General features: G+C 40.0%; 93 protein-coding genes, 1 tRNA gene, 1 other RNA gene and 2 pseudogenes (2 of these 97 only partly in view). 59 read left to right on the forward strand and 38 right to left on the reverse strand.

The window, feature by feature from the left end; all coding sequences use genetic code 11:
• The 4 genes from ACGE0T_RS04005 to ACGE0T_RS04020 form a co-directional block, all read left to right on the forward strand.
• On the forward strand, positions 1-205 hold the final stretch of the coding sequence (locus ACGE0T_RS04005) for a copper homeostasis protein CutC (protein ID WP_459189251.1). 533 nt of this gene lie to the left of the window's left edge; 205 of the gene's 738 nt are visible here — the last part of the coding sequence; its start codon lies beyond the left edge, outside the window; the stop codon is at positions 203-205.
• Between the two features lie 19 nt (positions 206-224).
• Positions 225-422, forward strand: coding sequence for a PspC domain-containing protein (locus tag ACGE0T_RS04010; RefSeq protein WP_459189252.1), 198 nt, complete (start codon positions 225-227; stop codon positions 420-422).
• Positions 423-425: 3 nt separating this feature from the next.
• Entirely contained in the window at positions 426-2,453 is a 2,028-nt protein-coding gene (gene uvrB, locus ACGE0T_RS04015) for an excinuclease ABC subunit UvrB (protein WP_459189253.1), read from the forward strand.
• Between the two features lie 111 nt (positions 2,454-2,564).
• Positions 2,565-3,329: an N-acetylmuramoyl-L-alanine amidase-like domain-containing protein gene (locus ACGE0T_RS04020; protein ID WP_459189254.1), complete on the forward strand. Its 765-nt coding sequence runs from the start codon at positions 2,565-2,567 to the stop codon at positions 3,327-3,329.
• Here ACGE0T_RS04020 and ACGE0T_RS04025 read toward each other — a convergent pair.
• A complete protein-coding gene (locus ACGE0T_RS04025; protein WP_459189255.1) occupies positions 3,323-5,461 on the reverse strand; it encodes a DUF5686 family protein in 2,139 nt (712 codons plus the stop codon). The genes ACGE0T_RS04020 and ACGE0T_RS04025 overlap by 7 nt on opposite strands.
• A 343-nt stretch (positions 5,462-5,804) precedes the next feature.
• On the opposite strand from ACGE0T_RS04025, the gene ACGE0T_RS04030 reads away from it, so the two are divergent.
• On the forward strand, positions 5,805-6,506 hold the full coding sequence (locus tag ACGE0T_RS04030) for a Crp/Fnr family transcriptional regulator (protein WP_459189256.1): 702 nt from the start codon (positions 5,805-5,807) through the stop codon (positions 6,504-6,506).
• Positions 6,507-6,573: 67 nt separating this feature from the next.
• On the opposite strand, the gene kdsA is transcribed toward ACGE0T_RS04030, so the two are convergent.
• The 7 genes from kdsA to prmA all read right to left on the reverse strand — a co-directional run bounded on the left by kdsA (position 6,574) and on the right by prmA (position 11,488).
• Positions 6,574-7,377: a 3-deoxy-8-phosphooctulonate synthase gene (kdsA, locus tag ACGE0T_RS04035; protein WP_459189257.1), complete on the reverse strand. Its 804-nt coding sequence runs from the start codon at positions 7,375-7,377 to the stop codon at positions 6,574-6,576.
• A gap of 43 nt (positions 7,378-7,420) precedes the next feature.
• Positions 7,421-8,335: a tRNA (adenosine(37)-N6)-dimethylallyltransferase MiaA gene (gene miaA, locus ACGE0T_RS04040; RefSeq protein WP_459189258.1), complete on the reverse strand. Its 915-nt coding sequence runs from the start codon at positions 8,333-8,335 to the stop codon at positions 7,421-7,423.
• A gap of 67 nt (positions 8,336-8,402) precedes the next feature.
• The gene (gap, locus tag ACGE0T_RS04045; RefSeq protein WP_459189259.1) at positions 8,403-9,404 is read right to left on the reverse strand and encodes a type I glyceraldehyde-3-phosphate dehydrogenase; all 1,002 of its coding nucleotides are present in this window, start codon (positions 9,402-9,404) and stop codon (positions 8,403-8,405) included.
• Between the two features lie 180 nt (positions 9,405-9,584).
• Positions 9,585-9,959 carry a hypothetical protein gene (locus ACGE0T_RS04050; RefSeq protein WP_459189260.1) on the reverse strand — a complete coding sequence of 125 codons (375 nt, stop codon included), beginning with the start codon at positions 9,957-9,959 and terminating at the stop codon, positions 9,585-9,587.
• Positions 9,919-10,326 carry a phage holin family protein gene (locus ACGE0T_RS04055; RefSeq protein ID WP_459189261.1) on the reverse strand — a complete coding sequence of 136 codons (408 nt, stop codon included), beginning with the start codon at positions 10,324-10,326 and terminating at the stop codon, positions 9,919-9,921. The genes ACGE0T_RS04050 and ACGE0T_RS04055 overlap by 41 nt, the downstream gene beginning before the upstream one ends.
• Positions 10,327-10,329: 3 nt before the next feature.
• Positions 10,330-10,551: a YtxH domain-containing protein gene (locus tag ACGE0T_RS04060; protein WP_459189262.1), complete on the reverse strand. Its 222-nt coding sequence runs from the start codon at positions 10,549-10,551 to the stop codon at positions 10,330-10,332.
• An 82-nt stretch (positions 10,552-10,633) separates the two neighbouring features.
• On the reverse strand, positions 10,634-11,488 hold the full coding sequence (prmA, locus tag ACGE0T_RS04065) for a 50S ribosomal protein L11 methyltransferase (RefSeq protein ID WP_459189263.1): 855 nt from the start codon (positions 11,486-11,488) through the stop codon (positions 10,634-10,636).
• 218 nt (positions 11,489-11,706) lie between these two features.
• On the opposite strand from prmA, the gene ACGE0T_RS04070 reads away from it, so the two are divergent.
• The 10 genes from ACGE0T_RS04070 to ACGE0T_RS04115 all read left to right on the forward strand — a co-directional run bounded on the left by ACGE0T_RS04070 (position 11,707) and on the right by ACGE0T_RS04115 (position 23,453).
• Entirely contained in the window at positions 11,707-14,424 is a 2,718-nt protein-coding gene (locus tag ACGE0T_RS04070; RefSeq protein ID WP_459189264.1) for an alpha-L-rhamnosidase, read from the forward strand.
• Positions 14,425-15,530: 1,106 nt separating this feature from the next.
• On the forward strand, positions 15,531-15,848 hold the full coding sequence (gene rplU / locus ACGE0T_RS04075) for a 50S ribosomal protein L21 (RefSeq protein WP_459189265.1): 318 nt from the start codon (positions 15,531-15,533) through the stop codon (positions 15,846-15,848).
• Between the two features lie 22 nt (positions 15,849-15,870).
• Entirely contained in the window at positions 15,871-16,137 is a 267-nt protein-coding gene (gene rpmA / locus ACGE0T_RS04080) for a 50S ribosomal protein L27 (protein WP_459189266.1), read from the forward strand.
• A gap of 334 nt (positions 16,138-16,471) precedes the next feature.
• Positions 16,472-17,095 (forward strand): master DNA invertase Mpi family serine-type recombinase, encoded by a 624-nt coding sequence (locus tag ACGE0T_RS04085; protein ID WP_459189267.1) that lies wholly within the window; start codon positions 16,472-16,474, stop codon positions 17,093-17,095.
• A 368-nt stretch (positions 17,096-17,463) separates the two neighbouring features.
• Complete coding sequence (ndk, locus tag ACGE0T_RS04090; protein ID WP_459189268.1) at positions 17,464-17,925, forward strand: nucleoside-diphosphate kinase; 462 nt, start codon at positions 17,464-17,466, stop codon at positions 17,923-17,925.
• 278 nt (positions 17,926-18,203) lie between these two features.
• Positions 18,204-18,701, forward strand: coding sequence for a DUF4494 domain-containing protein (locus tag ACGE0T_RS04095; protein ID WP_459189269.1), 498 nt, complete (start codon positions 18,204-18,206; stop codon positions 18,699-18,701).
• Positions 18,698-19,366 carry a YggS family pyridoxal phosphate-dependent enzyme gene (locus tag ACGE0T_RS04100; RefSeq protein WP_459189270.1) on the forward strand — a complete coding sequence of 223 codons (669 nt, stop codon included), beginning with the start codon at positions 18,698-18,700 and terminating at the stop codon, positions 19,364-19,366. Before ACGE0T_RS04095 ends, ACGE0T_RS04100 begins: the two co-directional genes overlap by 4 nt.
• An 87-nt stretch (positions 19,367-19,453) precedes the next feature.
• Positions 19,454-20,431 (forward strand): dihydroorotate dehydrogenase-like protein, encoded by a 978-nt coding sequence (locus tag ACGE0T_RS04105; protein ID WP_459189271.1) that lies wholly within the window; start codon positions 19,454-19,456, stop codon positions 20,429-20,431.
• Positions 20,432-20,582: 151 nt separating this feature from the next.
• Positions 20,583-20,948, forward strand: a complete 366-nt coding sequence (locus ACGE0T_RS04110; RefSeq protein ID WP_459189272.1) for a MarR family winged helix-turn-helix transcriptional regulator — start codon at positions 20,583-20,585, stop codon at positions 20,946-20,948.
• 69 nt (positions 20,949-21,017) lie between these two features.
• Positions 21,018-23,453 carry an FAD-dependent oxidoreductase gene (locus tag ACGE0T_RS04115; protein ID WP_459189273.1) on the forward strand — a complete coding sequence of 812 codons (2,436 nt, stop codon included), beginning with the start codon at positions 21,018-21,020 and terminating at the stop codon, positions 23,451-23,453.
• Positions 23,454-23,524: 71 nt separating this feature from the next.
• Here the strand turns inward: ACGE0T_RS04115 and ACGE0T_RS04120 are convergent, their stop codons facing one another.
• The 7 genes and pseudogenes from ACGE0T_RS04120 to ACGE0T_RS04150 all read right to left on the reverse strand — a co-directional run bounded on the left by ACGE0T_RS04120 (position 23,525) and on the right by ACGE0T_RS04150 (position 34,460).
• A complete protein-coding gene (locus ACGE0T_RS04120; protein WP_459189274.1) occupies positions 23,525-25,606 on the reverse strand; it encodes a glycoside hydrolase family 172 protein in 2,082 nt (693 codons plus the stop codon).
• Between the two features lie 29 nt (positions 25,607-25,635).
• Positions 25,636-28,290 carry a glycoside hydrolase family 78 protein gene (locus ACGE0T_RS04125; RefSeq protein WP_459189275.1) on the reverse strand — a complete coding sequence of 885 codons (2,655 nt, stop codon included), beginning with the start codon at positions 28,288-28,290 and terminating at the stop codon, positions 25,636-25,638.
• Between the two features lie 36 nt (positions 28,291-28,326).
• A pseudogene (locus ACGE0T_RS04130) lies at positions 28,327-29,187 on the reverse strand (alpha/beta hydrolase); the annotation flags it as partial.
• Positions 29,188-29,377: 190 nt separating this feature from the next.
• The gene (locus ACGE0T_RS04135) at positions 29,378-31,057 is read right to left on the reverse strand and encodes a hypothetical protein (RefSeq protein WP_459189276.1); all 1,680 of its coding nucleotides are present in this window, start codon (positions 31,055-31,057) and stop codon (positions 29,378-29,380) included.
• Positions 31,058-31,267: 210 nt separating this feature from the next.
• Positions 31,268-32,542, reverse strand: a complete 1,275-nt coding sequence (gene serS, locus ACGE0T_RS04140; RefSeq protein ID WP_459189277.1) for a serine--tRNA ligase — start codon at positions 32,540-32,542, stop codon at positions 31,268-31,270.
• Positions 32,543-32,646: 104 nt separating this feature from the next.
• Positions 32,647-33,183, reverse strand: a complete 537-nt coding sequence (locus ACGE0T_RS04145) for a C40 family peptidase (RefSeq protein WP_459189278.1) — start codon at positions 33,181-33,183, stop codon at positions 32,647-32,649.
• A gap of 218 nt (positions 33,184-33,401) precedes the next feature.
• Positions 33,402-34,460: a class I fructose-bisphosphate aldolase gene (locus ACGE0T_RS04150; RefSeq protein ID WP_459189279.1), complete on the reverse strand. Its 1,059-nt coding sequence runs from the start codon at positions 34,458-34,460 to the stop codon at positions 33,402-33,404.
• Positions 34,461-34,617: 157 nt separating this feature from the next.
• Between ACGE0T_RS04150 and ACGE0T_RS04155 the strand changes: the two genes are divergently transcribed.
• Positions 34,618-35,169 (forward strand): NADH peroxidase, encoded by a 552-nt coding sequence (locus ACGE0T_RS04155; protein ID WP_122278397.1) that lies wholly within the window; start codon positions 34,618-34,620, stop codon positions 35,167-35,169.
• Between the two features lie 706 nt (positions 35,170-35,875).
• On the forward strand, positions 35,876-38,665 hold the full coding sequence (locus ACGE0T_RS04160) for a fibrobacter succinogenes major paralogous domain-containing protein (RefSeq protein ID WP_459189280.1): 2,790 nt from the start codon (positions 35,876-35,878) through the stop codon (positions 38,663-38,665).
• 94 nt (positions 38,666-38,759) lie between these two features.
• Here the strand turns inward: ACGE0T_RS04160 and ACGE0T_RS04165 are convergent, their stop codons facing one another.
• The gene (locus ACGE0T_RS04165; RefSeq protein WP_459189281.1) at positions 38,760-39,173 is read right to left on the reverse strand and encodes a DUF5856 family protein; all 414 of its coding nucleotides are present in this window, start codon (positions 39,171-39,173) and stop codon (positions 38,760-38,762) included.
• Between the two features lie 290 nt (positions 39,174-39,463).
• Here ACGE0T_RS04165 and clpB point away from each other — a divergent pair, with 290 nt between their 5' ends.
• A complete protein-coding gene (gene clpB, locus ACGE0T_RS04170) occupies positions 39,464-42,052 on the forward strand; it encodes an ATP-dependent chaperone ClpB (protein WP_459189282.1) in 2,589 nt (862 codons plus the stop codon).
• A 108-nt stretch (positions 42,053-42,160) separates the two neighbouring features.
• Positions 42,161-43,021, forward strand: a complete 861-nt coding sequence (locus ACGE0T_RS04175) for a nitroreductase family protein (protein ID WP_459189283.1) — start codon at positions 42,161-42,163, stop codon at positions 43,019-43,021.
• Between the two features lie 37 nt (positions 43,022-43,058).
• Here the strand turns inward: ACGE0T_RS04175 and ACGE0T_RS04180 are convergent, their stop codons facing one another.
• Complete coding sequence (locus ACGE0T_RS04180; RefSeq protein WP_459189284.1) at positions 43,059-43,496, reverse strand: DUF695 domain-containing protein; 438 nt, start codon at positions 43,494-43,496, stop codon at positions 43,059-43,061.
• A 180-nt stretch (positions 43,497-43,676) separates the two neighbouring features.
• Here ACGE0T_RS04180 and rnpB point away from each other — a divergent pair.
• The 4 genes from rnpB to ACGE0T_RS04200 all read left to right on the forward strand — a co-directional run bounded on the left by rnpB (position 43,677) and on the right by ACGE0T_RS04200 (position 48,094).
• An RNA gene (gene rnpB, locus ACGE0T_RS04185) (RNase P RNA component class A) lies at positions 43,677-44,032 on the forward strand.
• A 13-nt stretch (positions 44,033-44,045) separates the two neighbouring features.
• A complete protein-coding gene (locus ACGE0T_RS04190; RefSeq protein ID WP_459189285.1) occupies positions 44,046-45,422 on the forward strand; it encodes a YihY/virulence factor BrkB family protein in 1,377 nt (458 codons plus the stop codon).
• Positions 45,423-45,424: 2 nt separating this feature from the next.
• A complete protein-coding gene (locus tag ACGE0T_RS04195) occupies positions 45,425-46,798 on the forward strand; it encodes an MATE family efflux transporter (RefSeq protein ID WP_459189286.1) in 1,374 nt (457 codons plus the stop codon).
• A 171-nt stretch (positions 46,799-46,969) separates the two neighbouring features.
• Entirely contained in the window at positions 46,970-48,094 is a 1,125-nt protein-coding gene (locus ACGE0T_RS04200; protein WP_459189287.1) for a helix-turn-helix domain-containing protein, read from the forward strand.
• A 77-nt stretch (positions 48,095-48,171) separates the two neighbouring features.
• Here ACGE0T_RS04200 and ACGE0T_RS04205 read toward each other — a convergent pair whose 3' ends face one another.
• The 3 genes from ACGE0T_RS04205 to ACGE0T_RS04215 all read right to left on the reverse strand — a co-directional run bounded on the left by ACGE0T_RS04205 (position 48,172) and on the right by ACGE0T_RS04215 (position 52,617).
• Positions 48,172-48,774 (reverse strand): riboflavin synthase, encoded by a 603-nt coding sequence (locus tag ACGE0T_RS04205; protein ID WP_459189288.1) that lies wholly within the window; start codon positions 48,772-48,774, stop codon positions 48,172-48,174.
• 150 nt (positions 48,775-48,924) lie between these two features.
• Positions 48,925-50,673, reverse strand: a complete 1,749-nt coding sequence (locus ACGE0T_RS04210) for a leucine-rich repeat protein (protein ID WP_459189289.1) — start codon at positions 50,671-50,673, stop codon at positions 48,925-48,927.
• Positions 50,674-50,832: 159 nt separating this feature from the next.
• A complete protein-coding gene (locus ACGE0T_RS04215; protein WP_459189290.1) occupies positions 50,833-52,617 on the reverse strand; it encodes a helix-turn-helix domain-containing protein in 1,785 nt (594 codons plus the stop codon).
• Positions 52,618-52,826: 209 nt separating this feature from the next.
• On the opposite strand from ACGE0T_RS04215, the gene ACGE0T_RS04220 reads away from it, so the two are divergent.
• Both ACGE0T_RS04220 and ACGE0T_RS04225 read left to right on the forward strand, forming a co-directional pair.
• Positions 52,827-53,162, forward strand: coding sequence for a TM2 domain-containing protein (locus tag ACGE0T_RS04220; RefSeq protein ID WP_459189291.1), 336 nt, complete (start codon positions 52,827-52,829; stop codon positions 53,160-53,162).
• Positions 53,163-53,190: 28 nt separating this feature from the next.
• A pseudogene (locus ACGE0T_RS04225) lies at positions 53,191-53,337 on the forward strand (sugar O-acetyltransferase); the annotation flags it as partial.
• Positions 53,338-53,392: 55 nt separating this feature from the next.
• Here the strand turns inward: ACGE0T_RS04225 and ACGE0T_RS04230 are convergent.
• The 5 genes from ACGE0T_RS04230 to ACGE0T_RS04250 form a co-directional block, all read right to left on the reverse strand.
• Positions 53,393-55,039: a diphosphate--fructose-6-phosphate 1-phosphotransferase gene (locus tag ACGE0T_RS04230; protein ID WP_459189292.1), complete on the reverse strand. Its 1,647-nt coding sequence runs from the start codon at positions 55,037-55,039 to the stop codon at positions 53,393-53,395.
• A gap of 841 nt (positions 55,040-55,880) precedes the next feature.
• Positions 55,881-56,705, reverse strand: coding sequence for an N-acetylmuramic acid 6-phosphate etherase (gene murQ, locus ACGE0T_RS04235; RefSeq protein ID WP_459189293.1), 825 nt, complete (start codon positions 56,703-56,705; stop codon positions 55,881-55,883).
• A 19-nt stretch (positions 56,706-56,724) separates the two neighbouring features.
• A complete protein-coding gene (locus ACGE0T_RS04240; RefSeq protein WP_459189294.1) occupies positions 56,725-57,573 on the reverse strand; it encodes an ATPase in 849 nt (282 codons plus the stop codon).
• Between the two features lie 4 nt (positions 57,574-57,577).
• The gene (locus tag ACGE0T_RS04245) at positions 57,578-59,425 is read right to left on the reverse strand and encodes an outer membrane protein assembly factor BamB family protein (RefSeq protein WP_459189295.1); all 1,848 of its coding nucleotides are present in this window, start codon (positions 59,423-59,425) and stop codon (positions 57,578-57,580) included.
• A gap of 12 nt (positions 59,426-59,437) precedes the next feature.
• Complete coding sequence (locus ACGE0T_RS04250) at positions 59,438-60,910, reverse strand: sodium:solute symporter (RefSeq protein WP_459189296.1); 1,473 nt, start codon at positions 60,908-60,910, stop codon at positions 59,438-59,440.
• 224 nt (positions 60,911-61,134) lie between these two features.
• On the opposite strand from ACGE0T_RS04250, the gene ACGE0T_RS04255 reads away from it, so the two are divergent.
• From ACGE0T_RS04255 to ACGE0T_RS04270, 4 genes are all read left to right on the forward strand, one after another.
• The gene (locus tag ACGE0T_RS04255) at positions 61,135-61,980 is read left to right on the forward strand and encodes a hypothetical protein (RefSeq protein ID WP_459189297.1); all 846 of its coding nucleotides are present in this window, start codon (positions 61,135-61,137) and stop codon (positions 61,978-61,980) included.
• 620 nt (positions 61,981-62,600) lie between these two features.
• On the forward strand, positions 62,601-65,825 hold the full coding sequence (locus ACGE0T_RS04260) for a SusC/RagA family TonB-linked outer membrane protein (protein WP_459189298.1): 3,225 nt from the start codon (positions 62,601-62,603) through the stop codon (positions 65,823-65,825).
• 12 nt (positions 65,826-65,837) lie between these two features.
• Complete coding sequence (locus tag ACGE0T_RS04265) at positions 65,838-67,667, forward strand: RagB/SusD family nutrient uptake outer membrane protein (protein ID WP_459189299.1); 1,830 nt, start codon at positions 65,838-65,840, stop codon at positions 67,665-67,667.
• Positions 67,668-67,914: 247 nt separating this feature from the next.
• Entirely contained in the window at positions 67,915-69,027 is a 1,113-nt protein-coding gene (locus ACGE0T_RS04270) for a redoxin domain-containing protein (protein WP_459189300.1), read from the forward strand.
• A 90-nt stretch (positions 69,028-69,117) separates the two neighbouring features.
• On the opposite strand, the gene ACGE0T_RS04275 is transcribed toward ACGE0T_RS04270, so the two are convergent.
• Together ACGE0T_RS04275 and ACGE0T_RS04280 are read right to left on the reverse strand one after the other, a co-directional pair.
• Positions 69,118-70,032 carry an Rpn family recombination-promoting nuclease/putative transposase gene (locus ACGE0T_RS04275; protein WP_459189301.1) on the reverse strand — a complete coding sequence of 305 codons (915 nt, stop codon included), beginning with the start codon at positions 70,030-70,032 and terminating at the stop codon, positions 69,118-69,120.
• 106 nt (positions 70,033-70,138) lie between these two features.
• A complete protein-coding gene (locus ACGE0T_RS04280) occupies positions 70,139-70,267 on the reverse strand; it encodes a hypothetical protein (protein WP_459189302.1) in 129 nt (42 codons plus the stop codon).
• Positions 70,268-70,995: 728 nt separating this feature from the next.
• Here ACGE0T_RS04280 and ACGE0T_RS04285 point away from each other — a divergent pair.
• The 25 genes from ACGE0T_RS04285 to ACGE0T_RS04405 all read left to right on the forward strand — a co-directional run bounded on the left by ACGE0T_RS04285 (position 70,996) and on the right by ACGE0T_RS04405 (position 95,181).
• Complete coding sequence (locus ACGE0T_RS04285; RefSeq protein ID WP_459189303.1) at positions 70,996-72,399, forward strand: undecaprenyl-phosphate glucose phosphotransferase; 1,404 nt, start codon at positions 70,996-70,998, stop codon at positions 72,397-72,399.
• A gap of 94 nt (positions 72,400-72,493) precedes the next feature.
• The gene (locus tag ACGE0T_RS04290; protein WP_459189304.1) at positions 72,494-72,922 is read left to right on the forward strand and encodes a BT0820 family HAD-type phosphatase; all 429 of its coding nucleotides are present in this window, start codon (positions 72,494-72,496) and stop codon (positions 72,920-72,922) included.
• 25 nt (positions 72,923-72,947) lie between these two features.
• Complete coding sequence (locus tag ACGE0T_RS04295; RefSeq protein ID WP_459190415.1) at positions 72,948-73,745, forward strand: polysaccharide biosynthesis/export family protein; 798 nt, start codon at positions 72,948-72,950, stop codon at positions 73,743-73,745.
• A 21-nt stretch (positions 73,746-73,766) separates the two neighbouring features.
• Entirely contained in the window at positions 73,767-76,175 is a 2,409-nt protein-coding gene (locus ACGE0T_RS04300; protein WP_459190416.1) for a GumC family protein, read from the forward strand.
• Positions 76,176-76,247: 72 nt separating this feature from the next.
• Complete coding sequence (locus ACGE0T_RS04305; protein WP_459189305.1) at positions 76,248-77,591, forward strand: oligosaccharide flippase family protein; 1,344 nt, start codon at positions 76,248-76,250, stop codon at positions 77,589-77,591.
• Positions 77,579-78,298 (forward strand): CatB-related O-acetyltransferase, encoded by a 720-nt coding sequence (locus ACGE0T_RS04310; protein ID WP_459189306.1) that lies wholly within the window; start codon positions 77,579-77,581, stop codon positions 78,296-78,298. The genes ACGE0T_RS04305 and ACGE0T_RS04310 overlap by 13 nt, the downstream gene beginning before the upstream one ends.
• A gap of 167 nt (positions 78,299-78,465) precedes the next feature.
• Positions 78,466-79,716 (forward strand): O-antigen ligase family protein, encoded by a 1,251-nt coding sequence (locus ACGE0T_RS04315; RefSeq protein ID WP_459189307.1) that lies wholly within the window; start codon positions 78,466-78,468, stop codon positions 79,714-79,716.
• 4 nt (positions 79,717-79,720) lie between these two features.
• The gene (locus ACGE0T_RS04320) at positions 79,721-80,464 is read left to right on the forward strand and encodes a glycosyltransferase family 2 protein (protein ID WP_459189308.1); all 744 of its coding nucleotides are present in this window, start codon (positions 79,721-79,723) and stop codon (positions 80,462-80,464) included.
• 3 nt (positions 80,465-80,467) lie between these two features.
• Complete coding sequence (locus ACGE0T_RS04325; protein ID WP_459189309.1) at positions 80,468-81,184, forward strand: IspD/TarI family cytidylyltransferase; 717 nt, start codon at positions 80,468-80,470, stop codon at positions 81,182-81,184.
• On the forward strand, positions 81,185-82,216 hold the full coding sequence (locus ACGE0T_RS04330) for an NAD-dependent epimerase/dehydratase family protein (RefSeq protein ID WP_459189310.1): 1,032 nt from the start codon (positions 81,185-81,187) through the stop codon (positions 82,214-82,216).
• A gap of 31 nt (positions 82,217-82,247) precedes the next feature.
• Positions 82,248-83,066, forward strand: a complete 819-nt coding sequence (locus tag ACGE0T_RS04335; RefSeq protein ID WP_459189311.1) for a LicD family protein — start codon at positions 82,248-82,250, stop codon at positions 83,064-83,066.
• A 17-nt stretch (positions 83,067-83,083) separates the two neighbouring features.
• Complete coding sequence (locus ACGE0T_RS04340; protein ID WP_459189312.1) at positions 83,084-84,133, forward strand: O-fucosyltransferase family protein; 1,050 nt, start codon at positions 83,084-83,086, stop codon at positions 84,131-84,133.
• A 10-nt stretch (positions 84,134-84,143) separates the two neighbouring features.
• Positions 84,144-85,214, forward strand: a complete 1,071-nt coding sequence (locus tag ACGE0T_RS04345; protein ID WP_459189313.1) for a radical SAM protein — start codon at positions 84,144-84,146, stop codon at positions 85,212-85,214.
• Positions 85,215-85,410: 196 nt separating this feature from the next.
• Positions 85,411-86,535, forward strand: a complete 1,125-nt coding sequence (locus ACGE0T_RS04350; protein ID WP_459189314.1) for a glycosyltransferase family 4 protein — start codon at positions 85,411-85,413, stop codon at positions 86,533-86,535.
• Positions 86,536-86,722: 187 nt separating this feature from the next.
• Positions 86,723-87,814: a GDP-mannose 4,6-dehydratase gene (gene gmd / locus ACGE0T_RS04355; RefSeq protein ID WP_459189315.1), complete on the forward strand. Its 1,092-nt coding sequence runs from the start codon at positions 86,723-86,725 to the stop codon at positions 87,812-87,814.
• 7 nt (positions 87,815-87,821) lie between these two features.
• Positions 87,822-88,919 carry a GDP-L-fucose synthase family protein gene (locus ACGE0T_RS04360; protein WP_459189316.1) on the forward strand — a complete coding sequence of 366 codons (1,098 nt, stop codon included), beginning with the start codon at positions 87,822-87,824 and terminating at the stop codon, positions 88,917-88,919.
• 254 nt (positions 88,920-89,173) lie between these two features.
• The gene (locus ACGE0T_RS04365) at positions 89,174-89,638 is read left to right on the forward strand and encodes a hypothetical protein (protein ID WP_459189317.1); all 465 of its coding nucleotides are present in this window, start codon (positions 89,174-89,176) and stop codon (positions 89,636-89,638) included.
• A gap of 148 nt (positions 89,639-89,786) precedes the next feature.
• The gene (locus ACGE0T_RS04370; RefSeq protein ID WP_459189318.1) at positions 89,787-90,230 is read left to right on the forward strand and encodes an HU family DNA-binding protein; all 444 of its coding nucleotides are present in this window, start codon (positions 89,787-89,789) and stop codon (positions 90,228-90,230) included.
• A 35-nt stretch (positions 90,231-90,265) separates the two neighbouring features.
• Positions 90,266-90,499 (forward strand): hypothetical protein, encoded by a 234-nt coding sequence (locus ACGE0T_RS04375; protein WP_459189319.1) that lies wholly within the window; start codon positions 90,266-90,268, stop codon positions 90,497-90,499.
• Positions 90,483-90,659, forward strand: coding sequence for a hypothetical protein (locus ACGE0T_RS04380; protein WP_459189320.1), 177 nt, complete (start codon positions 90,483-90,485; stop codon positions 90,657-90,659). Before ACGE0T_RS04375 ends, ACGE0T_RS04380 begins: the two co-directional genes overlap by 17 nt.
• Before the next feature lie 317 nt (positions 90,660-90,976).
• Positions 90,977-91,423, forward strand: coding sequence for an OsmC family protein (locus tag ACGE0T_RS04385; RefSeq protein ID WP_459189321.1), 447 nt, complete (start codon positions 90,977-90,979; stop codon positions 91,421-91,423).
• A gap of 123 nt (positions 91,424-91,546) precedes the next feature.
• On the forward strand, positions 91,547-92,239 hold the full coding sequence (locus ACGE0T_RS04390) for an iron-sulfur cluster assembly scaffold protein (protein ID WP_459189322.1): 693 nt from the start codon (positions 91,547-91,549) through the stop codon (positions 92,237-92,239).
• Entirely contained in the window at positions 92,232-92,423 is a 192-nt protein-coding gene (locus ACGE0T_RS04395) for a hypothetical protein (protein ID WP_459189323.1), read from the forward strand. The genes ACGE0T_RS04390 and ACGE0T_RS04395 overlap by 8 nt, the downstream gene beginning before the upstream one ends.
• A gap of 7 nt (positions 92,424-92,430) precedes the next feature.
• Positions 92,431-93,432 (forward strand): GGGtGRT protein, encoded by a 1,002-nt coding sequence (locus tag ACGE0T_RS04400; RefSeq protein WP_459189324.1) that lies wholly within the window; start codon positions 92,431-92,433, stop codon positions 93,430-93,432.
• A gap of 117 nt (positions 93,433-93,549) precedes the next feature.
• Positions 93,550-95,181, forward strand: a complete 1,632-nt coding sequence (locus tag ACGE0T_RS04405; RefSeq protein ID WP_459186734.1) for an IS1182 family transposase — start codon at positions 93,550-93,552, stop codon at positions 95,179-95,181.
• Between the two features lie 58 nt (positions 95,182-95,239).
• On the opposite strand, the gene spt is transcribed toward ACGE0T_RS04405, so the two are convergent.
• Positions 95,240-96,427: a serine palmitoyltransferase gene (gene spt / locus ACGE0T_RS04410; protein ID WP_459189325.1), complete on the reverse strand. Its 1,188-nt coding sequence runs from the start codon at positions 96,425-96,427 to the stop codon at positions 95,240-95,242.
• Positions 96,428-96,621: 194 nt separating this feature from the next.
• Between spt and ACGE0T_RS04415 the strand changes: the two genes are divergently transcribed.
• Positions 96,622-97,593, forward strand: coding sequence for a diacylglycerol/lipid kinase family protein (locus ACGE0T_RS04415; protein WP_459189326.1), 972 nt, complete (start codon positions 96,622-96,624; stop codon positions 97,591-97,593).
• Here ACGE0T_RS04415 and ACGE0T_RS04420 read toward each other — a convergent pair.
• Entirely contained in the window at positions 97,578-98,288 is a 711-nt protein-coding gene (locus tag ACGE0T_RS04420) for a tRNA1(Val) (adenine(37)-N6)-methyltransferase (RefSeq protein ID WP_459189327.1), read from the reverse strand. The two genes, ACGE0T_RS04415 and ACGE0T_RS04420, sit on opposite strands and share 16 nt — an antisense overlap.
• 147 nt (positions 98,289-98,435) lie before the next feature.
• On the opposite strand from ACGE0T_RS04420, the gene lon reads away from it, so the two are divergent.
• Positions 98,436-100,898 carry an endopeptidase La gene (gene lon, locus ACGE0T_RS04425; RefSeq protein ID WP_459189328.1) on the forward strand — a complete coding sequence of 821 codons (2,463 nt, stop codon included), beginning with the start codon at positions 98,436-98,438 and terminating at the stop codon, positions 100,896-100,898.
• A gap of 51 nt (positions 100,899-100,949) precedes the next feature.
• Here lon and ACGE0T_RS04430 read toward each other — a convergent pair whose 3' ends face one another.
• The 3 genes from ACGE0T_RS04430 to ACGE0T_RS04440 form a co-directional block, all read right to left on the reverse strand.
• Positions 100,950-101,243, reverse strand: a complete 294-nt coding sequence (locus ACGE0T_RS04430) for a hypothetical protein (RefSeq protein ID WP_459189329.1) — start codon at positions 101,241-101,243, stop codon at positions 100,950-100,952.
• A 396-nt stretch (positions 101,244-101,639) separates the two neighbouring features.
• Positions 101,640-101,930, reverse strand: a complete 291-nt coding sequence (locus ACGE0T_RS04435; protein WP_459189330.1) for an HU family DNA-binding protein — start codon at positions 101,928-101,930, stop codon at positions 101,640-101,642.
• 113 nt (positions 101,931-102,043) lie between these two features.
• The gene (locus ACGE0T_RS04440) at positions 102,044-103,921 is read right to left on the reverse strand and encodes an InlB B-repeat-containing protein (protein WP_459189331.1); all 1,878 of its coding nucleotides are present in this window, start codon (positions 103,919-103,921) and stop codon (positions 102,044-102,046) included.
• Between the two features lie 800 nt (positions 103,922-104,721).
• Between ACGE0T_RS04440 and ACGE0T_RS04445 the strand changes: the two genes are divergently transcribed.
• Complete coding sequence (locus ACGE0T_RS04445; protein ID WP_459189332.1) at positions 104,722-105,087, forward strand: ISAon1 family transposase N-terminal region protein; 366 nt, start codon at positions 104,722-104,724, stop codon at positions 105,085-105,087.
• A gap of 22 nt (positions 105,088-105,109) precedes the next feature.
• The gene (locus ACGE0T_RS04450) at positions 105,110-106,045 is read left to right on the forward strand and encodes an ISAon1 family transposase (protein WP_459189333.1); all 936 of its coding nucleotides are present in this window, start codon (positions 105,110-105,112) and stop codon (positions 106,043-106,045) included.
• A 94-nt stretch (positions 106,046-106,139) separates the two neighbouring features.
• Here the strand turns inward: ACGE0T_RS04450 and ACGE0T_RS04455 are convergent.
• The 6 genes from ACGE0T_RS04455 to ACGE0T_RS04480 form a co-directional block, all read right to left on the reverse strand.
• Positions 106,140-106,226 (reverse strand) — tRNA-Ser (locus ACGE0T_RS04455).
• A gap of 132 nt (positions 106,227-106,358) precedes the next feature.
• The gene (locus ACGE0T_RS04460) at positions 106,359-108,509 is read right to left on the reverse strand and encodes a COG1361 family protein (protein ID WP_459189334.1); all 2,151 of its coding nucleotides are present in this window, start codon (positions 108,507-108,509) and stop codon (positions 106,359-106,361) included.
• Between the two features lie 19 nt (positions 108,510-108,528).
• The gene (fimD, locus tag ACGE0T_RS04465; RefSeq protein WP_459189335.1) at positions 108,529-110,496 is read right to left on the reverse strand and encodes a fimbrial tip adhesin FimD; all 1,968 of its coding nucleotides are present in this window, start codon (positions 110,494-110,496) and stop codon (positions 108,529-108,531) included.
• Positions 110,497-110,521: 25 nt separating this feature from the next.
• Positions 110,522-111,961, reverse strand: a complete 1,440-nt coding sequence (locus tag ACGE0T_RS04470; protein WP_459189336.1) for a DUF4906 domain-containing protein — start codon at positions 111,959-111,961, stop codon at positions 110,522-110,524.
• Positions 111,962-111,964: 3 nt separating this feature from the next.
• Positions 111,965-112,858: a FimB/Mfa2 family fimbrial subunit gene (locus ACGE0T_RS04475; RefSeq protein WP_459189337.1), complete on the reverse strand. Its 894-nt coding sequence runs from the start codon at positions 112,856-112,858 to the stop codon at positions 111,965-111,967.
• 116 nt (positions 112,859-112,974) lie between these two features.
• Entirely contained in the window at positions 112,975-114,177 is a 1,203-nt protein-coding gene (locus ACGE0T_RS04480) for a hypothetical protein (RefSeq protein ID WP_459189338.1), read from the reverse strand.
• 171 nt (positions 114,178-114,348) lie between these two features.
• On the opposite strand from ACGE0T_RS04480, the gene mltG reads away from it, so the two are divergent.
• Positions 114,349-115,343 carry the 5' portion of an endolytic transglycosylase MltG gene (gene mltG, locus ACGE0T_RS04485; protein ID WP_459189339.1) on the forward strand. Its footprint extends 49 nt past the window's final position, so the window shows 995 of its 1,044 coding nt (coding positions 1-995); it begins with the start codon at positions 114,349-114,351; its stop codon lies off the right edge, out of view.

Consider the following 115,343-nt stretch of genomic DNA (forward strand, 5'->3'; position numbering starts at 1 on the left):
TATGCCGGGGTGTGGAGTACGTGAAAATAATATCGCGGAAATAGAAGAAAAAACCGGAGCAAAAGAGTTTCATACTTCAGCGCGTAGCATTGTATATAGTAAGATGGAGTACAGGAATGAAAATGTACCGATGGGCAGCAGTATCGTATCTTCCGAGTTTGAAACGGTGGAAACAGACCGTAAAAAAGTGGCAGCTTATTTATAAACCAATAAAATAGAGAAAGATGGAAAACGAAAAAAGAATTTACCGTTCGGACAAAGGTATGATTGCCGGAATATGTGCCGGAATAGCTGATTATTTTGGATGGGACCCGACAATGGTTCGTATCGGATATATATTATTGAGTATTTTTACGGTATTTTCCGGAGTATTGGCTTATTTGGTCCTTTGGATTGTAATACCGAAACAACCTCGTGAATAAAGAATGAATTTTGAATTATCGTCCCCTTTCAGTCCCACAGGCGACCAGCCGGAAGCTATTGCAGCCCTGTCCGAAGGAATAAGGAGCGGCATGCCTTTCCAGACATTGCTTGGGGTGACAGGTTCCGGCAAGACATTTACAATCGCAAATGTCATTAAGGAAGTACGGAAACCCACCTTGATATTAAGTCATAATAAAACGCTTGCTGCACAGTTATATAGTGAGTTCAAAGCATTTTTTCCGAATAATGCAGTAGAATATTTTGTTTCTTACTATGACTATTATCAGCCGGAGGCTTATTTGCCGAGTACGGATACGTATATAGAAAAGGATTTAGCTATTAATGATGAAATAGATAAGCTTCGTTTACGTGCTACGGCTTCGCTGCTTTCCGGTAGAAAAGACGTTATAGTCGTTTCGTCCGTATCCTGCCTGTATGGTATGGCAGACCCGACTGCGTTTGCAGAAAAGGTAACGCATTTGGAAAAAGGCATGAAGATCGACCGGGATAAACTGTTGCGTCGTTTTGTCGATGCTTTGTATGTGAATAACAAACTGGAATTTAACCGTGGCTGTTTCCGGGTAAATGGCGATACCGTAGATATATTTCCTGCTATCGAGACATTTGATGGTGCAGCTTATCGTATTGAGTTCTGGGATGATGAAATCGACCGGATTTCTTCTTTTGATCCACAAACCGGGCAAGAAATAGATGAACAGGATGAATTGAATATCTATCCGACTAATTTGTTTGTAACAACACAGGAACGTATTAATATGGCGATCGGCCAGATTGATGTGGACTTGGGTACCCAGGTGAACTTCCTCAGGGAAATAGGAAAGCCGTATGAAGCGAAACGTTTATATGAAAGAGTGACCTTTGACTTGGAGATGATACGTGAACTGGGGCATTGTTCCGGTATTGAAAACTATTCCCGTTATTTTGACGGAAGGTCAGCCGGAGAACGTCCTTTTTGTTTACTGGATTATTTTCCGAAAGATTTCTTATTGGTAGTAGATGAAAGCCATGTGACTATTCCGCAGATACGTGCCATGTACGGTGGCGATTATTCCCGTAAAAAGAATCTGGTTGATTATGGCTTCCGCCTTCCTGCCGCAATGGATAACCGTCCGTTGACCTTTGATGAATTTGAGTCACTGACCCCATTGGCAATTTATGTGAGTGCAACTCCTGCTGATTATGAGTTGGAAAAAAGCGAGGGGGTTGTTGTGGACCAGGTAATTCGTCCGACCGGATTGCTTGATCCTGTCATCGATGTTCGTCCTACTCTAAACCAGATAGACGATTTGATGGAAGAGATAAATATACGTTCGGCGAAAGAAGAACGGGTGCTGGTTACAACGCTTACCAAGCGTATGGCAGAGGAATTGACTACTTATTTACTTCGTATGGGAGTCCGTTGTAATTATATTCATAGCGATGTGGATACGCTGGAACGTATCCAGATAATGGACGATTTGAGGAAAGGTTTGTTTGATGTCCTGATTGGCGTCAACCTGTTGCGTGAGGGACTCGATTTGCCTGAAGTATCACTGGTGGCTATTTTGGATGCTGATAAAGAAGGTTTTCTACGTTCCCATCGTTCGCTTACCCAGACTGCAGGACGAGCTGCCCGTAATGTGAATGGCAAAGTTATATTTTATGCAGATAAAATTACGGCAAGTATGAAACTCACTATGGATGAAACAAATCGCCGGCGTGAAAAGCAACTTGCTTATAATGAACAGCATGGCATTACTCCTAAGCAGGTAGTCAAAAATAGTATATCTCTGGTTGCAGAAAAGCAACAGCCGCTTGTTGCCGAACCTTATGCTTATGTAGAGCCTGAACCCAGTTTGGTTGCAGATCCGGTAGTTCAATATATGAATCGTTCACAGTTGGAAAAAACAATTGAACGTACAAAGAAACAGATGGCGGAAGCTGCCAAGAAACTGGATTTTATAGAAGCTGCCCAGTTCAGGGACGAATTGGTTAAATTGCAGGCGTTGTTGGAAACAAAAGTTGATTGAGAGAAATAATAAGGGAATATGAAAAATAATAGGCTATTACTACTTTTATTTGTATTGTTACCTCTGTGTTGTGCGAAAGCACAATCTCCGGTTTATTATACAGATGAGGACATGAAAATCTATGAACTTTTTATGAAGTCCTGGGAGAAAAAGAGGAATTATCTTGTCGGGGATTTGATGACAGGTACAGCCAGATTTTTTCTTTCCTGTCCCTATGTGGCATCTACTCTGGAAAAAGAGCCGGAAGAGTTGGTTGTTAATTTCCGGGAAATGGATTGCATGACTTTAGTGGAAACAGTAACAGCTTTGGTTCGGACTTTGCAAAGTGGGGATGCCTCTTTTGATAACTATTGCCATACTTTGAAAAATATCCGTTATAGGGATGGCGTTATCAATGATTATACGGACCGTCTTCATTATACTACAGACTGGATTTTTGAAAATGAACGGAAGGGGATAGTGAAGGATGTTACTAAAGAAATAGGAGGGAAGCCGCTTACTATGAACTTATCTTTTATGTCAACTCACCCCGATAGTTATAAACAATTGAAAGAACATCCAGAATATGTCTGTAAAATAGCGGAGAAGGAACAGGAGATAAATTCTCGGGAATATTATTATATTCCGGAGAACGAAATAAATGCTCGTGCCTCTGGTATAAAGAATGGCGATATAGTTTGTTTCGTGACTTCAATAAAAGGATTGGATATTTCCCATGTAGGGATTATTTCCAAGACGAAGGATAGGCTGAGTTTTTATCATGCTTCTTCTTCGCAGAAAAAAGTCGTACTGAATGAGGAACCGTTACAGGATTATGTACAAAGCATAAAACGAAATAGCGGGATAATGATACTTCGTCCACAACCATTTCATTGAAATAATTCGAATGTGAATTTCACCCCGATACTTTGGTATTCGAATTTTTTGAATCCTGCAAAAATAGCAATATTGAAAATGCTGCTACCGACTCCGTAGCCTATCTCTGTATAACTGGGGATGACAGGCAACCAGAGCTGACTCAGGTAGAAACGTTCGGATAGTATATATCTGGATGCCCTGGGTTTAGGCTTCAGAAGTTGCATAAGAATAAAAGGACTTTCATACATAAAATGAGCTTGTACATATTTGTCGGAGGCATTGTACCATTCGCTTCTCAGCTGATTGAATACACCTCCGAAACGATCCGCCCATGATTCCGGGAAATTTCTCCGGGCAAAGAAATGGAAGTCGGCAAAATAGATGGACTTGGCATTAATAAACATACCTCCGCTTATGTGGTAATTAAAACGTCTGGCTAACCCCAGTTTAATACGTTGATGTATATCTGCTTCTATGCGCCAGTAATCTCCCGTACTTTTTCCGACTCCGGGTATGCCTGTCGCAACCTCCAATGACATAGTAGGATAGAAAGAGTGTATATATTCTTTGCGATATCCATCCATCCAATAGTATTGCCTGGGGGTGTAGGAAATGCCTATTACAGGTGTAAAATCGTTATAGTTCCCATTTAAAATATCCGAAATATCTCCGTTTATTTTTTTATTACTGTCTTTCTTAACCTGTATGCGCCTGTGATATGATAACCCGGCAGATAGCTGAAAGCCATTGAATAACTCTATGTTGTTCCGCAGTTCTACATAATAATGCTTGAAATAATCGAAGTTCAGGTCATCGATATTGAATGTGGAGTCTTTAAGGAGCTCATTAATTTCTTTCATCATTTCAGATGAGTATCCTTCATTACTGTTTCCTATACTCAGGCTTAAGGTTCCCTGTTTGTCAGGTCTGTATTCCCAATCTGCTGCTACTGTGAAAAATAATTGTTTCCGTTTAAATACATAGCCAATCTCCGGTCGGAAACGCAACTGTCTGTCTTTGGCAAATGTTTTACTGAGACGTAGCATTTGCCAGTATGTAATACCATTGCTGCCCGAATAACCGAACTGGACCGGATTTAATAATCCTGAATATTTAAGGCGTGTTGTCTTGTAGTCCAGATTGATTGTATTGGTTAGTTTTTCAGTGAGTTTCAGATATTTTTGGATATTTCCCGTATCGACTTTTTCGACTGTAGGTTCTATTTCTTGCTGATACATCTGACTTTCTTCAGGTGTAATGGGCATATCCCGTTTGCGTTTCCAGTATGTGGAATCATGGATAATGGGGATTGTGTCTGAAGATAAATCGAAGTATGCACTTAAATCAAGGGACCTTTTATTCTCTTCATCATTTTCTTCTATCCATTCGACTGCTTCATATTTGAAAGAAGAATGGTAGGTGCTTACCACTTCGTTGCCTAATACGGAATAGCGTAATTTTAAATCGGCTGTAGCCGGAAGAATAAAATCCTGATGGCTTTTACCGAAGGTCATTACAAGGTTGAATTCTGCCAGGGAGAAATAACCATCCATATCTATTTTCTCAATACTGAATGTTTTGTCTATTATATACAGATATCCGCTGATTAATTTCTGGCTCCATTGTTTGGGTATAAAATGTATTTTGAAAATCTTGAGATCATTCTCGTAGAATGTACTGTCCAGATTAAACTTATAAAACTTGGAGGCATCTTCTGCAATCGGAGTGATAATTCCCTCATTATAAATAGTGGGAGAATATACATTTAGATTTAGGAATGTCAAAACCTCTTTTTGTTTGGCACTATTGGGTATAGTATTTCCGTTTATCGCTTTAAAATCATGCAGGAAACTGTTTGGCGCATTGAATTGTGAATGGCTGAGCATTTCAAAAAACATATCTTTGGTTTTTCTGTCAACCGGAAAAATATGATGCGCAAATAACATCAGGAAATTCTGTTTTACAATTTTGCTCCTGCCTTTTATATAAATATCCGCTTCATAATGGGATAGTTTGTTTTGGCATCTGTCTGCATTTTTAATTACTAATTGCATAATAGAATCTCCTTGCCTGATTGATTCTTTTTGGGAAGAATTGTTCAGCAGCGTAGGATGTCCATAGTTACCATCCGGTTTTGCTACGGTGCTCATAGTAAGTAAGAGCAAGATGATTATGTAAAAAAGTTTTTGCACCAAATGTCTACCCTTTCTTTGCAAAGTAAGAAATAAAATTGAATAAATTGATGAGGTAGTTACTATTTTCTTTAAAAAAGGATTGCATCAGTGCGTGCTTTTTTTGAAAATCAGAGGCTGAAATATAAATTGGTAAATACGTACATATCGCTGTAAAATCAGATAAATTGTGAGACATTAGGATTTGATTTACAGTCTGAAAGATATCGGGGTCTATGAATTGTATTATTTTGCTCAAATCCTTTTTTCGTAAATAATATGTTTTTATCTTTGTGTCATAAAAGTATGTTATATAGCAGTCGTGGTTAAGCAACAGAAAGAAGAGGTCGATCTGTCGGCCAGTTTAGCAGAGGTATGGAGAGTTTTGACCGATAAGGAACGGGAGATTCTCCGTAGTAATTCGACGATCCAGCATTTCAAACGTAATGAGTTGATTTATTGCGAGGGCGACGAACCAAGGGATATGATGTGCTTGCTAAAAGGCAAAGTGAAAATCTTTAAGGAAGGTGTAGGAGGAAGAAGCCAGATTATTAGAATGATTAAACCGGTGCAGTATTTTGGTTATCGTGCTAATTTTGCTCAGGAAAATTATCTGACTAATGCTTCCGCTTTTGAAGCTTCGTCAGTATGTCTTATTCCGATGACGATTGTCACAGAGCTATTGATGGGAAATCCCAATCTTGCGATGTTTTTTATCCGCCAGCTGTCTTTTGATTTGGGCGTAGCGGATGAACGTACGGTTAATCTTACCCAGAAACATATCCGGGGGCGGTTAGCCGAATCTTTGTTATTCTTGAAGGATAGTTATGGTTTGGAGGAAGATGGTGCTACATTGAGTATTTATCTGTCCCGGGAAGACTTGGCTAATCTTTCTAATATGACAACCTCAAATGCCATACGGACTTTGTCTACTTTTGTTTCGGAACGAATTATCGCTATCGATGGAAGAAAGATAAAATTAATCGATGAGGAGAAACTGAGAAAGATCAGTAAGATGGGATAAAAAATTAAAGAAGAAAAAAGGGGAGGATTGGGATTAAAAAGAAATAATACCCAATCCTCCTCTTTTTTTATTTAATAGCTTCACGTATACGTAAGAGACGTGTCAGTAATCCTTCCAGTAAATCCAGTTGCAGCATATTGGCTCCATCGGATTTCGCTTTAGCCGGTTCTGGATGAGTTTCAATGAATAATCCGTCTGCTCCTACGGCAATCGCTGCTTTGGCAATTGTCTCGATCAATGCAGGAAGACCTCCGGAAACACCGGTTGTTTGGTTGGGTTGCTGGAGTGAATGCGTAACATCCATAATTACCGGAAAGCCAAATTGCTGCATTTGCGGGATACCCCGGTAGTCAACAACGAGGTCCGTATAACCAAAAGTCGTTCCTCGTTCGGTAAGCATCACATTATTATTTCCGGCATCTACTACTTTTTGTGCAGCAAACTGCATAGCTCCCGGTGAAAGAAACTGCCCTTTCTTGATGTTTACTATTTTCCCTGTTTTAGCTGCTGCGACTAATAAATCTGTTTGCCGGCACAGGAATGCCGGGATTTGAAGTACATCGACATATTCGGCAGCCATAGCCGCTTCGTTTGTCTCATGTATATCGGTTACAGTCGGTATATGGAATGTTTCATTTACTTTACGTAATATTTTGAGCGCTTTTTCATCTCCGATACCGGTGAATGAATCGATTCGTGAGCGATTCGCTTTCCGGTAAGAACCTTTGAATATGTATGGGATATTCAATTTTTCAGTGATACCTGTTATTTTCTCAGCAATGCGTAAAGCCATATCTTCTCCTTCGATGACACAAGGACCTGCCATCAAAAAGAAATTATCGCTTTTATTGAATTCGTTTATTGTCAGCATACTATATGATTTTATTGTTTCTTTTATGGAATAAATGATGGTTTCAGGTTAATAATGCCATTACTTTTTGAATTTTCTCTTCGGTTGGCAGAGAGGCATCAATCCACTGGATTTTGCAACCGCGCCGTTCCATTCCGCGGAACCATGTCATTTGTCGCTTGGCAAATTGATGGATGGCAATTTCCAGTTGGGTAACCATTTCTTCATAAGATAATTTGCCAATGACATATAATGTAAGGAATTTATATTCCAATCCATAATAAATCAGATCTTCCGGAGCTACTCCGGACGCAATAATGTTGCGGACTTCTTCCACCATTCCTTCATCCAATCGGGTCCTCAGACGGCGGGATATTTTTTCCCGGCGCAATTCCCTATCGATATGAATACCTATTACCAGGCTGTTTACCGGTTCATATTCATTGCTGTCAGGTGCCTCGTTTTTGTAATATTCTTCTATTTCAATTGCCCGGATGGCACGTTGTGCCGTATCCACATCCGTTTTATTGTGTAAAACCTTATATCCGGCTAATATTTGTTCCAGTTCAGCCAGCGGCTTGTCTTTTAACTGTTCCCGCAATTCCGGATTCTGTGGTACATCCAGCAATTTGTATCCTTTTAATACGGCTTCGATATACAGTCCCGTACCCCCGCAAAGAATGGGCAGTTTACCTTTTTCTTTTATGGCTTGATAAGCCCGGTAAAAGTCATGCTGGTATTCAAAAACATTGTACTTGTAGCCCGGATCGCAAATATCAATTAAATGATAAGGGATATTTTTTCCATTGACGGTATAGTCGGCAAGGTCTTTACCGGTTCCAAGGTCCATGGAGCGGTATATTTGCCTGGAATCCGCACTGATAATCTCAGTATCCAGACGTTCGGCAAGAGCTGCGGCAAAAGTAGTTTTACCGGAAGCTGTAGGCCCGAGTATTGTGATGAGCTGGTATGTTTCCATTGCAATACAAAGATACAAAAAAAGCCGCCCTTAAACAAGGACGGCTTTCATACTATTTTGTGTTGGATTATTTACCAGCGATAACGCGAGCCATTTCACAAACTTTGTTTGAATAACCCCATTCGTTGTCATACCAAGAAACGATCTTAGCGAAGTTAGCATCCAAAGAGATACCAGCTTTAGCATCGAAGATAGAAGTATTGGCACAACCACGGAAGTCTGTAGAAACAACAGCATCTTCAGTGTAACCCAGTACGCCTTTCAATTCGCCTTCAGAAGCTTCTTTCATAGCTTTGCAGATGTCTTCCATTGTAGCGTTCTTTTCAAGAACAACTGTCAGGTCAACAACAGAAACGTCAGAAGTCGGAACGCGGAATGCCATACCTGTTAATTTGCCGTTCAATACAGGTAATACTTTACCTACAGCTTTAGCAGCACCAGTAGAAGAAGGGATGATGTTTTCAAGGATACCACGGCCACCTCTCCAGTCTTTCTTAGAAGGACCGTCAACAGTCTTCTGAGTAGCTGTAGCAGCGTGAACTGTAGTCATCAAACCTTTAACGATACCGAACTTGTCGTTCAATACTTTAGCGATAGGAGCCAAGCAGTTAGTAGTACAAGAAGCGTTAGAGATAATGTCCTGACCTGCGTAAGATTTGTGGTTAACACCATAAACGAACATAGGAGTAGCATCCTTAGAAGGAGCAGACATGATAACTTTCTTTGCACCAGCCTGGATATGTTTACGAGCTGTTTCGTCTGTCAAGAAGAAACCTGTAGATTCAACTACAACTTCAGCACCAACTTCATTCCATTTCAAGTTAGCAGGATCCATTTCTGCAGTCAAACGGATTTTGTTGCCGTTAACTACCAAATTGTTACCTTCTACAGCAACTTCGCCGTCGAAACGACCGTGTACTGAATCATATTTCAGCATGTATGCCAAATAATCAGCATCCAAAAGGTCATTGATACCTACAATCTGAATGTCATTGCCGAAGTTCTTAACTGCAGCACGGAACACCATACGTCCGATACGGCCGAAACCGTTAATACCTACTTTAATCATTGTAATAAAACTTTTATGGTTTATTGAAAATATTATTTATATCATTCATCTCAGAGAAAACAAGGTTTGAACATCGTTCATCTTCTTGTTTTTAACGACTGCAAATGTAGTCATTTTTTTTATTGAAAATAGAATTGTTTAAGAAAAATATGCTCTCTAACATAAATTAATTTTTGCAGATTACTTCTTTTTCTTGAATAGCTTGCCTATCACCCAGTTTTGAGCTTTTCGTATTCCCCAAGTTACTAAAAGCGGGCGTACAACATCCCATGCAACGGGCAATAATCCTTGCGCAACAGAAAGATAGTCGCTCATGCCGAGCGGGACGGAAGTTACCGGAACGGCAGACAAATCCGGATTGTTTTCCGCTGCTTTGGATTTGGCTTTTGTTTTAGGAAATAGAAGAGTGGAAACCCCCGACATAAGAAGGGACCCGGCATTGTCTTGTATGTAGTTGAACTCTTCGTTTAACTTTTGTTCCCGCAGCAGGCATTCCTGTTGAATGCGTTGCTTGTCAGAAATCAGTTTCTCCAGAGGTGTCTGCTGGTTGTTCATTGTCTGTCGCTTGATTTTTATCTTCGTTTGAGGTCAATGCAGCGATTACTACATTCAACACTTTCTCGCTGATTTTATTTTTGTTCAGTATGATAATTCCGATCAGAAGTACATATAATATTGCAACAATGGCAAAACCCGAACCGACTGAACCGAATATGTCTCCCAGGAAAAAGCCTAAAGCCAGGAAGATGAATAAAATGGCGAAGAACGCCAAAAACAATAAAATAACACCATATGAAAGAACAGCGATAACTTTCCCTGTTCTTTCATATGTGCTTAATTTCAGGAGTTCCAGTTTTAATTCCACATACTCTGAAAGATCTTTTTTCAGCTCGCGGAAGATTTCACCTGATTCTTTCTCCATAAATTATTCTGCAACGATTTCCTCGGTAGCTTTTACCACTTCAGCTTTACCTTCTTTGTATTTTGCTATAGCGGAATTGAAGCCGTCTTTTACTTTACCGACTACATCATTAAGTTCTTCTAATAATTGTTCTCTTTTATCTGTTGCTGCTAAATAACCGACAGCAGCACCGACAGCCGCTCCTACTACGAGGCCTAATAATAATTTTGAATCTACGTTTTTCATAACTCTTTCTTTTTTTATGTTGCTACTAAGATAACGCAAAACTTTGAATGATAGTTTAGGTTTGCATTAACTTTTGTGTTAATTAATGTTGTTTCAGGGTCTTTACCGCCACCCAGTTGTTTTTCTCCGTATAGGAGAGCAGAGCCAACTGGTTTTTGTTGCATTCGGCTTCAATCGCAGGAATATCTTCTTTGTAGAATCCGCTCATATAAAGCACCCCTCCGGGTTTCAGGCAAGATGCATATGATTTGATATCGTTTAGTAAAATGTTTCTGTTGATGTTGGCGAAAACAATATCGAACGTTCCGAATGTAGGAATTTGTTCGGCGCCTCCCAATGCGATTTGAATATCTGTTGTATGGTTCAGGCGGGTATTTTCAAGCGCATTGTTATATGCCCATTCGTCAATATCGATGCCTACCACGCGTTTAGCCCCTTTCATTTTTGCAAGGATAGCGAGAACGGCAGTTCCGCATCCCATGTCCAGTAATTCTTTGCCCTCGAGGTCGAGTTTCAGCATTTCGCTAATCATCAGGTACGTCGTTTCATGGTTGCCGGTACCGAATGCCATTTTCGGGTCTATAATAATTGTATAGGTATAACCGGGCTCGGGTTCGTGGAATGAAGCGCGGATAATGCAATCGTTTCCTATACGGATTGGTTTGAAATAATTCTTTTCCCATTCTTCGTTCCAGTCCTTACTTTCAACCAGGCTTTCTGTGTAATGGATTTCAACATTATCCAGAGGGAATGTAGCCAGTTTGTCCTGTAAATCTTTTACATTATAAAGCTGGGCGGAGATATAGCCTTGCAGCCCGTTTTCATTTTCCGTGAAACTTTCAAAGCCTATTTCTCCCAGTTCGGAAGCCAGTATGTCATTTATGATTGAAACTTCTACCGGAGAAGTATATGTGAAGCTTAGCTCGTAATAATTCATCTTTCTGTTTTTTGTTAATATCGTATTTCGCAAATATACACGATAAATCCAAAAAGTAACAGATAACAGGGCTTTTTTTCTCAGTAGAGATAAGGATACCGGGATAATAGTGTCAAAATAATAGGGTTAAATGTCATTTTTGACACTTATATCATGTGAAAAAATATTTTCTTTATCCCTTATTTGAGAAATCAGCGATAAAAAACTCTTATATTGTTATGAGAAAGATTAGTTTGTTTTTATGGGCTGCACTGGCAGTCATTCTTGTTAACTGTACTTCGGTACCGAATGTGGAAGTGAAAAAACTTCGGGTGGAAATGAAAGAAAATCCGGTAGGTATAGATATTCCGCAGCCTCGTTTTTCCTGGCAGATAACATCCGGAACGCCTGCTTTGGAGCAGGAGTATTATCAGTTGCAGGTTGCGGCTTCGCCGGAGCAACTGAAAGGGGGGGATTTGATATGGGACTCCGGGGTGGATTCTACCTACCTATGCGTGTTGGTTCCTTATGCCGGAAAGCCTTTGGAGTCGGGTAAGACGTACTACTGGCGCGTAAAAGTGAAGACAAACCAGGGGGATGCCATCTGGAGCGATGTGGGTAGTTGGACGATGGCATTCTTGAATGCTTCCGACTGGAAAGCTTCTTGGATCGGTCAGAAAGAGATGGCAAACCAGGGAGAAACAGACCAGGGAAAAACCCGGCTTGCAGCTCGTTACCTGCGAAAAGAATTTGATGCAGGCAAACCGGTAAAAAACGCTCTTCTTTATATTTCCGGGCTTGGTTCTTCCGAAACCTATCTGAACGGGAAACGTATAGCGGAAGATGTTTTATCCCCTACGGTTTCTCTATATACGGAAAAAGTATATTATAATGTATATAATGTAACAGATTTCCTGACATCCGGCAAGAATACAATCGGAGTGATGTTGGGTAACGGACGTTATTTTTCCATGCGGAATCCGGGAATGACGACGTTCGGCCTTCCCCGTTTGTTGGCACAGCTGGAGGTAGAGTATGCGGACGGTTCAAAGGATATCGTATCGAGTGATACTTCCTGGAAAGTAACTTCCAAGGGGCCGATTGTCGCCAACAATGAATTTGACGGGGAAGAATATGATGCTCGTCTGGAATTAGGCGACTGGAATAAGAACGGATATGATGATAGCGCATGGAAAACTGTAGACCTGATGGAGGCTCCCGGCGGAAAACTAATCGCACAGCCTAATCCGAATATCTGTATACAGGAGAGAATAAAACCTGTCTCCATTACCGGACGTCCGGATGGAAAGTATATTCTAGATATGGGGCAAAATATGGTAGGATGGTTGTCTGTTAATTTAAAAGGGAAAAAGGACAAACCTGTTACTATGAAGTTTGCCGAGACATTACAGAAAGACGGTTCTCTTTATCTGGCAAATCTGCGTTCGGCCAATGTAACGGATATCTATACGCCTGCCCGCGACGGTAAGTTCAGTTGGGCTCCCGTTTTTGTATACCACGGTTTCCGTTTCGTGGAAATAGATGGACTCGATTATAAACCGGAGCTTTCGGATTTCACGGGTGAAGTTATTTATGATAAGATGGAAACCACCGGGACATTCGAGACATCTAACCCGGTAATTAACCAGATATTTAAGAATGCTTACTGGGGTATTCGCGGTAATTACCGGGGAATGCCTACGGATTGCCCGCAACGTGACGAACGCTTGGGCTGGTTGGGCGACCGTGCAACCGGCGCTTATGGCGAATCGTTTGTTTTTGATAATGCGTTACTGTATAAGAAATGGTTGCAGGATATAGAAGACTCGCAAAGTCCGGAAGGTAGCATCTCGGATGTTTCTCCGAATTATTGGGTACTTTATAATGACGATGTTACCTGGCCTTCTGCGTTTTTTTATATTGCCGATATGATATATACCCAGTATGGGGATGATTCGGCTATTCGCAAGCATTATCCCGCTATGAAGCGCTGGATGGAACACATGCTTGAAACAGGCATGAAAGACAACCTGATTGTAAAAGATACGTATGGCGACTGGTGCATGCCGCCGGAATCCCAGGAATTAATCCATTCGCAAGACCCGGCGCGTAAGACCGATGGAACATTGTTGAGTACGGCTGTTTTCTATGACTTATTGAATAAGATGACTTGTTTTGCCCAATTGCAATGGAACTATGATGATATGTCTGTTTATGAAGACCTTGCCGCCAAGATGAAAAAGGCATATAATGAGAAGTTCTTCAATCCGGAAACGGCAGAATATGCAAACAATACGGTAACTGCCAATATCCTCTCTTTGCGTTTGGGGCTGGTACCGGATGGCTATGAAGCGAAAGTGTTTGAAAATATCGTGAAAAAGACCGAAGGGGATTTTAAAGGCCATGTAAGTACCGGTGTTCTGGGTATCCAGCATCTGATGCGTGGACTGACGGAAAACGGCAGGGTAGATGTGGCATATAAGATTGCAACAAACGATACCTATCCGAGCTGGGGGTATATGGCTAAGAACGGGGCTACTACTATCTGGGAACTTTGGAATGGCGATACTGCCGATCCTGCGATGAACTCTGCCAATCATGTGATGCTGCTTGGCGACTTGCTGATTTGGTATTATGAAGACCTGGCCGGTATTAAATGTACGCCAGGTGCTTTATGTTATCGCCATATCGATATGGCTCCTGTTTTCCCGGAAGGGTTGGAGCATGTATCCGCATCCTATCAATCGGTTTACGGTGAGATAAAAAGTGCATGGAAGAGAAAAGACGGAAAATTCAGTTGGGATATCACCATACCTGGAAATACTTATGCAACAGTCTGTATTCCTAAAGATTTTGGTGTGAAGGTAACCTCTTTGCCCGGCATCTGTGAAATAAATGAAGACGACCAATGCATAAAGGTAGAAATAGCTTCTGGTTCTTATCATTTCGGAAACTAATGGCGTTTGTTGAATAAGCGATTGTTTTCGTTACTAAATTAGATCAACCTTAAAAGAAAGGAATTGTCTGGCTCTGAAAAGCTAGACAGTTCCTTTTTTTTGTTGTCCGGAATATATAGGGATGTGTATCTTCCGGATTTACCTTTTTTGTGGCTTAGAGATGTTACAGAATGTTGGCTTTTTGTTGTAATTCGTGACACTTTTGTAAAATAAAGCCTTTTGTGGTAACTCATGCTTTGTGTATGGATCGTGTTTTAGGCGAAACTGGAGCTTTTTGAGCGCAAAAAAGGGTGGAATTGTATAGAATTCGGTACTTTTTCCTATTTACTCTAAGGGTAATTCCAATTAGTAGCGGTACTAATTCCAACTATCTGCGCATAAAAAAGCAATAATCTGCGCGGCAAAACACCTATGTTTTGGTTTTAAAACATATATGTTTCGATTTCAAAGCATATATGCTTCGTTTTTATATGTTATTGAGCATAGACGCGACTCTGGAATGGTCTGTAAAGCTAACATTACTCGGATATCAATTAGCTTACTATCTTCCCAAAAACACAACAATATGATTAGACGAGGATGCCGCGTAAAACAGGATTAATACATGTTGTATGTTTATTAATCCATGTTTATTCGCGGTATCCGCGTCTAATAAATTAATTTCCGCATCATATCAATTGGTAACATCTGAGTTTTTTTAGCGAACAAATAGATAAATTTCAACTCCGCGTGAGTCGCATATTCGGAATGTGCTCCGGAGCTTGTTCCGTGTAAGCAGTGGAGAAATGGGATGTCGTGTCATTTTGATATTTTGTTATTTGGTATACAAAATGATAGAAATGCTCATAACACAATTAATTATTTTATTCCCTTGCGTATTTGTTGTTTACGAATTTAGATGAAGAAACTAAATATGAAAGTTCTTTCAGGAGAAAGTATTAGTATTTTGATTCCAAAGCATATATAGCGAAAAATATCCATAAAACATTTGCATAATAATTAGAGAAACTGTAATTTTGCACACTGAAATTCTGCAGAGGGTAAACAAGTGATACAATGAAGCGTATCCACCCCCGGGACATAACCTGTTATAATAATAAAAACAGATGTACGTAATCGTAGAAATTAACGGACAACAGTTCAAGGCTGAACAAGGAAAGAAATTATTCGTTCACCACATCCAGAACGCTGAAAGCGGTGCTGTTGTTGAGTTTGACAAAGTATTGTTGGTTGACAACAATGGTGAAGTAAAGGTAGGTGTTCCTACTGTTGATGGCGCAAAGGTAGTATGCGAAGTACTGTCTCCGCTGGTAAAAGGTGATAAAGTGCTGGTTTTCCACAAAAAGAGAAGAAAAGGTTATCGTAAATTGAACGGTCACCGTCAGCAGTTCACTGAAGTGAGTGTTAAAGAAATTGTTGCTTAACGTTTAAAGGAGAAAAGAAGAAATGGCACATAAGAAAGGTGTTGGTAGTTCTAAGAACGGCCGTGAATCACAAAGTAAAAGATTAGGTGTTAAGCTTTTCGGTGGCGAAGTTGCTAAAGCCGGTAACATTATCGTTCGCCAGAGAGGTACTGCTCATCATCCGGGTGAAAACGTAGGTATTGGTAAAGACCATACTTTGTATGCTTTGGTTGATGGTGTTGTTACTTTCAAAAGAGGTAAAGAAAACAGATCTTTCGTTTCTGTAAAAGAAGTAGTAGCAGAAGCGTAAGTAATTTCTGTAACACGAAATAGAAAACAGGGTATCCCCAAGGGGTATCCTGTTTTTTTATGCCCTTTCGTTTTTAAATAAAAAGAAATCCCGTTTTATAGATAACACATCCCTTATATTTGCATCGGATGATACGTCTGCCTGCTTACTCTCTTTTGAAATTTAGCTTATTTTTATTATAAGGTAGCGTATTTGTTTAATTTACAATATTTCTTTGTTAAAAGGGAAATTGCCGGCTTCTTCATGCAAAATAAAAAAAGTTGGCATTTCCTAATCCCGCCCGGACCTTTCCTTTTCGGATGTATCTTTATCTAATCAATTAATATTCAGAACTATGGTGTATGCTTATGTAAGAGTCAGTACGGATAAACAGAGTACTGAAAATCAACGTTTCGAGATAAATAACTTTTCGAAAGTCCGGGGTTTTAAAGTAAATAAGTGGGTTGAAGAGACTATTAGTGGTACCACCAATGCCCGTGACAGACAGTTGGGTCGATTATTAAAGCAGGTTTCAAAGGGTGATATTCTTATTACGACCGAACTATCAAGGCTTGGGCGTAATCTGATGGAGGTGATGAGTATCCTTCATCAATGTATGGAACGGGATATTATAGTATTGACCGTAAAAGAAAAATATGAATTGGGGAATAACATCAATAGTAAGATACTTGCTTTTGCTTTCAGCTTGAGTGCGGAGATAGAACGAAACCTTATCTCCCAGAGAACCCGGGAAGCCTTGGCTCGCAAAAGGCTGGAAGGGGTGAAACTCGGTCGTCCCAGAGGTGGTGAAGGCGGAAAATATAAGTTGACGGGAAAAGAAAACTTGATATTGAAAATGGTAAAAGAAAAGCGTTCAATGAAAGAAATCAGCCAGAAATTAGGTGTAAACAGGCAGACTTTAAGAGATTTCTTACGGATTATTTATCCGAACTGGAGGGAATATAGATATGTTAAGTAAATCAGTCTTTTGCGACTGATTTATCAGAATGTTAATCATTATTGAAACAAGAAACTGTTTGCTAAAATGTGTGTTTATGTGAATTAAGTATTTTACAAGGAGAATAGACTGTGAAATCTTTTTGAATGAAGAAGTTAGTGTTGTCTGTAGTATAGGAAGCCGGATAATAAAAGTGTTTTTAATTTTATCTAATAGAAGTTCCATTCATATTGTCTGTTGGAAACCATATTCCTTGGGACGTATTATTTCCCTTTGTTTTATAGATTATTATACTATAATTTATTTATAGTAGATAAATATGTTATCTTTGGCAAAGTGGTTTCTTCTTATGCGAAAGAACGATTGTGGAACTTTAAAATAGAAACAGTATGGAAAAAACACTTGTTATCCTGAAACCTTGTACCATTCAACGTGGCTTGATTGGTGAAATCGTATCCCGTTTTGAAAAAAAAGGTTTGCGTCTGGCTGGTATGAAGATGACCTGGCTGACAGATGAAATTTTGTCGGAACATTATGCCCATCTGAAGGAAAAATCATTTTTCCAGCGTGTAAAAGATGCAATGGCGGTATGTCCGGTAATCGTGTGTTGCTGGGAGGGCATAGATGCGGTGCATGTTGTACGCCAATTGGCAGGGGCTACGAACGGAAGGAATGCACAGCCGGGTACTATCCGGGGGGATTACAGTATGAGCGTGCAGGAAAATATTGTACATGCTTCCGACTCTCTGGAAACAGCCGAGGTGGAATTGAAACGTTTCTTTGATGATTCGGAGATTTATGACTACAAACTGAATAATTTATTGAGTTTGTATGCAAACGACGAATTCTAAAAATAAAAGGGCCGGAGAAACTTAAGTCAGCTTAACTTCTCCGGCTCTGATATTTTAGAACCTTTTTAGCTTTATTCTCTCGAACCAGCTAAAACAACCTAATTACTAATCTAAAATCTAATACCATGAAAAAACACACTACGTATATATAACAAGCCGTTTGTGGAAAAGTTCAGAATACCTTAAAGAATCTTGCCCCAGTTGTATTATTCCCGAATTGCAGCTATATTTGTACAGCATTAAAACAAGAATATAGACAATATTAAACGAAAAAAGATATGCATAACTGGTTTGAATGTAAAGTCTCCTTTGAGAAAATCCTGGAGAATGGAATGCAGAAGAAAGTAACGGAACCTTATCTGGTGGATGCTTTGTCATTTACGGAAGCAGAGGCCCGTATTATCGAGGAAATCCGTCCTTTTATAACCGGAGAGTTTACAGTAACAGACATTAAACGCGCCCGCCTGTCGGAATTGTTTTTCAATGAAAATGGTGACCGTTTTTACAAAATTAAAGTCTACTTTATCACTTTGGATGAGAAGAGTGGAGCCGAGAAAAAAACAGCGGCACAAATGTTGGCACAGGCTTCAAACCTGAAGGAAGCGATAGCTGTATTGGAAGACGGGATGAAAGGTACTATGGCAGACTATACGATTGCTTCGGTTGCAGAAACCCAGTTGATGGATGTCTTCCCTTTCGATGCAAATAATGTACCTTCTGAAAAATCAGAAGAGGAACGGATTGCCGAACAAAAAAATCAAGCACCACAGGTATGAGCATCACTCAAAATATAACTGAACTAAAGAAATCGTTACCGGTAGATGTCACGCTGGTGGCGGTTTCCAAGTTTCATCCTGTCGAGGCTTTGAAAGAAGCTTACGATGCAGGACAGCGTGTATTTGGTGAGAGCCGTGCCCAGGAACTTACAGCCAAGCAGAAGGTGTTGCCCGGTGACATAGAATGGCATTTCATTGGTCCTCTACAAAGTAATAAGGTAAAAGATATAGCTCCCTTCATCCATACTGTCCAAAGTATAGATTCGTTGAAACTATTGCGTGAGGTAGATAAATTTGCACTTCGCAATGAGCGTGCCATCCGTGTTTTATTGGAAATTCATGTGGCGGAAGAAGAAGCAAAACATGGATTTAGTCCGGACGAATGTCGCGACTTGCTGGATAGTGGCGAATTGGATGCCCTTCATAATATCCGTATAGGAGGGTTGATGGGAATGGCTACCAATACGGACGATACGGATAAGATACGGCAGGAGTTTCATCAATTGCGTGCACTTTTCGATGAATTGAAGGCTTCTTATTTTAAAGAAAATCCTGATTTTAAAGAATTATCGATGGGGATGAGCCACGATTATCCGGTTGCAATTTCCGAAGGAAGTACAATGATTCGTGTGGGAACCAGTATTTTCGGTGAACGTGAGTACTGAGTTTTTAACCATTTTAAATAACAGGGGAGGATATTCCATAAAATAAATATCTATTTTTGTAAGTGTTGAATATAATTGAATCTGAACATGATTGACATGAAAACTCAATATGCGGGACTTACGCTTCGTAATCCGCTGATTGTAGGAAGTTCCGGTTTGACTAATAGTCCGGAAAGAAACAAGGAATTTGAAAAGGCAGGGGCGGGTGCCATTGTGCTTAAGTCTCTTTTTGAAGAACAAATAGAGATGCAGGGTGATGTCTTGATGCAAGAGTCCGATTATCCGGAGGCAGCAGATTATATACGTGGATATGTAAAGGTTAATCTGGTAAACAAGTATCTGGAATTAATCCAGAAGACAAAACAACTCTGTACCATTCCTATTATTGCCAGCATCAATTGCTATAAGGCGGATGCCTGGATTGATTTTGCACGTCAGATAGAACTTGCAGGAGCAGATGCACTCGAATTGAATGTATTCTTTATGGAAACGGAGTTGACTTTCAACTGTGATGCTATGCGCGATCTGTATGTCAACATTATCCGTAAAGTAAAGGAGACGGTTTCCATCCCCGTTATGGTGAAAATAAGCAAGATGGTGGGAAATATTCCTGCTCTTGTGAATATCTTAAAGGTAAACGGGGCGGATGGAGTCGTTCTGTTCAACCGTTTTTACCAGCCGGATATCGATATTAATAATATGCAATTAGTTTCAGGTAATGTTTTCAGTAATCATTCCGATTTGAGCGATACATTACGTTGGACCGGTATTGTTTCAGCAAAGGTACCGGGTATCGGTATTGCTTCTTCAACTGGAATCCATGATTGGGAGGATGTTATCAAATGTTTGTTGGCTGGTGCTTCGGCCGTTCAGATGTGTAGTGCAGTCTATACACACGGCGGAGAAATCATTTCCCAGGTGCTTACTTGTATTGAAGAATGGATGCATCAGGCAAACTATCACTCTTTACAAGAGTTTATCGGTAAATTGAGTTACACAAATGTACCCGATCAGAGTATGTATGAACGTTCCCAATTTATGAAATACTTCTCAAACAGGGACTAAACGATTTTAAATCAAAATGCAAAAAAGGGATATGCTCATTGTAGTATATCCCTTTTTTGCATTTATATATTTCTATTTATAATTTATTTTCTACTGGAAACTATTTATATTGGAAATAATATGTATCTTTGCAACCAAACAAAAGAAAAATATGGAATCAATTTGCATTATAAAGGATATATATAAGACGTTATACCAATTTGAGAAAGCATTTGCAGACGTGCATGAGATAACAATCAATGAGGCCATGCTGCTTTGTTGCCTAAAAGATGGAGAAACAAAGTCTGCCGGAACCATCTGCGAATATATCGGTTTGTCGAACTCGAGGGTATCCAAGGTGATAACTTCGGTTGAGAATAAAGGATATATCCGCCGGAATATCAATAAAGAGGATAAAAGGCAAATGTTTTTCTCACTGACATCCGCCGGAAAAGAGAAAGTACGGCAGATGATGAATGCGGAATTGCGCTTTGACGGCTTATTCGGGAAATTGCAGCGTTGCATGGAAAAAGGGTAATCCCTTTTTTTATCCAAATAGTTTCTAATAGAAAATATGTATAGTATAAATAATATAAAAGGACAAATAATGAAATATTTAATTATCGGAGGCGTAGCCGGTGGAGCAACCGTGGCTGCCCGTTTGCGTAGAATGGACGAGAGTGCGACAGTTGTTTTGTTTGAACGTGGAAAATACGTGTCGTATGCGAATTGTGGTTTACCTTATTATATAGGGGGAACAATCAGCGACCGTGAAAAACTATTCGTTCAGACGGTAAAAGGTTTTACCGACCGTTTTCGTATTGATATCCGCACGGAGCAGGAAGTGATAGCTATCCATCCTGAGAAGAAACAGGTGGAAGTGAGGCGACTTTCTACAGGTGAGGTATATACGGAGAATTATGATAAACTTGTTTTATCTCCCGGTGCAGAACCGCTTCGCCCGCGGATAGAAGGGATAGACCATAAGAAAATATTTACCTTGCGGAATGTACCGGATACGGATACAATAAAAAATTATCTGGTTCGGGAAAATCCCCGTCGTGCAGTTGTTGTTGGTGGTGGTTTTATCGGTTTGGAAATGGCGGAAAACCTTCACGAAGCTGGTGTTCATGTGGACGTGGTCGAAATGGCGAACCAAGTGATGGCTCCCCTTGATTTTTCAATGGCGGCAATCGTACATCAACACCTGACCGATAAAGGAATCGGATTGTTCCTGGAAGACGGAGTAACCCGTTTTGAGGATATAAATGGAAAAGTCACGGTCCATCTTCGTAGCGGTAAGCAAATTGAGGCGGATATGGTATTATTGAGTATCGGTGTACGTCCGGAAATAAAATTAGCGAAAGAGGCCGGTCTAGAAATCGGTTCGCTGGGTGGTATTGCCGTTGATGCATATATGCAGACTTCCAATACGGATATTTATGCTTTAGGTGATGCCGTGGAGGTACAACATTTGGTAACGGGCAAGCCGGCTCTTATTCCGTTGGCAGGGCCAGCAAATAAGCAGGGACGTATAGTTGCTGATAATATTGTTTTCGGAAATAAGGAAACTTATCAGGGAACAATGGGTACTTCTATCGCTAAGATATTTGACCTGACTGTTGCTACGGCCGGTGCGAATGCGAAATTACTAAAGCGGGAGAAAATAGCTTATGTATCTTCTTATACACATTCCGCATCCCATGCCGGATATTATCCGGGAGCTGTGCCCTTGTCTGTTAAAATATTATTTGCTCCTACGGATGGACGTTTGTTGGGAGCACAGGTGGTTGGCTTCGACGGAGTGGACAAGCGGATAGAAATGTTGGCCCAGGTTATCCAGCGGAAGGGTACCGTGGCAGACCTGATAGCTTTGGAACATGCCTATGCGCCTCCTTATTCTTCGGCAAAAGACCCGGTAAATATGGCCGGTTTTGTTGCAGAAAATATCTTGTCGGGCAAATCAAGAATTATTCATTGGAGAGATATCGAAACACTGGAACCGGAAACAATCCGTATCGATGTGCGTACTCCCCACGAATACCAGTTGGGGACTATTCCGGGATTTATCAATATACCGGTAGATGTATTGCGTGAACATTTGGATGAATTGCCGAAAGATAAACCGATAGTCGTTACCTGTGCCGTAGGTCTGCGAGGCTACTTGGCATACCGTATCCTTACGCAGTCCGGATTTAAAAATGTCCGTAACCTATCCGGAGGATATAAAACCTGGAACGTGGCAACTGCTAAAGTAAAGCATGTAGAACCTTGTGTCCCTGCAGATAGTGGAGAATGTATTCCTGTTTCGGATATGGTGTTGAAGGTGGATGCCTGCGGATTGATGTGTCCTGGACCGGTACTTCAACTGAAGAAGAGTTATGAAACATTGAAGGACGGCGAACAATTGCAGATAACGGCAACCGACCAGGCATTCGGCAAAGATGTTTCTGCCTGGTGTAAGATGGTTGGTGCGGAATTGGTTGCAGTGAAAAATAAGAATGGGGTAGTAGCTGCTACTATCCGGAAGAATGAACAACCGGAAACTTGTCCGGTTACCCGTAATCAGGGTGCAGATAATAAGACTTTGATTGTCTTTAGTGACGATTTGGATAAAGCGCTTGCCTCTTTTGTAATTGCTAATGGTGCTGCTGCTACCGGAAAGAAAGTTACCATGTTCTTTACCTTCTGGGGATTAAATGTCATCAAAAAGCGGAATAAACCATCGGTTTCCAAAGATATATTTGGAAAAATGTTCGGTTGGATGCTTCCTGCCCACAGTGGAAAACTGAAATTGTCTAAAATGAATATGGGAGGAGCAGGAAGCTGGATGATGCGTCTGATAATGAAAAAGAAACGTATCGATAGCCTGGAAAGCCTCATGGAACAAGCTGTAGAGAACGGTATCGAGATGATTGCCTGTACTATGAGTATGGATGTGATGGGAGTGAAAAAAGAAGAGTTGATGGATAATGTTACTTTAGGGGGAGTCGCCTCTTATCTGGAAAGGGCGGAAGAAGCCAATCTCAATCTCTTCATTTAACAGGTAGATAATAAATTACGCAGATTCCATGGCATTTATATTAGAATCCCGGAATCTGCGTAATTCTTTTTTTATTGGAGAAGCAACTGTATACAATCAAGTCCGAACATATACTTTGCTCCTTGCGATTGTTTGTTAGTGCCTGCTATCTGAACTCTTAGTTTAATTTTTCCTGATTCAGGATAGAACATTCCGAGATTTATTGGTTTGGAATTTGTAACAATCTCATTGTATCCGTCAAATCGAACATTGGTAGGCTTATCATTTACAGAAAAAGAAAGGGTACCATAGTCTTTGGCGAGAGTCGCATACAATACCATCTTATATTTTTTATTTTCCAAATTACTAAATTCGAATTCAACAAAATCACCGACATTACCATTAGGGAAAAGCAGATGTTCCGCTCTGCTCCATTTTCCATCAGGGAAACCGGACATTCCTTGTTTTTCTGCTCTCAAAGAGGGCGTTTTATTTGTGATATCCATTGTTTCGAATTCAATGGAATTTGGAATGCTGTAGTTTCTCGGATTTTCAGGAGCGGGAAGAAGAGTCTTTGTTACTTCGTCGATGCCGGATGTTCCAACCGCTTTTGAATCGTAATCTCCATACCAGAAAATAGTAGTGGCATAATCTACAGAACCTTTCTGCCAGGATAACATTTCAATGTCGAAAATGAATTTTTTCCGGAAAGGTATTACATCCAGATTTCGTGTACGCATAAATGCATTATAGCCATGCGAACTGGGAAGGTCTGCACGCGGAGCGCCTCCGAAAGGGGTATGGAATGGCACAACGGGAGCCCAGGAGCAATTATAATAGTCCTCAGTACCGGTACCGAAATGAGAAGGGAATGTGTCATCGTCTACCCATATTTTTTCGTCTCCTTCACCATACCATGCTGGGGAATGATTAAAGAGAGTGAGAAGGTCACCTGCATATATACCACGTCCTTCTATTTGGGCAAAACGCCATTCAGAACATTGGCCTTCCGGATTATTACTTAATTCGATAGCGTTTTCCTGTTTCCAACTTGCATGAAAATAAAGGGAACGTTGTTCATCCCATTTGTAGTTATCAATGAGAGCACTCATTCCGGCTTTCACTTCATATTGGGAATAGTTAATTAGTTCGATATTCGCATGTTTCCGGTAAGGCATTATCCAACGTACGGTTACATTACCTTTTCCATCCGCATCAAGGTACCAGCTTTTTACGTAGGGTGCGCCAAAACCTCCACCGGAGAAATCACTTAAAGGAACCCAAACGGTTTCTTTCCCGTCAAACTGCGCTTTGACAACCAGTTGCCTCATTATTTCGGCATATAGGCTGCTATCGGTTATGTTGATATTGAAATTCAGTTGCCGTATGGCCTGTTCTCCTTCCGGACAATTCAATTGCATACTTGTACCGTTTGCCAGTGAAGAACTTTCCTTGATTTCCTTTCCCTTGGATACCGGATGTTGCAGGGTAGAAGTCACAGATTCTAATAGAGGTGCTAATGTTTTAGCTTCTTCAAAATCAAATGTTTTAACTTTTGTCCCTTGTGGATAAGTACGGTAATTGATATGATAATACCGGGGAGTACGTCCCATACTTACTGGGCTTTCAAAGACTATTTTACAATGTTCGGCATACGGTATCGGAAGGAAAAGTGTATTTCCTCCGGTTTTCTCAACCTCTTCATTATAATGAGTATGTCTGAAAGCCAGGCCATCCAATAGGGGCAATCCTGTTTTGCTCAAATCGAAACCTTCAATAATCCAGTCTGGTTCCGCAGAGTGATTAAAATAGAATTTGAATACACCCTTTTTATTGTTGGTCGTTATCCACATACGGGTGATTACTCCCGGTCCTTCTTCATCGAACAGAACTTGCTTCACTACATTTTCTACAGTATCTATTGCTACCGCTCCGAATCCGTCGTCATTGGCAAACCATCCGGGCTGGTTGGCCGATATGGAACGGCGGTCGTAACTACTAACCTGTTTACAAGTATAATACGGTTCCGGAAAACGGGACAAATCTTCCACAGAAACCATTTCTTTAAGAAGTGATTCCAAAGTAATGGTTTGCTGTGGTTTTGTACAACTAACGCTGGTGAATAAAAGTCCCAGGCAGATTGTCCGTATAAAAATGTCTTTGAAGGATTTCATAAAACAGAATGTATTTCTCATCTCTGTTATTACTTATTAGGTAATTTAGCAACCTTGAAACTTAACTGGTGCTTGCCTGCTTCCAATTCCATTGTCTTATCACCTTTGACATAGTCTGGCAGATAGAGAGTAGCAGAACTGTTAGCTGGAATAACAATCTCACATAAAATGGTATTCTTTTTCCATTCCCATTTCGATATGATTTCTCCATAGGGAGAGTTATGTTTCGCTTCGAAATGTTTGAGTTCTTTTACGAAATTAGGACGTAACAGGATGTGTTTGAATCCAGGTTGTTCCGGATCAGGGAAAATACCTCCCAACCCTTTGTAGAACCATCCGCCGATTTCACCGAACATCATATGGTTGTCTGATATATCGCGTTCTGCTTTCAAATCCCAGTTTTCCAATAAGGTGGTAGCTCCGTTGACAATCCACCAGCCCCAGGAAGGATAGGTATCTTGTGCGGCTACTTTGTAAGCGGTCAGCGGATATCCGTTTTCGCTCAAGGCATTCAGAATAGCTTTTGCTCCTAATACACCTACATCCAGATGGAATCCAGCTTCTTCTACTTTTTTAGCCAGGTTTTGAGCAACTTTGGCAATCATATCTTCAGGTACGATTTTCCAGAACAGAGGGACGCTCAGTTCTGTTTGGCTTCCGTCTGCATAAATACCTGTTTCTCTGTTCAGATATTTTTCATTAACAGCATTTTTGATTTTCTCAGCCAGTGCCGTATAGTGTTTATAATCATCCTGTTTATTGAACAGTTTAGCTGCATTTGCCAGAATTTTGGCATCGGCATAGAAGTAAATAGAAGAGGTGAGCTCTTTGTTTGAACGCGATTTTACAGGAACCCAGTCGCCACGTCCCCAGATAGTCAGATGATTCGGGCTGATACGGTCTACATAGTTAACATAGCGTTTGATGTTTTCGTAACAATCAGCTAAAGGTTTGCTGTCTCCATAAAACATGTACAGGTTCCATGGAATGATGGCAATTGTGCTTGTCCAGTCTAATCCGTTGTCTGTTCCGTAACCCCATCCTCCGGTCGGTATGATATCAGGAAGGACACCGTTCGGTTGCTGTTCGTCCCGATGGTCGGCAAGCCATTTTTCATAGACTGTGATTCCATCAAAGTTGTATAAAGCGGTTTCGATAGCTAAATGTCCGTCTCCTGTCCATCCGTTTTTCTCACGTTGGGGGCAATCGGTCGGATATCCCATCAGGTTCGACAGATAGGCATTGTTGGTAGCCCAGCATAATTTGTTTATCAGTTCGCTGGAGGTATTGATATTTCCCACGGGAGGAACATCACTGTGCATAAAGTAGGCAGTCAGGCTGTTCTGATTGAGTTCAATCGGTTTGTCGCTGGTAACTTCCACATAGCGGAAACCTTTATAATTGAATTTTGCCATGTATTCATCCTCGTTACCACTCAGTATTAGAATATCTGTTTGGAAAGGATCTTTTTCTTTATCTCCTCTGTAATACACGTCGATATTAGACATGTCAATACGTCCGTTATCAAACAATCGTTCTCCATGTTTGATTCTGACTTCCGTTCCGGCTTCTCCGGATACGTTTATTTTAGTTACGCCCGACATATTCTGACCGAAATCAAATACATAAGTATGGTCGTTTATTTTGTTGACAGACTTGGCAGGAAGAGTCAGTACATTATGAATCGGACGAATTTGCTGTGCTGTTACATTTTGGGAAGGAGCTCCTCTATATCCGACCCCATGCCATTGGGAATCGTCAAAATCGGGTGTATTCCATCCTTTCTGTTCCAGGCGGGCGTCATAATGTTCCCCAGTATAAATACTGTTGAAAACCAATGCGCCGGAAGATGTTTTCCAGCTAAGGTCAGTGGGTATCGTTTCTACGCTACCATCACTATAAGTGATGCGAAGATCCATACAGAATGTAGGCCGGTTACGCCAGGGAGCCCGGTCGAAATCCCATACGGCTTTGGATTGGTGGTTATACCATCCGTTGCCTAAAAGTACACCGATGGCATTTTTCCCGTTTTGAAGTTGTTCGGTTACATCATAGGTAACATAAAGGTTACGCCTGTCGAAACGGGTATACATCGGGTCAAGACGGTGGTTTCCAATCTTTTCCCCATTGATATATAATTCATATAATCCGGCTACTGCGATATAGGCACGGGCTGATTTTATTGTTTTATTTGCTGTGAATTGTTTACGGAAATAAGGGGCTGGTTCATAGTTAATATCTTTTCCGTCGCCAATCCAGGCACCTTGCCAGTTTTTGATATTCATCATACCGGTTTCAAAGGAATTGACAGAAGAGGTACTTTCTTTATTTTCCATATCCCAAACCTTTACTTTCCAGTAATATTTGGTATAGGGAGACAGTTTTTCTCCGGCATAGGTAACTAAAATATCACTTGCTGTTTGTTTCTTCGTATCCCATTGGTTTCCTTTGCCGGAAACGACATCAAGGGAATCTGTGCCTACAAGTATTTGGTAGGCAGTTTGTTTGGCTCCCGCTCTGGTATCATCTATATTCCATGATAACCGGGGAGAAGGATTATCTATTCCGATTGGATTTTCCAAGTGGTCACTCTTTAGATTGGAAGGGGTACATTGCGATTGTCCCTGTACCAATCCGATGCTCGAAAAAGATAAAAACACTAGTGGTAATAATAATTTGTTCATATAATATTTATTAGTCATTGAAATCGTTTGTCTTTAAAAACTTGCCAGCCATGCTTTCAGGTCTTGTTGCATTTCTTTGTGGTATTTAAAATCTTTGTTGCAACCCCAGCCATGTCCTCCGGAAGGATAGATGTACAGAGATGCCGGAACTTTCTTTTCTTTTAGGGCTAAATAATAATATGTTCCGTTTTTTGTAGGGACGGCATCGTCATCATCGGAGAAAACGATGAATGCTCTTGGAGTCTCGCTGGTAACCTGTTTTTCATTTGAATATAACTCTTCGAGTTTCTGGGATACATCTCTTCCTAATAAATTATCGCGAGAGCCCATATGGGTAAAAGATTTATCCATGGTGATTACAGGATAAAACAAGACTTGGAAGGCGGGACGTAAATCCTGTTTGATATGGGTCGCAATGGTTGAAGCCAGATGTCCTCCGGCAGAAGACCCCATAATGCCTATATCGGCTGGATTTATATTCCATTCTTTTGCATTTTCCTTTACCAACCGGATTGCTTCTTCTGCGTCGGAAAAAGGAACTTCTTTAACGCCTCTGGGCATGCGATATTTTAAGACAGCAAATGCAATGCCTAATTCGTTAAAGAAAGGAGCCCAGTCATACCCTTCATGGTTGTATGCCAATCCTCCGTAAGCACCTCCGGGACAAGCAATGATGATGCGTCCGGTAGCTACTTCTTTCTGAGGTAAAAAGACACGTAATGACGGTTTGTAGTTCTGGATATTATCATCGAAAGGCGTATGGTCTATTCCATTGGTATTAGGAAGCCCGTTCGTCCATAAATCAACGTTGAACTCTTTCGCCGTACATTGAGCTGCTACTGGATTGTTTATAAAAAGAAATATCCAGAGGATGAATAAAGATGTAATTGTTTTCATAATATTAAATTATAGTTTACCGTATTTTGTATGAAACTCTCTATTGCCTGTTTTTTGTAACAGACGGATATCCTTAACCTGTCTATCGAATAAAATAAAGAGCTTTATCCCGTTATCTTCTAATAAGGTAAAGAGGTAAAGCTCTTTTATATAAATCCGATTAGAAGTGAAATTCCGTTAACCGTTAAATTTATTTTGTGGTACAGTTAATTACCAGTTTATTTCCGGCAGGAACGAACCTCAGTACATAATCCGTATTGTTGCCTTTGATAATATTGCCCTTTCCACATGATATTTTATAATTAAAGCCTCTGAATTCAGAGTTTATCGAAGATTTTTCGAAATTTTTGAAAGGCAACCGGTCTATTCGGTCTTGCGGCACTTTCAATTCGAGCATCCAGTTAAAATCTTTATCCTTAGCTTTGCATGAAATCTTTATTTTATCTTCGTTAAATGCAAAAATAAAATTATTTCCGTTTCCATCTGCGGATTCAACATTTAATGTTGTTTCGGAGGGTTCGGTAACAACAGGGTTTGTCAATACGACTTCTTTTTTGTTCCCGTTTTTATCTATACTCACGATTCTAAGCCCGGTTTTTGCTTCCGGGGTACTCCAGTAAAACCTGTCAACAACCGGCAAAGTATAATAGAAAAACTGTCCTCCGGTACCCGGGGTGTCCAGATATTCCGATTTGTAATTTTCATCAAATAAATGGATGTCCCTGAAACAGAATCCGTCTTTCTCCCAATAGAGGTTGGAGCGATAATAACGGCTGTTATACCATACAGACTTATTACCTTCGTTGCGGACATCGGCGAGTGTTGTGATTGCTGTTGCCGGAGTCGTGGAGAATTGTTCTTTGAACCAGGTACCGGATTGTTCCATTGTTTCCAATCTGATTTTACCTGCTTTGCTTAAAGTGTCGAACATCGGAAATTGCATTTCTAAACCTTCGCCCATGCCTTCCCAGGTAAATGAGTTCTCTTGTCCGGCTTGTGCATAGTTGAATGCCAGACAAGGTTCGTCGACGATAGATTCCAGAAAATATTCAACCCATTTTTTATTTTTTCCGCCTTCTTTGTAGACAGGTTCAAGCGTGATAACCCCCTGATAGTTGGTACCTACTCCTGAGTCATATTGGTACATCGGGTCGCTGCCTAACATTCGGAAGATGGGCACGGGTACTTGATTTGCGGCAGTCTGGGCTGGCATATAAGCATTTTTCTTACTTGGATAATATGCCTGGTTCCAATAGCCACCCCATAAAGTGTACCCATCGGTACCAACCTGGTCTTTACAGTTGCAAGATGCTACGATTCCGTATTTTTCATACATATATTCCAAAGTATGGGAATCTATGAACCAAGAACCTACGGATTTAGGGTATTTGCCATAAATTTCTTTGAATTTTTTCATGTAAGCATCAACCAGCTGTTCCCTTTCTTTCAGCGTATATCCCGGAGTAAAGGCAATATTGGCTGTAGATACCCATGAATGTTCTCCACGCCATTTTATTCCGGCTGCTTCTACATGGGGTTGGGTGATTTCCCACCAGGCTCCGATTTCACATTTGGAACTCAACTGGCTTTTCATCAACTTTTGATATTCCGGATTAATAAGCGCATCGTATTGGAATAGGAATGTTGCTGGAAAATCATATTTATTGACCAGCTCTATTTGTTTTTTGACAGTTTCAAACAAAAGTGCATCCGAGTTTTCCAGACGATAATCTGTTTGTCTGATAAAATTAACGATGTTGATAATCCGGGGAGCATCTCCTTTTTTCTTCCCTTCAATGTGATTCGAACTAAAACAACCGAAAGTAATGGTTGACAATACTAGTAGACAAAATGTAATTTTTCGATTCATTTTTGTTATTTGTAATGTGAATAATGGTCTAAAGTGGTCTAAAAAACGCTCTAAAATTAGTCAGTTTTTTCATATATTGAAGAGAATATGTTACAAAAGTTCATATTACAGAGGCTAAACAAAAACAAAAAGCGTTGATTTATACAAACTAATTTGTTCAGAATCAAAATTGTTTGTATAAATCAACGCCTGTGTGCGTTTGATAATCTTCTATTTAATCATATCAAAGCCTGTATAGGGAACTAAAGCCTTCGGTATGCGGATACCTTCCGGTGTCTGGTTATTTTCAAGCAATGCTGCAACGATACGCGGTAAAGCCAATGCGCTACCATTCAATGTATGGCAAAGCTGAGTCTTTTTGTCTTCTCCACGGAAACGGCATTTCAGTCGGTTTGCCTGATAGTTTTCGAAATTGGAAACAGAACTTACTTCCAACCAGCGTTTCTGAGCTTCGGAATACACCTCGAAGTCGAAACATAAAGCAGCGGTAAAACTAATATCGCCACCACATAAGCGAAGAATGCGGTAAGGCAATTCCAATTTAACCAACAAACTTTCCACATGAGCCAACATTTCTTTCAAAGATTCGTAAGAATGTTCCGGTGTGTCTATACGAACGATTTCAACTTTTGAAAATTCATGCAGGCGGTTCAAACCGCGAACATCTTTACCATAAGAGCCTGCTTCGCGACGGAAACATTGTGTGTAAGCACAATTCTTAATCGGAAGAGATTTTTCTTCCAGAATAACATCACGATAGATATTTGTTACCGGAACTTCGGCGGTCGGAATCAGATACAAATCATCCAGGTTACAGTGGTACATTTGTCCTTCTTTGTCAGGTAACTGTCCGGTACCGAAACCGGAAGCCTGGTTTACAACCGTAGGAGGCATAATTTCCAGATAACCGGCATCACGTGCTTCGTCCAGGAAGAAATTAATCAAAGCGCGCTGTAAACGTGCACCTTGTCCTTTATAAACAGGAAATCCTGCCCCTGTGATTTTAACACCCAGGTCGAAATCTATCAAATCATATTTTTTCGCCAGTTCCCAGTGGGGGAGGGCATCTTTCGGAAGTTCGGTTTCCATACCCCCCATTTTTTCCACGACGTTATCTTCGGCACCGTTTCCTTCCGGTACGCTTTCGTGAGGAATATTCGGGATGGTATAAAGCAAGTTTTGCATATCTTCGGCAGCTTGGTCCATTTCAGCCTGAAGGCTTTTGCTGGCTTCCTTGATTTCAGCAACACGCTTTTTGGCAGCTTCGGCTTCTTCCTTTTTCCCTTCTTTCATCAGCGAACCGATAAGTTTGGAAGTGGAGTTCACCTCTGCCAGGTTGTTATCTAATTGTGTTTGTGCACTACGTCTTTTATCGTTCAGTTCAATCACTTTTGCGATGCTTTCTTTTGCATCTTTAAAGTGTTTCTTTTCCAGACCCCGTATCACCCGGTCTGTTTCTTCCGTAATTACTTTAAGCGTCAACATACTTTATATGATGTTTTTATTTGAGGTGCAAATATACATAAAAAAGTAACCACGGGATATCATTATTCACTACTATAATATTTTACTATTATAATATTATCATATTATTTTACTCTTCCTCCGGTCAGCCAGGTTCGCATATAGTATGGTTCGCTCAGGCTGCTGACCATAACTCCTCCGGATGTGCTGGTATGGATAAATTTTCCGTTTTTCAGATAAATGCCCACATGGGTAGGTACTTTTCTTTTGCTTTTTCCTGTACGGAAAAATACCAGGTCACCTTCTTTCAGATTACCCCGGCTTACTTTTTTACAGTTATGTTTGAGCATATCGGCAGAAGTGCGTGCCAGTTTTTTCCCATAAACATTTCTGTAAACAATGCCGACAAAACCGGAACAATCCACTCCTCTTTTGGTGCTTCCTCCCATCCGGTGGGGCGTACCAAGCCAATGGGCTCCTTCGTTGTAAAGAAAAATATTGTCATTCGGTGTGATGTTCACACCATATAATCTGGAAAGTTCCTTGGGCCCTTTGAAATCCGCAGGCAGAGTTATTTTTTCTTGTTGTTTGCTTTTACAGCCTGTAATCAATAAAAGCAGGCAGAAAATGGATAATATATAGGTATAGTATTTGTGCTTCATTCTTGTTTTAATGTATATTCTTTGGGGTAAAGATAAGAAATTCCTCAAACCTGTGGTAAAAATGTAAGGGCTATCTTTCTTATTTGAGGTTCCCGAATGGCTATCAGAGTTGCTTCAAACGAAAGTTCGACCCGGGGCAGACAACAGTCCGTCGGGGATCGAACGACATTCTCATCCAGTTTTATGAAAAATGGAAAAGGGGAAATTTTTATATTTTATCAGGCAATTGTAATATCCGGATTCAGATAGACATCCTGGATGGAGTTGAGCAACTCGATACCATCCTTCATCGGACGCTGGAATGCTTTGCGACCACTGATTAATCCCATACCTCCGGCACGCTTGTTGACGACCGCTGTATATACGGCATCTTTCAGGTCGGATGCTCCATGCGATTCTCCACCGGAGTTAATCAATCCTACGCGCCCCATATAGTTGTTGGCTACCTGATAGCGGCACATATCTATCGGGTGTTCGGTTGCCAGTTCCGTATACATCTTCTGGTCGTATTTACCAAACTTGATGGCAGGGAATCCGCCATTGTTTTCCGGTAATTTCTGTTTGATGATATCGGCTTTAATGGTAACTCCCAAATGGTTAGCTTGTCCGGTAAGGTCGGCTGCCGCATGATAATCAACACCGTCTTTCTTGAAGTCACTGTTCCTCAGGTAGCACCAGAGTACAGTAGCCATGCCCAGTTCGTGTGCATAATCAAAGGCTTCGGCAATTTCAATAATTTGCCTGCGGCTTTCGGCGGAACCGAAATAAATCGTAGCGCCAACAGCGGCGGCACCCATGTTCCAGGCATCTTTTACCGTACCGAACAAGATCTGGTTGTAAGAGTTAGGGTAGGTAAGCAGTTCATTATGATTTATTTTTACCAAAAATGGTATTTTGTGCGCGTACTTGCGGGCTACGGAGCCTAAAATACCAAATGTGGAAGCAACTGCATTACAACCACCTTCTACAGCCAGTTTTACAATATTTTCCGGGTCGAAATAAATCGGATTGGGAGCAAATGAAGCTCCAGCCGTATGTTCGATATCCTGATCGACCGGAAGAATGGACACATAACCGGTATTGGCCAGCCGTCCGTGTCCTAAAATCCTTTGCAGGTTATTTAATGTCGGGAGGTTACGGTCCGATTGTGTCCAAATATCGTCAATAACGGAAGGAGACGGTATGTGTATCTGCGATTTATCAATTGTTTTGCAAGAGTGGTTTAGCAGAAATTCACTTTCATCACCTAATAAACTTATAATTTTTGAAGTATCCATAGTTGTAGACTTTTAAAATATAACATAAGCTACTCGGGATTAGTTCTATAGTTTTTGTCAATTAACAGATAGAATATATTTATCAATGTTTGCAAGGCTTTATGGATTGTTTCGTTAAATTTGCATCACGGAACCAATAAAAATTAATTTTACGTATATGAAAAAGAAATGGATTTGCACAGTGTGCGGTTATGTTCACGAAGGAGATGAAGCTCCTGATTTTTGTCCTCAATGTAAACAACCGAAAAGTAAGTTCAAAGAATTGGTAGAAACTACAGGTGCTTTGCAGTTTGTAGACGAACATGTTCTTGGCGTTGCTAAAGGTGTTGATCCTGTAATCCTGGAAGGATTGAATGCCCATTTTATGGGTGAATGTACAGAAGTCGGTATGTATCTTGCCATGAGCCGTCAGGCTGACCGTGAAGGTTATCCCGAAGTTGCGGAAGCCTTCAAGCGTTATGCTTGGGAAGAAGCTGAACATGCAGCTAAATTCGCAGAACTTTTAGGCGATGTGGTTTGGGATACAAAGACTAACTTGAAAAAACGTATGGAAGCTGAAGCTGGAGCTTGCGAAGATAAAAAACGTATTGCTACTCTGGCTAAACAACAAAACCTGGACGCCATCCACGACACAGTTCATGAAATGTGTAAGGATGAAGCCCGTCACGGCAAAGGCTTCGAAGGTCTGTATAATCGTTATTTCAAATAATTCTGTAAATTCGTTAACTGAGAAAACGGTGAGGGCGTATTCCATTAGGGGGTACGCCTTTTTTTTCGATTAAGGTGTTTTTACGTACGGGCCTAGAAGTAATGGCTTTTATCATGTTCTGCTAAATACCAACCTTATGGAGAAAATATCCAAGCATTATTTTTCACTTCCGGATGTACTTGTACTCCAATAAGTGGTTTCTCCCAAGAAACCCTTCTTTTACCATTCCGTGTGTTTTCCGGGAGCATCAATCCATTTCTGAATTGTAAGATAGTTTTTGGGGATTCATAGTTATGGTTTTCGAAAATCATAACTATGAATTTGAAAAAACATAGTTATGAATTGAAAAAACATAGTATGAAAAAATAAAAAACTTAGTTCTATGTAGACTAAGTTAAAACACTACAAATATATAAACAAATTGCCATATATTAGCTATGTAAATGCCTGATATTTAATAATAAATACTTATATAGGAAACTGCTGTGCCCTGAAAATATATGATTGATAACGCCTTTCAGAGATTGCTGTTTTTGAAATTCTGCCTTATTTTTAACTTAGTCTACATAGAACTTATATCCTTTATAAAAAGATACTGCTGATTTAAAAAGTCTTAGATGATTATGGAAACAAAATAGATTCTATGTTTAATAGGTTGATAGTATGACTAGGGTAATAATGGCACGAACTACTAAATATAAATAATATGGAAACAAAACTACAGGTACTCGCAGCAAGTATATATCTGCTTGCTGCCGTATTGCTGACATCCTGTACGACAGAATTGGACAAGACAGACCGTATTCCCACAGATGGAACAGGCAGTGCGAACAGACGGGAGATATTACTTTCCTTTAAGAACAAACTCACAGTAAAAACAACCAAAGCGGAGACTCAAGCTACAACTAAAGCGGATGCCCCCATTGCCACCGAAGCAGAGAATGAGATTGTAACCCTCGATGTATATGTATTCGGAGCTAAAGCTGAAGGCGATGCTTATACCTTCCGCGAACGCTTTGCCTACCGTCAGGACGGCTCGGCTCTTCCGGCAGGAGCAAAAGAACTTAACCTTACACCAAGTACGGATAATGCCACTACTACCGCATTACTGGAACTACAAAAAGGACTGTTTGTTCGCCTTTATTGCATTGCTAACCAAACGGAACTGATTAATCCGGTAGATGGAAATCCGGTAGCAAATACTTATTTCGCGCCGCTTACTTATGATATGGAGACAGGCATTCTGAATGACGGAACCCCTTCCGAAGAGGATTTCTGCAAATTCCACTCTCCTCTATTAACCGCTGCTTCCGAGGCATTAGGTTTGCCTCTTCCTATGATCGGCGCACAAACAACTCCTATCGACTTAACGGATTTCGGTTCTTCTGCACGTGTACAGGTAGGGTTTAAAATGACCCGTACAATGGCTCGCTTTGATGTTAGCAATAAGGAAAACGAATCTAAATTCCATCTGGAATCTATCTCGATGGGAAACGGACGGAAAGGAGTTTCCTTCTTTCCCGTCAAAGTATATGGCACGTCTCCTGCAGCGGATGATGATTTAATTACCTATCCTAAAAGTATTTTTGAAGGAGATAAAGCGAATGAAGGCTTACAGGTATCGGCTTTCTACTGTTACCCCAGTCCATCGGAAGATAAAGGCTATCTCATATTGAATGGTACCTACCGGATAAACAAAACAGAGGCAAAAGAAGTATCTTACCATATCCCATTTGTTCAACCAACAGCCGACGGCGGTTCTGTCAAATTGGAAATCAATGCCAACCACCGGTATACTATAGGTATCACAAAAGCAGATGAATATCACCTGGATTTTACGCTGGATGTGGACGAATGGGATGAGGGCGGCAATATCGACAACTACGACCCGAACGCAGGAACAGACGGTAGTATTACATTGGAAACCCCGGAAGCCTTTAAAGATAAAACGACTTATGATGCTGATACCCGTACTGTTACCATGACAATGGAAACCGGTAGCAACTTCGACCTTACCCTGAACAATAATGCTCCTTTGACCGTACAGAAAACCTATGAAGGCGGATTGAATGCACAACAGTATGACTGGCTCGAAGTAGGCGGACCGGTAGAAACAACTACTAAAGCTGCAACGGCGGGTTTCCAGTATAAATTCAGCCTGAAAGCCGATTATACCAAGAAACAGTATCCCAAAGCTATTTTACGTTTTACAGATACGATGAGCGGGAATGAAACAGTTGTTTTCATTATATCTGACTTTCAGGCTCCAACGCTATCCACTCCTGCTTCTGCCTCACTCAATGCAGAAGCGGATAGTAATATTCCATCCATAACAATTGCAGGAAATTGTGTAGGAGGCTCTATTATAAGCGGTCCGGAGTGGCTGACTTTTGACAAGACGGAATGTACCGCCGACGATTTCTCCTATACCGTAACGCTTGACCCCTCCAAAGAAGGTTTTCCGACAACAGTACCCACAAACCAAACCATTCAAATTATTAATAGCATGGCGGATGACAAAAAAGTACCTGTTACTGTAAGTTTCAGCGAACCAGCCCCTTGGTTGGCAGATGATATTACCGAACAGGACGAATACAATCCCTCTTATGGATATCGTGTAGGAACCGGCGGAAAAACAATGACCGTATCATTCTACAGCATGTTTACAGCTCCGGAACTGTCTACTACCTATGACAATTCATATTGTTCTTCTTTAAATGGAGGCGATGTTTGGCTAAATGGCTCTAAACTTGAAAAGACAGAGATAGAAAATAACCGCCGCAAATATACATACCATATTGTTGTCAATGAATCGACCGGAACCGATGCCGAATACCAGCTCCATAAAGCGACAGTAAATATTAAACATAAAGGAAGCAGTATTAAATCTTATACCATCTGGCGGGGAGCTTCTTATTATGGTCATCCGGCAGGAGGTGGTAGTCCGTACTATACAGCAATCAAAAAGGGTAGCTATTGGTGGGCTCCTGTTAATTTGGGTGCAAATAGTATCCCGGCCAGCGGGACGGATACTGACGGGATTGGTTATCTTTACCAATGGGGGCGTAGGGATTATACATTGCGAGGAGGCCCTGTTCAAAATGGTCCCCAAAGTAGTTCGACTCCTGATAATAATGTATTTTACAAAGGTAAAGATTGGATAACTCCTGAGGATGCAAGCCTTTGGCAAAATGGGAAGAATGATCCCTGTCCTTCGGGTTGGCGTGTCCCGACTGAAAATGAATTTAAAACGTTAGGAACGGGGGAATATGCCGGTGGGTTGCTGAAAATCAATGCAGATGCAAATTGTCCGCAAATAATTTTGCCGGCAGGAGGCGGACGTAGCTATGTAGATGGCTTAAATTCTTATTTTGGGGGGAAGGGACGTTATTGGTCTTCGACTCCATCGAGGGAAGTCTTTTTTAATAGTGGAACAATCTTTTTTCAGAGTTCCCCGCGTGGAGAAGGTTTTGCTGTCCGGTGCATTCGGGATTAAAAGCTGTTTTTTTATCTTTGCTAAAAGACGAAAAGCGCCACCGACCTGTATTTTTCAGGTGGATGGCGCTTTTGCCACTAGTGGTTATTGTTTGTTATTGCAATCTAACCAATCTATAAACTAATTGCTGGATAGCTTCCTGGTAGTCGTCGAGGACTGACTGTGAGAATGCTTCAGGGAATAAATCTCTGTGTTTTTCTACATATTGGTAGAAATCAGTAGCATGCTTAACGATGTCGACCGGTGTTTTTGTTTCGGGAATCGTAATTTGCAAATTTCCGACAAGTGAAATAGTTGTTTCGGTAACACGGTCTAATACATCGGTCAGGGAGCCGATAGCTTCATCCAAAGACATATGTTTGGCATAACTGCCTGCCCCTGTTACACTCCAGTGGAAAAGTTTCAAACTGTTGTTAAAGGCGAAAAGTTGTCCTACAAACATTGCAATTTCTTTATTGGAAGATTGCATTGTTGCCTGTTCTGATTTTTTTACTGATGTTGTACTCATACTCATTTTAGTTTTGTATTTTCTGTTTGCGTAGTTAGAACAACACACCCTGCAAGAAAGTTTATAAAAAATCATGCTGTTTTACTACGAACTTTTTTCTTGCCTGCTTTGTTCCCTTTACGTTCTTATTTATGGTATTTATGTCGTAAATGAAGACGATTCGACAAAGGTTCTCCTTTACCAGAGTGATAATGTAAGACAAAATGTCAGTTTTAAGCTTTGGTATCTGTTTTGTTGAAATATAGATAAAAATTAGAATAATAAAAAAGAATAGAAAGGAGTATAACAATATGAATTTAAACAATTTCACAATTAAATCACAAGAAGCAGTACAACAGGCTGTCCAACTTGCTGCCGAAAACGGGCAGCAAGCTATCGAAGCTGTGCACTTGCTGAAAGGTGTCATTATGACGGGTGAAAGCGTTACCAATTTCATTTTCCAGAAATTGGGCGTGAATATCCAGAATTTGAACCGGGTGGTGGATGCGCAAATCAGTTCGTTGCCGAAAGTATCCGGGGGAGAACCTTATTTGTCGAGCGAGGCAAATAACATATTACAGAAAGCAATCAGCTACTCTTCCAAGATGGGTGACCAGTATGTATCGCTGGAACCTATTATTCTTGCCTTATTTACAGAGAAGAGTACAGCTTCACAGATATTGAAAGATGCCGGGGTTACGGAAAAAGAACTTCAGCAGGCTATCGACGAGTTGCGCAAAGGTAATAAAGTGACCAGCCAGTCGGCAGAAGAAACGTATGATGCATTGGGTAAATATGCAATCAATTTAAATGAACGCGCACGTAGCGGTAAGCTCGATCCGGTTATCGGACGTGATGATGAAATACGCCGTGTGCTTCAAATCCTGAGCCGGCGTACAAAGAACAACCCGATTTTAATCGGCGAACCGGGTGTCGGTAAGACTGCGATTGCCGAAGGGCTTGCACACCGTATTGTACGTGGCGACGTACCGGAAAACCTGAAATCCAAACAAATATTCTCGTTGGATATGGGTGCCCTGATTGCAGGAGCCAAATATAAAGGAGAGTTTGAGGAACGTCTGAAAGCGGTAGTTAATGAAGTTACCAAATCGGAAGGTGAGATTATCCTCTTTATTGATGAAATCCATACATTGGTAGGAGCCGGAAAGGGAGAAGGCGCCATGGATGCTGCCAATATTTTGAAACCGGCATTGGCACGTGGTGAATTGCGTTCTATTGGAGCTACGACCTTGGATGAATACCAGAAATATTTTGAAAAGGATAAAGCGCTTGAACGCCGTTTCCAGATTGTAATGGTAGACGAACCGGATGAGTTGGATGCAATCTCTATTCTGCGTGGTCTGAAAGAGAAATACGAAAACCATCATAAGGTACGTATTAAAGATGATGCCATTATTGCTGCCGTTCAGTTGTCATCCCGTTATATTACCGACCGTTTCCTTCCCGACAAGGCTATCGACTTGATGGATGAGGCGGCAGCCCGTCTGCGTTTGCAGATAGACTCTGTGCCGGAATCCCTGGATGAAGTTTCCCGCCGTATTAAACAGTTGGAAATCGAACGTGAGGCTATCAAGCGTGAAAATGACAAGGCTAAACTGGAACAACTGAATAAGGAAATTGCAGACCTCAAAGAGGAGGAAACCAAGCAGAAAGCCCAATGGCAGAACGAAAAGGATCAGATTAACAAGATACAGCAGAATAAAATCGATATCGAGAACCTGAAGTTTGAAGCTGACAAGGCGGAACGTGAAGGCGACTATGGTAAAGTAGCCGAAATCCGTTACGGAAAAATCAAACAGAAAGAAGAAGAAATCAAGGACGTTCAGGAGAAGCTGAAAACGATGCAGGGAACTGCTGCCATGATTAAAGAAGAAGTGGACAGCGAAGATATAGCCGATGTGGTATCCCGGTGGACTGGTATCCCCGTCAGCAAAATGATGCAGAGTGAGAAAGAGAAATTGCTCCGTCTGGAATCCGAATTGCATGCCCGCGTAATCGGTCAGGAAGAAGCTATCACAGCTATTTCCGATGCAGTGCGCCGTAGTCGTGCCGGCTTGCAAGACCCGAAGCGCCCGATAGGTTCATTTATCTTCCTCGGTACCACAGGTGTCGGTAAAACGGAGTTGGCAAAGGCTTTGGCTGAATATCTGTTTGACGACGAGAATATGATGACGCGTATCGATATGAGTGAATATCAGGAAAAATTCAGCGCCACTCGTCTGATTGGAGCACCTCCGGGATATGTCGGATATGAAGAAGGTGGCCAGCTCACGGAAGCAATCCGCCGGAAACCTTATTCTGTCGTATTGTTCGATGAGATAGAAAAAGCTCACCCGGATGTATTCAATATCCTTTTGCAGGTATTGGACGATGGACGTCTGACAGATAACAAAGGGCGTGTTGTCAACTTCAAGAACACGATTATCATCATGACCAGCAATATGGGGTCTTCTTTGATTCGTGAAAACTTTGAGAAGATCACTCCTGAAAATCATGATAAGGTAGTGGATGAGACAAAGATACAGGTGTTGGAATTACTGAAAAAGACGATACGTCCGGAATTTCTGAACCGTATTGACGACATTATCATGTTTACACCGTTGAATGAAGAGGAAATCCGGCAGATTGTAACTCTTCAGTTGAATAGCGTGAAAAAGATGTTGGCTCAGAATGGCATTGCACTTAACTTTACGGATGCTGCCCTCGATCTTATCGCATCCAAGGGATATGACCCACAGTTTGGTGCCCGTCCTGTAAAACGAGTTATTCAGAAATATGTGCTGAATGAGATGTCGAAGGAAATCCTTGCCGGCAAGATAGGCAAGGAACATCCGATTACAATAGACCGGAACGGAGAGGATCTGGTGTTTAAAAACTAATAGAATCGAGTCTATATAAAGAACAGTCCGGCTGATTGTCGGGCTGTTTTTTTTATGGCATGAGGATTTTATGTATGTTTGTATATATTGTCTTGAAAATTATAGCTTATGATGTTAGATGTCAATCAGGATACCTGTATTAAATGCGGTAAGTGTGTACGGGTATGTCCTTCCGGTATTTTTACCCAACCTAAAAAGGGTGATCCAATCGGGTTGGTTCATATAGGGAGTTGTATTGTTTGCGGACATTGTGTGGATGTCTGTCCTACAGATTCCGTGCTACATAGTGATTTTACTCCGGAAAAAGTACATACAATCGATTATAGCCGGATGCCGACGCCGGAGCAGATGATGTTGCTAATCAAGTCCCGCCGTTCTAACCGGAGCCTAACCTCCAAACCAGTTCCTAAAGAAATGTTGGAGCAGATAGTAGAGGCAGCCCATTGTGCACCGACTGCTACCAATTCGCAGATGCTTTCCTTTACTGTGGTGACGGACCCACGGAAACTTCATCTGGTAAGTGATTATACGATTGGTGTTTTTACATCCCTTGCCAAACATCTGCTGAATCCGGTTGTGAAATGTATGTTGAAACCGTTTATGAAGGATGTATATAAATATGTCCCGGCATTTCAGCGGATGAAAGAAGAACACGAAGCGGGCAATGATCCCATTCTTCGGAAAGCAACGGCACTTTTGATTATTCATGCTCCCAAATCCTACCGTTTTGGAGGTGAAGACGCCAATCTGGCTTATCAGAATGCATCCTTAATGGCACAGTCTTTAGGCGTAAGCCAGATTTATATGGGCTTTGTCCTCACGGCGATCCGGCAGGAAGGAAAAGATACGTTGGCCCGGCAGCTTGGAATAGACGGAAAGATTCAGGCAGTTATGGCACTGGGGCTTCCTGCATTCAAATACCCGAAATATACGGACAGGAAAGATATTTCGGTAAATTATATAGAATAATTCTTTATTGAGTGATACTGTTTTATGAATGGGCTGTTTATTCTATAGCCCATTCTTTCATTTCATACATATCTGAATATTCTTCCCATTCCGGGTCGAGTTCGGTGTAAATGGAAATAGGCAGAAGTTCAAAAGGAGCCAAAGCCTCATTCAAACGTTCACCGAATACGCGGACTGTGCGGGTATAATATACCCAAATCCTTTCACCGCTTCCCGTATAGACTCCGGTCAGGATGGACAGTTTGTCTTTTTCCATCGCTTTCTTCAGTACTTCCTGCACTTCGTCGATTTGTTCGGCTACCGTTTCCACAGGCATGCCTTTGTCGTCGGCTTCGTATTTCCAGGTAATCTCGACCCGTTCTTTAAATTTGCCGGACTGTATAAATTCAGTCAGTTCGTCGCGTCCTGAAACTGTTATGAGTTGGCCGTTTTCATTTTCAGACAAGGCTGTGAACCATTCGTTGCTTAACTTCATGCGTATTCTTTATTAAAATGATTTTGATCAGATTCTTTTTTCTATGAAAGACAGGTTCCTGCAGAATGCTAAGTTTCAATGCATATCCGTCTTTTATCAGGAAGCAAAGGTAACAAAAAGGAATAAATATCAATTCCCTTCAACCGGACTATTGGCAAAAATACCTATCTTTGCAACAATGCAGTCTGCCGGTCTGTCGCTCATTGCAAAATGGGAGGAAAGTCCGGGCAACACAGAGCACCATACTTCTTAACGGGAAGCAGTCCGCAAGGGTTGAGTAGCGTAACAGAAAATAACCGCCGGCTTGCCGGTAAGGGTGAAAAGGTGAGGTAAAAGCTCACCGGGTTCCATAGCAATATGGAATGCCGTACGTCTTATGGGTTGTAAGGTCATGTATACCGGCGTATGTAGGATTGCTCGTCCGATGCCGGGGGGTAGACCGCTAAAGCTTACTGGCGACAGTAAGACGAGATAAATGGCAGGCGCTTCCGTGATGAACGGAAGTACAGGACCCGGCTTACAGGCAGACTGTATTTTTTATCTATTCTTATGAAGGCTTCGGATAAAAAAAAGACGGAAAAAGAAAGTCTGGGTGAACGGATAGAAGCGTTGATTACGCGGATAATACGTTTCGTCACTTACGATATTTGGCGGATTACCGAAAATGAAGTAAGCGGGCTGAGGGAGCTTTATATCAATACCATCAAGACCATTATTCTGGCTGTCCGCGGTTTTCTGAGCGAAAACCTGCAAACAAAAGCATCCGCACTTACCTATAGTACCTTATTGGCTATTGTCCCTTTGCTGGCTGTATTGGTCGGGATTGCAAAAGGGTTCGGTTTCCAGGGGACAGTCCGGCAGGAGTTAATGGATTATTTCCCCGGGCACGAGCTGGAGCTGACCAAGGCTTTTGAATTTGTGGAAAGTTATCTTGCGCAGGCTCAGGGAGGTATTATTATCGGCGTCGGTTTGATTTTGTTGTTTTATACGGTGGTCAGCCTGATTTCATCGGTAGAAGATACATTTAATGATATCTGGCAAATCCAGAAGTCCCGTCCGTTTTACCGGAAAATTACCGATTATCTGGCGTTATTTCTTATCCTGCCTGTATTGATGACGGCTTCAAGCGGTATCTCAATCTTTATTTCCACTTTACAGAATAATTCATTCCTGAGCCAGTATGTGTTTTTTACACCTGTGGTGGAATTCTTTTTGCATATCACGCCTTATTTTATCACCATATTGGTATTTACCGGATTGTATGTTTCGTTGCCGAATACGAAAGTACGGTTTATAAATGGCCTGGTTGCCGGGATAATAGCCGGATGTGCTTTCCAGTTTTTCCAGTTTATCTATATCAGCGGGCAGATTTGGGTGAGTAAATACAATGCGATTTACGGAAGTTTTGCCGCGTTGCCTTTGTTGTTGTTGTGGTTGCAGCTCTCCTGGCTGATTTGTCTTTTCGGGGCTGAGATATCTTATGCATCCCAGAATGTGAAGAAATTCAGTTTTGAACGGGATAGCAAGAATATCAGCCGGCGTTATAAGGATTTCCTGACTTTGCTGATAGCTTCCCTCATTGTGAAAAGGTTCGTAAAAGGGGAAAAACCGTATACGGCAGACGAACTGTCGGATTCTTACCGCATACCGATTCGTATTACCACCCAGATACTTTACCTGCTTTCGGAATTAAATATTATCATCGAGGTGAATTATGGCGAAGATGCCCGTGTTGTGCATTACCAGCCAGCAATGGACGTGAACCAGATAACGGTTAGCTACCTGTTGCAGAAAATGGATGAATTTGGCTCGGAAAACTTTAAAATCGACACGAAAGGTTTGTTTAATAAAGAATGGAAAGCCTTACTGAAAACGCGTGAGGATGTGATTAAGGCTAACGATAACATCTTATTAAAAGACCTCTGAGAATGGAAATGGAAGGCGAGCAGTTGATAGTGGAGAAGCCTGATAAATGCGACCTTACCCACGGGACGGTCTGGCGGGTGATAGTCCGTTTCACATTGCCTTTGCTGGTCGGAAACCTGTTGCAGCAACTCTATAATGTAACGGATAGCATAATTGTCGGGCAGTTTTTGGGAAAAGAGGCTTTGGCCGCCGTATCGGCTACTTTTTTTATCTATTATTTTATTATTTCACTGGTGATAGGCGTCGGAAGCGGGACTACGGTTGTTGTCTCCCAGCTTTTCGGGGCAAAGCAGTATGATAGGGTACAACTTGCCTTTTCTTCCTTTTTTATCTTTATGCTTGTTGCCGGGGTTATTCTTTCCATATCCGGGATTATATTTGCCGAACCTATTTTCCGTCTGACCAATACGCCGGAAGAGGTGATACCGGGGGCTGTCGCTTATTTCAAGATATATATAGGCGGGACTTTTCTTTTTGTCACATTCAATAGTGTCATTTCTATTTTGCGAGGGGTAGGCGAGTCTGTGCGGCCTATGCTGTTTATCCTTTCCACTACGGTCTTGAATATCGTCCTGGATTTGCTTTTTATCGTTGTCTTCAAATGGGGTATCGAAGGGGCGGCACGTGCTACGGTGATTGCCCAGGGGATAGGGATGTGCATTGCTTTGGCGTATGTGAATAACAAACATCCTTTATTGTCGGTGAAAAAGAAGGATATGCTGTTCGACTGGAAACTTTTTGTGGAAAGCCTGAAAATAGGTTTGCCTACCAGTGTGCAGCAATGTGCCATTGCCCTCGGATTGATGGCTCTGTTGGGTATTGTAAACAGTTTCGGGACAAATACCCTGACAGCTTATGGGGCTGCCGGTAAGGTTGATGCGATTATAACGCAGGCTGTACTGACTTTATCCGGTGCCCTTGCTGCTTTTTGCGGGCAGAATATCGGTGCCGGGCGGATAGACCGGGTGAAAACCGGACTACGTTTTACGATGCTGGTGAATATTGTGTTCGGCTTATTGACATTCTCCGCCATTTATTTTTTCGGAGAACAGATGATGCTTGCTTTTACCAAAGACCCGGATGTGATTGCTATCGGAAAAGGATACTTACTGATTGTCGGCGGATTTTTTATTGTGCATGGCGCATTGAATGTGTATAATGGCGCATTGAGAGGAGCAGGGGATACCTTGTTTCCCATGATAACCAGCTTGGTCTGTTTATGGCTGATTCGTATTCCGCTTGCTTATTATCTTAGTTCCTGGCTGGGATATTCCGGTATATGGTGGTCGATTGGCATTAGTATCAGCATCGGTTTTATTGTAACTTGTTTCTATTATAAAGCTGGTATATGGAAAAGGAAATGTGTTGTTAAATAAGAGGGGGCAGGGTTTGATTGTTCCCAAATATCTTTAAAAATGTCCCATTTTGTGGTTATGTTGTCTTAGAACTGTATGGGACACTGTTAGAATCAGGACTGTGTGTTATTTTTGTATCGAATAACGTTTTTGAAGAAGTCAGCTAATAACGGAAAAAGAACGCTCTCTACGATGAAATATGATCTCTACTATCTGATAATAGAAATAATATTGGACCTTGTTAGTTTGGTGCTGGGTGCTGTATTGATAATAAAAGCCGAGGATAACCGCTTACGGAAGATTTGGGGGATACTGGTTGTCTTTCTGGCACTCGTGATGCTCCAATGTAATTTCTTTTGGTTATATAAACTAAGGATAGGACTGGTGGAAGATAAATTCTATCTTCTGTCGGTTTCACGCATGTTGAAGTGGTATCTTGCCGCTTTTATCTTTTCTCTTTTTCCAATAGCATCTTTGCGCCCCGGATGGCTGACAACTTTACGATTGGTCATATTCATATTGCCGGTTAGTGTTATTATGGTGATCGCTTTTTGTTATCAATGGTTTAACGGGTATTTTACGACACTGACAGGTATTGGAGATGTCGTTGTGAATATCGATAAACTGGATGTACGATTGCGTTTAGGTATTTTTGCGGTGTCTATGGCGTCTCCTCTGATAAATTTTATTATCCCTTTTTGGGCAAGATGGACAGGACCTGTGCGCAGGATGAATAAACAGATGTATGTATATTGTGCATGCTATATAGTAACTTTTTTGCTTTATATATTGCTGACTCTTTTCCCTTCCGGATTGATTTTTAATATGTATGGTTATGTGATAGAGGTCTTGCCGGTAGTTTTTACTATTATGTATTTAAAGAATGAAAATCCATTCTCATATCCGGCTGAAGCTATGAGTGTGAAACCGGATGAGGAAGAGGATAAAGTATCTCCGGCTGTTTCTCCGGCTGTTTACAAGCTTTATGAAATCATGACGGAATATATGGTAGCGGAGAAGCCGTTTACTTCGGCAGAATATACCATACAGGAATTGGCGAATCAACTGAGTGCAAAACAAAGCCTGGTAATAAAAGCGATTCAATATGGAGGATTTACCGGATTCCGGGAATATATTAACTATTTACGGTTGGAATATTTTAAGCAGTTGGCAACTTGTTCGCCGGGAACTTCAATCAAGACGTTGATGTTCCATAGCGGGTTTAATTCCCGTTCCAGTTTTTACCGCCATTTTGCGGAGAAAGAAAAGATGTCTCCTAAAGAATTTATAGAAAAACTGCCTGTGGAAAAAGAGTGAGGAGGGCTATAAGGAAGGTTATTCCGGTATGGATTATGTCGATTCGGGTCGGCTTAATTCATACCGGATTTTTTTATTTATTTGAATTGCATCATCTTGCTGATATATTTCCCGACGATGTCGAATTCCAGATTGACAACCGAGCCTTTCTCTATTTGGCAGAAGTTGGTATGGTCGTGTGTATAAGGGATAATTGCCACCTGGAAACTGTTTTTCTGTGAGTTGCAAACCGTGAGGCTTACACCGTTTACGCAAACAGAACCTTTTTCCACGGTCATATATCCCTGTTGCGCCATTTCTTTGTCAAAAGGATATTCAAAGGTATAATACCAGCTGCCGTTGGCATCCTCCACGCTTGTGCAGACCGCCGTCTGGTCTACGTGTCCCTGTACGATATGCCCGTCCAATCGGCCGTTCATTATCATGCTGCGTTCCAGATTAACGAGTGAGCCGGGCTTTAAAAGGCCCAGATTGGAGCGTTCCAGTGTTTCTCTCATGGCTGTTGTAGTGAACGTATTCCCTTCTTTACGGACGACTGTCAGGCAAACGCCGTTGTGGGCAACACTCTGGTCAATTTTCAACTCATCGACAAACGAACATTCCATTGTGATATGGATATTGTCTTTGTCCTGTTCTATTGCAACAACTTTAGCTGTTTCTTCTATAATACCTGAAAACATAAGATTGTGTTTTATCGTTATCAACACCAAAGGTAAGGAATAAAAATGAGACCAAGAGCAGAGTGCGGAGAGAAGGTTGTAAAAAAGAGGTTTAAGTTTATTTCATCATCCTTTCACTGTCATTCTGCCGACTATATTATGACGGGGGCATTATTGGATGGCTTCTATCTTATTTTTATATTTTTCCCATCCGGCAGCCTTCTTATATTTGTCTACCGAACCAGATGGTACTGTTATCTTGAAATCAGTGGGTAGGTTAGCGCCTAAAGGATTAGGATTATAACCATCATAGGTAAATGTTGGAGGATTTGCAGCCTTACATTGCAATTTTTTCAAGGCGGTGCAGTTCAAAAAAACACTTCCACCTATATTTGTCAAAGTACTGGGTAATGTAATCTCCTCTATCCTGCTACATCCATAAAAAACATTAGCGTCCAAACTTCTCAGCTTCCCCTCCTCTATTGTTATAGTTTCTAAACCAGAGCAATTATAGAATGCACCCCAACCGAGACTTTCTACCGATGCCGGAACATTAATATTCTTTAATGAACTACATTCGGCGAAAACGGATAGAGGTAAAGCATTTACTTTATTTCCTATTTTGATATCGGATAATCCAGAGCAATTAGAAAAGGCAGCATCACCGATATTAACCAACCTTTCCGGTAGATTCACAGTGGATAATGCTTTACAACTAGAAAAAGCATTATTACCGACCTCTGTCAAACTTTCCGGTAGCTTCACAGTCGTCAGAATCTTATTGTCAGAAAACTGCCCATCGGGAATAGCATTTCCCTCCAAGGTCGCATCTTCCAGGTCTATCTCCTTTAGTGAATTTAACTCTTTGATTTTATCCATATGATCCGACGTTAATGTTCCACTGACTTTCAGTTTCTCCACATCGGGGCGTTTACCCAACATGGCTATCAGGTTATCGGCATTGCAATAGAAATAATCGGAAGCTATCGTGCGGATGGGGAGGGCATTCATTCCACTGCCGTCAGAAACTAGAATAATTGTCTCCACAGGGCCTGCCCATTCCGGATGGCTACTACAGTCTGACACTGATGGGGAAGTGATGTTGATGTGACTATTTGCTCTGTCCAAAGTAGCCAACCAGCCTGTAGGGGCAATCACAACAATGGTGGAACCGGAGTTCAATCCGGAGTAGGTGAAGGTGGCTGTTTGACCGTATGCTATTGACCTTATATATTCATCTTCTACTGTCTGACCATCGGGATCTGTTATAACCAGAGACAGTGCAGCATTATAGCGTGGAACGGTTATTTTTTGTCCTGACACTTCAAATATGACATAGCCAAAGTTGGTATTATCTATTATTTCAATAGACGAGCCAGTATTGGTATCGCCTTTGTCGCCGGGCACTTTACTCCATGTCTTTCCATTATCAACCGAGAGATAGAGGGCGTCATCCTGCCATGTGCCGGCGATAGAAGCTTCTGTTAGTTGGCGACCGGTTTTCAGTTGTGGCGTGACAGGGTTTCCGTTAGCACGAATCGGTTCTCCGTTGGCATCGGTCACCAGGGAGCCGTTCAGCGTCCAGTACCAGTTACCGTCCTCTTCTTGTTTCAGGCTGATGAGTGAAATACCTTTCTGACTATTCAACAGGGTGATGGTTCCATACTTTTTAAAAGTAATAGTATATCCCTTTTGGGTGCCGCCCTCCATGACGGGAACGATAGAAAGAATATAGTCGCTCTCATCGGTTATTGCCTTCAAAATAGCGATTTCATCACTGGCTTGTTTCTGCCATGTTTCCAGCGCGGTAATGCGCTCTTCCTGTTTCCTGATGGCATCCCAAATGGCTTCATCATTATACTTACAGCCGGCCAGTGACAGTATTGCGATGGCAATCAGAAGTAGGTTCTTTGTTTTCATCTCTTGTATTGTTTAATTATGAATTTGCCTAAATATCCGTTTTCCATCCGAACCATTCTTCCCAAATTACAATTTGAGAACTCTTTTTTACCATGAAAAATAAGCAATTGATAGAAATACCTCTATCCGGAAGAAAAATGATAAGAATACCTATGCCGGTTACCGGGCACTGTTCTTGCGGAAGAGCGCGGGGGAAAGGCCGGTTTTGGTTTTGAAAAGACGGTAGAATGTTTGCTGGCTCCTGAAACCGGCGGAGAAAGCAATGTCGAGGATGGTCGCACAGTCGGCCGAATCGGACAGCCGTTCGATAACTTCATGCAGTCGGAAGTCGTTAATATACTGGTTGAAATTTTGGTTCTGGATGAGATTGATTACTCTCGAAAGGGTATTGCGGTGTACATCGAGCCGGGTTGCCATCGAGTCGAGCGTCAGGTCGGGATCGCGGTAAAGGTGTTCCTCTTTCAGTAAAACATGCACCCTGTGCATCAACAGACGGTCGTCGTCGGCAACAGGCAACGGTAACTCTCCGGCCGTCTGCTTCCGGGCCCATTCGCGGCTACGCTCTACCAAGATACGGTAAGCGCTCCGTTTCTGCCGGTAGAACATCCATAATACAAGCAATCCGGCAGCAAGCAACACGCAGCCGCCTGTAATCCATCCCAGCAACCGGCGTTGCACGGCGATCCGGTGGGCTGCCGTCTCCTCCCGTTGTGCAGCCACCTCCTGTTCCGCCCGGAGCACTACCTGTGTATTGAACCGTTCTTCCCGCCGGTGACGGACAGCAGTAGCCGAATCGAGGTAAGCCTGAAACAACGGCATATCGTTCTTCTCTGCATAATACTTATACATCAACGGATACAACCGGAGATAAACGGGATTGTCGGCTCCGGTCTTCCCTTTATGCAGGTAGACAAGGGCCGAGTCGATCATGGCTTTTACCTGCGCCGGGTCTTTTTTAGCCTGATACACTTCGCCCAGTCCGGTGAAGATCGTGGCGGCCAGGGTATGGTTCCCTTCCTTGCGGGCAAAGTCGGCGGCATTACGGTAATAATCGGCCGCGTTATCGTACGATCCCCGCAAATACAGGTTATACCCCAGTTCGACCAAAGCCAGATGATCATAATAGGGACGGAACTTGATCATATCGCGGCTGGTTATAATGGAACGGAAATAGTAATCGGACGAGTCGAGCTGCTGCTCCGTACGGAAATAGTTGCCCAACTCCACACGGGCGCGGATATTGGAACGGTCGAAAAAGAAACGGGTCGTATCGACCAGCGCTTCGCGAAGGTAAGAGAGCGCACGGGGATAATCGCGGAAATCCATATAGGCCCGTCCCAGATGGAAAAACATTTCCCGCCGCTCGGAATATTGCCGGTCGGTCAGTTTATTGAGTTCCTCCACGACACAGGGGGCGAAAGCAAAGGCATAGGCATAATGCCCGGTGCGATAGTTGGATATAAAATCGAAGTTCATCGCCCGTATCCGGGATACGGCATCGCCTTCTTTTCCGGCCCGCACGGCAACTTCCCTGACAATCCGGTTGCAGACCTGCAAAAGGCTGTCTTTATAATAATCGAGTACCGAAACTTTCATCAGGTCTGCTTCGTTGGCCAGTGCTTTACTCTTATAGCGGCGGGCGGCATCACGCATACGCTCCACTTCTTTTTCCGCTTCTTCCAGGCTCATATAGGAGACATAATCATGGTAATAATAGTATAATTCGTCCGGCAAAGCGGCATATCCTTCGGTGGCATACCGGTAAAACAATGTATCGGCATTAAACAGGTACTTGCTCCGGTCTTCCTCGCTCTTTTCGCGAACCTGATACAGGTGGTGCATCGGGTTGTCGTACATATGCAACAACAATGTGTCGGGAACAGCGGCAAAGGCTGTTGCTCCGAGTATGAAAAACAGAATACAAAACAAGGTTCTTCGGGACATTGTCGTTACTATTAATAAAAGTGTATTCTTATATTCCCATGTAAAGTTGGCATAATATCACAGATAATCCAAAAAAACATTAGTTTTTTATATCTGAATTGGATGTAAGCTATGAATATCAAGGTTGTTGTTTTAATTCAATCTATCTGTTAGTATACAAAAAATCACTATATTTGTTATTTATTAGATAATACAAAAACAAAAATAATATGGAAGTTGATAAAGTAGACCGGTTTTTGCTGGCTAATGAGAGTAAATTTCCCGATTATGAGATACCGATTCACCGTCTGATCGATTTGCCGCCGGAAAAAGAGGCGCTTTTAGAGCATACGAATTTCTTTCGTCCGGGAAGGATTTGGCTTGCTTCCTTTTTCCTTGGGGTTATAGGATTAGACCGTTTCCTGATAGGAGATTGGGGTAAAGGTATTTGCAAACTGCTTACGGCCGGAGGCCTGGGTATCTGGTATATTATCGATTGGTTTTTGATTATAGGGGTTGCCAAAAGAAAGAATATGGAGAAACTGGAAAAGATAGTGGAGCCGTAAAACCTGCTAAAAACAATATAAATGATTCATCCTGCCTGGTGTGACTGTTGGTGAAAATGCCATTGTTGCAGCCGGAGCAGTAGTAACGAAAGATGTCGTGGATAATGCTATTGTTGGCGGTGTACCTGCAAAATTTATTAGAAATATAGAAAATAGAGCAGTTGTAAATAAATAGAGGCAGAACAATGTTCCGCCTCTATTTTATTCAGTTATAATTGATTTTAATCAACTTATTTTGCTTGTTCCAACTGCAATGTTTTAGTAGGCTGGTCGCAAACTTCAGTCGGACCGAAGTACTGGATAGGACCCGGATACACATAGCTTGTTGTTTCAGCCCATTCGTCACGCTGGGCAGCGAATGCTTTGAAAGGAGCGCCGTCCAGCTTAACCAATGCTTTCTGGATAACCGGTTTCATTTCGCCGTGGCGTTTTTCCATGTTCATCATCATAGTTACAGGGATACCGCCTGCAATCCATTCGTTGGCCGGAGCTGTAGTGTTACGTACAGAAGACATATAACCTGTTTTGCCGGCAGCAATCAGGCAAGAAGCCGTATAACCTAAAGAATAGCAGTAGTCTGCATCATAGTTAGACGGAGCTGCGCAACGTCCTTCGTAGCCGAAGAAGTGATGCTGGGCAGAGAATTTACCGGTATATTTGCCTTCGGCTTTCCATTCTGCAAGTTTCTTGCCAACCATTTCAGACAATAACTTTTCTGTTTCGATCAAAGAAACCTGAACGTTTCCGTGCGGGTCGCGATCCAAAGACAACTGGCGGGCTACACCTTCAGGAAGAGAAGCATACAGGTCGGAGTTTTCTTTTGTCAGTTTGCTGATGATATAAGCGCGCTGTTCGCTCTTCTTAATCATCTTGAATTCTGCATCGTGTTTAGCCAGGAAGTCGTTCAATTCAGCAATCAGGCGTTTCATAGCCGGAACAAATTCGATCAGGCCTTCGGGAATCAATACGGTACCGAAGTTGTTGCCTTTAGCTGCACGTTTAGCAACGATCTCAGCGATATATGTTACGATGTCGTCCAGCGACATGTTCTTCGCTTCAACTTCTTCAGAGATGATACAGATGTTCGGCTGAGTCTGCAAAGCACATTCCAGTGCAATGTGAGAAGCTGAACGTCCCATCAATTTGATGAAGTGCCAGTATTTCTGGGCAGAGTTACAGTCGCGTTGGATATTGCCGATTACTTCTGAATAAACTTTACAAGCCGTGTCGAAACCGAAAGAAGTTTCAATCTGTTCGTTTTTCAAGTCACCGTCGATAGTCTTCGGGCAACCGATAACCTGGACACCTGCACCGATCGCTTTGTAATATTCAGCCAATACGCAAGCGTTTGTGTTAGAGTCGTCACCGCCGATAATAACCAACGCTTTGATGTCAAGTTCTTTCAGGATTTCAAGACCTTTGTCGAACTGGGATTTTTCTTCCAGTTTAGTACGGCCTGAACCGATCATATCAAAACCACCGGTGTTACGGTATTCGTCGATAATGTCGGCAGTCAATTCCATATATTTATGATCAACCAGACCACCGGGTCCCAGGATGAATCCGTACAGGCGGGATGCTGCGTTGTGAGCCTTGATACCGTCGAACAAGCCTGCAATCACGTTGTGACCGCCGGGAGCCTGGCCACCGGAAAGGATTACACCAACATTCATTGCCGGCATTTCTTTCTTTTCGTTGCTTTTTTCGAAAGTAACGATAGGCATCCCGTACGTGTTGGGGAATAACTCCTTGATTTCTTCCTGATTGGCTACTGATTGTGTATATTCACCGTCTACGGCTTTTACAGCGCCTTTCAATGCAGCGGGTACCTTGGGTTGGTAAGCTGCTCTTGCAATTTGTAGTGCACTCTTTGTCATTTCTTAATTTGAATTTATTTAGAAATTATCTGATTCCTGATTAAAGGCGGTGCAAATATAGATTTTTTTCTTTAATTATGAAAGGATATTTTGCCATAGAACGATAAATCAGTTCTTGATTTTGAGCGGGAGTTTTCCTATTTGACATTTATATGGGTATTTCTGACAAAATGATAAAATACCCCTGTTATGCTTTTAGTATACGGGTACGTATGCAGGAGGGGTTGCGAATATGCTGCTTATGCGGAGATGAGATTTATTAGTTTGTTGATATATATTACAAAATACTTACTAATTAACAAGGTGAAAAAATGTTTTTTTAGGCACAGATTACACGGAAAACACGGATTAATAAAAGTATAACATGTATTTAATCCGTGTTTTCCGTGTAATCCGTGCCTAATCATACTGTTGAGTTTGGTGGAATATGGTAATCAATTTGATATCTGTATTAAGTTCGGTTTACCGACTATTCCAGAGCCGCGTCCCTGCTCAGTAACATCAAAAAACGAAACATATATGCTTTGAAATCGAAACATATATGTTTTAAAGTTAAAATATAGGTGTTTTGCCGCGCAGATTATTGCTTTTTTATGCGCAGATAGTTGGAATTAGTACCGCTACTAATTGGAATTACCCTTAGGGAATATGGAAATAGGTTCCGGATAAGGTAGAAAAAGCTCACTTTTAGTCCATAAAAGGGCCCGGTTTTCCCTGGAATGCCTTCAGGATATAAAGTATAAGTCAGGATAAAAGGGTTTATTCTGACTTATTGTTTTTTATTTGGACGGAAAGCTATCTTATTGAAAATGGAAGCGGGGAGGGGTTCTCCCGGAGGAATTTACGATTCGTGAAGCTTTTTGTAGTTATCGATTGCTTTCTTTACGGAGCCGGCTACAAGCAGGAGGTTATGGGCTTGCTCGTAGGAGACTCCCAGTTCGTCTACAATCATGCGGGTTCCGCGGTCTATCAACTTCTTGTTCGTAAGCTGCATGTTTACCATTTTGTTCCCTTTTACCCGTCCCAGCTTTATCATTGCTGTGGTAGATATCATATTAAGTATCATCTTCTGCCCGGTGCCGGACTTCATCCGGGAGCTTCCGGTAACAAATTCCGGGCCTACAATCATTTCAATGGGAATATCAGCTTCCGCCGCCATTGGCGAATCCGGGTTACTGGTGATGCAAGCTGTCAGGATACCGTTTCTACGCGCTTCCTTTAAAGCCCCAATCACATACGGGGTGGTTCCGGAAGCGGCAATACCGATTACGGTATCTTTTTCATTGATGTTGTGTTGCTGTAGTTCCTGCCATCCGCGTTGCTGGTCGTCTTCCGCATTTTCGACGGCAGAACGGAGTGCCGTGTCGCCTCCGGCAATCAGCCCGATGATGTAAGTAGGAGGGATTCCGAATGTAGGGGGAATCTCCGAGGCGTCCAATACCCCTAATCTGCCGCTGGTACCTGCTCCCATATAGAAAATACGCCCGCCTTGTTGCATCTTGGGAACAATCAGCTCGACCAGCTTCTCTATTTGTGGGATGGTCTTTTGTACAGCCAGGGCAACCTTTTGGTCTTCCGTATTGATATCATCCAGAAGTTCGCGGACGGACTTCTTTTCCAAATCGTTATATAAAGAAGGTTCTTCTGATATTTTAATGAATGGCATAATCGTTCGGTTTAAAGAATTACACAATTTCAGTTTGCAATGAATGGTAGGATATGAGCCCTTCCATAGGACTTTGGATAATCTTACCGATACGGATGCCTGTATTCCCGGCAGCTTCGGATAATATATCTTTGTAGTGGTATGCAATGGAACCGGCAAAACTCACAGCGTAATTATGGTAATCGTATCCCAGTACATTCCGTGTGATAAAGTCTGTAAAGCTGCTGAGTACAAGCTGGTGTATCTTGGGTTCGTCTATATGCTCCGCAAGGAACGGGGAAAGGCTTGCCAGGAAACGGTTCGGGAATGGTTGGCGGTATACCCGTTCGATAATGTCTCCGGGAGTAAGGTTATATTGTTTCAGGAACTTGTCTTTCAGCTCCTGCCCCATCATCCCTTTCAACAAGTCGCCTACTAGGCGTTTGCCTAATACGGCGCCGCTTCCTTCGTCCCCGAGGATGAATCCTAAGGGGGAGACATTGTCTACAATGTTTTTGCCATCATAAAAGCAAGCATTGGAGCCGGTACCCAGGATACAGGCAATGCCGGCCTTTCGCCCGCATACACTGCGGGCGGCGGCTAAAAGGTCGGTGTTGACTTCCACACGGGTTACGTTTGTATGCTGTATGATGACATTACGGACCACTTCAACCTTATCGACAGTACATCCGGCTCCGTAAAAGTAAATGGCTTCTAATGCGCTATTTCCCAGTTGGGGCAACAAGACTTCGGAAATCTCTTTTCCGATTTCTTCTTCCGACTGGAAATATGGATTCATACCTTTTGTCTTTATCGAACGAGTTAATTTACCCTGCTGGATTACGCTCCAATCTGTTTTTGTAGAGCCACTATCTGCTATTAATATCATATGTTTAATTTCCTTTCCATTCCAATACCCCTATTTCTCCTCCGGCAGAGGTAAACACTACTTTGTGACGGGACAGGGGGTAGACTGTGTTTATTAAAGAACTTCCTATTCTGTGCTTCCACAGGACTTTGCCTGTTTTTGAATCGAGTGCAAATATAAGTCCGTTTTTTGTACTTCCAAACACTGCATTTCCTTTCTCTTCAATCATGGAGGGGGCAAACTCGTAGCCAAAGCCTGCATTTGATGCCCATAACAGGACAGGCTGGTTTCCTTGGGTTGAAAAACAAACGATGGTATCATTCATCGTTTTTGCATAAACCCGCTGTTTGTCAACAGAAAGGCCGATAGTCTCGCGCACTTTGGCTTCGTGGGTACGCCAGATGGTTTCTCCGGTTTGCAGGTCGATGGCTGTCATTGCACGCTGAGGGTCTACAATGAATACTTTTTCTCCTACGGCAACAGGCCATACGGCGGCAGGGGAGAAGTGCATGCGGGTTAACCCGCCTGTCCATTTCCAAAGGTTTTTGCCATTGGTTTTATCTAAGGCGTATAAAGTATTGTCCCATGCGCCGAATACAACTTTATCGGATGTTACCAGCGGACGTGTTTCCACATAGCCTTTAACTCCGGTATAGGCCCAGATAACTTTTCCTGTTTTTATATCGATAGCACGGAAAGTATGGTCGCTGGCTCCGATATAGGCAATTCCTTTTTCAATGGTTACGGCGCCGAGAACCGGTTCGGTAGCTGCTGCTATCCATTTTTCTTTACCGCTTGCAGCATCCAGGGCATATATGTTTTTGTCGGCGGAACCAAAGACAATGATACCGTTTTCAACAGCGGGAGTCCCGATGATGCGGTTGCCTGTTTGGTAAGACCATTTCTTCTTTCCGTCTTTTACGTTATAGCAGGTCAGTACGCCTAATCCGTCTCCCACATAAAGATTGTTTTTATAAACAACGGGAGAGGCATAGATACCGGCTCCGGTTTGGAGTATCCAGTCCTCTTTCACTTGGCTGTATTCCTGATTGACGGAGAAGTCCGGGCGTTTGTCTATTAGCTTGTCTTCTTCATAATATTTAGCTTGCATAGACAAGGATGCCCATTCCTTCTTTTCTTCCCCGATTCTTTGTTCGTAGACGAAAAGGGAGTCGGGAGTGATTTCAAAAATAGAATATCCTCCGACATTATCGCTTGCCCGTAAATTGCTGCGGCTTAAGATGCCCGGTATTCCATCATATGAAAGAAAACGGTTGCTGTGGTAATGTCCTCCCAATACAACGCGAATGTTATAAGGACGGACGGCATCTGTCAAGTCATACCAGTTGTCTACATCTCCTTCCTGTAGCGGAAAGTGGGTGACCAGTATGACGGGCTTTTCTTTTCCTGCATTCTTTAACTCGCCTTTAAGCCAGGTAATGTCTTGAGGCGACACATGCCCGTCTGCCATGCGGAGTAAAGGACCGGTGTTGAAGCCGAGAAACAGGATGCCGTCGTGTTCGAATTTAAACCGTTCGCTACCGAATAGGTGTTCGAAGTAAGTGGCTCCGGATTCACTCCATTTGGTATCGTGGTTGCCGGGGATGATATAATATTTGACGGTAAGCCGGTCCAGGATGGATTTAGCCTTTTCCAGGGATTCACGGTCCCCTTCTTCCGTAATATCTCCGGCTACAAGTACGAAATCGATTCCCGGGGTGTTGTTGATTTGATTTACAGAATTTTGCAAATCTTCTGCCGACGTTGTTTTCGGTGTAATATGCACATCCGTTAACAAGGCGAAACGGAATTCTGCTGCCTGAAGCTGGCAAAGCAGAAAACAAAGAAATAACAGGATGGACGATTTTTTCATGGTGATAAATGATTAATTATTTGATACTGATTGTCTTTCCGGTAAACCTATACTGAGGATACTCAACCCGATAAATGTAAATAAAGCATTGAATATAAGCAGTTCGTAGCTAAAAGAGTATCCGTTGAACCATGCCTCCGAGTTTTTATGCAGGATAAAACAGAGCAGGGGAGAGATAAGGGCGACTAACGGGATATATTTATCGCGTACATTTCTTTTGGTAAATACTCCGAAGGCGAACATGCCGAGTATCGGGCCATACGTATAACTCGCCAGAATGTACACGGCATCGATTACACTTGTATTATTCAAGAGATTAAAGATGATAATGACAAGTCCCATGATGATAGCCATTCCGACATGTACCCGTTTGCGGATGCGGGTAATCTGGTTTTCCGTTTTCTTCTCTATCTCTAATATGTCTACAGTAAAAGAGGTGGTCAACGCGGTAAGTGCGGAGCCAGCCGTTGCATAAGCCGATGAGATAAGGCCGATGATAAACAGGATGCCTACGAATACCGGGAAATAACCTCCGGTTGCAATCATAGGGAAGAGTTCGTCGCTCTTTACCGGGTTTTGAATGCCGTGCCGGGCGGTGAACATGAACAGCAGTACGCCAAGCATCAGGAATAAGGCAATGACGAAGAATTGAAGGATACCACTGGTTATCATGTTTTTCTGTGAGTCCCTGAAGTTCTTGCAACTTAAATTCCGCTGCATCATATCCTGGTCCAAGCCGGTCATGGCAATAACGGTGAAGACGCCTCCCAGGAACTGTTTCCAGAAATATTGCTTTTCATTCACATTATCGAAAAAGAAGGTGTGGGATAAATCACTTTTAAAGATGGCGGTGCACATGGCTCCGAAATCGAGTTGTAAATCGGAAGCGATAAAATAGATACATAGTCCGACCGAAACAACCAGACAGAATGTTTTTAATGAATCTGTCCATATCAACGATTTTACCCCGCTCCGGAATGTATAAAGCCATACCAGCGCTACAGTAAATAATACATTCATACTAAAAGGTATATGAAAAGGTCCGAACACCAGCAATTGCAGAGTCAGGCATACCAGAAACAGGCGGACAGAAGCTCCCAGCATTTTAGATATAAAGAAGAACCATGCGCCTGTTTTATGGGAAAATGTTCCGAACCGGTTTTCAAGGTATCCGTAAATGGAGACTAAATTCATCCGGTAGAATAAAGGGATAAGAACGAATGCGATGATAATCTGCCCGACTACAAATCCCAGTACCATTTGCAGATAAGCAAAACTGTTTACTCCAACCATTCCGGGAACAGAAACAAACGTAACTCCGGATATGCTGGAGCCAATCATTGCGAAGGCTACAATATACCAGGGCGATTTCCGGTTTCCGACAAAAAAACCTTGATTGTCGGATTTTCTTCCTGCAATGTATGATACAAGGAATAGTATCAAGAAGTATAATACAATTGTTATAAGTACAGAAATAGGGCTCATAGGTATGCTGATTTAAGTTAGAGAAATTAGGAAAAGCGGATACTCGATGTTTGTTTTAGCAAAGATAGTTTTAATTTTGTATTAAGAACTTATATTTTATTATTTTATGAAATGTAATTATTAATTTAAAATTTACATTCTTCTTTCTATCTCCATATTGTTGTTGGCGGTATTCGCTAAATTCCTAAAAACCTTCTATATTTGCATAAAAAAATAGTCGGGTTATGAAACTTATAGCAGAAACTGGTTCAACAAGGACGGAATGGGCTTTAGTAGAAGGCGCACATTTAATACATCGCGTTTTTACGGAAGGGATTAATCCGTTTTTCCAGAACAGGCGTGAGATAAGCAGAAGTATTAGATTGGGATTGCCGGAACTGTTTTTTAAGAAGAAACTCGACCATGTGTATTTCTATGGGGCCGGATGTACACCTGATGAGAAAAGGAGTATATTGGAAGCCTCTTTGGTTGCACAGTTCAAAACACCAGTACAGGTGGAAAGCGATTTGCTGGCAGCCGCCCGGGGATTGTTTAAGAATGAAGCCGGTATCGCCTGTATTCTTGGAACCGGTTCTAATTCATGCTTTTATGATGGGGAGAAGATTGTGAAGAATGTAACTGCTGCCGGATATATATTAGGAGATGAGGGTAGCGGTTCTGCTTTAGGTAAATTGTTTTTATCGGATGTAATGAAGGGGTTGGCTCCTAAATATTTGATGGATGAGTTTTATGAAAAGCTGATGATTACTCCCAGTGATGTTATGGAGTCCGTTTATAACCGTCCGTTCCCTAATCGTTTTCTTGCTGTGATTTCCTATTTTCTTGCGGACTATATGGATGATGAATATGTTTATAATCTTTTGGTCCAAAACCTGCGGAGTTTCTTCTCCAGAAATGTCTGCCAATATGACTACCGGGATTATCCATTACGTTTTGTCGGTTCTGTTGCACATAGCTATTCCAAGGTTCTGAAAGAAATAGCCCTTGAATACTATGCGAATCTGGATATGATTAGAGAAACTCCTATGGATGGCTTAATAGAATACCACGCTATAAATAACATAGGTTAACAAATAATAGTATGCTTTATATCTTGCAATCCGCTTTAAAAGCAGATTGTAGCTCTGTTTCTTGTTGTTAATATATAATCTATAATATTAAATTAGTAACTATAAAACGTAATAAATCTAAATACATGTTTGTGATATGAAAAAATAATTTCATATTTGTAAAAGAAACGAGTGTTGATATATATTTACTAAAATATAGTTTCGTTGATTATTAGTTTTCAGAAAAGGAGATTTCGGGAACCAAGTCCATAGAGAACTCAAGTTTATTATCCATCGTTTTTTGTTATTTTTATTTATATCGTATCTTAAATCCTAACATATTTAATAGGAAAAAGACCAATTTGCCTGGCTCATATTCCAAAGTAGAGACTAAAAACGAGTAAAAACATTCTTTTTACATCGAAAAGAACAATACTTGAATTAGTTCTCTATGAACTTGTTCAATCCATGCTAAACTCTTTAAATAGATGGCCTATGAAACAAAAGACGACAAGAATAGAAATTCCGGAAAGTATTCTTTGTAATCTAAATCATTCCAGCGCAAAATCATTTTAAGTCTTGGAACCTAAAAGATTCCTTATGTAAATATCGTTTGTTATAAAATCTAATTTAAAGTCTGTATGAAAAAAAGTAACAGGAAAAACACATCAGAGTGGCTTATCCTCATATTGGTAGGGCTGCTTATTTATTCTCCTGCATGGGGCCAAAGTAAAGAGCGGACGGTCGGCGGAAAGGTAGTAGAGGCTAATGCTACTCCTATTATTGGGGCGACCGTTGTGGTGAAGAACTATCCTAATATTGGAACAATTACTGACGTAGACGGAAACTTCAATTTTCTTGTACCGGATAAGGCGCAGGAATTAGAAATTTCTTTTGTAGGATATAAAACTCAACTGGTGAAGATTACAGGTGCGCCTCTGCATGTTGTTTTGCATGAGAGCTCGCAGGATCTGGAAGAAGTTGTTGTCGTTGGGTATGGTACACAGAAAAAAATTAATTTAACAGGCGCAATCGAACAGGTGGGTAATGAAGTTTTCGAAAACCGTTCGGTTGCCAATGCTACACAAGCATTACAAGGAGCGGTTCCTAACCTGAATATCTCTTTGGAAGATGGTAAGCCGACCCGTTCCGCATCATTTAATGTACGTGGTGCAACTTCTATCGGACAGGGGGGTAGCGCTTTGATTTTAATTGATGGTGTGGAAGGCGACCCTGCCATGCTGAATCCGAACGATATTGAAAGTGTCAGTGTTTTGAAAGATGCAGCTTCTGCCTCCATTTATGGTGCCAGAGGTTCTTTCGGCGTTGTTTTGATTACGACAAAAAGTGCCAAGCAAGGCAAGACAATGATCAACTATACCGGAAACTTCTCTTTGCAGTCTCCTACGAAAACTCCTGACTTTGTATCTGATGGCGTTATCTGGGCTGAACATTTCCGGAATTCATTCTATAACTTCTACAACTACCTTCCTACCAATATTAATAATGGCATGCAGGCTTATTCGGACGAATGGCTGAATACATTCAAACAGCGTAAAGCCCAGGGGATAACAGACGAAGTTGTTAAGAATGAAAATGGAAGCTATACCTATTACGGTAATACGGACTGGTATGATTTATTATATAAGGACAATACTTTTGCGCAAGACCATAACGTAACAGTTTCCGGAGGCAGTGAAAAAGCAGACTTTTATATATCCGGACGTTTTTATGATTATAAGGGGTTGTACAATTATAATCCGGATACTTATAAATCATTGAATATCCGTGCAAAAGGATCTTTGAAGGTTTTTGACTGGCTACGTTTGAACAATAATATGGAATTTACCAATACAGACTATCATAGCCCGTTTGTAGCTTCTTATAGTTTTAATATCCAACGGTATATTGAAGTGGCCGCTTTCCCGACTATGCCGCTATTCAATCCGGATGGGACGTATACCCGTGCTGCCGGATATACGCTCGGCGCTTTTATGGATGAGAAGAACTATCAGGACAAGAATAATAAGATGTTGAAGAATACGACGAGTTTCAGTGCAAAATTCCTGGATAATAAATTGCGTATCAATGGTGACTTTACATTCCGTTATGGCACGTACCAGAATGAGAGAAAACGCGTGAAGGTGCCGTTCAGTGAAAAAGAAAATACGATTTCTTATATAGGAACCAACTTCAACGATTTTACGGATGTGAATAACCATACGCTTTATACAGCAACCAACCTGTATGCCGAATATGAAGACACCTTTGCCGAAAGCCACTATTTTAAAGGTATGGTCGGATACAACTATGAAACCTCTAAATATAAGGAGTTGACCACCCAACGCAACGGATTGTTGCTGGAAGATGCCGGAAGTATTAACCTGGCATTGGGAGAATCGGTTACCACTTCTGCTCTGGTAAGAAATTGGAAAATAGCCGGTGCATTCTTCCGTTTGAATTATGGCTTTAAAGACCGTTATCTGGTGGAAGTGAACGGGCGTTATGACGGTTCGTCCAAGTTCCCGACAGACCAGCAATGGGCATTCTTTCCATCCGTATCTTTAGGATGGAGAGTGTCGGAGGAACCGTTCTGGAAAGTGAACGAAGATATTTTCTCTGATTTGAAAATCCGCGGTTCTTACGGTTCGTTGGGCAATGGTAATGTAGACCCGTACAGTTATCTGGAATTATTGAAGATTGAAACGTCAAACCGTGTATTGGGCGGCAGCTTGAATAAATATACAAATTCCCCGGCCGTTATCCCGTTGAGCCTTACTTGGGAAACGGCAACAACCACAGATATCGGTGCGGATTTCGGCATGCTGAATGGCAAGCTGCGTGTAACTGGTGACTATTATATCCGTAAAACCAAAGATATGTATACCGTAGGTGTTACATTACCGGAAGTATTCGGCGCCGAATCGCCTAAAGGAAACTATGCGGATATGACTACCCGTGGTTGGGAACTCTCCCTTAGCTACCGCGACCATTTTACATTGGCAAACAAACCTTTCAATTATGAAGTCCGTGCCACATTGCATGATTACAAGTCTGTAATCGACAAGTATAACAATGCGACAAAGAACCTGGATGATTATTATGAAGGCATGACCGTCGGTGAAGTATGGGGCTATACAACAGACGGTTTATTCCGTTCGGATGCCGATACAAAAGGATATGTGAATACGATTATCAAGGCCTCCAACGATGGTAGCTGGCATGCCGGTGATGTGAAATTCATCGACCGCAATGAAAATGGTAAAATCGACTATGGGGAAAATACGGTAGATAACCCCGGTGATAAAGTGGTATTAGGAAACACTGAACCCCGCTTTATTTATAGCTTTACCCTAAGTGGCGATTGGAATAACTTCTTTCTTTCCGCATTCTTCCAGGGGGTAGGACGCCAATATTGGTTCCCGGGCCAGGAATCCAGTTTCTGGGGACAGTACAACCGTCCGTATAACAGTTTGCCTTCATGGCACCTGAATAACTATTGGACAGAGGAAAATCCGGACGCTTACCTGCCTCGCTACGCTACTTACAACGGCGCTTGCGGTTGGAGTTCTGTTGCCACAGACCGTTACCGCCAGAATGTAGCTTATCTGCGTCTGAAGAATTTGCAGGTCGGATATAATCTTCCGAAACAGTGGATATCCAAACTTTATATGCAGAATGCCCGTGTTTATCTCAGTGGTGAAAACCTGATTTGCTGGTCTCCTTTGTATAAACGGACAAAAGACTTTGACGTATCGAATGCTTCCTCCGGTAAAGACTCTGATTTGAATGATAACAAGATGGGTGACGGTAACAGTTATCCGCTGTTGAGAAGCATTTCTTTAGGTTTATCTGTAACATTCTAATTTGTATACGACATGAAAAAAATCATATATTTATTATTTGCCGCAGGTTTGTTGCTGAACGCTTGCCAGTTGGACGAGAAGCCGGTTACCTCTGTGGATAAAGATGCTATTTTCGGTTCGCAGGACGGGTTGCAAACCTATTCCTATTCTTTCTACAATATGTTGCCTTCGGGTATCGATGCGCATTATCAGGAAGGTTATATGGTGGATTACGGTGCGTTGAATGCTATCGGTAACTTTATTTATCTGAATGCTTACAGTGAAACCGTCAGTGGCGGCTGGGACTGGGGGGATTTGCGGAATCTCAATTATTTTATCGTAAACTGCACGGCAAACGACCGGGTGGATGAAAAGATTCGTAATAACTATTTAGGTATAGCCCGCTTCTTCCGCGCTTATTTCTATTATAATAAGGTAAAGCAGTTTGGCGATGTACCCTGGATAGATAAACCTTTGGATGTGGAAGATGCAGCCTTGTATGCGCCTAAAGATTCCCGCGAGAAGGTAATGGAAAATGTATATGCCGACCTTCAGTTTGCTTGTCATAACATTACGGCTACGGATGCAACCGGCTCGCTGGTTACCCAATGGGTTGCTTATGCTTTGGCAGCACGTGTCAGTTTGTTTGAAGGCACTTTCCGCAAATATCATAATCTGAGCCTGGAAACATCGGCTGAAACTTGGTTGAAGCGTGCCGTAGAGAATGCCGAATATATAATGAAGCATTCCGGAAAGAAGTTGTATACGGCAGAAGGGGTAAAAAAATCTTTCCGTGCAGTATTCACAAGCGACGACCCGAAGACGGACGAAGTATTACTGGCTGTTTGTTCAAGTGCGGACCTGAGCGTTTATCATGATGCCAACTGGAAATGGACTTCTGCTACTTATGGAAGCCGCCTGAACCTGATACGTCCGTTTATCAATACTTTCTTGCAATTGGATGGAACTCCGTATACAGACCGTCAGGGTTGGGAAGTGCAAGACTTGTTTGACGAATGTACGAACCGTGATTACCGCTTGTCCCAAACAATCCGTACCCCGGGATATATGCGTGAAGGTAAAAAAGCCTTGCCGGACTTTGCAGGTTATGCCCGTCTGGGCTACCAGCCGCTGAAGTTCTGTGTGGACGCAACGGATGGCGACTCCAAGACAATGAACACCAATGCAATTCCTTTGTTCCGCTATGCTGAAGTCTTATTGAATTATGCAGAAGCAAAAGCCGAATTGAAAGAATTGACAGATGAAGATTGGGCGAATACGATAGGAGCGATACGTTCCCGTTCCGGTATAACCGGCGGATTATCTGCTAAGCCGACTCAGATAGATGCGTATTTTCAAAGCAATTATTTTCCATCCGTATCAGACCCTGTATTGTTGGAAATTCGTAGGGAACGTGCCGTTGAACTTTGTCTGGAAGGATTCCGTTTCGACGACTTGCGCCGTTGGAAATGCGGGGAACTGTTGAAGAAGAGTTGGTTCGGCATGTATATCACGGCAATTAACGAGCCTTTGGATATCGATCATGACGGGACTCCGGATGTGATTTATTATACTACAGAAGAAGGGCTTGCCGCAGCTAAGGCGCATATGGATTGGGAAAAATATGGCTCGACGTGTGCAACCGTCCATGTTAGCACTGATCGTTCTTCCAGCGATTTGCAGGTAGTTCCGGTTTCTTCCGGTACAGGTTATTATCTGGCATGGGATACTCAGAATGATTCGAAAAGGGTATGGGGTAAGAAGCAATATCTGTATCCGATACCTTCTTTAGTGATGGTCAAGAATCCGAATATAAAACAGAATACCGGATGGGAAGACGGAGCGACTAATGATGGTAATTAATACCGTATTTATAATCGCACGTCGATGACACAGGATTCACAGGCTTACGCAGGCCAATTTGTTAAAAATCAATATTATCTGCGTAAGTCTGTGTTGCCAGTGTATCCCGTGTTCTAACTATGATTGACTTTTTACGCCTTTCCTTTTTTATTCTGCCATAAAACACTCAGGATGAAAATATATTTACGTATTTTTGCATCGAACGTCTGTAACTAATAGATAAAAATAGTTTTAAATGCGTGTATATATGAAAAAGATTCTTCCTCTTGCCGCAGTTGCTTTATTAATGGCAGCTTGCAGTGAAAAACCGGGTTACGAAATTACCGGTACGGTCGCTAATGCCGATTTAAACGGCAACTATGTCTACCTGTATGAATATGGCAAACCGGATGTTATGCCTTTCGACAGTGCTTTGGTGACAAATAACACATTCAGTTTTAAAGGCACCCAGGACGGTTCCATGCTTGCAACCATCAGTTTTTCTTCTGATGTAGTTCCTGAACAACGTGGACAGGCTACTCCGTTCAAAACAGCTTTTACGCTTGAAAATGGGAAGTTGTCAATTACTCTCGACTCTACATCTGTAGTGGTAGGAACTCCTGCGAATGATGCCGAAAAGGCTTTTAAGGATGCTATTGCTCCTTTCCAGGCAGAAATGAAGAACGTGATAGCGGATATGCGTTCGGAAGATAAGTCTATCGTAGATGCTGCTGAAAAGAAATATGATGAAATAAGCGATAAAATAACAGAGGCTGTATGCAATTATATTCTTCAGCATACTAACCAGAAGATGCCGGCGAAGTATCTATCGGACTATCGTTATCAGTTGAATGAAGCGCAGCAGAATGAAATCATTTCCAAAGCAGATTCAACATTCAAATCTGTTCCGGGCATCGATAAGCTGATGGCTCATTTGGATGTATTGAAAACAGTTGCCGTAGGTAAGAAGTTCGTTGATTTCGAAATGGCAGACCCGAAAGGTGAAATGCGTAAACTTTCTGATTATGTAGGCAATGGTAAAAATGTAGTATTAGTTGATTTCTGGGCTTCCTGGTGCCCTCCTTGCCGCAAAGAAACTCCGCACTTGGTAGAGTTGTACAAGCAGTATAAGAATAAAGGTTTTGAAATTGTCGGTGTTTCCCTGGATAGCAAAGCAGATGCCTGGGCTAAGGGTGTAAAAGACCTGAAAATAACCTGGCCGCAATTATCAGACCTGAAAGGCTGGCAGAATGCCGGTGCTGCTCTTTATGGAGTAAACAGCATTCCTCACACTGTATTGGTAGATAAAGACGGAACAATCATCGCTAAAAATATTCATGGCGAAGAAATCGATGCTAAATTGCAGGAGGTTTTGAAATAAGCCGGTAGCGGTAACAATACAGAAAGTATATCAAAAAAGATTGCTGAATGCAGATGTCTGTGTTCAGCAATCTTTTTTTTGCCCACCTTCTTAATCAGAGAGTTTAGATATTTCTTCTGTGGATAAACCTGTGCATTGGATGATTACATCTACCGGAATGCCTTGTCTCTTTAATTTGGCTGCTATTTGACGTTGGCTTTCGGCTTTACCTTCTGCTTTACCTTCTGCCAAACCCTCTGCTAACCCTTCTGCCAAACCATCGGCACGGCCTTCTATCCAACCGGTTTTGATAACGCTACGCTGATAACGGATTGCTTCCATATCAGAATAATACTGCTGCTTATCACTCGGACTTAGCTGGTCGATACGCAGGCGTTCGCTGGCTTCCTGTAAACCGGGGGCTGTACTGTCATGTTCGATCTCACCTGTTTTAAGGAACTTTATCCATTCGTCGAGAGGCGTTTTAGCTTGTTCGTTAAAACCGTCCACACGCAACACATAATATTCGGGGAAGATGTCACCCGCCTCGTGACGCACGAATTGCTCACGCTGGCGTACGGAAAGTTGAAGGACATCATTATAATGAATGCCACGGAATGTGGTATAACCATGATACACATAGTCCTTACCCTGCCCTAACTCGAAATAGACGATGTTTATGGAATAGACCTTACGGATGATTCCATATTCCTGGCCTTCGTTGATATAATCGGTAACGGCTTTGGAGGCGCCATACAACATACGGTGGAAATAATCCAGTTCACGGTTATTCTGGACTTCAATGATGATAAGCTCGCCTTTGCTGTCCTCGGCAAGCATATCCACACGATTGAATTTGTCGTCGCGGGCATCCTTATTGCCTTCGCTTTCGAGCAAACGTACAATTGTGATCTTCTCTTCAAGCAAGGTGGAGAGAAACCCTTCGAGAATAACGAAATTTGATTTGTTACGCAAAAGCCTTTTTACAGCCCGATCAAAACGAACCAATGCAGATTTATTTTCCATAGTTATATTATTTAATATGAACATCTTGTTACAAAGGTAACATTCTTTTTGAGCATCAACGTTTTTACTTCATATTTTCTGGTTGTTTCTAAAAAGAAAAAATTTTCTATCCTTTTCTTCTCAATCCTATCCATGTCAAAGAACGTGTTTTCTCCCTCCAATTTAATTCATCGGTTTCATTTATAAAATCGTCGGCATCTTTTATAAAATCGTCGGCATTTTTTGTCAATTTCATCCCGCCGAAATATTATTTCAATAACTATTGAAAGTACTTTTAATAATTATAAAAAGTAAGTTTGATAATTATAATTTTTAGTTTTGATATATATCAAAACTAAATTTTGACACATGCTTTATCAGAAAAGTACGGCTGTATTTAAAAAAAGAAGGGGATGAAATTGAAAAAGATAGGGGTATAATCTATTAGGCTTTGGAAGTATGGAGGAGCCAGGTTTACGGATGACACGAATTATGCTGATTTAGAAGGATTTCTTGTATATGATAAATTTAGAAACTATTGTAATAAAATGAATTAAAAAAAGAAGGGGTGAAAAGAAGGAACTTTTTGTATACAGTTTTATTGAATAGAGATTTTGTTTGGTTGTTTTGATTGTATATGCATTAATACATAGGAGTTGAATGCGTATTTTAAATGACTAAAAAAACGTTCGTTTATTTTAGTCATTGCAAAGGTATGTATTAAAAATCGTAAAACCAAAAATAAAAATTATACAAATCTAATACTCTTCAAGTTAGGCATAATGTAACAATCCTATAATTAATGATTTAGATGAAATATAAAGCGCGAAAATAAACGAACGTTTTTTTAGGCTTTGTTTTTCGTCTTGAAAGTGAGAAATCAGTATGTGATTCGTGGTTCCCTTTTTGGGAGTGACGAACCTCTTTGCGGATAAATAACAATACTTTAAAGCAATGAAAATCAGTATTTTTCATTGAATCAATATGGAACCTCTTCAAATAAACCGATATAACCAGATTGTAAATATTCTGATTCTGTTCGGTGACCTTTTTATTGTCAATTCATTGTTTTACCTGCTCTCTTCGAGTATGGGCAGACATTTGGAACTGAGGCTTACACTCCCCCAAATACTTTTGATTATCAGTCTTTGTTATCTCGCCTTTTTTGTGCGTGGAGGAATTGTTGTGTATAGACGGCATGTTTATGCCTACCAGATCTTAAGGCGTGTTTTTTGTAATGTGTTCTTTTTTTCAGTCTTGGTAGGAATGGTGTTGGAGACAGGTAATTTTGCCCATGTATTTTCTCTCTTTTATCTGATTTATGTAACATCCTTATTTTTAGCTATCAGTGGGTATCACTTATTCTTCCGCTGGCTAATCAAAGAATATCGGTATATGGGAGGAAACCTTCGACATGCAGTGTTGGTAGGCAGTACTGATAATAATAAGGAATTATACCATGAACTGACGGATGACTCTACATCGGGTTACCGGGTACATGGTTATTTTGATTATAAGCCGAGTACGGATTTCCCTGAGACTTGTCCCTATTTGGGTACACCGGATAAGGTACAGGAATACCTGTCTAAACATTCGTTTATCGAACAATTGTATTGCTGCCTTCCATCACAGGACCGTTCGGCAATCATATCCATTATCGATTATTGTGAGAATCATCTGGTTCATTTTTTCAGTGTTCCGAATGTCCGCAACTACTTGCAGAACCGGATGTACATGACTCTGATAGGCAGCGTCCCAGTACTGAGCTTACGGCGCGACCCATTAAGGCATACGGAGAACCGGGTTGTTAAACGTACATTCGATATCCTTTTTTCCGTATTGTTTCTTTGTACGCTGTTCCCTTTTATCTTTTTGTTTGTATCGATAGGCATCAAACTGACAATGCCCGGTCCAGTGTTCTTTCTACAGAAGCGTAACGGTTTGAATGATAAGGAATTTTATTGTATCAAGTTTCGTTCAATGAAGGTAAATCAGGAAGCAGATAAGCTTCAGTGTACAAAAAACGATCCCCGTAAGACGAAGTTTGGTGATTTCCTTCGCCGTTCGAATCTGGACGAGACTCCGCAGTTTATCAATGTATTATTGGGTAATATGTCTGTGGTGGGTCCCCGTCCGCATATGGTCAAACATACGGAGGAGTATTCCTGCCTGATAGATAAATATATGGTCCGTCATTTTGTAAAACCGGGTATAACCGGTTGGTCCCAGGTAACGGGCTTTCGTGGAGAGACAAAAGAATTGCTGCAGATGGAGGGTCGTGTGAAGGGTGATATCTGGTACATTGAAAATTGGAGCTTTTGGTTGGACCTGGTGATTATTTACAAGACAGTAGTAAATGCATTCAAGGGAGAAGATAAAGCATATTGAAAAACAAACAGACAGAAAAACAAAAGAACATATTCTGTCCATATTCTTACAATAAATATGTCCTTTTGTTCTTCTGTCTAAAAAATATATGTGTATGATAATAGCGATTGATTTCGATGGAACGATAGTGGAACATAAATACCCTGCAATCGGCAGGGAGCTTCCATTTGCCATCGAGACATTAAAGAAATTACGTGATGAACGTCATAAATTGATATTATGGACAGTCCGTGAAGGGCGTTTGTTGGAAGAAGCGCTTGCTTTTTGCCGTGAACGCGGCTTGGAATTTTATGCGGTGAACCGTGATTATCCGGAAGAGGAGAAAGGACAGAACAATCATTTTTCACGAAAGCTCAAGGTAGACTTGTTTATAGACGATCGTAATTTGGGTGGATTGCCGGATTGGGGCACTATCTACGAGATGGTAAGTAAGAAATTATCCTATGAGGATTTAATACGGAAATACGAGGAGAATTATGAGCCGGAGAAAGGAAATGGTTTTTTTGCCCGCTTATTCAAATAAAGAAAAGAAATACGAAAAAGAAATCATGGAGATAAAGAAACTACTACTGTTTGCATTACTTACAGTCTTTATAACAGGCTGTACTTCTTACAAAAGTGTCCCTTATTTGCAGAACCCGGAAGTGGTAAATAATTATGGGAAGGAACTTCCGATGTATGATGCAAAGATAATGCCTAAGGACTTATTAAGTATAACTATTAATACAACAGACCCGCAAGCTGCTGCCCCATTTAATCTGACGATTCAAACTCCAATGAATGCGGCGCTTACGAATATCAACACGACAACACAGCCCACTTTGCAACAATATCTTGTGAATAATCAGGGAGAGATAGATTTTCCTGTGATAGGTAGGTTACTGGTCGGTGGTTTAACGAAAAATCAGGCGGAAGAGCTGGTTCGTGAAAAGTTGAAACCTTATTTGAAGGAGAGCCCGATAGTAACGGTTCGTTTGTCAAACTATAAAATATCCGTATTAGGGGAGGTAGCCCGTCCCGGAAGTTTTACCGTGAGCAATGAGAAAGTGAATGTTTTGGAAGCACTTGCTATGGCAGGTGATATGACGGTTTATGGAATCCGTGATAATGTGAAGTTGATTCGTGAGGATGCGACAGGTAAACGTGAGATTATCAACCTGAATTTGAACGATGCGGACTTTATAATATCTCCTTACTATTACCTGAAACAGAATGATATTATTTATGTGACACCGAACAAGACAAAAGCAAAGAACTCCGATATCGGCAACAGTACGACCCTTTGGTTCAGTGCCACATCCATTTTGGTATCCATAGCCAGTTTATTAGTAACCATATTCAGATAAGTAAAAAGCGAAAAATAAGAGATTATGATTGACGGTCAAAATACAGGAAATAATCAGAACGTGGAGGAAAACGTTGATTTTTATGCCCTCTTTTTTAAATACATGGTTTACTGGCCCTGGTTTGTTGCAAGTGTACTTGTTTGTTGCATTGGTTGCTATATTTATTTACGTTATCAGGCTCCGGTTTATAATATAACGGCTTCCGTATTAATTAAGGAGGAAGATAAAAAGGGAGGCGGTGCAAGCAGCCCAATGTCCGCCATTCAGGATTTGGGGATGTTCTCGATGACGAATAACTTTGATAACGAAGTGGAGATTCTACGTTCCCGCACTCTGATAAAGAAAGTCATTTGTGATTTAGGTTTATACATAAGTGTGGCTGAGGATTGTGTGTTCGGTTATGACAAGCCTCTTTATAAAAGTTCTCCTATCAATGTCTACATGTTTCCCGAAGAGGCGGATAAGTTGGAAGAGATTTCCAAAATATGGATAAAATATACGAAAGATGAAAAGCTGTCCGTTGAGTTGGAATATGTGATAGATGAAGAGAAAGAAACCATAGAGAAAACGTTTGATACGCTCCCGGCTGTTTTTCCGACTCCGGTAGGTGTGTTTTCGTTTACGAAAAATGATTCTGTTTTGACAGCAGATGAAGTTACCGATTTAATAGCTTATGTGAATTCTCCAACCCGAACAGCCGGAGAATACATCGAAGATTTAAATGTGGAACCAACTTCTAAGACAACGACAATTGCCAAATTGAGTTTTCATAATACAGTAGAGGAACGTGGAATAGACTTTATAAATTGTTTGATAGCCTTTTACAACCAGGATGCAAATGATGAAAAGAACGAAGTCGCTCAAAAAACAGCGGAATTTATAGAAGAACGCATAGGTATCATTAACCAGGAACTGGGTAGTACGGAAAGTGAATTGGCGGATTTTAAACAACGTTCAGGTTTAACAGATTTGACGAGTGATGCCCAGATGGCATTACAGGAAAACTCAAAATATGAATGGCAACGTACAGAAAATTCTACGCAGATTAGTTTAGTGAAGTTCTTGCGTGAATACATCAATAATCCTGCGAATGTGGAAGAAGTGATACCAGCGAATGTCGGTTTACAGGATCAGAACCTGACATCTGTTATAGATCAGTATAATACGATGTTGATAGAGCGCAAACGTTTGCTTCGTACTTCATCAGAAAGTAACCCTGCTGTAATTAACCTGAATACGGGAATTGAGGCAATGCGTCATAACGTACAGACAACAGTAAACAGCGTACTGAAAGGACTGCAGATAGCAAAAGCAGATATAGACAGGCAAGCAAATAAATTTGAGGGACGTATCAGTAATGCTCCGAAGCAAGAGAAAGAGTTTATGACAATCTCCCGTCAGCAGGAAATAAAGGCAACTCTTTATATTATGTTGTTACAGAAACGGGAAGAGAATGCCATCACATTGGCTGCTACTGCAAATAACGGACGTATTATTGAAGAACCTTTACCTGATAAATATCCTGTATCACCTAAAAAAAAGATATTTATGTTAGCCGCTTTGGTCTTAGGTTTAGGAATCCCTGTAGGCATCGTTTATTTGCGAGATTTATTAAAATACAAGATAGAAAACCGCGAGGATGTAGAAAAGATAACGGATGTATCTATATTGGGAGAACTTCCTTTAGTGACAAAAATGGAAGAGCAAGGAGCTATAGTAATTCGTGAGAATAAGAATGATATGATGGAGGAGACATTCCGTGGTCTTCGTACAAACTTACTTTTTATGTTGGGGAAAGATGAAAAGGTTATTCTTTTTTCATCGACTCAACCGGGTGAAGGAAAATCATTTGTTGCAGGTAATATGGCAGTTAGTTTGGCTTATTTGGGTAAAAAGGTGATAATCGTAGGTATGGATATTCGAAAACCCGGTTTGAATAAAGTTTTTAATTTATCCCGTAAAGTAGAAGGTATTACAAATTACTTAAGTGATCCGGACAATGTCAGTTTATTTGATATGATTCAAAAATCAGATATCAGTAAGAACCTAGATATTTTGCCAGGAGGTCCTATTCCTCCGAATCCTACGGAGTTAGTAGCACGTGATATACTTGATAAAGCGATTGATCAGTTAAAAGAACATTATGATTATATCATTTTGGATACAGCTCCGATTGGTATGGTGACGGATACGGCTGTTATAGGTCGTGTAGCAGATATGTGTGTGTATGTTTGCCGCGCGGATGCTACGCCAAAGGTGGGCTTTGACTATATCAACACATTGTGGGATGAGAAGAAATTTAAAAAATTAGCAACAGTAATCAATGGCATTGATATGAGTAAGCGGAAGAATAGCTATGGATATGGCTATGGTAAAAAGTACGGGTATGGTTACGGTCATAACTATGGTTATGAGAAAAAGGGGAAATAGGATTAGTATTATTCCTGAAGCTTATAGATGTTCTAATAATTTATCAGATAAAAAGATTCTCAAGGCAAGTAGATGTTTAATAATTTAATTTCGAGTGTAGAACGAAGTTCTATTGTTAAGAGAAATATAATATGGTCTTTTATTGTCAAGGGGGTAAGTATTATTATTACATTAATAATAGTTCCTATGACATTGGGATATATATCATCAGAACTTTATGGGGTTTGGTTAACTTTATCAAGTATAGTTATATGGTTTGGCTTTTTTGATATTGGTTTTACGTTAGGATTAAAAAATAAATTAGCGGAAGCAATAGCATTAAAAGATTGGAATAAAGGTAAATCTCTAATAAGTACTACTTATTTTTTGATGTTACTGATTTTTATTCCATTATTTATATTTCTAGAAATAATTTTGCCATTTCTTAATATCTCTTCATTTATAAATGTTGATTATTTATACAATTATGATATAATAAGAGCATGCCGAATCTTAATATTGTTTTTTTGTTTGCAAATGATTCTAAATGTGGTAATATCTGTCATAGCCGCTTTTCAGAGGGTTGCATTGTCTTCTGCATTATATGTTATAGGGAATATATGTTCTCTTCTAACTATTTACATATTTACTAATACAACAGTTCCATCATTATCTTTATTAGCAATAGCTATTTCTGGAATGCCAGTAATTGTTTTGCTTGTAGCAACATTTATATTGTATAGCAATAAATTAAAATCAGTAAGACCTAGTATTATATATATAGATAAAAAGTATATAAAAGAGTTACTACCATTAGGTTTTAAGTTTTTTTTGATTCAAATACAATATGTTGTATTATTTCAGACTACAAATATTCTTATAAGTAATATTTCAGGACCGAAAGACGTAACAGCTTATAATTTAGCATACAAATATATCAGTGGTGTAATGATGGTTTATACTATAATTTTATCTCCTCTATGGCCAGCATTTACTGATGCTTATGTAAAAAAAGATTACGTTTGGATGCGAAATGTTTATAAGAAAATGACAAAAATATATTATATATCTATTATTATAGTAGTTGTTATGGTGTTAATCTCTCCTTTATTTTATAACCTTTGGATCTCTAACAAGGTAGAAGTTCCCTTGAGTATGACTGTAACTGTAGCAATGTATATAATTATATGCAATTGGGATAACCTCCAAGTAAATTTGATTAATGGAATAGGAACAATAAAATTACAATCATACATTACGACAATAGGTCTCATATTACATGTTCCATTATCTTTCTTATTAGGTCGTAATATAGGTATAGGAGCTACTGGTGTTATACTTTCAATGATAATCATAAATATAATTTACAGTGTGTTTTTTACAATTCAGATAAACAAACTTTTGCATGACAAAGCTGAAGGAATATGGAGAAAATAAATTTAGAAAGGTTTAAAATATATCGTTTATCTAATATTATTGCATTGATTTATCGTATCTTGCTAAAATCTGATTGTCTTAGATATATTTTATATAAAATAAAATATGGTAAGAAACTACAATGCCATTACACGTCTACTATTGAGAAACATTCCATTTTTGAGGGGGCTAATCGGATTTATAAACATGTATATTATTCTGGCGAATTAGGATTTGGATCGTATATAGGAGCATATTCTGAGCTGAAAGCCAATATAGGACGTTTTACAAGCATTGCTCCCAATGTTAGATGTAACACAGGGATTCACCCGATAGCGACGCCCTATGCAACAACATCTCCAATGTTTTATTCACTAAAGAAACAAAATGGATATACATTTGCTAAGTATCAGAATTTTAATGAATTTAAAAAATATGTTGAAATAGGTAACGATGTATGGATTGGAGAGAATGTCTTTTTATCGGGAGGTATCCGTATAAATGACGGAGCTATCATATTGGCAGGCGCTGTCGTAACAAAAGATATTCCCTGTTATGCGATTGCAGGAGGAATACCTGCAAAAGTAATAAGTTATCGATACGATGCTGAAACAATTAAATTTCTTTTAAATATCAAATGGTGGGAAAAAGATACAATATGGCTTGATAAGAATTGGTTGCTTTTAAATAATATAGAAAAACTTAAAGAATATTTTCAGAAGAGATAATTGCAAGGAATGTAATATTAACTATGTAGATATAAAAATAATACATCATAGTTGAATGAAAATATTTGCACCAATACTTAGTCTGTTATAATGATAAATATGAAAATAAATCAGTTAAAATTTATTGTTTTTATACTCAATTGTATTTTTGATAAATAAGATACAGTATGATAAAAGAAAGTAATTTGACATTTGTATTTATTATACTTCAGTTAATAGCATTGGGGGGAGCTGTAAATGGATTTACTAGTCATTCGAACATTGTAATAGTGTTGAGTTTGTTGTATTTTTATCGTTTTAAACAAAACCTAACTTATAATATACGTCCGTTTATAATGGTGCTATTTGTTATTGTATTATGGCGATTTATGCTAAAAGAAAAATATCCTAATATTACTTTCTTAAGTGGAAGATTGTATGATGTGCTGTTTTGTTTTTGCATTGTAAGAATTCTAGGAATTAAAAAATATTTTTATTATTTTGAAAAAGCAGTTTCAATGCTTGTGTTGTTAAGCTTTTTTTTATGGATACCCATTGCTATTTTCCCTGATATAGGAGATTTATTGTCTCAATATACCTTGCCTATTTTTTCAAAAAATACATGTGATGGAACATGGGGTATAGTAGGATTTTCAAGTAAATATAAAATAGGTGAACAAGGTTTTTTTCTTCGTAATCTTGGTTTTGCATGGGAACCTGGACGTTTTGCTTCTATTGTGGTAATAGCCTTTATGATTCATTTGTATAGAAATAATTTTAAGTTATTGCAAAAGAATTTTTTAATTCTTTTGTTTGGAATAATAAGCAGTCAATCTACAACGGGATATATGGCATTTATTATTTGTGTTTTTGCCTATTTTAAAAATGGGGAAAGGAATATTAAAGGTCAGATTGTACGTTATGCTACAATAAGTATTTTTATTGTTGTTTTGGTTTCTGCTCCATTTATGATGAATAAAATGCGAGATATATTCAATAACGATAATTTTTTAACGGATAATACAGCCCAATGGTATATATCCGAAGAACGTGTATATGTTCCTCAGAGGATTGAAGGCTTGGTCTTGGAACTAATGAATATAAAAGAATCTCCTTTAATTGGTTATGGTGATAATTCCATTAATTCATTTGTACGTACATATGTATTTAAAAATGTTGATATTCGCTTATCTAACGGGTTATTACAAATTTTTGCAATTTTGGGAATTCCATTAGGATTATTGATTTATATATGTTTATATAAGTCATCAAAGATGATATCTAAAATCTATAATGTACGTGGGGATTATTTTATATTCATTGTTGTATGTTCGATAAATATATCTTATAATTTCTTTTGGGAACCATTATTATTAGCTGTTGTATTATACTGTTTGTTTCTCCCAAAAGATGATCGGATATTGCTAAATATAAAATAAAAATATGAAACCAAAAATAACAATTGTTATTGCTACATATAATTCGGGAAGAACATTAAAAAAAGCTTTGGATAGTGTAATGTCTTTAACTTATCAAGATTGGGAATGCTTGCTTGTTGATGGAATGTCCAATGATAATACGCTTAATATTATAAAAGAATATGTAGAAATAGATGATCGTTTTAGATATATATCTGAAAAAGATACAGGCATTTATGATGCCTTTAATAAAGGATGGCGTAATGCAAGAGGTGAATGGGTTTTATATCTTGGTAGTGATGATCAACTTACACCTGATGGAATTACTGCTTTGATGACTGTTAAAGCAACTGATGAAGCTATTTTAAGTGGTTCAGTATTTTTAATAAAGCCAGATAGAAGCATTAAAAATTGGAAATCAGTAGGATATGAAGGAAATCATCAAGCTAAAATAACTAAACGTTCCTTGCTTGAGAAATTAGGAGGGTATGATATTAGTTATAAAATTTGTGCAGACTCTGATTTTCATGTTCGTCTTAAAAATGAAGGTTATAAAGTTTTAAATATAGATGAGCCCATAGCTTATTTTTCGATGGATGGTATATCTTCTGACTTTTCTTACGTCTGGACTCAAACAAAAGAACGATATAAGATTTATTCAAAAGATAGATCAGTTAAAAGTCCATTTATAAAGACATTTTATGTCATGAGTTTTAATATAGGTTCATTTATATATCGAAAATTACTTGGTATATTAAATAAAATGTAGTAAATGAATATAGCGGTTATTTTTGCAGGAGGTTCTGGACGTCGTATGAATACAATTGCAAAGCCTAAACAGTTTTTAGAGTTTCGAGGGAAACCAATTATAGTTTATACGCTTGAACACTTTGAGAATCATTCTGAAATAGATGGTATTATTGTAGTTTGTATTAAAGAATGGATACAATATCTTCAGAAATTAGTTACTAAATTTGAAATAACCAAAGTAAAAGAAATAGTCTCTGGAGGAGAAACGGGACAAGATTCTATTTACAATGGATTGGAGTCGGCTGCATATTATTATCCAAAAGATAGTATAGTTTTAATTCATGATGGAGTGAGACCTCTTATTACTCAGCAGACAATCACTGATAATATTGAAACTGTAAAGAAGTTTAAATCGTGTATCACTTGTGTACCTGCAACTGAGACTTTTGTTATAGATAATCATGATCATACACTCCGTATACCTAAGAGGGCTGATTCTCTGATAGCCCGTGCTCCTCAAAGTTTTATCTTATCTGACATTCTATCAGCACATTATAGGGCAATCAATGAGAATAATCATGAATTTATAGATAGTTGTTCAATGATGAATTTTTATGGATATAAAATACATACGATAATAGGTCCCATGGAAAATATAAAAATAACTACACCATCAGATTATTTTATATTTAAGGCAATGATAGATGTATATGAAAATCAGCAAATATTTGGATTTTAAATGATTAGTAATATTTTAAAAGAAGATATAAAAAGATTTGTAATCTCATTTGAATCTTACGAACAGTTTAGAAATAGTTCATTCTTAATAACAGGTTCTACAGGTTTGATTGGTTATACTCTTGTGTTATATATTGAGGCATTAAATAGAAAGCATGATTTAAATATTAGAATCACGTGTCCTGTACGTAATATGGAAAAGGTTTTTAAGAAGTTTAATCAGGATATGAATGAGGTTGAATTTGTAAAACAAGACCTGATAAGTTTCATTAGAGATACAGAAAAAAACTTTGATTATATCATTCATTGTGCAGCTCCAACTACAAGTAAATATTTTGTGGAATATCCGGTAGAGACATACGAAATGATATTACAAGATACTCTTGAAATATTGAAATACTGCAAACAAAACAATGTTGATGGATTTGTTTATGTTTCATCTTTAGAATGTTATGGTAGTATAATGGATGAAAATAAACCAATAACAGAGGATATGCAAGGATATATCAATCCATTAGATGTAAGAAGCTCTTACTCTATGGGTAAACGTGCAGCAGAAACTTTATGCTATGCATACTTTAAAGAATATGGAATTAACGTAAAAATCGCACGTCTGACACAAATTGTTGGTCCGGGAGTTTCAATAGATGATAATCGTGTTTTCGCTCAATTTACCAGAAGAGTGTTGGAAAATTCTGATATTATTTTACATACATTAGGAGAATCTTCTAAACCTTATTGTTACACAGGAGATTGTATATTAGCACTACTCCTAATATTATTGAATGGAGAAAGTGGCGAAGCTTATAATGTTTCGAATGATGAAACTTATATATCTATAAGAGAATTGGCTGAATTTCTTAGATGTAAATTTAATCCTAATATTAGAATAATAACGGAGCATAAAAAAAACTTAGGTTATGCACCTGTAACAAAGCTTCCTTTAAACTCAGATAAGCTCAGAAATTTAGGATGGAAACCTAAATATGGGTTATATGAGATGTTTTACCGATATATGGAGAGTATAAAATAAATAGTAGTTATATTTTGAGAAAGTCTGGCGGATGAAAAAAGATTTATCACATTTGAGTGAATTACAGAAATCTGAGTTAAATATACTCAAAAAATTTGTGGATATTTGTAAAAGGAATGATATTGAATATCACATGACAGGAGGATCACTTATAGGTTTAGTCCGTCATCAAGGTTTTATACCATGGGATGATGATATTGATGTGTTAATGACACGTAAAGAATATACTAAGTTCTTGGCTATTGCAGAAAAAGAATTACCTATTAATATGTATCTTAGTACTTTTGATACTCCTGGACATATTTGGTTAGTTCCACGTATAATTGATAACAATACTCAATTTTATCTTAACAATGCAATTAAGAAAAAAACGACAGGAGCATGGATGGATATCCTTGTGTTTGATGGTGTTCCGGCTCCTGGTTTTAAACGTAATATCTATTCTTTTTTTTATCTTTTGTCAAGAATGTTATATCAATTTTCCAATTTTAGTGTAGCTGTAAATATAAATAAAAAACGTCCATTATTGCAACGTATAATTATTGATTTCGCTAAATTGTCTCATGTGGAAAAAATACTTAATCCTGTTAAAATGGGTCATTTATATAGAAAAGTTTGTAGCTATTATGATTTAGATAAAATGGATTATGGTGCTTCATTGAGTGGCTCAATGTTAATGAAAGAATTCATTCCAAAGAAATGGATAGGAAAAGGATTTTTAATGCCTTTCGAAGATATTATGGTATATGGAATAGATGAAAATGATTCTTATCTTACGCACTTCTATGGTGACTATATGATACCCCCATCTGTAAATGATAGAAATAGACATAATGTAACAATAAAATAAATCAAAACCATTTTAATATGAAATATGTGGTTTTAAAAGGTTGTGCCGGTTTAGGTAATAGACTAATAACAGCTATGAAAGCAATACAGTATGCAAAAATAACTGATAGATGTCTTTTTATAGACTGGTCTGACGGTTTATTAGGACCGAAAGGAATAAATATATTTGATGAATATTTCCAAATAGTAGATAAAGAAATTAAATTATTAAATACGAATGATAAAAGCAAAAATATATTATTATATATATTGAAAAAAGGAGCTTCATCATACCCTTATTCTTTAAATGAAAAAGATATTAATGAATCTCTTTATGATTGTTTTTATTGTAATGATACATTGATTTCTAAAAAGGTTCCATTGTATAGAGTTATTATTTCTTTTTTGTTTAAATATAAGCTTGGTATGTTGTTTGGTTTACAATGCTGGATAAGGAAACCAAAAACAGGGGTTGGTTATAAAAAAATGCTTTTAAATATAAATGGTGATGATTGCTTTTGTCTTGGTGGTAGTCTAAAAAGAAACATGAAAGAAGATATTGTTTTATTTGCTGATTTTAGACCGCTATGTAATATGTCTGAATTTAATACTACAATTAGATTAAGAGATACGTACAGAAAACGTTTTGAAAAGTTTGCAAAAGAGAATGGATTAAATAATGCTATAGGTATTCATGTTAGATATACTGATAAAAAACCTAAACGTAAATTAGTTTGTTTGATTAATATTATAGAAAGAATAATGTTGAATGATGAAAATATGAAATTATTCTTATCAACAGATAATCTGGATATTCAAAATATGTTTAAGACAAAATATAACGATAGAGTTATTATCTATCCTAAATATTTGCCGGAAAATTCTATTATAGGGTTACATAAATGGGCAGAGATAAATGTATCTCAAAATCAAAAGAAAATAATGTTTGAAGAGTCTTTGGCAGATATGTATTTATTATCTATGTGTAAATATCTTTTTTGGCAGGGAAATTCTTCTTTTAGTTATATTTCAAAATTATTGAAAGATGAAAAATCTACAACTGTAAATTGGTTAGGGTGGTTAAGATAAATATATAGAAATGGCAAATAATAATATTCCATATCCTACGGACGCAAGTATCATTTTGACTTACAGATGTCCTATGAAATGCGTAATGTGTAACATTTGGAAAAATCAAACAAACAAGAGTGAAGAAATTGAGGCTAAGGACTTAAAGTCGCTACCCCGGTTAAAATTCATTAATTTGACAGGTGGTGAACCGTTTATTCGTGAGGACCTAGTGGATATTGTGGAGGAATGCTACAGGCATACTGATCGTATTGTTATCTCCACATCAGGATGGTTTGAGGATAAGATTATACTACTGGCAAAGAAATTCCCCAATATAGGCATTCGTATTAGTATGGAGGGGTTAAGTCAAAAGAATGATGAATTACGTGGGCGCATAGGAAGTTTTGATAAAGGGCTTCGCACGTTATTAATTTTAAAAGATATGGGATTAAAGGATATTGGTTTTGGATGTACAGTATCAAATAATAATTCGAGTGACATGCTTTCTCTCTACCTGTTAAGTAAGTCTCTCGGGATGGAGTTTGCAACAGCTGCTTTCCATAACTCATATTATTTCCATAAAGGAGATAATATCATCACGAATAAAGATGAAGTCTGTAGAAACTTTAAGCAACTGATTGAATGGCAACTTAAAGAAAATCACCCGAAGAGTTGGTTTCGTGCATGGTTTAATATGGGTTTGATTAACTATATAGAAGGAGGTAGACGTATGTTACCTTGTGAAGCAGGTTCTGCAAATTTCTTTATCGATCCATTTGGTGATGTATACCCTTGTAATGGATTGGAAGAAAAATATTGGAAAAAGTCAATGGGTAACATTCACGTGACTCACAACTTTATGGATATTTGGGAGAGCAAACAGGCACAAGAAGTGCGTTCTATGGTACGTAAATGCCCGAAAAATTGTTGGATGGTAGGCACTGCTAGCCCTGTAATGCATAAATATATTAAATACCCCTTGCTTTGGGCTTTGAAAAATAAAATTCGCAGCATGCAGGACAAATCAATATGTTTAGATAAAAAATGGTGTAATGTAGGACAGAACCTCTGCCAGGGAGATTTAAGAGATGAATTTTGAGTGATATTTTCTTATTTCATTTGATGTGTATTGAGACGAATATTGGTAGAGGTTCTATATTTTACAACAACAGGAAAACCAGAATGGATACTTGACCACAACAATATAAATTTTGTGCATTATTATTTCTATCGGGTGGTATACTTATCTCTATCGTAAATAGATATTAGAGTTTGATAAAAGTCATAAAATAATAATGAATTTGGTAGTTATTGGCACTCGTGGTATTCCTTATATCATGGGCGGTGTAGAAACACATTGCGAGGAATTGTTTCCTCGGATTGTGGAGAAAGGTATAAATGTGACAGTCTTTCGCCGAAAAAATTATGTACATGATAATTTAACAAAATGGAATGGAGTAAAATTAATTGATATAAAAACACCAAAAAAGAAATCTTTTGAAGCCATAATACATACATTTAAAGCTATTCTGAAAGCAAAAGCAATAAAAGCTGACATTGTACATATCCATGCCATAGGTCCTGCATTGTTAGTTCCTATAGCCAGATTGCTTGGTATGAAAGTTGTATTTACTCACCACGGGATGGATTATGACCGAGATAAATGGGGAAGAATAGCCAAAATCATGTTGAAATTGGGTGAATGTATGGGAACTTTATTTGCAAACGAAGTTATCGTTATATCGAAAGTTATCTATGATCTTCTGGTGAGGAAATACGGTAGGAAGGATTGTCATCTTATATATAATGGTGTACCACAACCTGAAATATGTGAATGTCTGGACTATTTTGAAGAACTGGGCGTTAAAAAAAAAGAATATATTCTATGCACGTGCCGTTTTGTCCCCGAAAAGAACTTACATCATTTGATTGAGGCTTATGTCTCTTTGCGTGAAAGTAAAACGATAAGTAGTAATATGAAATTAGTATTGGCTGGTGATACTGATTTTGAGGATAATTATTCCTTGAGATTAAAAGAGATGGCGCGTAAAAATGGAATAGTTTTGACTGGCTTTATAAAAGGTGATAAATTGCATTCTTTGCTAACTAATGCATGTTGTTATTGCCTACCCTCTAGCCACGAAGGATTACCTATCGCATTATTGGAAGCTATGAGTTATAGGTTACCAGTTGTGGTAAGTAATATTCCAGCTAATATGGAAATAGGATTGAATGAGAATAGTTATTTCCCTTGTGGTGATATTGAGCAGCTTATAAAGAAGCTAGGTGTAATTGCTTCACAGCCATTACAAAGGGTTACATATGATATAAGAAAATATGACTGGGATTATATCGCTTTACAAGTGAAAAATGTGTATGATAAGCTTATGCCTTGTGACTTTGATGCCACCAATAAATAGCCGTAAGATAAGCAAGTATCATAATGCTTACGTACAGAAGATTTATTTTGATAGGAGGTGATTAGACCATATTATAAACGACACATAGAGAAAATGAGTAAACATTTATATATGATTATTACTCCGGTGTACTTTATGTCTGTTGTTGGAACTTGATTTTATATTTGTAATTTATATATATAAATTTATGAGAAAAGTAGCATTAATCACAGGTATTACTGGCCAAGACGGTTCATTTTTAGCCGAATTTTTATTGGAGAAAGGATATGATGTGCATGGTACAATCCGTCGCTCGTCGGTGGATTTTCGTGAGCGCATTGCTCATTTGGAAGGACAGTTGAACTTCCATCTTCACTACGCAGATTTGAGTGACTCGATGAGTATACTACAGGTGGTAAATAAAGTTCGTCCAACAGAGATATATAATCTTGCGGCACAAAGTCATGTGCAAGTCTCGTTTGATTCGCCAGAATTCACAGCGGATGTAGATGCAACAGGAGTACTCCGTATATTGGAGGCTGTGCGCCAGTGTGAAATGACAAAATCTTGCCGTATCTATCAGGCTTCCACTTCCGAACTTTATGGTAAGGTGGAAGAAGTTCCTCAAAATGAGAATACACCATTCCATCCTTATAGTCCATATGCAGTAGCCAAACTATATGGTTATTGGATTGTAAAAGAGTATCGAGAGGCATATAATATGTATTGCTGCTCAGGTATTCTTTTTAACCATGAGAGTGAACGTCGTGGCGAGACTTTTGTAACTCGTAAAATAACATTAGCTGCAGCTCGCATTGCGCAGGGGAAGCAAGACAAACTTTATCTCGGCAATTTATCATCACTCCGTGACTGGGGCTATGCGAAGGATTATGTAGAATGCATGTGGTTGATTTTACAACATAAAACACCTGAGGATTTTGTCATTGCTACAGGAGAACAACACTCGGTAAGAGAATTTTGTTATTTGGCTTTTAAACATGTTGGCATCGAATTAGAATTTATGGGAATTGGAGAAAACGAGAAGGGGATAGATAAAGCTACAGGAAGAGTTCTTATAGAAGTGTCAAAGGAATTTTATCGTCCTACAGATGTTGTGAATCTCTGGGGTGATCCTACTAAAGCGAGGACAGAATTGGGATGGAATCCTGCTAAGACCAATTTTGAGGAGTTAGTTAAGATTATGATAGAAAATGATATGATGAAGGTTGCTATGGAACATGCTGGGGAGAAAGTGAAGACAAATCTTGTAGAGTATTTGGAAAAAGGTATCGTAAAATAATTCAATTATGTCATTAAACAAAGATTCAAAAATTTATGTGGCGGGTCATCACGGACTAGTTGGTTCTGCTATTTGGAAGAACTTAAAACAGAAAGGTTATAAGAATCTTGTTGGTCGTAGCCATAAAGAATTAGACTTACTAGATGGTGTAGCGGTGAAGACTTTTTTCGAAGAGGAAAAACCTGATGCAGTAGTGCTAGCTGCAGCTTATGTGGGTGGCATCATGGCAAACCTAAATTATCGTGCGGACTTCATCTATCAGAACTTACAGATACAGCAGAACGTGATAGGTGAGAGCTTCCGCCATGAGGTAAGGAAACTTCTTTTCTTGGGAAGTACTTGTATCTATCCTCGTGAGGCTTCACAACCAATAAAGGAAGAATATTTGCTTACTTCACCTTTAGAATATACTAATGAGCCATATGCAATCGCTAAGATTGCAGGGTTAAAGATGTGCGAAAGTTTCAACTTACAGTATCACACAAACTATATTGCTATAATGCCTACAAATCTGTATGGTCCCAATGATAATTTTCATTTAGAAAATAGTCATGTGCTACCAGCGATAATTCGTAAGATTTATCTGGCAAAATGCTTGAATGAGGGTGACTGGGATGCAATAAGAAAGGATCTTTATTTGCGACCAGTTGAAGGTATGAACGGTTCAGACTCTCAGGAAAAAATCCTCGCAAAATTAGCAAAGTTCGGAATTACTTCAAAAGTTGTCACACTTTGGGGTACAGGCACTCCTCTACGCGAATTCCTTTGGAGCGAAGATATGGCAGATGCTTCTGTATATGTATTACTAAATGTTGATTTCCATGATACTTATGAACCTGGACGTATCGATATTCGCAATTGCCATATCAATGTAGGTACAGGTAAAGAACTTTCCATAAAATCTGTTGCTGAGATGGTTATAGCGGAAATTGGATTTAAGGGTAAACTGTGTTGGGATGTTTCGAAACCAGATGGTACGATACGCAAACTGACAGATGTTACTAAACTACATAATCTTGGATGGCGTCATAAGGTAGATATTGATGAGGGTATTCACAAAATTTATGAGTGGTATCTGAATAGCATTTATATTAATTATAAATAATATGGGATTGATTTCATAAATCCACATATATAGAATATCTATAGAGCTGTCCGAATTTACGGACAAATCAGTAAAACCTTCTCTGTTAGAATACTAGACATGAATCAGCAACATTAACAATATCTCCATCCAACCCTTCTTTCAGCCACTGCCGAAGATCTTAAAAGAATGGGTCTGACCTTTTCTACTATTTCACTGTCTTTACAGTGGCATTCCGGGCGTGAGGGATAAATTTTCCCCCTCCCGGAATTTTCATGAAAGAACAATTGATTGCTCTGTTTGACGGACATAGACCTTCCGTCCGAAAGTATTATGAGTATTTAGAATGCATGCCTCTCGAACAAAGAGGCATTTTTTGTAAACAAACGTATGGTATCGCCCTGGCTGAATGGAACGAACTGGGACCGGCATACCAACAGTTTTTTATCTGCCTGATAAAAAAAGAACGGCAACAATTTGTTGATTATATTCGGCAAGAGACGGTACTCGGTAAGTTTTTGTATGAAGCGGATGATTTGAATCTGTTACTGAAAGTGCTTAATTTATGGATGCAACCGTATAAAAACAGTAAACCTTCTTATACGAAAATTTCTTTTTCTTTGTCACTCGCCTTCAAAACAGACTTGTCTCTCAAATATTTAGCAGATAAAATCAGGTATTCACAAATGGATTCGTTTGATTTTGCCGAGTTTTTGGAAAAAAGCAATGGGATAGAATAATTGCACGATGATTTCAGCCTTATCCTATCATACCAACAGATTTTTGTCAAAAGAGATTCCTTGCCACTGCTTTTTTAACGGTTTTTCGCTATCACACATTTGTGCTGTTCCCGATAACGGGGATATAACTTAAAAAACAATTTTAATTATGGCACAAGGGTATGTATTGGTGCTCCGTCCGTCGGACCCAAGTAACAAAGATTCAGAAAAGAAGTATTATGCAGTATCAAAAAGTACTGGAGAAGTAGACCTGAATTATTTAGGAAAACTGATTGCCGCACGAAGTGCAGTCTCTTCCGCTGACGTGAAATCGGTATTAGATAACTTGAATTTTTTCACGGATTTGGAATTGCAGGAAGGGAAAATCATACGATGGGGTGAATTAGGTAGTTTCCGTATTACTGTAGGAAGTGAAGGGGTTAAAGATAAAACAAAATTTAATGCAAGCATGGTTTGGCCATCCCGCTTGGTTTTTACTCCCGGGGCTGATTTAAAAGGGACTAAGCGGTTACTGAAATTTTCACATGTCGGAGAGACTGGTGAGAAATCCAATGATGGAGAGAGTGACGGAGATAAACCGTCTGAACTTTAATTGTCTGATAATGGATGATTGAATATCGCTCCTATATGAAAAAAGTGACGATTCAATTGACAATGGCAATCCTGCTCGTATTGAGCGGGATTGTCCTGATTTTCTCCGGTTTCTGGATAGCACCGGCAGGAGAAATTCATAATAGTGTGTTAGTGGCTTTCGGAGAGGTCAGCACGTTTGCCGGAGCATTATTCGGCGTGGATTACTCATACAAACTGAAAATTGATAATGGAAGATTAAAAGCAAAAAAAGATGAAAGAAATAATTAGTGAACATTTTAATATGGATGAATTTATTTACAGTGCAACGGCAATCGAACAAGCTCTTGACAATACTCCGCCGATTGAAGCGCAGATAGCAATCCGCAACTTGGTGAACCGGTTACTGGAACCTTTGCGAGGTTATACAAATAAGCCTCTTATTGTATGAACCGGATGAGTTAAATCTATTATTGAAGGTGCTTAATTTATGGATGCAACCTCACCAAAGCATTAGCCCTTCCTACACGGAAATCTCTTTTTCTTTGTTACTGGCTTTCAATATAAATCTGTCGATTAAATATTTATCAGACAAAATCCGGTATTCCCGAATGGATTCTTTTGATTTTGTGGAATTATTGGAAAGAAGCAGGGGAATAGAGTAATGGCAGAATCTCTGATTAAGATGCATAGAATAATTCCTGTAATGTGTTGTTTATCTTTCTTATTTACCGTAAATTTGGACACATCATAATAATCTTAACGCCTATGTCTGCTCAAATCACTTTAAAATGGAAAAAAGATTCGACTTTTGAAACGGAGTTGAATGGTCATCCTCTCATTATCGACACCGCAGTAGAGAATGGAGGTAACGACGAAGGACCACGTCCAAAAGCTCTTATGCTTGTAGCTTTGGCAGGATGTACGGGAATGGATGTTGCCCCTCTTTTCCGAAAAATGCGAATACGTTTTGAAAGCTTGTCTATAGATGTTACAGCCGGAACCTCGGATGGCATCCCCATGGTTTATACAGATTTTCATGTAACTTACCATGTGGTCGGAAACCCGGCAGACAGTGCAAAAATACAGAAAGCTATCCGCCTGTCCCAGGAAAAATATTGTGGGGTAACGGTTATGATGAAGAAAATAGCCCCGGTAACCTGGTCCGTAATCCTGAATGGTACTCTACTTGATGTGGATTTTACCGACAAATAACGAACAACGCTTATTGCACGGCTAAATTTAAAATTTTATCTTTGTGCGGTCTTAATGATAGCGATTTTACGATAAAAATAGCATAAAGTTTTATTATCACTTTAATATAATAAATTAGCGATTATGATTTATTCACATGAAGTTCAACACATGTGTGTTGTAAAAAAGGGAGCTAACCACCAGAGTGCTCCGATTCCTGAAGAAGGAAAGTGGGTTAGAGCAACTCAGATCACAGACATTTCTGGTTTGACTCACGGTATCGGTTGGTGTGCACCGAAACAGGGTGGATGTAAACTGACTCTGAACGTTAAGGAAGGAATTATCCAGGAAGCTCTTGTTGAAACAATCGGTTGTTCCGGTATGACTCACTCTGCAGCTATGGCTTCAGAAATTCTTCCGGGTAAAACGCTGTTGGAAGCTTTGAACACTGACCTTGTTTGTGACGCTATCAACACTGCAATGCGTGAATTGTTCCTGCAGATCGTTTATGGTCGTACACAGTCTGCTTTCTCTGAAGGCGGTCTGCCTATCGGTGCAGGTCTGGAAGATTTGGGTAAAGGTCTGCGTAGCCAGGTAGGTACTATGTTCGGTACTTTGGCAAAAGGTGTTCGTTACCTGGAAATGGCTGAAGGATACTGTACTCGTATGGCTTTGGATGCTGACGATGAAGTAATCGGTTATGAATTTATCCACCTGGGCAAATTCATGGATATGGTAAAGAAGGGTATGGATGCTAACGAAGCACTGGAAAAAGCCAAAGGTTCTTACGGTCGTTTCAAAGAAGCTGTAAAATATATCGATCCTCGTAATGAATAAGAAAACATTAACACGCGTCCTGTGGGGACTGATTGTTATCACTGTGATAGCAACGGTTATTACTTATTTTGTGATGAAACCGGATCGTCCCTGGATGGCTTTCTATGTAGCCTGTTGCGGAGGTGTGCTTGTTTTCAATTTTCTGATATCTTTATTCCTGGTAAATAAGAATTTAAAAAAGTAAAAATAATATGGCTTTATTTGAAAGTTATGACCGTCGTATCGATCATATCAACGCGGTTTTAAAAGAATATGGCATCAACGGTATCGAAGATGCAAAAGCAATTTGTGATGCAAAAGGTATCGATCCTTATACAATGTGTAAGGAAACACAGCCTATCTGTTTTGAAAATGCTTGTTGGGCTTATGTAGTAGGTGCTGCTATCGCTATCAAGAAAGGTTGTGTAAATGCTGCCGACGCTGCTGAAGCTATCGGTATCGGTTTGCAGGCATTCTGTATTGCAGGTTCTGTAGCTGAAGACCGTAAGGTTGGTATTGGCCATGGTAACCTGGCTGCCCGTCTGTTGCGTGAAGAAACAAAATGTTTCGCTTTCTTGGCTGGTCACGAATCTTTCGCAGCTGCTGAAGGTGCTATCAAGATTGCTGAAATGGCAAACAAAGTTCGTAAAGAACCGTTGCGTGTTATCCTGAACGGTCTGGGTAAAGATGCTGCTAAAATCATTTCACGTATCAATGGCTTTACTTACGTTCAGACTCAGTTCGATTATATGACTGGCGATGTTAATGTAATCGAAGAAAAAGCATACTCTACAGGTTTGCGTGCTAAAGTTAAGTGCTATGGTGCTGACGATGTTCGTGAAGGTGTTGCTATCATGCGTAAAGAAGGTGTTGATGTATCTATCACAGGTAACTCAACTAACCCGACTCGCTTCCAGCACCCTGTTGCAGGTACTTATAAGAAAGAATGTATGGAAAATGGTCATCCGTACTTCTCTGTAGCATCAGGTGGTGGTACAGGCCGTACTTTGCACCCGGATAACATGGCTGCAGGTCCTGCTTCTTATGGTATGACCGATACTATGGGCCGTATGCATGGTGACGCTCAGTTTGCCGGTTCTTCATCAGTTCCTGCTCACGTAGAAATGATGGGCTTCCTGGGTATGGGTAACAACCCGATGGTAGGTGCTACTGTTGCTGTAGCGGTTGCTATTGAAGAAGCTATGAAGAAGTAATTAGTTACTTTATATAATTAAAAGGGGCTGTCCAAAAAGTCGGATAGCCCCTTTTGCTATTGTTTATTTCGGTAAAAAGTATTATCTTACCGTTGCAAAAAAACAAACATTATAGCAATGGCTAAGATAGTATTTAAAGAGTTAACATCCAACCAAAATGTACTTTTTCCGGCCAGCTTATCGGAAAAGATAGCTCCCAATCATCCCGTTCGTGTTGTAAACAGTGTTGTAGACGCCTTGGATATTAGTTGTCTGCTCTGGGCATATAAAGGAGGAGGTAGCAGCAGCTACCATCCCCGTATGATGCTCAAAGTTCTGTTTTATGCATATCTGAACAATATCTATTCTTGTCGCAAAATAGAAAAGGCCTTGCAGGAGAATATTCACTTCATGTGGTTGTCTGGTAATAGTACTCCCGATTTCCGCACGATCAATGATTTCCGCGGCAAACGTTTAAAAGAACACATAAAATCGTTGTTTTCAGCCATTGTTCTGCTGTTACAGGAATCCGGCTATGTCAGTTTGGATGTACAGTATATCGATGGTACCAAAGTGGAATCAGCATCCAACCGCTACACTTTTGTCTGGCGTGGTAGCGTGGAAAAGAACAAGGTAAAACTGGAGTCGAAAATACAGTCAATCCTTAGTGAGGTTGACAAACATATCGAGCAGGATAAACAGGAAAGGACACCGGATACCTTACCGGATATGGATTCCTGTGGTTTGCGGGAAAAAGTGGGCGCTTTAAACAAACGGCTCTCCGGGATGAACAAAGCTGAGCAGAAACAAATCAAAAAGTTACAGGAAGAATATCTGCCCCGCCTTGCCAAATACGAATCGCAATTAGAGAAATTAGGGGATCGTAATTCTTTCAGTAAGACAGATGAGGATGCGACCTTCATGCGCATGAAAGAGGATCATATGAAAAACGGGCAATTGAAACCTGCCTATAACATACAGATTGCTACAGAGAATCAATTTATTACCAATCTGGGAATTTACAGGCGAGCCGGAGATACGGGAACTTTAATTTCTTTTTTGAAAGATTTTCGAGAGACTTATCATAGGCAATCCTCTATAGTAGTGGCCGATGCCGGTTATGGAAGTGAACAAAACTACGAGTTTATGGAGAATGCGGGTATAGAGGCTTTTGTCAAGTACAATTATTTCCACAAAGAGCAGAAGCGTGCCTGGAAGAAGGATGCTTTTGCCATACAGAACCTTTACTACAACCGGGAAAGGGATTATTACGTATGCCCGATGGGACAACATATGGAATATAAAGGTCAAAGGAAAAGTAAATCCGATTTGGGATATGTATCCATACTGAAGCGTTATCAGGCACAAAATTGTGAGGGGTGCCCGCTGAAATCTCAATGCCATAAATCAAAGGCCAACCGGATCATAGAAGTTAACTATAACCTTAACAGGTATAAACAAAAAGCACGGGAAAAGCTCATGAGTGAGGAAGGTATTTATCATCGGGGCAGACGATGTACAGAACCGGAAGCTGTCTTTGCACAGATAAAGCATAACTCGGCGTGGAACCGGTTTAGATTAAGAGGGTTGGAGAAGGTAAAAACAGAGTTTACCCTGGTTGCTATTGCACATAATCTAAGGAAACTGGCTAAAAAAGCCGGCTTTCTTTTATTGTTTACTTATTTCTGTAGGATGACTTCTCGAAGAGAGATAATTGAGAAGACCAAAGATGTTTTAAAAATAAAAATGGATAATAAACGGGCAGCATAACAAAAAAAGAAGGCATCCTTTTCAGACACCTTCTTTTCTAAAAATATAGAAGTGCTTCTTATTTAACCAAATTATGGTTTTTGAATACTCTATGAATAGCTTCCAATGCATAATCAAGCTGTTCTTTGGTATGTGTAGCCATTAAAGAGAAGCGGATTAACGTATCTTCCGGTGCTACAGCAGGCGAAACAACCGGATTGACGAAGATACCTGCTTCAAACAATTCCTTAACAATAAGGAATGTTAAGTCGTTGTCGCGGATAAACAACGGAATAATCGGAGTCGATGTGTGACCGATTTCACAACCCATATTACGGAAACCATCCAAAGCGTAGTGTGTCAGATCCCATAAATGCTCGATACGTTCAGGTTCCTGCAACATTATATCGAGTGCTGCACTGGCAGCAGCTGTTGCCGACGGAGTGTTGCTGGCACTGAAGATATATGAACGTGAGTTATGACGAAGATAATTGATCGTATCTTTATCCGAAGCGATAAATCCACCTATTGAAGCAAGCGATTTACTGAATGTACCCATAATCAGGTCTACATCATCTGTAACACCAAAATGGTTACAAGTACCGCGTCCGTGGTCTCCTAATACTCCTAAGCCGTGAGCCTCGTCTACCATAACACTTGCGTTATATTTCTTTGCTAAAGCAACAATTTCAGGTAGTTTGGCAACATCACCTTCCATACTGAATACACCATCGATAACGATTAGTTTCACCTTGTCCGGTTCACATTTCTGGAGTTGTTTTTCCAGAGAATCCATATCGTTGTGTTTGTACTTTAATTTGGTAGAGAAGGATAAGCGGTGACCTTCAATGATGGATGCATGGTCCAATTCGTCCCAAAGGATATAATCTTCGCGTCCGGTCAAGCAGGAAACAACACCTAAATTTACCTGGAAACCTGTGGAATATACAATAGCATCATCTTTTCCTACGAATTCTGCCAATCGTTTTTCCAACTGAATGTGCAAATCCAAAGTTCCGTTAAGAAAACGCGAACCGGCACAACCTGTACCATATTTTTTTATGGCTGCGATAGCTGCCTCTTTGACTTTCGGGTGGTTTGTCAATCCGAGATAGGCATTGGAACCAAACATCAGGACTTTTTTACCACTAATCATTACTTCTGTGTCCTGATCGCTTTCAATCATTCTGAAGTAAGGATAAATTCCAGCAGCCATTGCGCGCTGAGGTGCATCGTACTTTGATAATTTCTCTTGTAACAGTTTCATATTATAATAAAGAGAATGATTTTTCTCGCTACATGTTATTCTTAAAAAGAACTCAGGATTTTAGGCCTGCATATTATCTATGTTTCGGCAAATCCAGCCGCAAAAGTAGTAAAAAAATAACTTATAGTAGCCTAAATGCTTTAAAAGTTTTACAAAAGCATTATTTTTGTCTTTTCAAAGTAAGCTAAAAAAGGATGGATAATCATAAAATCAATGTACGTGCAATAATTAACCCTATTTCTGGTGTTGGCTCAAAAAGGAAAATACCTAAGATGATAGAGAATGCTTTTCGTGATTGCGGTTGTAATCTGGAAATATCTTTTACCGAATATCCCGGTCATGCAAGCGAATTAACCAAGTTGGCTGTCGATCAAGGTGCAAATTGCATTATTGCGGTAGGAGGGGATGGGACTGTGAATGAGATAGCTCGTGCTATGATACATTCGAATGCTGTGTTGGGTATTATACCGAAAGGTTCCGGCAATGGTCTCGCACGGGAGTTGCATATCCCGATAGATGCACGTCGTGCATTGGATTTAATAGTCAAGGGACATAAAACGACTATCGATTGTTGTAAAGCAAACGGGCGTATATTCTTTTGTACATGCGGTGTCGGTTTTGATGCGGCTGTGAGCCAAAAGTTCGCAGGAGAAAAACGCCGTGGCTCTCTTACCTATATAAAAAATACGGTGGAAGAATACCTGAGCTATAAACCTGAACCTTATGAACTGTTGGTGGATAACCAAACAATCAAAGAAAAAGCTTTTTTGGTGGCTTGTGGAAATGCATCCCAATATGGTAATAATGCATTTATTGCTCCTCATGCAAATATACAGGATGGTAAAATGGATATAACTATATTGTCTCCATTTACTCCATTGGATATAGCTCCATTAGCGATTCAGTTGTTCACTAAGCAAATAGACCGTAATAGTAAAATAAAAACTTTTAAGGGACAATCCGTTACGATAATCCGTCAAAAGCCGGGTGTAATGCATCTGGATGGTGAGCCTATTATGGCCGATAGCAAGATTGAAATCTCTATCATTCCTAAATCATTGAATGTATTTACCCCGGAAACCGTATCCTTCACTGAAGAAGTTCATAACCTGTTTGGAGAAGTATCCCGTTTCTTTGATAAAAACCTCCCTTACATCTTCAGATAAAAATCTTTTGTCAGAGATATATAGTCTTTAGTGTATTGGTGACGGGCTTCTTCTATAACTAACTTTTCCGTGATCAAAGAGTTGGGCGATTCCGAAAGTTCAACCAGGAAACGTTTGGGAGAAGCCCCGGGTACAGGTATGATATCTGTTCTTTTGTTTATATATAAGTTGTTCTCTTTTGCTATGGTGGATAAATAATCCAATAGTTCAAAAGGTAAAATTAACGCGATTCGTCCGGAAGATGACAGTAACATTCGGGAGTTTTTGACAAGGTCCGGGATTGAGAGTGTATCCGTATGCCGCGCTGTATTCCTGTTTATATTCGGACATTTAAGGGAATTTACAAAATAGGGAGGATTGGATACAATTAGATCATATCTGCTTGTACATGTAGCGGAATAGTCTGTGAAATCCGTATGAATAGTACGAATACGTCCGGCAAAAGGGGAAGCCGCAACATTATCCATCGCTTGTAAGCAAGCTTCCTTATTTATATCTATCGCATCGATAAGTGCATTGCTCCTTTGTGCAAGCATTAAGGCTATAAGCCCTGTCCCGGTTCCTATGTCCAATATGTTTTTACATGATTCCGTATTTGCCCAAGCGCCCAATAGAACACCGTCCGTGCCTACTTTCATCGCACATTTATCGTGGTAGATGGTAAATTGTTTAAATTGAAAATATGAATTAGCCATGCTTTTTTATAATGTCGGATGCAAATGTAGTCAGATATGAGTTAAAAACATTAACTTTGGCACGATTATTGAATAGACACAATATAATGTATAATAGTTTAGAAGAATGGCTGTATTAAACAGGCTTGACAGATTTGGGAGTAATATATGAAGAAAGATAAGATAACAATGTTCGCTGAAGAGGTGTACAATGACTTGGAAGATAATATAGGTATTGTAATGCCTATTTTAACGGATTGTGATGTAGATGAGGATTTTACGGAAGGAGTAGATAAAGTGGGAGAAGAACTGCCTATATTACCGCTTCGTAATATGGTATTATTTCCGGGTGTGGCTATGCCTGTTATGGTTGGGCGCTCTAAATCCATGCGCCTGATAAAGGAGGCTTCCCATAAGAAAAAATTAATAGGTGTTGTTTGTCAACGGGATATGGAAACAGATGATCCTGAATTTAAGGATTTGTATCCGGTTGGAGTAGTCGCAGAAATTGTGCGTCTTTTGGAAATGCCGAATGGTACGACAACTGTTATTCTTCAGGGTAAAAAACGTTTTGAACTGAAAGAGTTGACTTCTGTGGAACCCTTCCTGGTCGGTAAGATTTCTATGTTGGAAGATAAAATGCCTGCAAAAAACGATAAAGAGTTTGAGGCTTTGACTTCTACCATTAAGGATTTGACAATCAAAATGATTTCGGCAAATGCGGAACCTCCTCGCGATTTGATATTTTCAATAAAGAATAATAAGAATATTATTTATCTGATCAATTTTGCATGCAGTAATATACCTACCGGAGCAGCGGAGAAACAGGACTTATTATTGATAGGCGATTTGAAAGACCGTGCTTATCGGTTATTGTTTATTCTGAACCGTGAATATCAGCTAATAGAATTGAAGGCTGCTATTCAGATGAAGACGCATGAAGATATCAATCAGCAACAGAAAGAGTATTTCCTTCAACAGCAGATAAAAACAATTCAGGAAGAATTGGGAGGAAATATCAATGAATTAGAGATTAGAGAGTTGCGTGAAAAGGCAGCCAAAAAGAAATGGTCTTCAAATGTTGCTGAGATTTTCGAAAAGGAAGTACGCAAGTTGGAGCGTTTGCATCCACAATCTCCAGACTTTTCAATCCAGACCCAATATGTACAGAATATCGTAAATCTGCCTTGGAACGAGTACAGCAAAGATAACTTCAATCTGGCGCATGCCCAAAAAGTATTGGACCGTGACCATTTCGGATTGGAGAAGGTAAAAGAACGTATCATAGAACATCTTGCCGTGTTGAAATTGAAAGGAGATATGAAATCTCCGATTATTTGCCTGTATGGTCCTCCGGGAGTTGGTAAAACCTCTCTGGGAAAATCTATTGCAGAATCCCTGAATCGTAAATATGTCAGGGTTTCATTAGGCGGTTTGCATGATGAAGCGGAAATACGTGGGCATCGCCGTACTTATATAGGTGCAATGTCCGGGCGTATTATCCAGAACTTACAAAAAGCTGGAACGTCTAACCCTGTGTTTGTACTTGATGAAATAGATAAAATTACAAATGATTTTAAAGGGGATCCGGCTTCTGCTTTATTGGAAGTTCTTGACCCGGAACAAAATAACGCTTTCCATGATAACTATCTGGATATAGATTATGATTTAAGCAAAGTGTTGTTTATCGCTACGGCAAATAACCTGAATACGATATCCCAGCCATTGCTGGACCGTATGGAACTGATTGAGGTTAGTGGCTATATCATGGAAGAAAAAGTGGAGATTGCAGCCCGGCACTTAGTCCCGAAGCAACGGGAGGCGCATGGCATACCGAAGGGAAAAGTAAAGTTTCAGAAGAAAACTTTGCAAGCAATTGTAGAATCATATACTCGTGAAAGCGGAGTCCGCGAACTGGATAAGAAGATTGCTAAAGTCATGCGTAAATTGGCTCGTAAAATAGCTGCGGATGAACCGGTTCCGACTCAAATTTCTCCGGAAGACTTGCATGAATATTTAGGTGCGGTAGAATATACCAAAGATAAATATCAGGGAAATGAATATGCGGGAGTTGTTACCGGATTGGCTTGGACTGCTGTAGGAGGAGAAATCCTTTTTGTAGAAACCAGTTTGAGCAAAGGAAAAGGCTCCAAGCTGACATTGACCGGTAACTTAGGGGATGTCATGAAAGAATCTGCCATGTTGGCACTTGAATATATTCATGCACATGCATCGCAATTTAAAATTTCAGAAGATTTATTCGAGAGCTGGAATGTACACATTCATGTACCGGAAGGGGCAATACCTAAGGATGGTCCGAGTGCCGGTATAACAATGGTCACTTCATTAGTGTCTGCATTTACCCAGCGTAAGGTAAAAAGTAATTTGGCTATGACAGGGGAAATTACCTTGCGTGGAAAAGTATTGCCGGTAGGAGGTATAAAAGAGAAGATACTTGCCGCTAAACGTGCCGGCATCAAAGAATTGATTCTCTGTAAAGAAAACCAGAAAGATATTGATGAAATTAAACCGGAGTATCTGAAAGGCTTGAACTTTCACTATGTTGAGGATATTCGCCAGGTGGTTGATTTGGCTTTGTTGAGGGAGAAAGTTGCAAATCCTTTGTTTTAAGTAGTTTGAAGTGAACCCTAAAAGTTTTTTGCCCGACTTTTAGGGTTCATTTCACAAAACACTTTCATAATTGGATGCCGTATGCACGTGACCGGCAACACGCTCTCCTGTAACCAACCGGTCTAACCATTCTTCCAGCCTTACCGATAATCCCTTCTTAACCTTTCTTCCCTTCTTCTTTTCTCCATTTGTATTACACGATATTAAAATCGTATTGAAAAAGTATAGGGATATACCCTTTTCATGGCCTAAAAAGAAGGCGGACTCCATAGAAAATCTCCCCGGAAAGTCCTCGAAATTGAAAAACAACATCTGCCACGAAAAATGACATCTAATATTATTCATAGTTATGGTTTTCCGAAATCATAGTTATGATTTTCAAAAACTATAACTATGAATCGGAAAAAGCATAATATTTTATCATTACGAAGCAAATATAAGCCTTATATTTTTGTATCTGAAAGAAAAAATATCTTACTTTTATAAGCAGAGTTGCACTCTTTCTATCAAAACCTATAAAGTCCTCTACAAACATAAAATGGCAACCACCCCTACAGGTCGCTGCCATTTAACACTGATTGTAAGAATACGGAAATACCCGGACTTCACAGCCGGAGTATTTCCCTTTTATTTGATAATGTGATATCGCTAAAGTTTCGGTTAACTTTTATCTACAAACTATATATCTAAATTGAAATACCAGAATTTTATATAAATTCTTCCCAATACAATAGATATTCTTTATTTAGAACTTTTGTCCTGATTCAGTTTCCCGAGAAGATTTTTCCCCGGTCGGAACTTGATACTCGTTTTAGACGGTATCATACATTTCTCCCCGGTCTTGGGATTGTGTCCTTTCCGCTCTGTCCGTTTATATAGATAATAGGAACCGAAGCCTTGCATAATCAAGCGGTCGTCTTCCTTGAATACATTGACGAGTTCCTCGTTAAACGCATTGAGGAAACAGGAAATCGTATGGGGAGGAAGAGACATACGCTTTGACATCCGTTTTATGAATTCTGTTTTGTTCATATAGATTTTTACTATTAAATCTCCACCTTCCTATAATAGTAAGAAAGGTGGAGTATAATTCAATCAACTGGTCGGCAATCGAAGAACAACCTTAGTTAATTCGCCGACCTTTCTTATTCTTGGACGCAACGCACCGAGCGTCCATCGGCACGGGTGTATGAGGTAATGCCCAGCGTGGCACTACTGAAGTTCGTGCAGCTAGCGTTGACATTGCCTGACGGAACCGACGACGACCAGCAGTAGCCGCGGCTACCCTGAAAGTTGAAAATGCCGGTAGTGTGGCGGAGGCCCGCAGCAGGCAAAACGAGCTTCTGTTCACCTTCTGCATCTGCACCAGGGATAGTCAGTATTTTATTTGTATCATCCCAATTCTTTGTTACAGCAGTATTTCCTGCACCGATTGCCATCCATTCAGAGGCTGTCGGAACACGCCAACCTTCAGGACAAGGATCAGTCTCCGTTTTAATAGGATCTTCTTCAGTGCCACTATTCCATAACTTATTATACCAGAGATCGTCTTTCATATCCGCTCCTTCTGGATTGTCTTTCTCTGATTCAAATAACAACCAATTACCTTGGAGATTAGGATCGGAAGTACTACTTACAATAAACTTATCATCCCACAAATACATACTGCTTAAGTAACCTTCACCTGTAGGGAAAACTTTTGCTGTATAATTCTCACTATCTAATGTCTCTTGTTTGTTGGTTGCCCTCACACCTGATTTACGTCCCCACTGGAATAACTGACCGCAAAACTCTGTGACATCAGTATCTGCTGTATTTGTTACTGATTCCGGCATTTTAGTCGCACCCACATTTAGCGGAGCCCAAAAGACTGTTTTACCATCAGTCGTCTTCATCATTACAGGTTTGTACTCTGTATCAGCATAGTTCGGACGACTCTTGATGGTTATTACCTCTGCATCTTCAGGATTGCTGATATCGCTAATGCTCACATAAATATCCAAGGGTACACTCAGAGTCTGAACAGGAATCTTAACTTCCACGCCCATTTTATTATCTACAGCAGCACCCGCTACCAGGATTTCATTCAGTTTATCTTTGCCACCAATGGATTTAGCATGTTTGTCGTATGCTGCTAACACACTGTTGGGGGTTATGGTATTTACACCTAATACGTCAAATGAAATAGTACCACTCTTTTTTGCTTCCGTAATGTCCAATGTTTTAGTTTCAGGATACCATATAACGCCGGTTCCTGCCAATGCTGATGTATTGAAGTTCTCCAAAGCAATTTCAGACTTCATCCATTTCACATAAAGGGTTATATCACTGGTTACAGGTGCATTAAAATCGTAAACTGTAACTTTTTCCGGATCGGAATACCACCCCCTGAATTTAAAGCCTAATTTTTGTGGATTGGCAGGCATTGTCAATTTCTCATTGGCTTTAACAGAGGCAGGTTCCATTGGATTACCTCCATCCGTATCGAATGTTACGGTATATACAGCTTCACCGGGGTTAGACCAACGGGCATATAAGGTTATGTTTTCATTCACTACATCTGTTGCAAACTCCCATGCACTTGTATAAGCGGCATCTTTATACCAGCCTAAAAAACTACAATCTTCCTTAGTCGGGTTCGTCGGTTTTACAAGCTTGTCACCCTTGTTAACAGTCAAGGGGGCTACCTCGCTTCCTCCCTGTGCGTCAAAGGTTACGACACAAGCCTGAGCCGCTTCAACCCACTTCGCATAAATCGTCACATTACTCATTACGGTTTCCTTCTCAAAATCCCATACAGTTGTACATGCAGCTTCCTTGTACCAGCCGGAGAATATGTAATTCTCTTTTGTCGGGTCCTGAGGTTTCGTTACTTTCTGTCCTTCCACAACCTTCAAGGCATCAATATTACTTCCTCCCTGTGTGTTGAATGTTACAATGTACTCTGAGATGACCGGGTCATCCTTTTTACAGCCTACGACGATTACCATCATAAGCAACATCAATGAAATTAATTTTCTCATGATTTTAATAACTTAGTTTGTTAATTAAGAATATAAAGTATACATAATACAATCGCATTTTTAATTATTCATTGCATAGGTACATGAATAACACTTCTTCAATCAGGATATAACACAGCTTTTACATATAGTATAAAAACCACATATGTAGTATAGAGTTTGCTATTTAATATCCCTTACTCCCTTTAGTTTGTTACTATAATATTTATAAATCCCCTTTAGTTAATACAAGTTATTAAAACGACTTAGTCCTATCAGAACTTTTATCAAACAAAACTATTATCATTGATTATCAATATAAATAGATATGTAAATAGAATTAAATATTTGATATTACAGTATAAATAAACTTCTTATACATATTATAATACTGGTTAATACAAGACATTAAACACAAAATAGATGGTAAATAAAACTATTAAATTGTTTGTATTTAAAAAATATCATATATCTTTGCAGTATGAATTAACAAGTAGGAGATTAGTTCTGATAGAACTATGGAAAAATCATCTTGAATTATACTTCCTTTTTAATATTAAATATTTTGATTTTCAAAAGTAATAGATAAAATATATTTGCTTCCTTTGAATGGATTATTTATTTAAAAATCTCATATATGCATTGCTTTTCATAAGACAGGAAAGATTGTTTGTGTAAAAAAGCCGCTTGACCTTCACCAGGACAGAGCGGCTTACTAACCTATAAACTAATACCATGAAAATACTATTTCTGGCTCATACCGAAAATCTGAGGGTTTAAAATAATAAATCGTATCTTAGCCTGAGTAAAAAAGAAAAGCAATGAGTTACGATGAATTTCTTCGTTTTATCTTTCCAGATGGAATGTTCGATTATTTTGAGTTGTCAGATTTCCAAAAAAAGCCAGATCAGGTAGAAATATACTTTGAAGAGAAAAATATACATTCCACGGAATATACAACAGATAAATTAGAGAGCAAGGGTTTTTACGAACAAGTCAGGATGCACGATTATCCGATGCGTGGTCGTACTTGTTTATTGTTTATCAAGAAACGTCGCTGGTTCAATCACCGTACAGGTAAATATGTAAGCCGCAATTGGAAATTAGTGGCAGAAGGAACGCAAATAACGACAGAGTTTGCGTCTTTTTTAAAAGCATTGGATCGACTCTCGAGTTCTAAGCATTAGTCTTTTGGCGGATCATTACGGGATGGATGCTAAACAGCTGGAGTCGCAATACAAAAATCATCTGAGTCATTTTAAGAATTGGGAACAGCGTTCCCATGCCCAAGAGTGGATTCTCTTCGAGAAAAACATAGGGCCCTATGTCGGGCTGGACGAAACAGCTCTTTCTTCAGGAGAGTTGTATACAATCCTGATAAACAAAGATGCGAAAGGTAAAAAAGGTACCATCATCGCCATGGTTAAAGGTACATCCGCAGAAAAGGTTTCTCAAGTATTGCTCAAACTTTCCCGTCGCAGGCGTTTTCAGGTTCGTGAAATCACCTTGGACATGGCTCCCAATATGGCTCAGATAACCCGTGTTTGTTTTCCTGCCGCCAAACAGGTTATCGACCGTTTTCATGTTCAGAAGCTCGCTTTTGAAGCTGTACAGGAAATGCGTATAAAGGCACGATGGGAGGCATTGGATAAAGAAATGGTCGAGCTTACCTATGCAAAAACATCCGGTCAGCCCTTTGTCCCTGAAACATTTGAGAATGGGGACAGCCGCAAACAACTGTTGGCAAGAAGCCGGTACCTTTTATTCAAGAAAGATGAACTTTGGTCTGAGAGCCAAAGAAAAAGGGCCAGGATTCTTTTCCGGGAATATCCCGATATTAAGAAAGCCTATTACTTAAGCATGAGGCTGGGCTTGATATATCACCAGGTAAAATCGGCAGATATTGCCTTGACACGCCTGGCACATTGGTATGACGAGGTAGACAGATCCGGTTTTCTTTCTTTTGGAACTGTAGCCAGGACTATACAAGCACATTACTTAAATATTGTTGCCTTTTTTAGAAGACGACCAACCAATGCTGCAAGTGAATCCTTCAATGCTAAAATTAAAGCTTTCAGGGCACAACTCAGAGGGGTGAGGGATGTCACTTTTTTCTTATTCAGGCTTGCTAATATTTATGCTTAAAATTTAATCCCCTCAGGATTTCAGTATGAGCCGATTTCGGTATGATTTTGTACTAAAACAAAAAAGCTACCAATCAAATTGGTAGCTTTTTATGCGGAAGCTGGGGGATTCGAACCCCCGGTACGGTTACCCGTACGACAGTTTAGCAAACTGTTGGTTTCAGCCACTCACCCAAACTTCCTTGAGTTTTGCGCTTCTTCCCTAGAATTGCGCTGCAAAGATATGCTTATATTTCTGAATAAACAAAGCTTTTTAAGGATATTTTTTGATAAAAAGCCACTTTGCAGCGCAGTTCCTTGGCAATCAGAGATTTCTATTTTAGTATAATTGCCGGATTATCTAAAAGCTCACGAACGGTTAAGGATCCTGCATAATGCTGGTTGCTGGAAATGTATAAACGAAATGTTACAGTGTCGGAAAGTTTGGCTCCCGCTTCTACCTGAAATGAATAATAACTGTTACGGTTGGTTGTAAAACTGTTTACAATATTCTGGTTGGAAGAAGTAACACTATATCGTGGAATATAATATGCTGTTCCGTTTGAATTAACCATAATCGTATTACTTAAAAGAGGACTATTCTTTGTCAGTACATTATCAAAATAGACAGTCGAATTACGGAAACCGTCTGCCGAGAGAACTATGTCTTCGGCACTGGCATCTTTGTTAGAGATAAAATTGACACTTTGGGTTCCTGTTACAGGAGCCGTATAAGTTCTTTTATATCCTCCGTTCTCTGCAATCCAGTTGACATCGTTGGTTGTCAGATTACTCGTCTTGATATGGACTGTAAGCGGATAAGAAGCTGGTGCGTTGTTTGGCACAGATACGTCAAACCTGACTACAGCAGTGCTGCCTGAACCATAGTTTACAATATTATTATTATTGACAGATACATTATTGAAAGAACGGGATTGTATAGGTACGTTGGCTGTGTGGAAGTAGTCGTTCTCTATTGTAATTGTCTCATCACTGTCTTCCGCACTGGTTTTGAAATTTAAGGTATTTTCTCCCGGGTTATAGACCCAGTAAATATACTTGTAAGTACCATTGGAAAATTCTATTTCCATATCTTTATTGGACCCGATAGGATATAGGTTACTTGTTGAGATTTCACATTTCAACGGGAATAAGTAAGATGGAATCATTGTTGGAATTTGGAATGTAAGCGCAACTTCCTGTTCCTTTTCCGTATAAGGGTTAGGGGATATGCTTGCCGGTTCAAAGCTATATAATGCGGTAGAAGTGACAGTGATTGTTCGGGATAACACACCCGCTTTCACCTCAATAGATGCTTCGTTCTGACCTGCTATAACGGCAGCAATATCAGCCGTGATGGTTCCGTTGCCATTGTAGCTGAGATTACTGAGGATATTTGCCTGGTCATAGGCTACGGATACATTAATTTTAGAATCGGCAGCGATTCCGTTCTCTGTATAATGCGTAGCTATTGTGAGCTTCCCTGCTTTGGTGAATAAAAAATAAAGCTGGCTGACCGTTAGTATATTATTATTGTTGTCAGAGATAGAAGGAGAATCCTTGAATATTTCAGCATAGATATTGTTGGATGGTTCCGAACTCATAGCATCCTCAAAATTAGTACTGCCATGTGCCTGCTGGTTGAAGCCTTCAATAACAACCCGGTAAAGAATATTTCTAACTATGGTATAAGGACGCTTATTGGTATCAAGGAACTGGATTTTATAGAATAATTCCGGTCCATTGTCCAGTTTCCCTTTTATAATAAGGTAACATTGGTCATTGGAGTAATTGGGATTCTCGAACATATATTTCGGTTCAACCGTACAATCGTTTGCGTTTTGGCTTGTTTTGGAAAGGCTGCCCGGCAGTAGGGTCGGTTTATCATCTTCTATCAGGAACGGGTTAGGGGTACGTTCAGGGATAAAAGGCGATACTGTTCCGGATGTTGTATAATTACAAAGGGCATATCCTGTCAGTACGAAGTTGGGCACATTGCTTTCCACCGTTACTTTTGCCTGGTTGCGGAATAATGTAAAATTAGCGGAGGAAGCGGGTTGTGTTATCTCGCTTCTTCCCCAGAATATCATTGTATTGCCATAGAGGGATGGCAATAATTCGCGTTCGTCTTTTTGTAAAGAACTATTGTCATCAAATGCTGTCCAATCGTAGTTGGCTATGGCATGAATGAAACCTGCTTTGTCGGTGACCTGTGCAGTGAAACTGCCGCTACTGTTATTCATTGTAAGTTCGTCAGCATGTACGCGTTCGAGGAATAAACCTTTGGCATCAAATACCAGCAGCCATAAATCTTTTAGATCATAATCGATATTGGCAGCCCGGGTTTGCATCTGCAATTCCGGCATGAAGACAGACCCGCTAAACTTTATTTTTCCAGCCATGCTATTGTCCGGTACCAGATTATCGTCCTGGCAGGAGGAGAAAACGAGGCTGATAAATATATAGGTATAAATTAATTTTTTCATCACATCTGTTTTTTAGCTTTTATTTGACATCTCTGACACATCTGACCGAAGTAAAAAGAGAGTTGAAGTCGGTCGTATTTCCTACGCGAGGGTCCATAAAGTTGACAGCTCCACTGGCTCGTGCGCTCCAGTACCATCCACCTTCGAGAATTTCTTTTACATCACAGGCTTTTATATTCTGGAGAACATCTGTCAGGTAGACTTCTGCTAATGTCGGCATTCTCCAATCACTGTAGCGTTCGCCTGTCGTTTTGTCGTTTTCCACGTAATCCCTGCATTTTAAGCGGGATGAAGCGTAATCGCTTGCGGTCGTAACACCATATTGTGATGCCAGCATTAAGCGGGGAGAAATACGACGGTTGTTGTCCTCATTGTCTATTGTAGCACCTTCACTGTCTGTTTTGGGGTAGCCCAGTATACCATAGTTGCGGATATATTTAGCATATGAGGCTCCGAGCGCTGGTTGAGGAGCATAATGGTAATATCCGGACGGAAATGTTTCATCGAACTCGTCCGGGTCAGGCAGTGTCGAGAAATCGGCAACAAATGAACTGATAATATACATTTTATTATTGTTCTGTCCCTGACTGCCTCCCGGTTCATCCGCTGAAATATCCGCTCCGATGTACAAGGCCGGATATTGGGCAACAGTTACTTTTTGAGTCAGCCCGGCTCCGTTCCTAACAGTAAACTCTATTGCTTTTTCTACAAAATTGGTCGGCAACGAGCTGTTTATCCGGATGGCTCCGTTCTTTACTCCGGACTGGCAGATAATGTTGACGCCATTGGTATTGTTGGCAATCGCTGTTCCGTTCACTTTTATGTCTGTGACTTCTACATCCGGTGTGGATGATTGGAACGTTGTAGTGAATTTCGTACTGTTCGGTAAAGTGATGTGCGTATCTTTCACATAAATGAAATTGATACCTTCTACTGTAACCAGCACTTCTTTGGTAGACCAATCCTGAATAATAAAAGTACCTTTTATTTCGGTTGCGGCTTCGGGGGTTGCAGCTCCCGGTTGGTCAACTTGTACGATAATATCATACAGGTAATTACGCTGTAATTTATATAAAGCCTCTTTCTCGGCAGTTGTTGCTGCATCATTTGATGAAAGCCGGTAGTTAAGGGGTACTTTATAATAATTCTGTGAAATTTCCGTGCCCTCCGGACTGATTACCGGAATATTGACGATCGCATATGTTTCGTTACGGATATTTTTATTCCAATCATTCGGATAGGAGTACAAGATAATCCGGCTGTTGTTGCCGGCACCCGAACTGATGTTGGTAAATCCGGTCATACTTTGCAAGGTTTGCGAGATGATTGTTCCATTGTCCAACGCATTTCCACTGGCGGCATACTGCATGAATTTCTTACTGATCTCGGTAGTAGGAGATGCCGTGTAACCGTTTGTATAAGTCGTGGTGATACGGATTTTTGCTGCAGCTCTTTTTACGGAGACAACTATTTCCTTGTCGATAACGAGACCATCATTCAATACCATGGAAGTCCGCCCATCCATGATGAAATAATCCTGGGTCTTATCCGGATTAAGAGAAGAAACGGTTAGGTCATTTAATTCGGAAAGCGTTAATCCTCCGGCAGGTATGTTGCCGGTATAGTTAGCTAAAACATATGTAGTATAGCTGGTTTGCGAAATAAACATGTCCTGGGTCGCTTCCAATGGAAGGAGATATTCTCCAATGTTTGTCAAATCAGTTTCCGGTTTTTTACGTTCGTAAGAGGCACAAGTTTCATCCCCATCCCGATAGATGAAAACATCGAGAGTGTTGATTAGATTTTCATTCAAATTGTCTTCTCCCGGTTCAACCAGGGCACGGGTACTTCCGGAGGCTGATAAAACCAGTTTCAGGGAAAGTCTGTTTGCTGATGTTAGCCCGTTATTCATGTCATCTTCCTGCGTACATGCAAGGAAGATAGAAAACAGGGTAAAAAGTATTATATGGTTATATCTTAGTTTCATAGTCGAATGTCCTCCTTTACCGGTTTTATTTGTATTCCGTTTGAGTAATTAATATATCGGTGTCACTGTTCCCCGGAAATTTGCGTTTGCCATTTTGTTCCGGGTTAATTTTCAGTTTGGTTCCATTGACGGTTATATAGAAGCTGCTTGTTCTTAGTTTACCATCCCAAGGTTTTGTTGCACCTATACGTATGGTATGCGTTTCCGGACCGGCTATTCCTCTGGAAGTAGCAATGGTTCCGGCTTGTTCGCCTGTGGTTGCGAATGCAAATTCAAGACCGTTGCTCAGTGTTGCAGTCCATACGGCTCCGGCAGGAGCCGTCAATTGGAATGTAAAACCTGCATAAGAGGTCTGGTTTTGCGATTGTCCGTTTTTGATATAAGGAAACTGTACGAATCCTCCCAAAGCCCCGGCATCATTACCATTCAGTGCTTCCAATGAATAATCCGTGTCATTTACCTTATTACCGATTTCCGAATGCGAGACCGTCCAGGGTTGGACAATGGTCCGGAGCAGTAACTTATTATCCGGATACTCCAACATGGCGATGACCGAATAAACCGTATTCCGTAGTAAACTGTATTTATCTTCATTATGTCCACTATCGGTAATATATCCTTTATAAATATGTTTTACCCCTTTTATTTCAGCAGTGATGCGTAAATAAGGAGTTATATTATCATCCGGTGTGGGCGAAGCCATAATATTCTGATAACTGTAAAATATAGCCTGCGCATTTTCCGGAGCCAGGTCGACAGCATCCATAGACATCGTATCCAATAACGCGTCGAGTCCGGTTGTTATGTTTTGCTTTTCAACCGGCGATAACATTTCCCTGCTTTTGTACTGCCCGTTTGTGTTCGTTACCAGGTTGACGAGTTCGACAGAGATAACATGTACCGGTATATCCTTTAACTGGTTGTTTTTAAACATATGAATATCCAGCCGTGAAACCAGCCGTTCCATTGGTATGTCTACATATGTCTGGACATTATCGATGGTTACAGTCTGTTTTCCCACCATCGGGATACCCGATGCCGTAAATGCCTGGTTATTATTGATCGACCATTGTTCCAGTTCTTCCCGTGTTGTAGAACCGGTTAAAAGGATGGACGGAGTTATTCCCGCCTCATTATAATTCCCGATTGCATAAATCTCTTTTGTTTGCGGAGATATATTTACAGACCGTGTTATTTCAGTAACAGACTCCGGTTTGATTTCCGGAATAAGTTCAGAATATTCGCAGACTCCGTTCGATTCATTAAAGATATACAGGGCGAGGCTGGAAAAACTGCTGTCTCCTGCTTTTGCCAGGTTATCATTTGTTGCCAGCGTCGAGATATAAAGCTTCAGCTTATTATCTTTATTATCGGGCGTAATAGATTCATCCCGGGTGCAGGCTGCTAGGAACAGAATTAAAAGCAACAGGCTGATCTTCCATATATTTTGATAATTTGTGTCCATAATCTAAATGGGCATGTTTCCTATGCCGGGTTTTATGTTTTCTTCATTCCAGGGAGCTACAGTGATAGCCATTCCATTAAAACGAAAACGTATGCCAACCAGCACTTCGTTTTTTCCATGGACGGAAATCCCATATTCCTTCATGAATTGTTGTAAGTTTAGTGTATATAATGTAGCCTGAGAGTCATTATCTTTCAGGGAAACAATGATATCATTCTCATCTTCAAACCGTAGTACATTGAACCTACTGGTATAACTTGTCATCTCTTCATTGGAAGATACGGAAGGTAGATAAGATATGCGTTCTTGGGAAAAGTTTTTGTTGAAATTGACGTTGGAACTCAAATTTCCTACTTCAATACGGAATGGAACATTTTCGTTTTTAGTCAGTTTCAGGGTTCCGGTACCAAGTACCTCTATCTGCATTTTTATGTGTGCACTGTTAAAGTATACGGTATCTTCGCTTGAATGGCTCGTATCTATTTCTATATCTTTTATGCCTACATACAGGCTGTCATTTGTAGAAATAGTCTCACCGGTAAAATAGCGGGGAGCTGCAACAGAAGCTAATCCTCTTGCCGACGGATTGTTTATTTGCGTATCAACGTATGAGTTTCCCCAGCAAACCACTTTGTATAATCCGTCCGGCAGGTTTAATTCGATGCCTCTGCGTGTGGACAGGTCATGTTGTTCCAATGTAATTGCTTCAATCAATGCATCGTTCACATTATAAACATACAGGTTTACCTTCCCGATTTTATCAGGAAATATTTCCCGATTCTCATCCCCCAGATAGCTGAAGTATAAGAATGTATTACAAGGTTCCAAATCTTCTCTGATACATCCGGTAAAGAGTGCAGACAGAAAGAAGATACAGAATATGCTTATGTGTTTCATATTGTTTTACTGTATGTTAAGTTCTCAAATATGTTTCGGACAGGGTGTAAGAGACCTTTCCCCATGCCAGGCATGGAGTGTCATGGATGTTTCTGTATGGGGAAAGGGACTGGCTTTTACTGTTCGAGGTCAAAGCCGGGAATGATGGTCTCTTCTTTCCACGGTTCTATACTGACTTTGACTAATACATTATACTGGATATTTCCCAAGTCGTTATCCAGCATGGGGATTAATTCGATGTCCATATTATAAATCGTGCCCGGTTTAAAGTCGGAAGCTACCATTTCGGTATTGATATCTTTGTAGTATTTTACCACATTGGCAAAACGAACATCGGTAATCAATGCCGGGTTAAATACCGCTGGGTCTGTGGATGCAAGGTTTTCGGTTTTAATATTGGCTAAATCCAGATGCAGTTTCGGCACTTCCATTCCCGGGAAGAAATTGAAGGCATAACATTTTCCGTTCAGTGCAGTAGGCAATGGTTGGTAGTTTGTCCCGTCAAACTTGTTGTAGCTGGCAAAAGGTGCAGCATCCAATGTCGGGTTATTTTCAAAAAGCCACTGGCCGTTGGTAATATGGGACGTGAATGTCGTATTATTGCATAATTGTTCCAAATTGCCCGGATTATTATATGCATTATAGAATCCATTCATATAAATACCCATGATGTCTGCACTGAAATTTGTCCAGGATACAGTGGCGGTTTTATCTACACTATTAATCTTTCGTGTAAACAGGAACGAACCATTGGGTTTGATTGTGATGCTCTTTATCTGTAGGCGGGCAACGACAGGAGCGATGGAAACTGATGCTGTATACGTTTTTCCGGAGGTTGGGTCCGGCTCTACAGGCTCGCTTTCAATGGGAGTCAGATCATCGTCGAAACCACTATAAATAACCTGGGACCCTTGCTGGTCTGTCAAAGTCGTGGAAATAACATTGTTGTTTACGGCATTTCCCGGATTTCCATAAACATAAACTTTGGAGACTGCTTTGGCTATATTGATGAATTTAAGTCCCAGGGCAGGGTCGATCAATTTGTTCCAGTCGGAGTTCAGCACATTATCTTTGGTGACTGTTCGCGAAGTGACAACGGTTCCGTTTACATCGGTCAGATAAATTAATACACTGTTCACATTCATAGTATCTTTGGTAAACAAATCAGTCGGGTCGGAGGCTTTGGTTGAGAGTCCACTCAAGCTAACTGATATATTTTTACTTTGGTTTACCGTAGCCAGATCTTCGTCATTGTCTTTAGAACATGCGGTCAGGGCTAAAACTATTGATATGCTTAAAAAAGTACTGTAAATTTTCATAAATTGTCCTTTCTCTTTTCTTTTAGTTTTTAATAATTGTGTTTTTGTTGTTTAAAATCGATTACCATTAAACAATCATTATCTGAAATAAGTTTTGGTAGACTATATATCTATGGGAAAAAGATATTAATTTTGCTCCTCATTCTGACATTCAGTATATTATTAACAGATATGAGTGAAAAGAAGTTGCCTAAGCGCACGATTATCATAGGATTACTTTCTGTTTGCCTGTTTTTGTTGGCAGGAACAGCCTTTTGGGGATACCGTCTCGTTCTCGCCCCTAATTTTGAATTATCAAAAACCGTATATGTATTTGTAGACCGGGAGAAAGACTTTTCCGATTTATGCCGCCAGTTGCAGGATTCGGCGGGTTGTATGCATCCGGGTAGTTTTAAGCAGTTGGCCGGAATGCTGAAATATCCGGAGAATATGCGGACCGGACGGTATGCCGTACATCCCGGAATGAGTAACCTCAAATTATTGAATGACCTGCGTCGTGGCCATCAAACGGCAACAAAGCTGACTTTTAATAACATCCGTTTTAAAAAAGATCTTGCAGAACGGTTAAGTGAGCAGTTAATGGTAGAAGAGGATGAGATACTGGCGTTATTGAATGATTCCGCCTATTGCGCCTCCTTGGGGTTTACTACAGAAACGATTAATGCCCTTTTTATACCCAACACTTACGAGGTTTATTGGAATATCCCGGCGGATAAACTTATGCAGCGTATGAAACGGGAGTATAATGCTTTCTGGACGCCGGCCCGTCTTGATAAAGCCAAAGCAATCGGACTGACCCCCGTGGAAGTGGCCACCCTTGCTTCTATTGTGGAAGAAGAAACTGCTGCGCCGGATGAATATCCTATAGTTGCCGGTTTGTATCTCAACCGCCTGCACCGGGGAATACCTTTGCAAGCCGATCCCACAGTGAAATTTGCCATAGGCGATTTTTCGCTGCAACGGATTTTGTTTGAACATCTTGAAATCGATTCGCCTTACAATACGTATAAGTATGCTGGTCTTCCTCCGGGACCGCTCCGCATTCCTACAATCAAAGGATTGGATGCCGTATTAAATTATATGCAGCACAATTATCTTTATATGTGTGCCAAGGAAGATTTTTCAGGCAGGCACAATTTTGCGGCAACACTGGCAGAACATAATCG

This window comes from Parabacteroides sp. APC149_11_2_Y6 (assembly GCF_054506995.1).

Excerpts from the sequence above, each read along its gene's own strand:
- ACGE0T_RS04010 (WP_459189252.1), top strand. The coding sequence starts at position 225 with ATGGAAAACGAAAAAAGAATTTACCGTTCGGACAAAGGTATGATTGCC.
- uvrB (WP_459189253.1), top strand. The coding sequence starts at position 426 with ATGAATTTTGAATTATCGTCCCCTTTCAGTCCCACAGGCGACCAGCCG.
- ACGE0T_RS04020 (WP_459189254.1), top strand. The coding sequence starts at position 2,565 with ATGAAAATCTATGAACTTTTTATGAAGTCCTGGGAGAAAAAGAGGAAT.
- ACGE0T_RS04025 (WP_459189255.1), bottom strand. The coding sequence starts at position 5,461 with ATGAGCACCGTAGCAAAACCGGATGGTAACTATGGACATCCTACGCTG.
- kdsA (WP_459189257.1), bottom strand. The coding sequence starts at position 7,377 with ATGCTGACAATAAACGAATTCAATAAAAGCGATAATTTCTTTTTGATG.
- miaA (WP_459189258.1), bottom strand. The coding sequence starts at position 8,335 with ATGGAAACATACCAGCTCATCACAATACTCGGGCCTACAGCTTCCGGT.
- gap (WP_459189259.1), bottom strand. The coding sequence starts at position 9,404 with ATGATTAAAGTAGGTATTAACGGTTTCGGCCGTATCGGACGTATGGTG.
- ACGE0T_RS04050 (WP_459189260.1), bottom strand. The coding sequence starts at position 9,959 with ATGAACAACCAGCAGACACCTCTGGAGAAACTGATTTCTGACAAGCAA.
- ACGE0T_RS04055 (WP_459189261.1), bottom strand. The coding sequence starts at position 10,326 with ATGGAGAAAGAATCAGGTGAAATCTTCCGCGAGCTGAAAAAAGATCTT.
- ACGE0T_RS04060 (WP_459189262.1), bottom strand. The coding sequence starts at position 10,551 with ATGAAAAACGTAGATTCAAAATTATTATTAGGCCTCGTAGTAGGAGCG.
- prmA (WP_459189263.1), bottom strand. The coding sequence starts at position 11,488 with ATGAATTATTACGAGCTAAGCTTCACATATACTTCTCCGGTAGAAGTT.
- ACGE0T_RS04070 (WP_459189264.1), top strand. The coding sequence starts at position 11,707 with ATGAGAAAGATTAGTTTGTTTTTATGGGCTGCACTGGCAGTCATTCTT.
- rplU (WP_459189265.1), top strand. The coding sequence starts at position 15,531 with ATGTACGTAATCGTAGAAATTAACGGACAACAGTTCAAGGCTGAACAA.
- rpmA (WP_459189266.1), top strand. The coding sequence starts at position 15,871 with ATGGCACATAAGAAAGGTGTTGGTAGTTCTAAGAACGGCCGTGAATCA.
- ACGE0T_RS04085 (WP_459189267.1), top strand. The coding sequence starts at position 16,472 with ATGGTGTATGCTTATGTAAGAGTCAGTACGGATAAACAGAGTACTGAA.
- ndk (WP_459189268.1), top strand. The coding sequence starts at position 17,464 with ATGGAAAAAACACTTGTTATCCTGAAACCTTGTACCATTCAACGTGGC.
- ACGE0T_RS04095 (WP_459189269.1), top strand. The coding sequence starts at position 18,204 with ATGCATAACTGGTTTGAATGTAAAGTCTCCTTTGAGAAAATCCTGGAG.
- ACGE0T_RS04100 (WP_459189270.1), top strand. The coding sequence starts at position 18,698 with ATGAGCATCACTCAAAATATAACTGAACTAAAGAAATCGTTACCGGTA.
- ACGE0T_RS04105 (WP_459189271.1), top strand. The coding sequence starts at position 19,454 with ATGATTGACATGAAAACTCAATATGCGGGACTTACGCTTCGTAATCCG.
- ACGE0T_RS04110 (WP_459189272.1), top strand. The coding sequence starts at position 20,583 with ATGGAATCAATTTGCATTATAAAGGATATATATAAGACGTTATACCAA.
- ACGE0T_RS04115 (WP_459189273.1), top strand. The coding sequence starts at position 21,018 with ATGAAATATTTAATTATCGGAGGCGTAGCCGGTGGAGCAACCGTGGCT.
- ACGE0T_RS04120 (WP_459189274.1), bottom strand. The coding sequence starts at position 25,606 with ATGAAATCCTTCAAAGACATTTTTATACGGACAATCTGCCTGGGACTT.
- ACGE0T_RS04125 (WP_459189275.1), bottom strand. The coding sequence starts at position 28,290 with ATGAACAAATTATTATTACCACTAGTGTTTTTATCTTTTTCGAGCATC.
- ACGE0T_RS04135 (WP_459189276.1), bottom strand. The coding sequence starts at position 31,057 with ATGAATCGAAAAATTACATTTTGTCTACTAGTATTGTCAACCATTACT.
- serS (WP_459189277.1), bottom strand. The coding sequence starts at position 32,542 with ATGTTGACGCTTAAAGTAATTACGGAAGAAACAGACCGGGTGATACGG.
- ACGE0T_RS04145 (WP_459189278.1), bottom strand. The coding sequence starts at position 33,183 with ATGAAGCACAAATACTATACCTATATATTATCCATTTTCTGCCTGCTT.
- ACGE0T_RS04150 (WP_459189279.1), bottom strand. The coding sequence starts at position 34,460 with ATGGATACTTCAAAAATTATAAGTTTATTAGGTGATGAAAGTGAATTT.
- ACGE0T_RS04155 (WP_122278397.1), top strand. The coding sequence starts at position 34,618 with ATGAAAAAGAAATGGATTTGCACAGTGTGCGGTTATGTTCACGAAGGA.
- ACGE0T_RS04160 (WP_459189280.1), top strand. The coding sequence starts at position 35,876 with ATGGAAACAAAACTACAGGTACTCGCAGCAAGTATATATCTGCTTGCT.
- ACGE0T_RS04165 (WP_459189281.1), bottom strand. The coding sequence starts at position 39,173 with ATGAGTACAACATCAGTAAAAAAATCAGAACAGGCAACAATGCAATCT.
- clpB (WP_459189282.1), top strand. The coding sequence starts at position 39,464 with ATGAATTTAAACAATTTCACAATTAAATCACAAGAAGCAGTACAACAG.
- ACGE0T_RS04175 (WP_459189283.1), top strand. The coding sequence starts at position 42,161 with ATGATGTTAGATGTCAATCAGGATACCTGTATTAAATGCGGTAAGTGT.
- ACGE0T_RS04180 (WP_459189284.1), bottom strand. The coding sequence starts at position 43,496 with ATGAAGTTAAGCAACGAATGGTTCACAGCCTTGTCTGAAAATGAAAAC.
- ACGE0T_RS04190 (WP_459189285.1), top strand. The coding sequence starts at position 44,046 with ATGAAGGCTTCGGATAAAAAAAAGACGGAAAAAGAAAGTCTGGGTGAA.
- ACGE0T_RS04195 (WP_459189286.1), top strand. The coding sequence starts at position 45,425 with ATGGAAATGGAAGGCGAGCAGTTGATAGTGGAGAAGCCTGATAAATGC.
- ACGE0T_RS04200 (WP_459189287.1), top strand. The coding sequence starts at position 46,970 with ATGAAATATGATCTCTACTATCTGATAATAGAAATAATATTGGACCTT.
- ACGE0T_RS04205 (WP_459189288.1), bottom strand. The coding sequence starts at position 48,774 with ATGTTTTCAGGTATTATAGAAGAAACAGCTAAAGTTGTTGCAATAGAA.
- ACGE0T_RS04210 (WP_459189289.1), bottom strand. The coding sequence starts at position 50,673 with ATGAAAACAAAGAACCTACTTCTGATTGCCATCGCAATACTGTCACTG.
- ACGE0T_RS04215 (WP_459189290.1), bottom strand. The coding sequence starts at position 52,617 with ATGTCCCGAAGAACCTTGTTTTGTATTCTGTTTTTCATACTCGGAGCA.
- ACGE0T_RS04220 (WP_459189291.1), top strand. The coding sequence starts at position 52,827 with ATGGAAGTTGATAAAGTAGACCGGTTTTTGCTGGCTAATGAGAGTAAA.
- ACGE0T_RS04230 (WP_459189292.1), bottom strand. The coding sequence starts at position 55,039 with ATGACAAAGAGTGCACTACAAATTGCAAGAGCAGCTTACCAACCCAAG.
- murQ (WP_459189293.1), bottom strand. The coding sequence starts at position 56,705 with ATGCCATTCATTAAAATATCAGAAGAACCTTCTTTATATAACGATTTG.
- ACGE0T_RS04240 (WP_459189294.1), bottom strand. The coding sequence starts at position 57,573 with ATGATATTAATAGCAGATAGTGGCTCTACAAAAACAGATTGGAGCGTA.
- ACGE0T_RS04245 (WP_459189295.1), bottom strand. The coding sequence starts at position 59,425 with ATGAAAAAATCGTCCATCCTGTTATTTCTTTGTTTTCTGCTTTGCCAG.
- ACGE0T_RS04250 (WP_459189296.1), bottom strand. The coding sequence starts at position 60,910 with ATGAGCCCTATTTCTGTACTTATAACAATTGTATTATACTTCTTGATA.
- ACGE0T_RS04255 (WP_459189297.1), top strand. The coding sequence starts at position 61,135 with ATGAAACTTATAGCAGAAACTGGTTCAACAAGGACGGAATGGGCTTTA.
- ACGE0T_RS04260 (WP_459189298.1), top strand. The coding sequence starts at position 62,601 with ATGAAAAAAAGTAACAGGAAAAACACATCAGAGTGGCTTATCCTCATA.
- ACGE0T_RS04265 (WP_459189299.1), top strand. The coding sequence starts at position 65,838 with ATGAAAAAAATCATATATTTATTATTTGCCGCAGGTTTGTTGCTGAAC.
- ACGE0T_RS04270 (WP_459189300.1), top strand. The coding sequence starts at position 67,915 with ATGAAAAAGATTCTTCCTCTTGCCGCAGTTGCTTTATTAATGGCAGCT.
- ACGE0T_RS04275 (WP_459189301.1), bottom strand. The coding sequence starts at position 70,032 with ATGGAAAATAAATCTGCATTGGTTCGTTTTGATCGGGCTGTAAAAAGG.
- ACGE0T_RS04280 (WP_459189302.1), bottom strand. The coding sequence starts at position 70,267 with ATGAAATTGACAAAAAATGCCGACGATTTTATAAAAGATGCCGACGAT.
- ACGE0T_RS04285 (WP_459189303.1), top strand. The coding sequence starts at position 70,996 with ATGGAACCTCTTCAAATAAACCGATATAACCAGATTGTAAATATTCTG.
- ACGE0T_RS04290 (WP_459189304.1), top strand. The coding sequence starts at position 72,494 with ATGATAATAGCGATTGATTTCGATGGAACGATAGTGGAACATAAATAC.
- ACGE0T_RS04295 (WP_459190415.1), top strand. The coding sequence starts at position 72,948 with ATGGAGATAAAGAAACTACTACTGTTTGCATTACTTACAGTCTTTATA.
- ACGE0T_RS04305 (WP_459189305.1), top strand. The coding sequence starts at position 76,248 with ATGTTTAATAATTTAATTTCGAGTGTAGAACGAAGTTCTATTGTTAAG.
- ACGE0T_RS04310 (WP_459189306.1), top strand. The coding sequence starts at position 77,579 with ATGGAGAAAATAAATTTAGAAAGGTTTAAAATATATCGTTTATCTAAT.
- ACGE0T_RS04315 (WP_459189307.1), top strand. The coding sequence starts at position 78,466 with ATGATAAAAGAAAGTAATTTGACATTTGTATTTATTATACTTCAGTTA.
- ACGE0T_RS04320 (WP_459189308.1), top strand. The coding sequence starts at position 79,721 with ATGAAACCAAAAATAACAATTGTTATTGCTACATATAATTCGGGAAGA.
- ACGE0T_RS04325 (WP_459189309.1), top strand. The coding sequence starts at position 80,468 with ATGAATATAGCGGTTATTTTTGCAGGAGGTTCTGGACGTCGTATGAAT.
- ACGE0T_RS04330 (WP_459189310.1), top strand. The coding sequence starts at position 81,185 with ATGATTAGTAATATTTTAAAAGAAGATATAAAAAGATTTGTAATCTCA.
- ACGE0T_RS04335 (WP_459189311.1), top strand. The coding sequence starts at position 82,248 with ATGAAAAAAGATTTATCACATTTGAGTGAATTACAGAAATCTGAGTTA.
- ACGE0T_RS04340 (WP_459189312.1), top strand. The coding sequence starts at position 83,084 with ATGAAATATGTGGTTTTAAAAGGTTGTGCCGGTTTAGGTAATAGACTA.
- ACGE0T_RS04345 (WP_459189313.1), top strand. The coding sequence starts at position 84,144 with ATGGCAAATAATAATATTCCATATCCTACGGACGCAAGTATCATTTTG.
- ACGE0T_RS04350 (WP_459189314.1), top strand. The coding sequence starts at position 85,411 with ATGAATTTGGTAGTTATTGGCACTCGTGGTATTCCTTATATCATGGGC.
- gmd (WP_459189315.1), top strand. The coding sequence starts at position 86,723 with ATGAGAAAAGTAGCATTAATCACAGGTATTACTGGCCAAGACGGTTCA.
- ACGE0T_RS04360 (WP_459189316.1), top strand. The coding sequence starts at position 87,822 with ATGTCATTAAACAAAGATTCAAAAATTTATGTGGCGGGTCATCACGGA.
- ACGE0T_RS04365 (WP_459189317.1), top strand. The coding sequence starts at position 89,174 with ATGAAAGAACAATTGATTGCTCTGTTTGACGGACATAGACCTTCCGTC.
- ACGE0T_RS04370 (WP_459189318.1), top strand. The coding sequence starts at position 89,787 with ATGGCACAAGGGTATGTATTGGTGCTCCGTCCGTCGGACCCAAGTAAC.
- ACGE0T_RS04375 (WP_459189319.1), top strand. The coding sequence starts at position 90,266 with ATGAAAAAAGTGACGATTCAATTGACAATGGCAATCCTGCTCGTATTG.
- ACGE0T_RS04380 (WP_459189320.1), top strand. The coding sequence starts at position 90,483 with ATGAAAGAAATAATTAGTGAACATTTTAATATGGATGAATTTATTTAC.
- ACGE0T_RS04385 (WP_459189321.1), top strand. The coding sequence starts at position 90,977 with ATGTCTGCTCAAATCACTTTAAAATGGAAAAAAGATTCGACTTTTGAA.
- ACGE0T_RS04390 (WP_459189322.1), top strand. The coding sequence starts at position 91,547 with ATGATTTATTCACATGAAGTTCAACACATGTGTGTTGTAAAAAAGGGA.
- ACGE0T_RS04395 (WP_459189323.1), top strand. The coding sequence starts at position 92,232 with ATGAATAAGAAAACATTAACACGCGTCCTGTGGGGACTGATTGTTATC.
- ACGE0T_RS04400 (WP_459189324.1), top strand. The coding sequence starts at position 92,431 with ATGGCTTTATTTGAAAGTTATGACCGTCGTATCGATCATATCAACGCG.
- ACGE0T_RS04405 (WP_459186734.1), top strand. The coding sequence starts at position 93,550 with ATGGCTAAGATAGTATTTAAAGAGTTAACATCCAACCAAAATGTACTT.
- spt (WP_459189325.1), bottom strand. The coding sequence starts at position 96,427 with ATGAAACTGTTACAAGAGAAATTATCAAAGTACGATGCACCTCAGCGC.
- ACGE0T_RS04415 (WP_459189326.1), top strand. The coding sequence starts at position 96,622 with ATGGATAATCATAAAATCAATGTACGTGCAATAATTAACCCTATTTCT.
- ACGE0T_RS04420 (WP_459189327.1), bottom strand. The coding sequence starts at position 98,288 with ATGGCTAATTCATATTTTCAATTTAAACAATTTACCATCTACCACGAT.
- lon (WP_459189328.1), top strand. The coding sequence starts at position 98,436 with ATGAAGAAAGATAAGATAACAATGTTCGCTGAAGAGGTGTACAATGAC.
- ACGE0T_RS04430 (WP_459189329.1), bottom strand. The coding sequence starts at position 101,243 with ATGAATAATATTAGATGTCATTTTTCGTGGCAGATGTTGTTTTTCAAT.
- ACGE0T_RS04435 (WP_459189330.1), bottom strand. The coding sequence starts at position 101,930 with ATGAACAAAACAGAATTCATAAAACGGATGTCAAAGCGTATGTCTCTT.
- ACGE0T_RS04440 (WP_459189331.1), bottom strand. The coding sequence starts at position 103,921 with ATGAGAAAATTAATTTCATTGATGTTGCTTATGATGGTAATCGTCGTA.
- ACGE0T_RS04445 (WP_459189332.1), top strand. The coding sequence starts at position 104,722 with ATGAGTTACGATGAATTTCTTCGTTTTATCTTTCCAGATGGAATGTTC.
- ACGE0T_RS04450 (WP_459189333.1), top strand. The coding sequence starts at position 105,110 with ATGGATGCTAAACAGCTGGAGTCGCAATACAAAAATCATCTGAGTCAT.
- ACGE0T_RS04460 (WP_459189334.1), bottom strand. The coding sequence starts at position 108,509 with ATGAAAAAATTAATTTATACCTATATATTTATCAGCCTCGTTTTCTCC.
- fimD (WP_459189335.1), bottom strand. The coding sequence starts at position 110,496 with ATGAAACTAAGATATAACCATATAATACTTTTTACCCTGTTTTCTATC.
- ACGE0T_RS04470 (WP_459189336.1), bottom strand. The coding sequence starts at position 111,961 with ATGGACACAAATTATCAAAATATATGGAAGATCAGCCTGTTGCTTTTA.
- ACGE0T_RS04475 (WP_459189337.1), bottom strand. The coding sequence starts at position 112,858 with ATGAAACACATAAGCATATTCTGTATCTTCTTTCTGTCTGCACTCTTT.
- ACGE0T_RS04480 (WP_459189338.1), bottom strand. The coding sequence starts at position 114,177 with ATGAAAATTTACAGTACTTTTTTAAGCATATCAATAGTTTTAGCCCTG.